The organism is Xanthomonas sp. BRIP62411 (genome assembly GCF_003993525.1).
GTDB classification, from domain to species: Bacteria; Pseudomonadota; Gammaproteobacteria; order Xanthomonadales; family Xanthomonadaceae; genus Xanthomonas; species Xanthomonas euroxanthea.
Genome location: NZ_QEZI01000018.1, coordinates 173,014 through 287,701 on the forward strand (window position 1 = coordinate 173,014; position 114,688 = coordinate 287,701).

At 66.4% G+C, this 114,688-nt stretch carries 97 protein-coding genes, 11 tRNA genes, 1 other RNA gene and 1 pseudogene (2 of these 110 running past the window's edge); 29 read left to right on the forward strand and 81 right to left on the reverse strand.

Annotated elements, in window-relative coordinates; all coding sequences use genetic code 11:
- On the forward strand, positions 1–1,204 hold the 3' portion of the coding sequence (locus EO139_RS15510) for an XVIPCD domain-containing protein (RefSeq protein ID WP_164739877.1). It extends 122 nt beyond the left edge of the window; 1,204 of the gene's 1,326 nt are visible here — the last part of the coding sequence; the start codon falls outside the window, past its left edge; its stop codon occupies positions 1,202–1,204.
- Positions 1,205–1,467: 263 nt separating this feature from the next.
- On the opposite strand, the gene EO139_RS15515 is transcribed toward EO139_RS15510, so the two are convergent.
- From EO139_RS15515 to hflK, 5 genes are all read right to left on the reverse strand, one after another.
- Positions 1,468–2,760 (reverse strand): adenylosuccinate synthase, encoded by a 1,293-nt coding sequence (locus EO139_RS15515; protein WP_024938603.1) that lies wholly within the window; start codon positions 2,758–2,760, stop codon positions 1,468–1,470.
- A 439-nt stretch (positions 2,761–3,199) separates the two neighbouring features.
- The gene (locus EO139_RS15520) at positions 3,200–3,385 is read right to left on the reverse strand and encodes a DUF2065 family protein (RefSeq protein WP_126971386.1); all 186 of its coding nucleotides are present in this window, start codon (positions 3,383–3,385) and stop codon (positions 3,200–3,202) included.
- A 165-nt stretch (positions 3,386–3,550) separates the two neighbouring features.
- Positions 3,551–4,015, reverse strand: a complete 465-nt coding sequence (locus tag EO139_RS15525) for a transposase (protein ID WP_126971388.1) — start codon at positions 4,013–4,015, stop codon at positions 3,551–3,553.
- A 432-nt stretch (positions 4,016–4,447) separates the two neighbouring features.
- Complete coding sequence (locus EO139_RS15530) at positions 4,448–5,311, reverse strand: protease modulator HflC (protein ID WP_039523939.1); 864 nt, start codon at positions 5,309–5,311, stop codon at positions 4,448–4,450.
- A complete protein-coding gene (hflK, locus tag EO139_RS15535; RefSeq protein ID WP_126971390.1) occupies positions 5,311–6,450 on the reverse strand; it encodes an FtsH protease activity modulator HflK in 1,140 nt (379 codons plus the stop codon). The genes EO139_RS15530 and hflK overlap by 1 nt, the downstream gene beginning before the upstream one ends.
- 232 nt (positions 6,451–6,682) lie before the next feature.
- Between hflK and EO139_RS15540 the strand changes: the two genes are divergently transcribed.
- The gene (locus EO139_RS15540; protein WP_126971392.1) at positions 6,683–7,069 is read left to right on the forward strand and encodes a hypothetical protein; all 387 of its coding nucleotides are present in this window, start codon (positions 6,683–6,685) and stop codon (positions 7,067–7,069) included.
- Here EO139_RS15540 and pilH read toward each other — a convergent pair.
- The 3 genes from pilH to EO139_RS15555 all read right to left on the reverse strand — a co-directional run bounded on the left by pilH (position 7,038) and on the right by EO139_RS15555 (position 9,319).
- Positions 7,038–7,424 (reverse strand): twitching motility response regulator PilH, encoded by a 387-nt coding sequence (pilH, locus tag EO139_RS15545; protein ID WP_115676308.1) that lies wholly within the window; start codon positions 7,422–7,424, stop codon positions 7,038–7,040. The two genes, EO139_RS15540 and pilH, sit on opposite strands and share 32 nt — an antisense overlap.
- 387 nt (positions 7,425–7,811) lie before the next feature.
- Positions 7,812–8,702: a DnaJ C-terminal domain-containing protein gene (locus tag EO139_RS15550; protein WP_115676307.1), complete on the reverse strand. Its 891-nt coding sequence runs from the start codon at positions 8,700–8,702 to the stop codon at positions 7,812–7,814.
- A 140-nt stretch (positions 8,703–8,842) separates the two neighbouring features.
- Entirely contained in the window at positions 8,843–9,319 is a 477-nt protein-coding gene (locus tag EO139_RS15555; protein WP_126971394.1) for an Hsp20/alpha crystallin family protein, read from the reverse strand.
- 162 nt (positions 9,320–9,481) lie between these two features.
- On the opposite strand from EO139_RS15555, the gene EO139_RS15560 reads away from it, so the two are divergent.
- Positions 9,482–9,964: a peroxiredoxin gene (locus EO139_RS15560; RefSeq protein WP_104582349.1), complete on the forward strand. Its 483-nt coding sequence runs from the start codon at positions 9,482–9,484 to the stop codon at positions 9,962–9,964.
- 43 nt (positions 9,965–10,007) lie between these two features.
- Positions 10,008–10,565, forward strand: a complete 558-nt coding sequence (locus EO139_RS15565; RefSeq protein WP_104582348.1) for a ferritin-like domain-containing protein — start codon at positions 10,008–10,010, stop codon at positions 10,563–10,565.
- A 294-nt stretch (positions 10,566–10,859) separates the two neighbouring features.
- Here the strand turns inward: EO139_RS15565 and pbpC are convergent, their stop codons facing one another.
- The 10 genes from pbpC to acnD form a co-directional block, all read right to left on the reverse strand.
- A complete protein-coding gene (gene pbpC / locus EO139_RS15570; protein ID WP_343136468.1) occupies positions 10,860–13,211 on the reverse strand; it encodes a penicillin-binding protein 1C in 2,352 nt (783 codons plus the stop codon).
- A 255-nt stretch (positions 13,212–13,466) separates the two neighbouring features.
- A complete protein-coding gene (locus tag EO139_RS15575) occupies positions 13,467–14,414 on the reverse strand; it encodes a glycerophosphodiester phosphodiesterase family protein (RefSeq protein WP_164739878.1) in 948 nt (315 codons plus the stop codon).
- 157 nt (positions 14,415–14,571) lie between these two features.
- On the reverse strand, positions 14,572–17,691 hold the full coding sequence (locus EO139_RS15580) for a TonB-dependent receptor (protein ID WP_126971398.1): 3,120 nt from the start codon (positions 17,689–17,691) through the stop codon (positions 14,572–14,574).
- A gap of 340 nt (positions 17,692–18,031) precedes the next feature.
- A complete protein-coding gene (locus EO139_RS15585; protein WP_181142018.1) occupies positions 18,032–22,933 on the reverse strand; it encodes an alpha-2-macroglobulin in 4,902 nt (1,633 codons plus the stop codon).
- A gap of 625 nt (positions 22,934–23,558) precedes the next feature.
- The gene (locus EO139_RS15590; RefSeq protein WP_104582344.1) at positions 23,559–24,530 is read right to left on the reverse strand and encodes a nucleoside hydrolase; all 972 of its coding nucleotides are present in this window, start codon (positions 24,528–24,530) and stop codon (positions 23,559–23,561) included.
- 106 nt (positions 24,531–24,636) lie between these two features.
- Entirely contained in the window at positions 24,637–26,853 is a 2,217-nt protein-coding gene (locus EO139_RS15595; RefSeq protein ID WP_104582343.1) for a TonB-dependent receptor, read from the reverse strand.
- Between the two features lie 188 nt (positions 26,854–27,041).
- Positions 27,042–28,241, reverse strand: coding sequence for a 2-methylaconitate cis-trans isomerase PrpF (prpF, locus tag EO139_RS15600; RefSeq protein ID WP_126971400.1), 1,200 nt, complete (start codon positions 28,239–28,241; stop codon positions 27,042–27,044).
- A gap of 93 nt (positions 28,242–28,334) precedes the next feature.
- On the reverse strand, positions 28,335–28,628 hold the full coding sequence (locus tag EO139_RS15605) for a type II toxin-antitoxin system RelE/ParE family toxin (protein WP_202397434.1): 294 nt from the start codon (positions 28,626–28,628) through the stop codon (positions 28,335–28,337).
- 20 nt (positions 28,629–28,648) lie between these two features.
- Complete coding sequence (locus EO139_RS15610) at positions 28,649–28,891, reverse strand: type II toxin-antitoxin system ParD family antitoxin (RefSeq protein ID WP_065047537.1); 243 nt, start codon at positions 28,889–28,891, stop codon at positions 28,649–28,651.
- Positions 28,892–28,982: 91 nt separating this feature from the next.
- Entirely contained in the window at positions 28,983–31,574 is a 2,592-nt protein-coding gene (acnD, locus tag EO139_RS15615; RefSeq protein WP_126971402.1) for a Fe/S-dependent 2-methylisocitrate dehydratase AcnD, read from the reverse strand.
- Between the two features lie 35 nt (positions 31,575–31,609).
- Between acnD and EO139_RS21455 the strand changes: the two genes are divergently transcribed.
- Entirely contained in the window at positions 31,610–31,759 is a 150-nt protein-coding gene (locus tag EO139_RS21455; protein ID WP_164739879.1) for a hypothetical protein, read from the forward strand.
- A 23-nt stretch (positions 31,760–31,782) separates the two neighbouring features.
- On the opposite strand, the gene prpC is transcribed toward EO139_RS21455, so the two are convergent.
- Positions 31,783–32,937, reverse strand: coding sequence for a 2-methylcitrate synthase (gene prpC, locus EO139_RS15620; RefSeq protein WP_104582337.1), 1,155 nt, complete (start codon positions 32,935–32,937; stop codon positions 31,783–31,785).
- A 75-nt stretch (positions 32,938–33,012) separates the two neighbouring features.
- Positions 33,013–33,909, reverse strand: coding sequence for a methylisocitrate lyase (gene prpB, locus EO139_RS15625; protein ID WP_104582336.1), 897 nt, complete (start codon positions 33,907–33,909; stop codon positions 33,013–33,015).
- Positions 33,910–34,055: 146 nt separating this feature from the next.
- Between prpB and prpR the strand changes: the two genes are divergently transcribed.
- Positions 34,056–35,663 (forward strand): propionate catabolism operon regulatory protein PrpR, encoded by a 1,608-nt coding sequence (prpR, locus tag EO139_RS15630; protein WP_126971404.1) that lies wholly within the window; start codon positions 34,056–34,058, stop codon positions 35,661–35,663.
- A 188-nt stretch (positions 35,664–35,851) separates the two neighbouring features.
- Here the strand turns inward: prpR and EO139_RS15635 are convergent, their stop codons facing one another.
- The 14 genes from EO139_RS15635 to EO139_RS15700 form a co-directional block, all read right to left on the reverse strand.
- Positions 35,852–36,178, reverse strand: coding sequence for a hypothetical protein (locus EO139_RS15635; protein ID WP_115676295.1), 327 nt, complete (start codon positions 36,176–36,178; stop codon positions 35,852–35,854).
- Between the two features lie 308 nt (positions 36,179–36,486).
- A tRNA-Val gene (locus tag EO139_RS15640) sits at positions 36,487–36,561 on the reverse strand.
- Positions 36,562–36,788: 227 nt separating this feature from the next.
- A complete protein-coding gene (locus tag EO139_RS15645) occupies positions 36,789–37,142 on the reverse strand; it encodes a PilZ domain-containing protein (protein ID WP_026064467.1) in 354 nt (117 codons plus the stop codon).
- The gene (locus tag EO139_RS15650) at positions 37,139–38,098 is read right to left on the reverse strand and encodes a DNA polymerase III subunit delta' (RefSeq protein ID WP_119129162.1); all 960 of its coding nucleotides are present in this window, start codon (positions 38,096–38,098) and stop codon (positions 37,139–37,141) included. The genes EO139_RS15645 and EO139_RS15650 overlap by 4 nt, the downstream gene beginning before the upstream one ends.
- Positions 38,095–39,159 carry an endolytic transglycosylase MltG gene (mltG, locus tag EO139_RS15655; RefSeq protein WP_126971406.1) on the reverse strand — a complete coding sequence of 355 codons (1,065 nt, stop codon included), beginning with the start codon at positions 39,157–39,159 and terminating at the stop codon, positions 38,095–38,097. The genes EO139_RS15650 and mltG overlap by 4 nt, the downstream gene beginning before the upstream one ends.
- Positions 39,160–39,219: 60 nt before the next feature.
- A complete protein-coding gene (locus EO139_RS15660) occupies positions 39,220–40,575 on the reverse strand; it encodes an aminodeoxychorismate synthase component I (RefSeq protein ID WP_126971408.1) in 1,356 nt (451 codons plus the stop codon).
- Positions 40,576–40,757: 182 nt separating this feature from the next.
- Positions 40,758–41,993 (reverse strand): beta-ketoacyl-ACP synthase II, encoded by a 1,236-nt coding sequence (gene fabF, locus EO139_RS15665; protein WP_115539772.1) that lies wholly within the window; start codon positions 41,991–41,993, stop codon positions 40,758–40,760.
- A gap of 141 nt (positions 41,994–42,134) precedes the next feature.
- Positions 42,135–42,374 (reverse strand): acyl carrier protein, encoded by a 240-nt coding sequence (gene acpP / locus EO139_RS15670; RefSeq protein ID WP_002814322.1) that lies wholly within the window; start codon positions 42,372–42,374, stop codon positions 42,135–42,137.
- A 156-nt stretch (positions 42,375–42,530) separates the two neighbouring features.
- A complete protein-coding gene (fabG, locus tag EO139_RS15675; protein WP_047130408.1) occupies positions 42,531–43,274 on the reverse strand; it encodes a 3-oxoacyl-ACP reductase FabG in 744 nt (247 codons plus the stop codon).
- A gap of 82 nt (positions 43,275–43,356) precedes the next feature.
- Positions 43,357–44,301, reverse strand: coding sequence for an ACP S-malonyltransferase (gene fabD, locus EO139_RS15680; protein WP_119129158.1), 945 nt, complete (start codon positions 44,299–44,301; stop codon positions 43,357–43,359).
- Between the two features lie 103 nt (positions 44,302–44,404).
- Positions 44,405–45,187, reverse strand: coding sequence for a serine/threonine protein phosphatase (locus tag EO139_RS15685; protein ID WP_126971410.1), 783 nt, complete (start codon positions 45,185–45,187; stop codon positions 44,405–44,407).
- Between the two features lie 60 nt (positions 45,188–45,247).
- On the reverse strand, positions 45,248–46,225 hold the full coding sequence (locus tag EO139_RS15690; RefSeq protein ID WP_047130405.1) for a beta-ketoacyl-ACP synthase III: 978 nt from the start codon (positions 46,223–46,225) through the stop codon (positions 45,248–45,250).
- A gap of 90 nt (positions 46,226–46,315) precedes the next feature.
- Positions 46,316–46,510, reverse strand: a complete 195-nt coding sequence (rpmF, locus tag EO139_RS15695) for a 50S ribosomal protein L32 (RefSeq protein WP_003483870.1) — start codon at positions 46,508–46,510, stop codon at positions 46,316–46,318.
- A gap of 97 nt (positions 46,511–46,607) precedes the next feature.
- Positions 46,608–47,117, reverse strand: a complete 510-nt coding sequence (locus EO139_RS15700) for a YceD family protein (protein ID WP_047130404.1) — start codon at positions 47,115–47,117, stop codon at positions 46,608–46,610.
- 110 nt (positions 47,118–47,227) lie between these two features.
- Here EO139_RS15700 and EO139_RS15705 point away from each other — a divergent pair, with 110 nt between their 5' ends.
- Positions 47,228–47,803, forward strand: coding sequence for a Maf family nucleotide pyrophosphatase (locus tag EO139_RS15705; protein WP_126946032.1), 576 nt, complete (start codon positions 47,228–47,230; stop codon positions 47,801–47,803).
- A 112-nt stretch (positions 47,804–47,915) separates the two neighbouring features.
- Here the strand turns inward: EO139_RS15705 and EO139_RS15710 are convergent, their stop codons facing one another.
- The 3 genes from EO139_RS15710 to EO139_RS15720 are packed head-to-tail and all read right to left on the reverse strand — an operon-like array spanning position 47,916 to position 52,593.
- Positions 47,916–49,748, reverse strand: a complete 1,833-nt coding sequence (locus EO139_RS15710) for a hypothetical protein (protein ID WP_180496896.1) — start codon at positions 49,746–49,748, stop codon at positions 47,916–47,918.
- Positions 49,748–50,743, reverse strand: coding sequence for a glycosyltransferase family 2 protein (locus EO139_RS15715; RefSeq protein WP_164739880.1), 996 nt, complete (start codon positions 50,741–50,743; stop codon positions 49,748–49,750). The genes EO139_RS15710 and EO139_RS15715 overlap by 1 nt, the downstream gene beginning before the upstream one ends.
- An 8-nt stretch (positions 50,744–50,751) precedes the next feature.
- On the reverse strand, positions 50,752–52,593 hold the full coding sequence (locus tag EO139_RS15720) for a glycosyltransferase family 39 protein (RefSeq protein ID WP_164739881.1): 1,842 nt from the start codon (positions 52,591–52,593) through the stop codon (positions 50,752–50,754).
- Positions 52,594–52,629: 36 nt separating this feature from the next.
- Here EO139_RS15720 and EO139_RS15725 point away from each other — a divergent pair, with 36 nt between their 5' ends.
- The 4 genes from EO139_RS15725 to EO139_RS15740 are packed head-to-tail and all read left to right on the forward strand — an operon-like array spanning position 52,630 to position 57,020.
- Positions 52,630–53,583, forward strand: coding sequence for a MoxR family ATPase (locus tag EO139_RS15725; protein WP_047130401.1), 954 nt, complete (start codon positions 52,630–52,632; stop codon positions 53,581–53,583).
- 5 nt (positions 53,584–53,588) lie between these two features.
- Positions 53,589–54,545 carry a DUF58 domain-containing protein gene (locus tag EO139_RS15730; RefSeq protein ID WP_126971416.1) on the forward strand — a complete coding sequence of 319 codons (957 nt, stop codon included), beginning with the start codon at positions 53,589–53,591 and terminating at the stop codon, positions 54,543–54,545.
- On the forward strand, positions 54,538–56,490 hold the full coding sequence (locus tag EO139_RS15735; protein ID WP_126971418.1) for a DUF3488 and transglutaminase-like domain-containing protein: 1,953 nt from the start codon (positions 54,538–54,540) through the stop codon (positions 56,488–56,490). The genes EO139_RS15730 and EO139_RS15735 overlap by 8 nt, the downstream gene beginning before the upstream one ends.
- Positions 56,487–57,020 (forward strand): Slp family lipoprotein, encoded by a 534-nt coding sequence (locus EO139_RS15740; protein WP_024938444.1) that lies wholly within the window; start codon positions 56,487–56,489, stop codon positions 57,018–57,020. Before EO139_RS15735 ends, EO139_RS15740 begins: the two co-directional genes overlap by 4 nt.
- Before the next feature lie 109 nt (positions 57,021–57,129).
- On the opposite strand, the gene EO139_RS15745 is transcribed toward EO139_RS15740, so the two are convergent.
- From EO139_RS15745 to dnaX, 4 genes are all read right to left on the reverse strand, one after another.
- Positions 57,130–57,480 (reverse strand): histidine triad nucleotide-binding protein, encoded by a 351-nt coding sequence (locus tag EO139_RS15745; protein WP_104582323.1) that lies wholly within the window; start codon positions 57,478–57,480, stop codon positions 57,130–57,132.
- A gap of 96 nt (positions 57,481–57,576) precedes the next feature.
- Entirely contained in the window at positions 57,577–58,170 is a 594-nt protein-coding gene (gene recR, locus EO139_RS15750) for a recombination mediator RecR (RefSeq protein WP_047130396.1), read from the reverse strand.
- 97 nt (positions 58,171–58,267) lie between these two features.
- Positions 58,268–58,588 carry a YbaB/EbfC family nucleoid-associated protein gene (locus tag EO139_RS15755; protein WP_005913896.1) on the reverse strand — a complete coding sequence of 107 codons (321 nt, stop codon included), beginning with the start codon at positions 58,586–58,588 and terminating at the stop codon, positions 58,268–58,270.
- A 6-nt stretch (positions 58,589–58,594) separates the two neighbouring features.
- A complete protein-coding gene (gene dnaX / locus EO139_RS15760; protein ID WP_104582322.1) occupies positions 58,595–60,622 on the reverse strand; it encodes a DNA polymerase III subunit gamma/tau in 2,028 nt (675 codons plus the stop codon).
- 235 nt (positions 60,623–60,857) lie between these two features.
- Here dnaX and EO139_RS15765 point away from each other — a divergent pair.
- A tRNA-Ser gene (locus tag EO139_RS15765) sits at positions 60,858–60,950 on the forward strand.
- Positions 60,951–61,018: 68 nt separating this feature from the next.
- Positions 61,019–61,115, forward strand: an RNA gene (gene ffs / locus EO139_RS15770) — signal recognition particle sRNA small type.
- Between the two features lie 47 nt (positions 61,116–61,162).
- Here the strand turns inward: ffs and EO139_RS15775 are convergent.
- The 6 genes from EO139_RS15775 to EO139_RS15800 all read right to left on the reverse strand — a co-directional run bounded on the left by EO139_RS15775 (position 61,163) and on the right by EO139_RS15800 (position 64,953).
- Positions 61,163–61,612 (reverse strand): molybdenum cofactor biosynthesis protein MoaE, encoded by a 450-nt coding sequence (locus EO139_RS15775; RefSeq protein WP_104582321.1) that lies wholly within the window; start codon positions 61,610–61,612, stop codon positions 61,163–61,165.
- Entirely contained in the window at positions 61,609–61,854 is a 246-nt protein-coding gene (locus tag EO139_RS15780; RefSeq protein WP_104582320.1) for a MoaD/ThiS family protein, read from the reverse strand. Before EO139_RS15780 ends, EO139_RS15775 begins: the two co-directional genes overlap by 4 nt.
- Positions 61,851–62,348, reverse strand: a complete 498-nt coding sequence (moaC, locus tag EO139_RS15785) for a cyclic pyranopterin monophosphate synthase MoaC (RefSeq protein ID WP_104582319.1) — start codon at positions 62,346–62,348, stop codon at positions 61,851–61,853. Before moaC ends, EO139_RS15780 begins: the two co-directional genes overlap by 4 nt.
- Before the next feature lie 75 nt (positions 62,349–62,423).
- Positions 62,424–63,455, reverse strand: coding sequence for a GTP 3',8-cyclase MoaA (gene moaA / locus EO139_RS15790; RefSeq protein ID WP_104582318.1), 1,032 nt, complete (start codon positions 63,453–63,455; stop codon positions 62,424–62,426).
- Positions 63,455–64,204: an MBL fold metallo-hydrolase gene (locus tag EO139_RS15795; protein ID WP_104582317.1), complete on the reverse strand. Its 750-nt coding sequence runs from the start codon at positions 64,202–64,204 to the stop codon at positions 63,455–63,457. Before EO139_RS15795 ends, moaA begins: the two co-directional genes overlap by 1 nt.
- Positions 64,204–64,953 (reverse strand): 3-deoxy-D-manno-octulosonic acid kinase, encoded by a 750-nt coding sequence (locus EO139_RS15800; RefSeq protein WP_104582316.1) that lies wholly within the window; start codon positions 64,951–64,953, stop codon positions 64,204–64,206. Before EO139_RS15800 ends, EO139_RS15795 begins: the two co-directional genes overlap by 1 nt.
- A 20-nt stretch (positions 64,954–64,973) precedes the next feature.
- Between EO139_RS15800 and EO139_RS15805 the strand changes: the two genes are divergently transcribed.
- A complete protein-coding gene (locus EO139_RS15805; protein ID WP_126971420.1) occupies positions 64,974–66,023 on the forward strand; it encodes a glycosyltransferase family 9 protein in 1,050 nt (349 codons plus the stop codon).
- 234 nt (positions 66,024–66,257) lie between these two features.
- Here EO139_RS15805 and EO139_RS15810 read toward each other — a convergent pair whose 3' ends face one another.
- Complete coding sequence (locus EO139_RS15810; RefSeq protein ID WP_104582314.1) at positions 66,258–66,662, reverse strand: DUF6165 family protein; 405 nt, start codon at positions 66,660–66,662, stop codon at positions 66,258–66,260.
- A gap of 256 nt (positions 66,663–66,918) precedes the next feature.
- Positions 66,919–67,009: transfer RNA gene (locus tag EO139_RS15815), tRNA-Ser, on the reverse strand.
- A gap of 198 nt (positions 67,010–67,207) precedes the next feature.
- On the opposite strand from EO139_RS15815, the gene EO139_RS15820 reads away from it, so the two are divergent.
- Complete coding sequence (locus EO139_RS15820) at positions 67,208–67,912, forward strand: PP2C family serine/threonine-protein phosphatase (RefSeq protein WP_024938430.1); 705 nt, start codon at positions 67,208–67,210, stop codon at positions 67,910–67,912.
- Between the two features lie 598 nt (positions 67,913–68,510).
- On the opposite strand, the gene dnaQ is transcribed toward EO139_RS15820, so the two are convergent.
- Genes dnaQ through EO139_RS15835 form a run of 3 tightly spaced genes read right to left on the reverse strand, consistent with a single transcriptional unit; the run spans position 68,511 to position 70,398 of the window.
- On the reverse strand, positions 68,511–69,245 hold the full coding sequence (gene dnaQ / locus EO139_RS15825; protein WP_104649526.1) for a DNA polymerase III subunit epsilon: 735 nt from the start codon (positions 69,243–69,245) through the stop codon (positions 68,511–68,513).
- Between the two features lie 12 nt (positions 69,246–69,257).
- Positions 69,258–69,710 carry a ribonuclease HI gene (gene rnhA, locus EO139_RS15830; RefSeq protein WP_104649525.1) on the reverse strand — a complete coding sequence of 151 codons (453 nt, stop codon included), beginning with the start codon at positions 69,708–69,710 and terminating at the stop codon, positions 69,258–69,260.
- Between the two features lie 31 nt (positions 69,711–69,741).
- Positions 69,742–70,398, reverse strand: a complete 657-nt coding sequence (locus tag EO139_RS15835; RefSeq protein ID WP_104582311.1) for a hypothetical protein — start codon at positions 70,396–70,398, stop codon at positions 69,742–69,744.
- Between the two features lie 12 nt (positions 70,399–70,410).
- On the opposite strand from EO139_RS15835, the gene gloB reads away from it, so the two are divergent.
- Together gloB and EO139_RS15845 are read left to right on the forward strand one after the other, a co-directional pair.
- Positions 70,411–71,178 carry a hydroxyacylglutathione hydrolase gene (gene gloB / locus EO139_RS15840; protein ID WP_126971422.1) on the forward strand — a complete coding sequence of 256 codons (768 nt, stop codon included), beginning with the start codon at positions 70,411–70,413 and terminating at the stop codon, positions 71,176–71,178.
- Positions 71,175–72,359 carry a lytic transglycosylase domain-containing protein gene (locus tag EO139_RS15845; RefSeq protein WP_126971424.1) on the forward strand — a complete coding sequence of 395 codons (1,185 nt, stop codon included), beginning with the start codon at positions 71,175–71,177 and terminating at the stop codon, positions 72,357–72,359. The genes gloB and EO139_RS15845 overlap by 4 nt, the downstream gene beginning before the upstream one ends.
- Positions 72,360–72,995: 636 nt before the next feature.
- Here the strand turns inward: EO139_RS15845 and EO139_RS15850 are convergent.
- The 10 genes from EO139_RS15850 to EO139_RS15895 all read right to left on the reverse strand — a co-directional run bounded on the left by EO139_RS15850 (position 72,996) and on the right by EO139_RS15895 (position 82,312).
- On the reverse strand, positions 72,996–74,966 hold the full coding sequence (locus EO139_RS15850; protein WP_119129716.1) for a peptidyl-prolyl cis-trans isomerase: 1,971 nt from the start codon (positions 74,964–74,966) through the stop codon (positions 72,996–72,998).
- Positions 74,967–75,130: 164 nt separating this feature from the next.
- A tRNA-Asp gene (locus tag EO139_RS15855) sits at positions 75,131–75,207 on the reverse strand.
- Between the two features lie 95 nt (positions 75,208–75,302).
- Positions 75,303–75,379 (reverse strand) — tRNA-Asp (locus tag EO139_RS15860).
- Positions 75,380–75,407: 28 nt separating this feature from the next.
- Positions 75,408–75,482, reverse strand: a tRNA-Val gene (locus tag EO139_RS15865).
- Positions 75,483–75,493: 11 nt separating this feature from the next.
- Complete coding sequence (locus EO139_RS15870; protein ID WP_024938423.1) at positions 75,494–75,766, reverse strand: HU family DNA-binding protein; 273 nt, start codon at positions 75,764–75,766, stop codon at positions 75,494–75,496.
- A 214-nt stretch (positions 75,767–75,980) separates the two neighbouring features.
- The gene (gene lon, locus EO139_RS15875) at positions 75,981–78,452 is read right to left on the reverse strand and encodes an endopeptidase La (RefSeq protein WP_104582307.1); all 2,472 of its coding nucleotides are present in this window, start codon (positions 78,450–78,452) and stop codon (positions 75,981–75,983) included.
- Positions 78,453–78,597: 145 nt separating this feature from the next.
- Positions 78,598–79,884, reverse strand: a complete 1,287-nt coding sequence (clpX, locus tag EO139_RS15880) for an ATP-dependent Clp protease ATP-binding subunit ClpX (protein ID WP_104582306.1) — start codon at positions 79,882–79,884, stop codon at positions 78,598–78,600.
- A 125-nt stretch (positions 79,885–80,009) separates the two neighbouring features.
- Positions 80,010–80,636 carry an ATP-dependent Clp endopeptidase proteolytic subunit ClpP gene (gene clpP / locus EO139_RS15885; RefSeq protein ID WP_002806026.1) on the reverse strand — a complete coding sequence of 209 codons (627 nt, stop codon included), beginning with the start codon at positions 80,634–80,636 and terminating at the stop codon, positions 80,010–80,012.
- A gap of 98 nt (positions 80,637–80,734) precedes the next feature.
- The gene (gene tig, locus EO139_RS15890) at positions 80,735–82,027 is read right to left on the reverse strand and encodes a trigger factor (RefSeq protein ID WP_126971426.1); all 1,293 of its coding nucleotides are present in this window, start codon (positions 82,025–82,027) and stop codon (positions 80,735–80,737) included.
- 200 nt (positions 82,028–82,227) lie between these two features.
- Positions 82,228–82,312 (reverse strand) — tRNA-Leu (locus EO139_RS15895).
- 266 nt (positions 82,313–82,578) lie between these two features.
- Between EO139_RS15895 and EO139_RS15900 the strand changes: the two genes are divergently transcribed.
- Complete coding sequence (locus EO139_RS15900; protein WP_126971428.1) at positions 82,579–83,874, forward strand: PAS domain-containing sensor histidine kinase; 1,296 nt, start codon at positions 82,579–82,581, stop codon at positions 83,872–83,874.
- Positions 83,875–84,001: 127 nt separating this feature from the next.
- Here the strand turns inward: EO139_RS15900 and EO139_RS15905 are convergent, their stop codons facing one another.
- The 5 genes from EO139_RS15905 to EO139_RS15925 all read right to left on the reverse strand — a co-directional run bounded on the left by EO139_RS15905 (position 84,002) and on the right by EO139_RS15925 (position 85,130).
- Positions 84,002–84,439 carry a hypothetical protein gene (locus EO139_RS15905; protein ID WP_126971430.1) on the reverse strand — a complete coding sequence of 146 codons (438 nt, stop codon included), beginning with the start codon at positions 84,437–84,439 and terminating at the stop codon, positions 84,002–84,004.
- Between the two features lie 228 nt (positions 84,440–84,667).
- A tRNA-Lys gene (locus EO139_RS15910) sits at positions 84,668–84,743 on the reverse strand.
- A gap of 83 nt (positions 84,744–84,826) precedes the next feature.
- Positions 84,827–84,903 (reverse strand) — tRNA-His (locus EO139_RS15915).
- Between the two features lie 31 nt (positions 84,904–84,934).
- A tRNA-Arg gene (locus EO139_RS15920) sits at positions 84,935–85,011 on the reverse strand.
- Positions 85,012–85,053: 42 nt separating this feature from the next.
- Positions 85,054–85,130 (reverse strand) — tRNA-Pro (locus tag EO139_RS15925).
- A 152-nt stretch (positions 85,131–85,282) separates the two neighbouring features.
- Between EO139_RS15925 and EO139_RS15930 the strand changes: the two genes are divergently transcribed.
- Complete coding sequence (locus EO139_RS15930; RefSeq protein WP_104582303.1) at positions 85,283–86,044, forward strand: Bax inhibitor-1/YccA family protein; 762 nt, start codon at positions 85,283–85,285, stop codon at positions 86,042–86,044.
- 143 nt (positions 86,045–86,187) lie between these two features.
- Here the strand turns inward: EO139_RS15930 and EO139_RS15935 are convergent, their stop codons facing one another.
- The 3 genes from EO139_RS15935 to grxC all read right to left on the reverse strand — a co-directional run bounded on the left by EO139_RS15935 (position 86,188) and on the right by grxC (position 88,266).
- Entirely contained in the window at positions 86,188–87,195 is a 1,008-nt protein-coding gene (locus EO139_RS15935) for an isocitrate dehydrogenase (protein ID WP_104532882.1), read from the reverse strand.
- A gap of 370 nt (positions 87,196–87,565) precedes the next feature.
- Positions 87,566–87,961, reverse strand: a complete 396-nt coding sequence (locus tag EO139_RS15940; protein ID WP_104582302.1) for a carboxymuconolactone decarboxylase family protein — start codon at positions 87,959–87,961, stop codon at positions 87,566–87,568.
- A complete protein-coding gene (gene grxC, locus EO139_RS15945; RefSeq protein WP_104582301.1) occupies positions 87,958–88,266 on the reverse strand; it encodes a glutaredoxin 3 in 309 nt (102 codons plus the stop codon). The genes EO139_RS15940 and grxC overlap by 4 nt, the downstream gene beginning before the upstream one ends.
- Positions 88,267–88,354: 88 nt before the next feature.
- Here grxC and EO139_RS15950 point away from each other — a divergent pair, with 88 nt between their 5' ends.
- The 8 genes from EO139_RS15950 (at position 88,355) to lpxH (ending at position 98,963) form a co-directional block, all read left to right on the forward strand.
- Positions 88,355–90,061: a M48 family metalloprotease gene (locus EO139_RS15950; protein WP_180496891.1), complete on the forward strand. Its 1,707-nt coding sequence runs from the start codon at positions 88,355–88,357 to the stop codon at positions 90,059–90,061.
- 171 nt (positions 90,062–90,232) lie between these two features.
- Positions 90,233–90,922, forward strand: coding sequence for a phosphate regulon transcriptional regulator PhoB (phoB, locus tag EO139_RS15955; protein ID WP_104582300.1), 690 nt, complete (start codon positions 90,233–90,235; stop codon positions 90,920–90,922).
- A 77-nt stretch (positions 90,923–90,999) separates the two neighbouring features.
- Positions 91,000–92,328, forward strand: coding sequence for a phosphate regulon sensor histidine kinase PhoR (phoR, locus tag EO139_RS15960; RefSeq protein WP_164739231.1), 1,329 nt, complete (start codon positions 91,000–91,002; stop codon positions 92,326–92,328).
- A gap of 121 nt (positions 92,329–92,449) precedes the next feature.
- Positions 92,450–94,552, forward strand: coding sequence for a polyphosphate kinase 1 (gene ppk1 / locus EO139_RS15965; protein ID WP_104582478.1), 2,103 nt, complete (start codon positions 92,450–92,452; stop codon positions 94,550–94,552).
- 62 nt (positions 94,553–94,614) lie between these two features.
- The gene (gene ppx / locus EO139_RS15970; RefSeq protein ID WP_026064255.1) at positions 94,615–96,135 is read left to right on the forward strand and encodes an exopolyphosphatase; all 1,521 of its coding nucleotides are present in this window, start codon (positions 94,615–94,617) and stop codon (positions 96,133–96,135) included.
- Positions 96,136–96,371: 236 nt separating this feature from the next.
- Complete coding sequence (locus tag EO139_RS15975) at positions 96,372–97,508, forward strand: glycosyltransferase family 1 protein (protein WP_126971432.1); 1,137 nt, start codon at positions 96,372–96,374, stop codon at positions 97,506–97,508.
- Positions 97,489–98,031 carry a phosphatase PAP2 family protein gene (locus tag EO139_RS15980; RefSeq protein WP_104582296.1) on the forward strand — a complete coding sequence of 181 codons (543 nt, stop codon included), beginning with the start codon at positions 97,489–97,491 and terminating at the stop codon, positions 98,029–98,031. The genes EO139_RS15975 and EO139_RS15980 overlap by 20 nt, the downstream gene beginning before the upstream one ends.
- Positions 98,032–98,219: 188 nt before the next feature.
- Entirely contained in the window at positions 98,220–98,963 is a 744-nt protein-coding gene (lpxH, locus tag EO139_RS15990) for a UDP-2,3-diacylglucosamine diphosphatase (RefSeq protein ID WP_102583853.1), read from the forward strand.
- 249 nt (positions 98,964–99,212) lie between these two features.
- Here lpxH and EO139_RS15995 read toward each other — a convergent pair whose 3' ends face one another.
- The 11 genes and pseudogenes from EO139_RS15995 to EO139_RS16045 all read right to left on the reverse strand — a co-directional run bounded on the left by EO139_RS15995 (position 99,213) and on the right by EO139_RS16045 (position 111,195).
- On the reverse strand, positions 99,213–99,632 hold the full coding sequence (locus EO139_RS15995) for a hypothetical protein (RefSeq protein WP_126971434.1): 420 nt from the start codon (positions 99,630–99,632) through the stop codon (positions 99,213–99,215).
- Positions 99,633–99,767: 135 nt separating this feature from the next.
- Positions 99,768–101,021, reverse strand: coding sequence for a zinc-dependent metalloprotease (locus EO139_RS16000; protein WP_104582293.1), 1,254 nt, complete (start codon positions 101,019–101,021; stop codon positions 99,768–99,770).
- Positions 101,022–101,471: 450 nt separating this feature from the next.
- Entirely contained in the window at positions 101,472–102,284 is an 813-nt protein-coding gene (locus EO139_RS16005) for a ferritin-like domain-containing protein (RefSeq protein ID WP_180496890.1), read from the reverse strand.
- 267 nt (positions 102,285–102,551) lie between these two features.
- Positions 102,552–104,018, reverse strand: coding sequence for an amidophosphoribosyltransferase (gene purF, locus EO139_RS16010; RefSeq protein WP_104582292.1), 1,467 nt, complete (start codon positions 104,016–104,018; stop codon positions 102,552–102,554).
- Positions 104,019–104,048: 30 nt separating this feature from the next.
- The gene (locus EO139_RS16015) at positions 104,049–104,795 is read right to left on the reverse strand and encodes a CvpA family protein (protein WP_126942406.1); all 747 of its coding nucleotides are present in this window, start codon (positions 104,793–104,795) and stop codon (positions 104,049–104,051) included.
- Positions 104,796–105,017: 222 nt separating this feature from the next.
- Entirely contained in the window at positions 105,018–106,085 is a 1,068-nt protein-coding gene (locus EO139_RS16020; RefSeq protein ID WP_126971436.1) for an SPOR domain-containing protein, read from the reverse strand.
- Between the two features lie 59 nt (positions 106,086–106,144).
- Positions 106,145–107,437, reverse strand: coding sequence for a bifunctional tetrahydrofolate synthase/dihydrofolate synthase (gene folC / locus EO139_RS16025; RefSeq protein ID WP_126971438.1), 1,293 nt, complete (start codon positions 107,435–107,437; stop codon positions 106,145–106,147).
- Between the two features lie 134 nt (positions 107,438–107,571).
- Positions 107,572–108,081, reverse strand: coding sequence for a hypothetical protein (locus tag EO139_RS16030; protein ID WP_126971497.1), 510 nt, complete (start codon positions 108,079–108,081; stop codon positions 107,572–107,574).
- An 88-nt stretch (positions 108,082–108,169) separates the two neighbouring features.
- Positions 108,170–108,814, reverse strand: a complete 645-nt coding sequence (locus EO139_RS16035) for a histidine phosphatase family protein (RefSeq protein WP_104582476.1) — start codon at positions 108,812–108,814, stop codon at positions 108,170–108,172.
- Between the two features lie 129 nt (positions 108,815–108,943).
- A pseudogene (locus EO139_RS16040) lies at positions 108,944–109,098 on the reverse strand (S46 family peptidase); the annotation flags it as partial.
- Positions 109,099–109,113: 15 nt separating this feature from the next.
- Entirely contained in the window at positions 109,114–111,195 is a 2,082-nt protein-coding gene (locus EO139_RS16045) for a phospholipase C, phosphocholine-specific (RefSeq protein ID WP_126971440.1), read from the reverse strand.
- Positions 111,196–111,388: 193 nt separating this feature from the next.
- On the opposite strand from EO139_RS16045, the gene EO139_RS16050 reads away from it, so the two are divergent.
- Positions 111,389–113,722, forward strand: a complete 2,334-nt coding sequence (locus tag EO139_RS16050) for a TonB-dependent receptor (protein ID WP_126971442.1) — start codon at positions 111,389–111,391, stop codon at positions 113,720–113,722.
- Between the two features lie 669 nt (positions 113,723–114,391).
- On the forward strand, positions 114,392–114,688 hold the 5' end (the start) of the coding sequence (gene tdh, locus EO139_RS16055; protein WP_206515153.1) for an L-threonine 3-dehydrogenase. The gene runs 738 nt beyond the window's last position; 297 of the gene's 1,035 nt are visible here — the first part of the coding sequence; its start codon is at positions 114,392–114,394; the stop codon falls past the right edge of the window.

Consider the following 114,688-nt stretch of genomic DNA (forward strand, 5'->3'; position numbering starts at 1 on the left):
ACTGGGTGTCGTTCGCAATGACAGCTTGCCCGGCCAAGTGGCAAACAGTTATGCGCAGGATTACGCCAGGCAGCGCCACGACAACGGATCGCGCTTTGCCAATGCCGAACTGAGTGAGCGCCAATGGGAGGTCTTCGGGCAGACGCTGGTCAAACAGGATTTGGCGCAGCGGATGCATTGGATGGAACAGCGCCGCCCGGACCTGGCCTTGAACCTTCCTGGCAAGGATGTGATGACTGCACATGATCGAGCATTCGAATTTCACCAGCTCGACCCCAACTGCTGGACACCTCGCGTCCTTTTAGAAGCAGCCGAGCAAAAAAGCGGCCCCCAGAAGCTGGAACAGATCTGGACCAACATGCTCGACAACGAAGCCGCCGGCGCCGCTCGCATCAGTAACACTGGCTACGAGACCTTTGCGCAGATGGGACTGGCGGCCGGCAGCCAGTACCTGGCCAAGCTGGGCACCACCGAGGCGATCCAGATGCTGGAGGGCCGCTCCGCCGTCGACCCCAACGTCATCGGCAGCAACAGCTTCTACGCGATGTACTTCGAGAAAGAACAGAAGTGGGTGAACGTCAGCGCAGGCGGCGGGCATCTGTCCATGCGCGAAGAAACCAATGCCGGCCGTATCGCCGAACTCGATGATGCCCGCGCCGTGCGCCTGGAGCGGCAGCAGAAAGCCACGCAGTTCCACGAAGACGACCCGTACCGCTCCATCACCCGCAGCCCGTTCACGGCGTCGGCCGACGGCCTGCCGGATCGGACGCAGGCGCCCACCAAACTGACCGATATCGGCCCTGACCACCGGGACTACGCACTGCTGCAACAGGTACGTGCGGGTGTAAGCGCGATTGATGCGCAAGCCGGGCGCACGCCGGACGAGAACAGCGAGCATCTCATCGCCAGCGTGATGACCCTCGCCCGCCAGAACAACCTGGAACGGGCCGACCACGTGGTGCTGAGCCAGCAGACCGCCGACAGCCCGGCTGGCCGCAATGTGTTTGTGGTGCAGGGCGAGTTGAACAACCCCGCGCACCTGCGCGCCCACATGCCGACCGATGTGGCTGTGCAGACGCCGGTCGCGCAGTCGCTGCAGCAGCTGGAGGTGGCCAGTAACGATCGCCAGCAGGCGTTGGCGCAGAGCCAGCAGCAGGAAATGGACAACCGGCAGCGTGAGAGCGCGTCGATGCGCATGGGATAAGGCAGCGCTGCTCAGAGCACCCCCCTGTCTACTTCCGGCCGATCTCGATGCATGACGCGCGGCATTGGCCCTACCGGAGCCGGCCAGTGCAGGTCTGCGCACATCCGCGACAACGCAGCGTGCCCCACGATGACAATGCACCGGCGTAACCGCGCCAGCTGCACCCCGGCGCCGCTGGAACTCATGGCAAACCAGCAATCCTCAAACGCCAACGGCCCGGACAAGCCGGGCCGTTGGACGATGCCGCGTTTGGCGTCAGCCGATCAGGCGAACGGGTCCTGCAGCACCATCGTGTGGTCACGATCCGGGCCGGTGGAGACGATGCTGATCGGGCAACCGGCCAGTTCTTCCAGCGCGCGCAGGTAGGCACGTGCGGCCACCGGCAGCTTGTCCCACTCGGTGATGCCATGGGTGTTCTCGGTCCAGCCCGGGAACTCCAGGTACACCGGGGTGCACTCCTCCCAGCCCTGCGCGTCCAGCGGGGCGTATTCGGTGCGCTTGCCGCGGTATTCGTAGGCGATGCAGACCTTGAGCTTTTCCATGCCGTCGAGCACGTCGAGCTTGGTGATGCACAGGCCGGAGATGCCGTTGATGGCCACCGCACGCTTGAGCGCGACGATGTCCATCCAGCCGCAGCGACGCGGGCGGCCGGTGGAGGCGCCGTACTCGGCGCCGCGGTCGCGGATGCCCTGGCCCACTTCGTCGTCCAGCTCGGTCGGGAACGGGCCGCCGCCCACGCGCGTGGCATAGGCCTTGGCGATGCCCAGCACGTAGTCGATGGCGTCGGCGCCCACGCCGGTCCCGGCCAGTGCGCCGCCGACGGTGGTGTTGGAGCTGGTGACGTACGGATAGGTGCCGTGGTCGATGTCCAGCAGCGCGCCCTGCGCGCCTTCGAACAGCACGCGTTTGCCCTGCTTGCGCAGGTCGTGCAGGATGCCGGCCACGTCCGACTTCATCGGCTGCACGTAGTCGCCAAAGGCCAGTGCCTCGTCGAAGGTCTTCTGGAAGTCCACCGCTTCCACGCCCAGGTACTTGGTCAGCACGAAGTTGTGGTAGTCCAGCGCGGTGCGCAGCAGCTCTTCCAGCTGCGGCGGGTAGTGCAGGTCGGCGATGCGGATACCGCGGCGGGCGACCTTGTCTTCGTACGCCGGGCCGATACCGCGGCCGGTGGTGCCGATGGCCTTGCCGCCGGCGGCCTTCTCGCGCGCCTGGTCCAGGGCGATGTGGTACGGCATGATCAGCGGCGCAGCCGGAGAGATCTTCAGGCGCGAGCGCACTTCCACGCCGGCGCCTTCAAGCTCGCTGATCTCCTTGATCAGCGCGGCCGGGGAGATCACCACGCCATTGCCGATCAGGCACAGCGCGTCGTCGCGCAGGATGCCGGACGGAATCAGGTGCAAGACGGTCTTCTTGCCATTGATGACGAGCGTGTGGCCGGCGTTGTGGCCACCCTGGAAGCGGACCACCGCACCGATCTCTTCGGTGAGCAGATCGACGATCTTGCCTTTGCCTTCATCGCCCCACTGGGCACCGAGCACGACAACTGACTGACCCATGACGGGTGAACTCCTGAGTTTTGCTGCGGCCATCGGGGCCGCGGGATGGGACCGGTTCACGGCTGGCGGCGTCGCCTGGCGCGCGGCTCCATCGGGGAGCCTTGCAGCGGCGCGTAAAGCCCTGACACGGAAAAAGCCGAACGAGGTGCCCTGTGTGAGCGTGCCCGGCCGGCTTTTGTGCATTATCCGGGTTTCCGGTGACGTGCACTACCCCCGGCGAACGGCGGATCGGGGGGCTCGTCGGATTGCCGCTGGCCATCGGTTGCGCGGTGCTCCGGGCGCTGCCGGTCCCTGGCCTGGGGAGCATCCCCATGGCGACAATCCCAATGCCCAACGTGGGTCGTAGGAGCACACCCGGGCGCGACAGGCATTACCGGTGAAGCAGTCGCGCCCCGGTGCGCTCCTACGCTGCCCGTTGCGGTCGGAATGGACCACCCACTCAGAGACGCACGATCCACAGCGCGATCGCGCCCAGCACCAGGGTCACACCGCCGATGGCACGCAGTTGGGCCGTGGGCAGGCTGAACAGCTGCTCGACCATCCGCTTCCAGGCGGCGGGCGCGGCGAACAGCAGCAGGCCTTCGATGACGGCGATCAGGCATAACGCGGACAGGAACTCGTGCATCAGCAACACCAGGACAACGTGGGAGCTGCAGTGTGCCCGGTTCGGCAGCCTGCCACGCCTCACCGTAGGAGCGCACCTGGGCGCGACTGGCATTGCCGGTAAAGCAGTCGCGCCCGGGTGCGCTCCTACGAGGATGCCGGGGTTTGGATGCGCATTAATCACCTCTCAAAGCCAGATTGCGTCCCAGAACGGGTAATCGCCCACGCGTCTGACCAGCCCGGCACGGAGGGGATTGGCGATGAGGTAGCGCGCGGCTGCGTGCAGGTCCTCGTCCTTGCGCAACGCGTGGTCGTGGTAGCTGCGACTCCAAACCGGTGCGTGATGCTGGCGCTGATCGTTCACTGCGCGCGCTGCACACGCTTTCATGCGTGAGACCGCGTTGGCCAACCCGGTGGTGCTTCCAAGCTGCAACAACCAATGCACATGATCCGGCATCAATACCCAGGCCAACAGCCTGGCGTCGGAGGGCGTTGCCGCGGTGAACGCGCGGCAGGCCGCTGCGGCCAGCAGAACATCTGCGAACACAGGGCGACGCTGCCATGTCGTGGTGGTCAGCAGGTAAGCGCTGTTGGGCGAAGACTGCCTGCCACGGCGCAGCGCGCGATGCCCGGGAGTGTCGATGTTGGCCATGGCGCGATGCTGACGGCCTTGGACCACGCGAGATATCGGCGGTTGCCGCGTTCTGCGCTAGGGATCCATGTGGCGGCTGACTGTCAAAGGCAATCAGCGGGGTCCGCCGGTAAGGCCCGTCGCGCCCGGGTGCGCTCCTACCGGGTCGAGTCTGGCCAACACGACGGGAGAGGCGCTCCAGGCAGCTGCGGACTCCGGACATGACCATCATCACCATCGCAGTCCACGAACGCCATCTGCCCGATCCATCGGCCCACACGCGCCACGCGTAGGAGCGCACCTGGGCGCGACGGGCACTACCGGTAAAGCGGTCGCGCCCGGGTGCGCTCCTACGGTGGGGGCGCGTCTGTCTGCCCGGCAGTGAGAGGCACATACGACAACGCCCGCGTTAGGCGGGCGTTGTCGTTTCAAGGCATAGCGATCAGCCAGCGATCAACGATCGCTCTTGAGGTATTGCAGGAACGGGTCGTTCTTGTCCAGCACCACCACGCCGTTGCCGTCGGTCATGGAGCCGCGGTACGCCTCCAGGCTGCGATAGAACGCGTAGAACGACGGATCCTTGGCACCGGCCTGGCCGTAGATGCGGGCGGCGTCGGCATCGCCTTCGCCGCGCAGCTTCTGCGCATCGCGCTCGGCGTCGGCCACGATCACGGTGGATTCGCGGTCGGCCTGGGCGCGGATGGTCAGGGCCTGCTCTTCGCCTTCGGCACGCAGCTTGCTGGCTTCCTGCTTGCGCTGGGCGCGCATGCGCTCGTAGACGTCGGTGATCACCTGGCTGTCAGTCGGCAGGTCGATCTGCTTGATGCGCAGGTCGGTGATCTGCATCCCTAAGCCCTTGATGGCGCCGTTGATGCCCTTGAGCTGGTTGGCGATCAATTCGCTGCGGTCGCCGGAGACCAGCTGCTGCAGGGTGCGCGAGTTGATCTGGTTGCGCAGCGAGTCGGTGATGATCGGGGCCAAGCGCGAATTGGCGACCGACTCCTCGCCACCGGTGGCGCGATAGAACGCCCGCACGTCGGAGATGTAGCCGATGGCGAAGAAATCCACGCTGACGTCTTTCTGCTCGGCGGTGAAGTAGCGCGCCGGGGCGGTGTCCAGCACCTGGAAGCGGCGATCGAACACGCGCACCGATTCCACCACCGGGATCTTGAAGTGCAGGCCGGGCTTGAGGTCGGCACGCACCACACGGCCCAGGTTGAGCACCATGGCGGTCTGGTCCTCGCGCACCACGAACACCGAGCCCATCAGGGTCAGCAACACGGCGACGATCAGGCCGATGACTAGCGAATTCTTCATTATTCGGTTCCCTCACGGCCGGTCGGGCGCGGGCCGCGCTCCGGATTGCGGATGCCCTCGCTGCCGCCACTGGTTTGCGGCGGATTCAACAGCACATCCTGCGGCACCATCGACGGCATGCCGCCGTTGCCCGTAGTGGCGCTGTTGCTGCCGGACTTGCTGGCGTCGGCCGGCAGCGGCACATAGATGACCTGGCGGCCATCGCTGCCGATCACCTTGCGGTTCTCCGACAGCACCTTCTGCACGGTTTCCAGCCACAGGCGCTTGCGCGTGACCTCGGGGGCGTTGGCGTACTGCTCCTGCAATAGCGTGAAGCGATCGGCGTCGCCCTCGGCCTTGGAGATCACCGCCTGCTTGTAGCCTTCGGCGCCGGTCCGGGTGCGCGCACCCTGGCCGCGTGCCTCGGGCACCACCTTGGCGGCGTAGGCCTGGGCTTCGTTGATCAGGCGCTCGCGCACCTGCTGGGCGCCGTTGACCTCGTCGAAGGCCGGCTTCACTTCTTCCGGCGGACGCGCGTCCGGCAGGGTCACACCGGTAACGGACAGACCCGTGTTGTAAGCATCCAGTGCCGCCTGCAGGCGGTCCTTGGAGGCGATAGCCAGCGGGCCGCGATTGTTGAGCACGGTATTGAGGTCGGAACGACCCACCTGCTCACGCACGGCGCTTTGCGCGGCCTGCTCCAGCACCAGATCGGCATTGCGCGAGCCGAACAGGTACTTGCGCGGGTCGCTGATCTGGTACTGCACGTTGAGCGAGACGTTGACGATGTTCTCGTCGCGGGTCAGCACCGGCACCTGGTTGCTGAAGGTCTTGATCTCGGTGGCGTTGACCTTGCGCACCGACTCGACCGGCCAGGGCAGCTTGAAGTTCGGGCCGGGCTGCAGGATGCGCGAGAACTGGCCGAAGCGCAGCACCACGCCGCGCTGCTGTTCGCCGATGAGCTGGAAGCTGGAGAACAGCACCATCAGCACCACCGCGACCAGGATCCAGCGCCCCACGCCACCATCGAACAGCTCTTTCAACGGGGCGGGCAGATTGCCCCAGCCACCACCGTTGCCACCGCCACGCGGGCCCCAGGACCTGCGACGGTTGGGGTCCGGGCCGTCTCCGCCCTTGTTGCCGGGTGTGTTCCAGGCCATGCACGCTCCATGATCGAGGGGCTGTGCGGGCCAGTCCCGCAGTGCCGCCGTGTTGTTGATTCGCTGATTCTACTAGATGGGGCAGACCGACCGTTTTGAAAGGCCCCAATTGGTGCGTCCCGGTTTAGCCGCTGGGGTGGATCGAGCCGATGGCCGGGTTCGCAGACGGGGAAGGACACGGTGTCAGCGCGATCTGGGGGCAAGCACCGGGCGCGCGTTCTGGAGTTGGCCAATGGGGATCACGCCGAGACTGGACGCGGACCCGGCCTGCGATGCGCTGCACGATGACGCCGACGACATCGTGCTGCTCGCTGACGCGTGGCCATTGTCAGTCGACCGATCCGGCGTCTGGCCTGGCTGGATAGCCCAGGGTCGCGGTCAGGCCAAGCAACCGCTGCGCTTTGCCGACCCCGGGTTGCGGCGCAGGATGCCGCCGATGGCAGGCGAGCATCGGTGTCCAAACGGCACCGGCGGCGCAGCTGACGTTGGCATCAGCGCTGAGGGGCATGCGGCTGGGGCGATGCTGCGCTGGCACAACGCAGTCCGGAACGCGTCCGCCAACCCTGCTCCCACCCTCGCCGCCGCACTCACGCCATCGGCGGTTCGTCTTTCTGGTTGAACACGCGCTCCATCACTTCCAGCAACTCGTCTTCGGAGAACGGCTTGGTGATGTAGGCGCGTGCACCCTGGCGCATGCCCCACATGCGATCGGTGTCCTGGTCCTTGGTGGTCACCAGGATCACCGGGATGTGCTGGGTGGTCGGCTCGCGCTTGAGCGTGCGGGTGGCCTGGAAGCCGTTGAGGTTGGGCATCACCACATCCATCAACACCAGATCCGGCAGCGAAGACTTGGCCGCTTCCACGCCGGCGGCACCATCGGTTGCAGTGATGGTCTCGTGCCCCAGCTTCTCGACGATGCGCTGAATCCCCAGCAGCTGCGACGGCGAGTCGTCGACGATCAGAATGCGTGCCATGTGTTTCCCCTAGTATGCGCGGCGAGTGTAGTGCGCCGGCCGCGCTTGCGGTAGCTGGGCCAGGCGGTGCGCCCGGCGATGCCGTTACGAGGCGTGATCCGGTGGCGCGGCGCGATCGCCTCAGCCAACACTTACTACGTTGGACAGGACGCAGCTGGATGCAACAACGTCGCAGAAAGCCGCTCGCCGACGTATTACGTGCATGCTGCCCTGCCCTCAATCCCTCATCGTTACGAGGGGGACGAAGGCTCCCTTCTCCCATCGGGAGAAGGGGAAGCGCAGCGCCGGATGAGGGGACGGCGGCGATTCAACCGCGCAGATCGACGTTCACTGGCGCACCACCTGCCTGCCGAACCCTCATCCATTTTCCGCGTCACGCCACGCCGCCTACACCGACTCGCCGAACGCCTTGGCCAGGTTGCGGTAGGCCTTCTTCTGCGCATCGTCGGTGGGGGCCGGGGCCAGGATCTCCAGCTCCACGATCTGGTCGCCCGGGGTGGCGCCCGGCAGGCCGCGGCCGCGCAGGCGCAGCTTGCGGCCGGCGTCGGAGTCGGCCGGCACCTTCAATTCCACCGCCCCGCCCAGGGTCGGCACGCTGATCGTGGTGCCCAGTGCCGCCTGCCAGGGCATGACCTGCAAGGTGTACAGGATGTTGCGCCCGTCCACCTCGAACTGCGGGTGCGCGGCGTATTCGATCTCCAGCAGCAGGTTGCCGCCGCCATTGCCCTGCCCGCTCAGGCGGATCACCTGTCCAGGCTGCACACCCTTGGGCACGCGCACGTCCAGCTGCTTGCCGTTGATGGTGATGCGCACGCTGTCGCCCGCATACACCGCTTCCAACGGCACCGCCAGCTTGGCGCGGGTATCGCCGCGCGCCTGCGGCCCTGCGCCGGCACCAGCCCCCGGGCCGCGCGGACGGCCGCCGCGCTGGCCGGCAAACAGGCTTTCGAAGAAATCGCTGAAGCCGCCACCGGCGCCGCCATTGCCGAACACTTCCTCGAAGTCGTAGCCCTGCCCGCCGCCGTAGCTGGGCGGGGCCTGGAACTCGTCGCCCGGGCGGAAGCCCTGTGCCTTGAGCTGGTCGTAGGCCTTGCGCTTGGCCGGGTCGCGCAGCGCCTCGTAGGCTTCGTTGATGGCCTTGAACTTGTCTTCGGCGCCGGCTTCCTTGCTGACGTCGGGGTGGTACTTGCGCGCGAGCCGGCGGTAGGCGGTCTTGATCTCCGCATCGCCTGCGCTGGGCTCCACGCCCAGCGTTGCGTAGTAATCCTTGAATTCCATCTAATCACCTCTGAAAAAAACGGCCCGCAGCCGAGGCCACGAGCCAGTCATATCGCAGCCGGGCGGGCAACCGCACCTATTCTACGGTGCGGTTGCCGCCGGGAAGCGAAGCAGGCCGCTTCGCTCCAGGTTTTGCGGCCTTACTGCACGGTGCCGCCGCTGGTGTCCTGGCCGGTGCCGACCTGGATGCGGCGCGGGGTGGCCGCCGGGCGCTTGGGGATGCGGATTTCCAGCACGCCGTTATGGCCGGCGGCGGTGATGCCGTCGGGGTCGGCACTGTCGGGCAGCGCGAAGCGGCGGTGGAAGCTGCCGTAACGGCGCTCGATGCGCGAGAAACGCTCGGTCTCGGTGCTGGACTCGCTGTTGCGCTCGCCCTTGATCGACAGGATGCCCTTGTCCATCTGCACCTCGATCTGGCGGGGGTCGATGCCCGGCAGGTCGGCATACAGCACGAAGTGGTTGGGCTCTTCCTTGATGTCCACGCGTGGCACCCACTGCGCGGTCACCACCGCCGATTCGTCGGTGTCGCCGTTGTGCTCGAAGAAACGGTCGAACACGTGCTTGATCTCGTTTTGCAGCGCGTGGGTGGGCCACTGGGGATAACGAACGATGTTCATTGCGAGCCTCCAAAAGGTTGGGTGAGGGGCCGGCTGCCGCGGCGTGCGCACGTTGCGCCGGCCATGTGCGTCAGATAGGCGTGCGGCTGCGGATTTCAAGCGCGTTGACGCGCTTTTCCCCTGCCCCTTTCTAGAATTCGTTCAGCCACAGGAGCCCGCCCCATGACCATCCACGTTGGTGACCGCATTCCCGAAGTCGTGCTCAAGCGCCTGCGTGAGGGCATCGAGGCGGTCGACACCCACAGCCTGTTCGCGGGGCGCAAGGTGCTGCTGTTCGCGGTACCGGGCGCCTTCACCCCGACCTGCTCGGCCAAGCACCTGCCCGGCTATGTGGAGCATTTCGATGAATTCCGTAAACGCGGCATCGAAGTGCTGTGCACCGCGGTCAACGACCCGTTCGTGATGCAGGCCTGGGGCCGCAGCCAGCTGATTCCCGACGGCCTGCACCTGCTGCCCGACGGCAACGCCGAACTGGCCCGCGCGCTGGGCCTGGAGATCGACGCCAGCGGCTCGGGCATGGGCCTGCGCTCGCGCCGCTACGCGCTGTATGCCGACGATGCCGTGGTCAAGGCCTTGTTTGTCGAAGAACCTGGCGAATTCAAGGTGTCTGCCGCCGATTACGTGCTGCAGCACCTGCCCGATTGATGCATTGATTCCCCCCGTCCACTCAGAAGGAAACCGGCCAGCCATGTCTACCCAGCCAGCCAAGCAACTCCCCGGCATCACCGATACCGCCACCTTGCGCAACCGCGCACGCCAGAGCATCGAAGACGGTGCCATCACCGAGAGCTACCACGCCGACCGCGAGGCGGTGATCGACCTGCTCAACACCGCACTGGCCACCGAGTACGTGTGCACCCTGCGCTACTACCGCCACTACTTCATGGCCAAGGGCATGCTTGCCGACGCGGTCAAGGGCGAGTTCCTGGAGCATGCGCAGCAGGAACAGGAACACGCCCACAAGCTTGCCGAGCGCATCGTGCAACTGGGCGGCGAACCGGACCTCAACCCGGACACGCTGACCAAGCGCTCGCATGCCGAATACAAGGAAGGCACCGACCTGCGCGACATGGTCAGGGAGAACCTGATCGCCGAACGCATCGCCATCGACAGCTATCGCGAAATGATCGATTTCATCGGCGACAAGGACACCACCACCAAGCGCATCCTGGAAAGCATTCTGGCCCAGGAAGAAGAGCATGCCGACGAGTTTGCGGACCTGCTGGAAGGCTGGATCGGCGAGTGAGTTGAGCGAGCCGCGTGATTGCAACGTAGCGATGCGTTGCGATCGATGGTGGCGTCGCATCGACAACGACATCGACGTCGACGTCGACGTCGACGTCGAAGACAAGTCGAAGTCGAAGTCGACTCGATGATGCAACAGACAGGGCGCCTAGAGCGCCCTGTCTGTTTTCGTGCCGCCCAAGCGCCGCGTAGGAGCGCACCCGGGCGCGATGGGGCGTTACCGGGAATGCCCCGTCGCGCCCGGGTACGCTCCTACGGGGGTGCCGGCCACCGCACATGCCCGTTACCGATCCGGTCAGCGCAATACGCGAAAGCGCAGCTGTGTCCAGGCACCGTCGCTGGCCATTGCGGTGAGCGTATGCGTGCCGACTTCCGCGAAATCGCGCTGAAATCCCTGGCGTCCGTTGGTCTGTGCGATCCAGCGGCCGTCCAGCAACCAGTCGATGCGCGCGTCGCTGCCCAGCGCACGCAGGTGCAGGCGCACCGGGCGCGATGCGGCGTTGGCACGCGCCAGCGTGGTGCGATCGCTCAGCCCGTCGATCCGCAGCACGCCGCCACCGGTCATGCGTCCATCCGGCAGACAGTCCGCGGCCAGTGGCGGCAATTGCGCGGCCTTGCGCTCGGCCGCACTGAGCCAGGGCGACACCAACGCCGGCCAGCGTGCCACGGCCTGCGGCACGCGCTGATGCGGCTGGCTGCACTCCTGCGACAACCGCTGCCCGCTGCGGGCATCCACGTCGAAATGCAGCTGCCGGCCGTGCCATAGCCGCGCATCGCGTTCGGCAAAGGTGGGCGGTACGGCGCCATCGAGCACGTAGGCGTCGGCGCGGCGTGCGCATTGCGCCGGTGGTGTCTGATCGGCCGTGCCGCCGAGCGGCCAGCAGATGGCCAGCGCCTGCACCGTGGGCGGCATCGGCACCGGCGCGCTGTCGCCGGCGCTGCGGGGCAAGGCGTCGATGACTTCGAACATCAACGGCAACGCGGTGACGGCGCCGTACTGGCCGGGCAGCGGCGTGCCGTCCGGCCGCCCCACCCACACCCCGACCGTGTAGCGGCGCGTGCCGCCGATCGCCCACGCATCGCGGTAGCCGTAGCTGGTGCCGGTCTTCCAGGCCACGCCCGGGCGCGCAGTGGTGTCGAAGGTCCCGCCGCCATACCCGGGGCGCGGATTGCTCTGCAGGATCTCGCGCACGATCCAGGCCGCGCCCGGCGACATCAGCCGGCGCTCGATGCGCGGATCGTCCGGCGTATAGCGCACGCGCCCGGCGATGCCGCCGCGATTGAGCGCCGCAAAGGCACCGACCAACTCCTGCAGCTGCGCACCGGTGCCGCCCAATATCAATGCAAGCGACGGCGTGCTGCCATGTGCGAAACGCAGGCCGATACCGGCATTGGACAGCCGCGCGGCAAACCGCGCCGGGCCGATCCGGTCGAGCAGATCCACCGCCGGCACGTTCAACGACAACCGCAACGCCGTCGCCGCGCTCACCGGGCCATTGAAGGCCGCATCGAAATTGCCGGGCCGGTAGCTGCCAAAGCTCTGCGGGGCATCCACCAACAGGCTTTCGGAATGGATCACCCCATCGTCCAGGGCCATGCCATACAGGAACGGCTTGAGGGTGGACCCGGGCGAGCGCCAGGCCTGCACCATGTCCACATGCCCCAGCCGCTTGCGGTCGCCGAAGCTGGCCGAACCCACATACGCGCGCGCTTCCATGCTGGCGTTGTCCACCACCAGCAAGGCGGCCGAGGTGCGCTCGGGCAGCTGCGAGAAATAGGTGGCCACGCGCTCCTCCAGGGTGCGCTGCAGTTCGACATCCAGCGTCGTGACGATGCGCGCTGCACGCGGTTGCGCGCCGTGCAGCCGCTGCGCGAGCAAGGCCGCATGCAATGGCGGTGTGAGCGAGCGCGTCACCACCGGCTCGATCCGCGCATCGTCCACCTGCGCGCGCGACCACACCCCCAGCTCCACCATGCGATCGAGCACCTTGTCGCGCGCGCGTTGCGCGGCCTCGGGATGGCGATCCGGGCGCAGGCGGCTGGGCGATTGCGGCAATACCGCCAGCAATGCGGCTTCGGCCTGCGACAAGGCCTTGGCCGGCTTGCCCAGATACGCCCAGCTGGCCGCTTCCACGCCTTCGATGGTCCCGCCGTAGGGCGCGCGCTCCAGGTACAGCGTCAGAATCTCGCGCTTGCTCAGGTGCGCTTCCAGCTGCAGCGCGCGCAACAACTGCTTGGCCTTGCCCCAAGGTGTGCGCGTGTGCGGGTCCAGGATGCGCGCCACCTGCATGGTCAGCGTCGAACCGCCGGAGACGATGCGCCCCTGCCCGATCCACTGCCCGCCGGCGCGCAGCAGGCCCCACGGATTGACCCCGGGATGGCGCCAGAACCAACGGTCCTCGTAGTTCAGCAACGCCTGCAGGTACAGCGGCGACACACTCTGAGGGCTGGCCGGATAACGCCACACCCCGTTGCGGTCGGCGAACGCGCGCAGCGGCGTGCCATCGCGTGCCACCACCAGCGTGGAGGTGTCGCGCGACTTGGGCAGTGGCAGTGGGAAGGCCAGGTCCAGCAGCAACACGGCAGACAGCAGTGCTACAGCGCCCCAGCGTAGCCCTGTCAGCCAGCGGCGGCCATGCCGGGCCACACCATCGTCGCCAGCGGCGCGTTCCTGCGTCCGGTCGGTCCTTGCCTGCACGTGCTGCTGCTCATCCATCCTGCCAAGGATGCAGGGCAAAACGCATTTCGGCCACTATCGCGCGGCATGCAGACGTCCTTGCGTGCAAACAGCGGGTGACTATACCGCTGGCGGCGACATCGGCGCAGCGTCCGGGGTTGATGTGGCGCGACCAGATCCGGTTCGCATCGCGCGCCAGCTGCCTGCCGCAATGCAATGGGCGGCCTACTGCTGCTCCAGCGCGGCGCGATAACGCAGCAAGGCTTCCGGCGCGTCGGTCTGGATGATCGACACGCCATCGCGGTACAGGCGGCCCCAGACCTTGTCCGGGTCGCGCACCGCATCGGCGTCGCCACCGTAGCCGGCAATGAAGCCGTCCCACAACGAGTTGACCATCAGCCGCACCCTGTGCGCCTTGCTCACTGCAACCAACGCCGGCAACTGGGCTGGCGACATCCTGGGCAGCTCGAACGCAGCCGGATGTGCGTTGCGTGTCTGCGCAGTGGCAATCGCCGCCAGATCGGCAGTGCCATGTGCGTTGATCAGGATCGGGAAGAAATAGACCTTGTCGAACGGCAGCATCGCGGCCAGTGGCGGCGTGGCGATGCCGGCTTCGGCCTTGACGATCACCTGGTGCTGCATGCCGGCACGGGCAACCGCATCGACCACCTGCACGTAGATCGCGTCCTTGACGTCCAGGTTGAGCAGGATGTGGCCCTTGGAGGCGGCCAGCATCTGCTCCAGCGTGACCACGCGTTGGTCGGTCAGCGGCGCCTGCGCGCCACCTTCGTCGCTGCGCAGCCGCAATTTTTGCAGGTCGGCCAGGGTCAGCTCTGACAGCTTGCCGGTGCCGTCGGTGGTGCGGTCCACGGTGGCGTCGTGCAGCATCACCAGGGTGCCATCGGCGGCGCGGCGCACGTCGGTCTCCATCACGTCGGCGCCGATGGCGATGCAGCGCTCCAGTGCGGCCAGCGAATTCTCCGGTGCGCTGTCCTTGAAACCATGCTCCGGTGCCGGTGCATGGCAGCCGCGATGGGCCACCACCACGATACCGCCGCCGGGATTGGTCAGCCGGGCCTGGATCGCGGCGACGCCGCCAGGTGCTGCGCTGGCAGGGTTGGCAAGTGCCGCGCCCAGCATGGCCGCGACGGCGGCGACAGAACGTAAGGTCATCGAACAACTCCGCTTGTAGGATTAACAGAATGACTGCGCTTTTTTGTCAGGAGGGCGCGGCAGGCAGAGACGGTGCGAGATCTGCCATGCACAGATCTCGCTTGCTCCACGTTGCCCGTACGCTACCGACGTCCGCGCCGCAGTACGTTCGCCGCGCCTAGAGCGTCGGCGTAAAACGCAGGCCGAACCAGTAGGTCGTAGGCACCGAATAACTGTCCTTGAGCAGGTTCTGCCCGGGACCGGTGACGCTGGTGATGCGGCTGTGGGTGAGGTTGCTGACCTGGCCGATCAGGCTGAGCTGCTTGCTGATGGCATAGGTGGCGGTGAAATCCAGCTGCGAACGCGGCGACCAGTACAGATCCTGCCAGTCGATGTTGCTGACGATGGCGCGCAAGGCCTTGCCCTGGCGATTGTAGGCCGCACGCAGCTCTAGCCCGCCGGTGTTGTAGAACAGCGTGGCATTAGCGGTGTAGTCCGGCTGGCCGACCAGGTTGTCGAGCTTGCGCTCGCGCTGGCGCACGTTGCTGCCGCTGCCGACGCTGTAGGGCACATCCAGGCTGCCATCGAGCACCGCAACATTCGCGCTGAAACCGACCCCGCTCAGCCATGGTGCAATCGGCGCCAGGGTGTTGACGATGCCGTTGAATTCCACACCGCGGATGCGCGCCTTGGCAGCATTGGCCGGCGTGCTGATCAGCGCGTTGGCATAGGTGGTGCCGTCGAAGCTGAAGCTGTCGGTGCGCGAGAGCGTAAAGATCTCGTCCTGGATGCGCTTGTCGAACACGGCCGCGGACGCGAACGCGTCGAAATCGCCGGGCAGGCGCCATTCCAGCGACAGATCCAGGTTATTGGACACGCGCGGCTTGATGTCCGGGTTGCCGATGGTGACGGTGACGCCTTGCGCATTCGGGTTGCCGGCATCGGCGGTGTTGACGAAGCCGATCGAAGTGCGCGCCGCATACGCATCGTATGGCGGGCGGCCGAGCGTGCGGCTTGCGCCGGCGCGCAAGTCCAATGCATCGCTCAGGTGGTAGGTCATGATGGCCGAGGGCAGCAGATAATCGTAGTCCGCGTTGGTCGGGTTATCGATATACACATAGCGGTTGGTCGCCGTATCCAGCTGGCGCTGGCGGCCGACCGTGTTGAGCCTGGTGCTGTCGAAATGCAGGCCGCCCTGCACGTTGAAACGTTCGCTGCGATAGCTGACCAGCCCATAGCTGCCGACGGTCTTTTCGGTATGGGTGAAGTTGTCCTGGTTGCTGAAGGCCTGCTGGTCGGTGCTGTTAAACGCGCTCAGCGGCGTGGCAGCCAACGCGCGATTGGCCTTGTCGGGATCGATGGTGATCAGGTTCAGGCCGGCATAGCGCATCGGCGCCCGGCCGGTGCCCGCCACATCGGCCAGGCCCAACGCCGGCGCACTGGTATTGGGCTGGTACTCGACGCGATAGATATCGTAGGACGGTTTATCGGTGGTATACGACACGCCTGCCGCAAAGCCGATGCCCTGGTCGCTCTCGCCCTGGTTGAACCCATAGTCGAGCCGGCCGGTGAGAATGCGGTCGGCGGCGGTGCGTTTGTAGTCCGGGCGCCAGTACGACAGGCTGTAGTTGCCCAGATCGTTATAGGCCTGCGGCGACACGCCGAAGCGCTGGTCGAAGCCGGAGGTGTCGTAGTTGAACGCGTAATCGGGCGTGGCATTGACGGTCACGCCGCTGCCGGTCTGGCCCACCGGTACCGGCGCGGCGCGGGTGATGCCGGTGGCGTACTTGATCATGCGGATCGGCTCGTCGTAGGTCGCATCCGACCACGCCCCGCGCGCGGAGAACTGCTGCCGGTCGGTGGGCCGCCAGATCGTGCCCAGTTGCGCGACCTTGGTGCGCGTGGTGACGATCTGGTTCGAGTAGCCCACTTCGATATCGCCACCGGGGTAGCTGCCGGAGGTGGCGGTCTGGTTGAACACCTGGCCACGGTTGCGCGGGTCGATGATGACCTCGTTGCGCTCCATGTTGTCCTTGAAATAGTAATAGCCCGCCATGGCATAGGCCTCGAGCGCGGCACTGGGATGCACCTCGAACTTGCCGGTGACACCGTAACGGTCGCGCTGGTTCTGCACGTACCAGTACTTGTCCTGCTGCGGCACCGCCCAGCCATTGCCGAGATTGGCGCCGGTCTGCAGCACGCCGGTGTTGTCGTAGAACCCGTAATGCACCGTGTCGGTGGTCATGTGGGTTTCGGTGTAACTGCTCAGCGTCTGGTAGTTGGCCGACAGCGTAAAACCGTACTGCTGCTCGCTGCCGAAGGTGCGGCTGCCGGTGGCGTTCAAACGATAGCCGGGGTCGTCCTGATCACGCGGCTTGCCGACATCGTTGGCGTGGCCGAGTGCGGCTTCGGCGCTGAAGAACGGCTTGCCACCGTTTTCGAATGCGCTGCGTGTCTTGAGGTTGATCGCCCCGCCGGTCGCATTGGGATCCAGGTCGGGCGTGAAGGTCTTGACCACCTGCAACTCGCTGACCATCGATGCCGGCAGCAGATCCAGCCGCACGCCGCGGGTGATCGAGCCGAGCGTGCCGTTTGGCGTGCCGGGCGAGGCGATGGTCAGCCCGTCGATGGTGACGTTGTTGTAGGACGGGCCCAGGCCGCGCAGCACCGGTGTGGCAGCCTCGTCGCGCGGATGCTCGTTGTCGGTGGCCGGCAATACCGACAGGCCGGGCACGCGGCGCAGTGCTTCGACGATGGTGCTGTCGGGCAAGGCGCGCACATCGGTGGCGCTGATCACATCGGTGATGTTGGTCGCCGCGCGCTTGCTTTCCACCGCGGCGGCATTGGCACGGCGCACGCCGGTGACCTGCATGGCGTCGAGCGTTTGCACGCCGGTTTTGCTGGTGGTGGCCGGTGCGTCGGGGTCGGCTGCATCGCCTTGCGACGCTACTGGCGATGTAGCCGATGCAGGGTCTATCGATGCAGCGTCTGTGGAATCTGCAGATGCCTCTACTGACAACGCAGAGCGTTGCTTTGCAGCCGCAACGTCAGCATCGGGCGTGGCAGCCTTGTCATTATTGGCTGTCGCTTCGGACGTGGTTGCCTCTTCATTATTCGCTATAGCTGCGCTCGTTAATGGGCTCGCGGTTGCGCCCCTCGCCGTAGAAGACGCCTCAGCTGAGGCGTCGGCTGGAATCGCCGCACGCTCGCTTGCGTAGGCCTGCAAAGCAGGCGAACAGGCCGCAATGGCCACGGCGAGAACGGACAGGGGCAAACGGTACGAATCGGAGCGCTGCATGGAATCCCGGGATCGCGCAGCAAGGACGCCGCGCCGATGAGAAAGCACGCCACCGTAGCCAGCAAAAATGACCCTTGCGTGTCGCTGGCATCGCATCGAAAAGACAGTGCGCAACGATGTCGCTGGATGCGAAGCAGGCAGTTAGCAGTTCGCGAAAACCTTCTGCGTGACGCGGGAAAGCCCCTCCCCCACCGGGAGAGGGGTTGGGGTGAGGGTACGGGGGAAGCCACCCGGCAGTGAATGACATGAGGCTTCGCACGTACCCTCATCCGCCCCTGCGGGGCCCCTCCTCCCGAGGGGAGAAGGGAGAGTTTCAGTGGCCGCCAGGGATGGCGCGGCCCTACGGCTGCACCACCGTCATCGTCGCTGGCGTGCTGCGCCCCACGCCGCGCAGCTCGGGGCGGTACATGTCTTCCACCAACGATGGCGGCACCGTGTAGGTACCCGGCGTGACGGCGCGCACCAGGTAATACAGCTGCGCCTTGCTGCCCGAGGAGAGCGCCAGCGCGGCCACATAACGGTCGTCGCGGAACTCTTCGTGCTTGACATCGGCGGCGCTGGAACGCTCGCTGATGCCGATGCCGTCCACCACCACATCGGCCCACTGTTTGGCATCGCCGAGATTGAAGTTCTCGATCTCCAGCCCGGCCGGCAACAGGTCGGTCAGCAGTGCGTCGGGCATGTCGCTGTTGGCGGTGATGGCCACGCGCACGATCAACGCCTCGCCTTCCTTCAATGCACGCGGCGTCCACGGTTTGCCGTCGGTGGTGTACCAGCTGCGCTCCACGCTGAGGGTGCGCGTGTCCGGCTCCGGCGCGCTGCGCGGGATGCCGGCCACTTCCAGGCTGGCGTACATCGGGGCCTCGCCCTGCGGCGCGAACTGCACGCCGCGCGCCAAGGCGGCGCTGTCGAAACTGCGCCCGAACAGGCGCGCCGGCGCGATCTGCTGCGTTTCGCCGCCCACGCTCAAGGTGCCGGAGATCTGCTTGCCCTGCCCGACCATCAAGGCCTTGCCCAAGCGCGCCAGAGCCACCTGCTCCTGCGTGCTCAGCCACAGCCAGCCGGTGGCGCGTCGTGCATCCAGCGCACGGCCCAGCGCGACAGCGCGGGTGTCGTACTCGGGCCTGGACAGGCCACGCTCGTGCAGCAGCGCCATCATCAAGGCATCGTCGCGGATCGCGCTGCCGTAATCGGCGAAGTACGACGGGCGTTCGCTGCTGTCCTTGGCAAAACCGGCCTTGATCGCCGCCTGCCCACGCTTGGTGTCGCCCTGCAGCGACAATGCCGCCCCCAGATGCACCAGCGACAGACCGGTCAGCGCCTTGTCGCGCTGGTTGTCGTACAGCGCACGCAGCGTGCCCAGCGGGGCGCGGTTGACGCGTGCCAGCACGTAGCCGGACCAGGCCTGGTTGGCGAACTTCAGGCTATCGCGGCGATCCTGCCCGTAGAACTCGTTGCCGCCGGACAGCAGGTCCTCGCTGAGCCGATTGAGCGCCTTCTGCAGCACGTTGTCGGGCACCGCAAAACCGGCGTCCTTGGCATCGAGCAGGAACTCGGCGATGTACGGGGTCAGGCCCGGATTGACGTAGCCGTCGTCGCCCCACATCGAAAAATGCCCGCTGGCGATCTGCATCGAGGCCAGGCGACCGAACGCGCCTTCCATGCGCTCGCGGCGCTTGGCCGCCTCCAGCCCCTTGGTGCCCAGCGCCCGGGCGGTGGCATCGTCGAGCAGCAGCGCGGCGTAGCCCTTGCTGGTGGTCTGCTCGGCGCAGCCGTACGGGTAGTCCAACGCACCCTGCAGGGCGCTGGCGAACGGAATCGGCGGCAGCGGGCTGACCACCATGCGCGCGGTCACCGAGCCGGCCATCAGGCCATCGGCAAAGCCGCTGTCCAGGCTGATCGGTGCCAGGGGATCGAGCACGCGCGTCTGCGCACGCAACACCTGCGGCCAGCCGGCACGCACCGGCAGGTCGTAGCTGCGGTCGGCCTTGAAGCCGTTGCCGTCCACGCGCACGCGCACCTTGGCCACGCTATAGCCTTCGGTGGCGCTCAGCGGGAAGCTCAGCGTCTGCTTGGCATCCACACCGAGCTTGAGGCTGCGCGCGGCCTCGGCAATGGCCAGTGGGCCGATCCCGTCCACGCGCACGTTGAACTCGCCCGGCTTGCCGGTGAAGTTCTGCACGTCCAGCGTCACCGTGCTGCGGTCACCCGGCGCCATCACGCGCGGCATGCTGGCCTCGGCCAGGATCGGCGCGCGCACCACGGTTTCCATGGACTGATTGCCGAACCGCGTCTCCGAATACACCAATGCCGAGACCCGCAAGGTGCCATTGAAATCCGGCACCGGCAGTTGCACGCGCGCATTGCCCCGGGCATCGAGTTTCACCGAGCCGGAGAACAGGTCCACGGTCTGCACGCGCGCGGTCGGGCGCTTGGCTTGCGGCAAGGCTTCCAGCGCCATGTCGCCACCGAACTTGAGCTTGCCGCTGGCGCCCTCGAAGCTTTCGATCACCCGCCCGTAGATATCGTAGGCATCGGTACCCAGGCGTCGCTGCGCGAAGAACTGCGCATTGGCATCGGGCACCGGGAAGCGGGTGATGTTGAGGATGCCCACGTCCACCGCCGAGATGGTCACGTGCGCCGCCTTGCCGGCCAGCTCCGGCACGCTCACCGTCACCGGCAAGGCCTGCTCGGGGCGCATCTGCTTGGGTGCAGCCAGGCCCACCGCCACACGCCGCGCCTTGCGGTCCATCGGCACATACGCCACGCCCACCGCGCGCGCCGGGGTGATCTTGCTCGGCGCGCTGCCGCCGCGGAACACCAACGCGGTGACGTACACATCGTGGCGTTCCCAGGCCTCGGTGACCGGAATGTCGAACGTGCTCCCCGGCTTGACGTCGATGTCCTGCACGTACAGCAGCTTGTCGCTTTCCACCAGCAACACGCCCTTGCCGGCATGCGGCGGGGTCAGCGTGACGGTGAGCGTGTCGCCGGCGCGGTAGCCGGTCTTGTCCAGCGCCAGCTTGACCTTGTCCGGGCGCGCGTCCAGGCCGCGGTTTTCGTCGTTCCAGCTCCAGCCGGCGCGGAACGGGTAGCGCGTGGTCAGCCCGGTGGCCGGGTCGAACACGTCCAGGCGGTACTCGCCCCACTCCACCGGAAACTCGAGCTTGGCGTTGCCGCCGGCGATGTCGAGCGTGCGCGTGTCCTTGTTCTCGAAGCGACGGGTGAAGTCGTAATCCCAATGGTCGTCGGTGTAGTTCCAGTGGTAGTCGCGCAGCTCGCGCACCAGCGTGGCCTTCAGGCCCTTGGCCGGTTGCGGCTTGCCATCGGCGTCCACGCGGGTGAGTTCGAAGCGTGCGGTGCCATTGGCATCGGTGCCGTCCTTGTCGTCGAACAGGGGGCGCACGCCGACCAGCGCCTTGGCCGGCCACAGCACGCGCTTGACGGTGCGGGTGACGGTGCGCCCGCCGGTCTCGTACACGCTGCCCGAGACCACCGCGGCAATCGTGCTGACCGGCCTGGCTTCGGCCGGCAGCGCGATGTCTTCGCGCAACACGCCGTCGCTGCCGAACGTGGTCTCGATCACGTCCCTGGCTTCGCGCGGCAGCTCCAGCGTGGGGTCGCCGAAGAACCAGCCCGGCAAGGACGCGAGCGGATGCTGCTCGACGCTGACCGCCAGCTTGGCGGTGAAACGGTTGCCGTCGGCCGGCGCGCCGTACAGGTACGCGGCATTGGCGAGCAGCGTGAACGGCTGACCGGCGCTCAGGGTCTTTTGCGTGCTATCCAGGTCCAGCTTCATGCGTTCGGGCAGGAACTCTTCCACGCGCACGCTCATGCCCTGCACGGCGTCCTTGCTGGCCGGATCGGTGCGGAATTCCACCTGCCAGCGACCGGTCGGCGCATCGGCCGGAATCTGCTGGCTGAACTCGAAATAGCCCTGCTCGCCCGGCTGCAGCCGGGTCTCGCGGAAGGTCTTGCCGTCCGGCTGCTTGAGGCGCAGGAATACCGGCTGCGGCTTGGTGGGCTTGCCGTCGTTGTCGCGCAGGATCGCCGACACGCGCATGGTCTCGCCGGGGCGATACAGGTCGCGGCCGGCCCAGGCGAACACGTCGAACCAGGCGCTCTCGCGCCCGGCCACCGCGAATTCGCTCAGGTCCAGCGCCGGCTGGTTGAACGGCAGCACCGAGATATCGGTCTTGCTGCGCGCCACCAGCACGTGGCCGGCATCGAGCGTGTAGTTGAGCAGCGCATTGCCGTTGCCGTCGGTGGCACCCTTGAGGAACAGCTCGCCCTTGGCATCGAGGATGCGCACTTCCACGTTCTTGATTGGCTCGCCGCTCTGCAACGAGGCGGTGTGCACGAACAGCTTGTCCTTGTAGGCGCGCGTATGCAGGCCGATGTCGCTGACGGTGAAGAACGCCGTCTCCTGTTCGTTCTCGAAGCTGCCGGCGCGCTTCATTACCGCAAAGTACAGGCCCGGCTCCTGCAGCTCCTTGATGTCCTGCGTCGGCAGGTAGGTCAGCACGCGCTCGTTCTGCTTGCCGCCGAGAATGAAACGATTGACGTAGACCGGGTCGGCCAACTTGGACAGCGGTTGTTTGTCGTTGTATTCGCTCTCCAGCTCCCAGCTGCCGCGACGGCCGCCGCGCTGGAACTGCTGAAAAAACGCCGGCAGCGATTTCTCGCGCACGCGCAGGAACTCCACGTCCACTTCCGGCACGTTGACCGACACCACCGGCAGGCCGCGGCTTTCGCGCGCCGGCAGCACGCTGCCTTGCGAGGCGAACCCGGCCACCGGCTTGAGCGCGCCGGTGTAGACCTTCTGCTTGAGCGGCTTGCCCAGGCGGCTGCCATCGGCCGCCAGCAGGTTGGCGTCGACCAGCACGGTGTAGTCCTTGGCCGCTTCCACGTACGGGTAGCGCAACGTCTTGCCATCGTCGGACAGCGTCCAGCTGCTGTCGCCGGTGCCGACCTTTTCCTCGAAGCGCACCAGCGCATCGAAGTCCTGGGTGCCGACCAGCGGCCGCGAGAATTCCAGCGCCAGCGACAGCCCGTCGCTGGTCTGGTCGGGATAGGCGCGCGCCAGCGCAAAACCGGTGATCGCCTGCTTGTCGGCCTTGATCGCCTCGCCGCTGGCGGCAGGCAACTGGCCGCTTTCGTTGCGCTTGCACGCCACCGCGCCGATCGCCACGCACAGCAATACCACCCACAGCAACATCCGCCGCGTGCCCGACCACCTCATCCCTGATTCCCTGCTGTCCATTCGCGCTACCCCATGACTGAGGACGCAAGTATAGCGATGCCGTTCACGTCACTCATCGTGGCCATGGCAGCGCAGGGACTTACCGATGGGCGGTGATGATGCGCGGCCGGGCGAGCGTTGCGATGTACTGAACGCCCGACCGACGGCAGGCGCCGTGTTTTTGCTGGCCGGCTTCTTTAGATGCAGTCAAAAGCCTGGTTGGTCGAGTGCGCGGTCCCCTCACCGCTCGCGGGACACGCCATGAATCCGTCCATGGAGGCTCGGTGGCGGCATCCATGCCGCCACACGGTCCCGCAACCGGCGAGGACACCGCACCAGAGAGTTGGTCGGTACTCATCTGAAAGCTGTCTGTCGTGCGGCGCGCATCGGACGTGGAGCCGACGCTTCATGATCGAACAAGACGCATCCAGCACTGCTCTTGCCATGCACACCGACCATCTCGACTGGTCCTTGCCCGCTCACCGTCGCGGGACCCTGAGCGGCATGGATGCCGCGCCGGAGCCTACACGGACGTACTTGCGGCGTGTCCCGCGACGGTGGGCGGGCAAGGGCCCTGCAGCGAAGTTGAAGCACTATCGCTGTAAAGCCGTTTCGTTCTGCGCTCCTAGCGCAACTGCAGCACCGTGCGCATGTACATCTCGATCAACGCCGGCTTGTCCGCGCGCAGGCAGGCCTGCACGTTCGGCGTGCCTGTGCCTTCGCGGGTGTACCCCTGCGCATCGACGTCCAGGTGCAACGGCGTGGTCGGGCACAGTGCGGGGCGCAGCAGCCAGGCCACCGGCACAGCGTCGAACAAGGTCGGCGTGGCGCTGGCCCAGGGCTGGTCGGTGTTGCGCCACTGGTAATACAGCTGGGTGAGCGCATCGGTGAGCCCGTCGCCGTGTGCAAACAGCGCGACGCGCTCGGGCTCTTCCAGCGGAACCTGGGTGGCGTCCAGGGGCAGCAACACGATCGGCACGCCGGCCGCGAACACCCGCTGCGCCGCTGGCACATCGGCCAGGATGTTGTACTCCGCCGCCGGCGCACTGGCCGGCCGATACGCCGACTTGCCATAGCCAACGCGGACCGAGCCGCCCATGGCCACGATGCGCTTGAGCCTGGCAAAGCCGGCCGGGTCGCGCCGCTGCGCCAGTGCCGCGTCGGTCATCGGCCCCAACACCAGCAAGGTCACCTCGCCGGGGTGCAGGCGCGCCTGCTGCAGGATCATCGCCGCCGCATCCGGCAGCTTGCCTGGCGCCTGTCCCCTGGCGGCCCAGCGCGCCTGGCTGAAGGGGATCGCGCTGGTGGTGCGTGCCCCCACCGCCAACGGGATCTCGCTGCGCCCGGCCTGCTGCAACAGGCGCTGCAGCAACTGCGCGCGCAAGCCGGTGTCGCCCCAGGCCGATGCGATGCCCAGCACCCGCAGCTGCGGGCTGCGCAGCAACAACCCCAGCGCAAATGCATCGTCGATGTCGTCGCCGATATCGGTGGAGACCACCAGCAACTCGGTGGATGTGGGTGTTGGCGGCGCCTGCGCTGCGGCCACGGCAGGCGCCTGCCCCCATGCCACTGCCGATGCGCACCACAGCCCCAGCATCCACCACGCGTTTCGCCATCTCTGCTGCATGTATCTGCTCCTGCGACCATAAAAAAACCGCCGGCGTGTTGGCCGGCGGTTCAATCGTGCTACACCACCACGCCGATCAGAAGTTGGCGCGGAACTGCGCACCGACGATGCGCGGGTCGTTGATGAAGCCGGTGAGGTTGTTGAAGTCGATCGCACCGGTCACGCGGATCTGGTTGGTGCAGTTGCGGCAGAACACCGACACCTCGTACGCGCCCGCGCCCCAGTTGTAGCCGATCTTGGCGCCGCCTTCGACCAGCGGCTGGCCGGTGAACTCCTTGGAGTCGTACAGGAAGAAGTTCACTTCGCTGCGGTAGGACCAGTCGGTGTAGAAGAACAGCTCGCCGTCGTTGCCCATCGGGATGCCGTAACGCAGGGTGGCGTTGGCCATCCACTTGGCAGCCTGCGGAAGATCGTTGCCGTCGATGATGGCGTTGCCGGCCGCGTTGAGCGGGTCGGTCACGGTGCAGGTGCGGCACACGCCCACCGACAGCGCAGGGTCGTCGATGCGGGTCCAGTTGTAGGCGCCGCCGGCGGTGACGCGCAGGTTCTGGGTGAGCAGCGCTTCGAAGTCGAACTCGGCACCGCGCGCCTTGGTCTTGTCGGCGTTGAGCAGGCGCACGTCGTTGGAGACGCCGCCCACCGCGGTGAGCTGCTGGTTCTTGACGCGGAAATCGTAGATGTCGAAGCTCAGGCGCGCGCGGTTGTCGAACAGATCCGACTTGATGCCGATCTCGAACGAATCCACCGTCTCCGGCTCGGCCACGGTCAGCGGCGCGGTGCCCGAGGGCACGCCGAAGCTGGCGCCGCGGAAGCCGCGTGCCGCACGGGCGTACACGTTGACGTCGTCGTTGATGGCGAAGGTGGCCGCCAGATCGCCGGTGACCTTGGAGTTGTCGGTCTCGCCGCTGGACGGCTCGACCAGCGTGACGCGATCCAGCGCCAGCACGTCGAAGGTCTTCTTGTCGTAGGTGTAGCGGATGCCGGCGCGCAGGTTCAGGCGATCGGTGGCCGCATAGTTCAACGAGCCGAACGCCGCCCACGAGGTATTGCGCTGGCGGGTCAGCTGGTAGCTGGCCAGATCGCCGCCGCTGAAGGTGTTGTAGGTGTAGTTTTCGCCTTCCACATCGTCGTGGAAGTAGTACAGACCGGCCTGCCAGTTGAGCGGGCCCTCGTACTGCGATTCGGCGCGCAGTTCCTGGCTGTACTGGTCCAGGCTCTTGATGCCGCCGGCGGTTTCCACCGGGAACGGAATCACGCCCGGGCCGGACGGCGGTGCGAATACCGCGCCGAAGCCGCCGTCGATGTCGCCGCGGCTGTAGTACTTGCCGATGCCTTCGTATGCGGTGATCGAGTGCAGCGCGATGTCGCCCAGGTCCCAGGTCAGGTTGGCGCTGCCGCCATAGGTCTGCAGTTCCTGGTTGTTGGCGCCGTCGATGAAGGACTTCTCTTCGTCAAAGCCGTCCACCAGCTGGTTGGTGCCGGGCTGGATGACGTTGGCGCGGAACAGCCGCGCGGTGCCGTCCAGGTGACGCGCATGCGCGTTGAACAAGGCACTGAAATCGTCGCTGGCCTGGTACAGCAGCTGCAGGCGCACGGCCGAATCGGTATAGCCTTCCAGGTCGCGGCCATCGCGGTTTTCCACCCAGTCGTCGCGACGCTGGCCCAGCGTGGACAGACGCGCCGCCCAATGCTCGCCCATGGCGATGCTCAGGCCGCTTTCCAGCGTCATCGTGCCGTAGGTGCCGTAGGACAGGCTGGCGTAGCCGTCGTTGGCGCCAATGGTCGGCTTGACCGAGTTGAACTTGACCACGCCGGCCGGCGTATTGCGGCCGAACAGCGTGCCCTGCGGGCCGCGCAGCACTTCCAGGCCTTCCAGATCGAAGATCGGGAAGCCCTTCAGGAACGCGTTTTCCTGCACCACGTCGTCATAGATCAGCGACACCGGCTGCGAGGCGTAGGTGTTGAAGTCGGTGTTGCCGTAGCCGCGGATGTACACGCGCGGGAACACACGGCCGTTGGACGATTCGATGTTGAGGCTGGGTGCCTTGCCCGCGAGCACGCGGATATCCGAGCCGCTGGTGGAGATGGCATCGAGAAATTCCGGACGCAGCACCGATGCCGAGACCGGCACGTCCTTGGAATCTTCCGAGCGGCGCTCGACCGTGACCTTGACCGCGTCCAGGCGCACGACACCGTCGTCGCTGGGCGCCTGCTGGGCGGCGGCATGAAGCGGAAGAAGGGAAGCGACGGCAACGGCGAGCGCGCTGATCTTGAGCGACCGGCTGGCGGACATGGGAAGACTCCGAATTCGGTTGGCGGAGCGGCCTGATCTGCATGCCGCGTTGCAACAGAATTAACACGATTTACACAAATTTGGCAGAGCGCGTGCGAAAAAGTTTTCCGAATTCGAAAAGGCGTTCGAATTAATGCAACACCCAAGTGCATTTTGTGCGCCGGGGCGTGCCCGGTCATAGCGAACGATCAACCGCCCCCGGCGGCGTCGACCGGCACCCGCACCCAGCCTTCCATCAACACCCGCGCGCTGCGGCTCATCAGCGCCTTGGTGACCCGCCATTGGCCATTGAGCGATTGCGCCTCGGCGCCGACCTGCAGGGTGCCGGACGGATGCCCGAAGCGCACCGCCGTGCGCGTCACGCCGCCGGCGGCCAGATTGACCAGCGTGCCAGGCACAGCCGCGGCTGTCCCGATGGCGACGGCCGCGGTGCCCATCATGGCGTGGTGCAACTTGCCCATCGACAGCGCGCGCACCAGCAGATCGATCTCGGCCGCGCGCACCGGCTTGCCGCTGGACGCGGTGTAATCAGCCGGTGGCGCCACGAAGGCCACCTTCGGGGTGTGCTGCCGCGTGGCTGCCTCTTCCACCTTCGCAATCAAACCCATCCGCAACGCGCCGTGCGCGCGCAAGGTCTCGAACATTGTCAGTGCACGCGGGTCGCCATTGATCGCCTCCTGCAGCTCGGTGCTGGTGTAGCCCAGGTCGCGTGCATTGACGAAGATGGTCGGAATGCCGGCATTGATCAGCGTCGCGGCGATCGTGCCCAGGCCGGGAACCTCCAGCTGATCGATCAGCCTGCCGGTGGGAAACATCGCGCCGCCCTCGCTTTCGGCAGCGTCGGCCGGGTCGAGGAATTCCAGCTGCACCTCGGCGGCCGGAAAGGTCACCCCATCCAGTTCGAAGTGGCCGGTTTCCTGCACCTGACCATCGGTCATCGGCACATGCGCCACGATGGTCTTGCCGATATTGGCCTGCCAGATCCGCACCGTCGCCACACCATCGCGCGGTACCCGCGCGGCATCGACCAGGCCATTGGCAATCGCAAACGGCCCCACCGCCGCCGACAGGTTGCCGCAGTTGCCGCTCCAGTCCACGAACGCGCTGTCGATGGATACCTGCCCGAACAGGTAGTCCACATCGTGCCCGGCGCGCGCACTGGCCGACACGATCACGCCCTTGCTGGTGCTGGAGGTCGCCCCACCCATGCCGTCGATCTGCTTGCCGTACGGGTCGGGACTGCCGACCACCCGCAGCAACAACGCATCGCGCGCAGGCCCGGGCAATTGGGCGGCAGCGGGCAGGTCCTGCAAGCGAAAGAACACACCCTTGCTGGTGCCGCCGCGCATGTAGGTGGCCGGGATGCGGAGTTGGGAGAGAGGGGTCATGGGCTTGGTGTATCTCGGTTGATCGTGATCGCGGCGAAGACGCATCGACTGCGGCGCTGCCGGAGAGTTGAGGCAAAACTCGCGTCGAACCGCTCAGGCGTCGCCGCTCATCCACGCAGGAATGTCGCGCTGCATCTGCAGCACACGCCAGATGACGATGTCCGTGTCGCGTTCGATGTAGAAAATCAAATAGGGAAACCCCTTCAGTGGCCACACCCGCAGGTCCTGCAGCTTCAACAGCACCGCATGTCGGCTGGAACCGACACCCGGGTGCTGCATCAGCATCTTGACCGCCGACTCCAGCGCGTCGGCAAACGCCAGTTCCAGCGCGAGCCCGGCTTGTTCGCCATACCACGCAGCGGCTTCGTCGACGTCGCGCAGCGCCAACGGGCGCCAGCGCGCCGGCTTCACTTGCTGGCAGCGCGTGCCTGCGCGCGCTCACGCATCTTGTCGAAAAAATCAGGCTCCATTGCCACGGCCGGCCCGGAGTTGGCCCCATCCAGCAGCAACCCACGCAGCTGTTCCACATCGCGTTGCTTACGGATCAGTTCGCGTAGGTACTCACTGCTGGACCCGTAGGCATGCTCCTGAACTTGCTGATCGACGAACTGCTTGAGCTCGTCGGGCAAAGAGATATTCATCGTGGCCATACGACCTCCTGATGGCAAAGATTGCCAAAGTGTGCGCGCCTGCACGGGTGAGTGCAAGCGCGCGACCTGGCGTCCTCGGGCGTGGAAGCCATCAGACTGCCGAGGCCTCAAGAAAATCCTGCGCAAACCGTTGCAATACGCCGCCCGCCTCGTAGATCGACACTTCTTCGGCGGTATCCAGCCGGCAGGTCACCGGCACCTGCAACTGCTCGCCATTACGCCGATGGATCGACAGCGTCAGCGTGGCACCCGGCGTGCGCTCGCCGACCACATCGAAGGTTTCGCTGCCGTCGATGCCCAGCGTCTTGCGATCACTGCCCGGCTTGAACTCCAGCGGCAACACGCCCATGCCGATCAGGTTGGTGCGGTGAATCCGCTCGAAGCCTTCGGCCACGATCACCTCCACGCCGGCCAGACGCACGCCCTTGGCGGCCCAGTCGCGCGAGGAGCCCTGGCCGTAATCGGCACCGGCAATGATGATCAGCGGCTGCTTGCGCGTCATGTAGGTTTCGATCGCCTCCCACATGCGCAGCACCTGCCCTTCCGGTTCCAGCCGCGCCAGCGAGCCTGCCTTGACCTGTCCGTCGACCACCGCCATTTCGTTGACCAGCTTGGGGTTGGCGAAGGTGGCGCGCTGCGCGGTGAGGTGGTCGCCGCGATGGGTGGCGTAGGAATTGAAGTCTTCCTCCGGCACGCCCATCTGCGCCAGATATTCGCCGGCCGCGCTGCCGGCCAGGATTGCATTCGACGGCGACAGATGATCGGTGGTGATGTTGTCGCCCAGCACCGCCAGCGGGCGCAGTCCGCGCAAACTGCGTGCACCGGCGAGCGCGCCTTCCCAATACGGCGGGCGACGGATGTAGGTACTGGTTGGCCGCCAGTCGTACAACGGACTGACGCGGATGCCCTGCCCCACGCTGCGCTTGAACATCGGATCGTAGACGCTGCGGAAATGTTCCGGCTTGACGCTGCGCGCCACCACCGCGTCGATCTCCGCATCGCTTGGCCATAGATCCTTGAGCGTCACTGCCACGCCTTCGGCGTCGATGCCCAGCACATCCTTTTCGATATCGAAGCGCACTGTCCCGGCGATGGCATAGGCGATCACCAACGGTGGCGATGCCAGGAACGCCTGCTTGGCGTAGGGATGGATGCGCCCGTCGAAATTGCGGTTGCCCGACAGCACCGCTGTCGCGTACAGATCGCGGTCGATGATCTCCTGCTGGATCGCAGGATCCAGTGCGCCACTCATGCCGTTGCAGGTGGTGCAGGCAAACGCGACGATGCCGAAGCCCAGTTGTTCCAGCTCGCTCAACAGGCCGGCGTCTTCCAGATACAACTGCACCGCCTTGGAGCCCGGCGCCAGCGAACTCTTGACCCACGGCTTGCGGGTCAGTCCACGCGCGTTCGCGTTGCGCGCCAGCAAGCCGGCGGCAATGACATTGCGCGGGTTGGAGGTATTGGTGCACGAGGTGATCGCGGCGATGATCACCGCGCCATCGGGCATCTGCCCCGGCACATCGTCCCAGATACCGGCAATGCCGCGCTCGGCCAGCGCGCTGGTGGCCACGCGCTTGTGCGGATTGGACGGGCCGGCCATGTTGCGCACCACGCTCGACAGGTCGAACTGCAGCACGCGCTCGTAGTGCGCGGTGACCAGGTCGTCCGCCCACAGGCCGGTCTGGCGGGCGTAGGTGTCCACCAACGCAATCTGCGTCTCCTCGCGCCCGGTCAGACGCAGGTAGTCCAGCGTCTGCTGGTCGATATAGAACATCGCCGCGGTGGCACCGAACTCCGGCGTCATATTGGAAATGGTCGCGCGGTCGCCGATGGTCAGCGCGCTGGCGCCGGCTCCATAAAACTCGAGATAGGCACCGACCACACGTTGCTGGCGCAGGAATTCGGTCAACGCCAGCACGATGTCGGTGGCGGTGATGCCGGGCGCCGGCCGGCCCAGCAATTCCACGCCGATGATGTCGGGCAGGCGCATCCACGAGGCACGGCCCAGCATCACGTTCTCCGCTTCCAGCCCCCCCACACCAACCGCGATCACACCCAGCGCATCCACATGCGGGGTGTGGCTGTCGGTACCCACGCAGGTATCGGGAAACGCCACGCCGTCGAGCGTGTAGATCACCGGCGACATCTTCTCCAGATTGATCTGATGCATGATGCCGTTGCCCGGCGGAATCACTTCCATGTTCTCGAACGCGCGCTTGGTCCACTCGATGAAGTGGAAGCGGTCGGCGTTGCGGCGATCTTCCACGCTGCGGTTCTTGGCGAAGGCCTGCTTGTCGAAGCCGGCGTATTCCACTGCCAGCGAGTGATCGACGATCAATTGCACCGGCACCACCGGGTTGACCTGCGCCGGATCGCCTCCCTGCTCGGCGATTGCATCGCGCAGTCCGGCCAGGTCGACCAGCGCGGTCTGCCCCAGGATGTCGTGACAGACCACACGCGCCGGAAACCAGGGAAAATCCAGGTCGCGCCTGCGCTCGATCAACTGGCGCAGGTAGGCCTCCAGCATCTCTGGCTGCGCACGCCGCACCAGGTTTTCGGCATGCACGCGCGCGGTATACGGCAACGTTGCGTAGGCGCCGGGTTGCAGCGCATCCACGGCGGCGCGTGCATCGAAATAGTCCAACGAGGTGCCCGGCAAGGGCTTGCGGTACTGGCTGTTCATGGCTGGCGATATCACAAAGCGGGCGGGGTCTGCTGTTGCTGTTGCTGTTGCTGTTGCTGGTGCTGGTGCTGGTGCTGGTGCTGTTGCTGGTGCTGTTGCTGGTGCTCGTATTGCTAGTCACCACCTGCTGCTCGCCACTCTCCCTTCTCCCGCAACGCGGGAGAAGGTGCCCGAAGGGCGGATGAGGGCCGCTCGCAGGCAGCAGCTTTCAGGAGCGCTGATCCAGCGGCACGAACACCTGATCCTCTGGACCCGTGTAATTCGCAGAAGGCCGAATGATCTTGCCGTCCATGCGTTGCTCGATGACGTGCGCGCTCCAGCCAGCCGTACGCGCCAGCACGAACAGCGGCGTAAACATCGCCGTCGGCACGCCCATCATGTGGTAGCTGACCGCACTGAACCAGTCCAGGTTCGGGAACATCTTCTTGATGTCCCACATCACGCTCTCCAGGCGCTCGGCGATGTCGTACATCTTGCGGCTTCCCTGTGCCTCGGAAAGCTCGCGCGCCACCTCCTTGATCACCTTGTTGCGCGGGTCGGACACGGTATAGACCGGATGCCCGAAGCCGATCACCACTTCCTTGCGCTCCACACGCGCCTTGATGTCGGCCTCGGCCTCGTCCGGCGTGTCGTAGCGCTTTTGCACCTCGAAGGCCACTTCGTTGGCGCCGCCATGCTTGGGCCCGCGCAGTGCGCCGATGCCACCGGCGATGGCGCTGTACATGTCGCTGCCGGTGCCGGCAATGACGCGGCTCGCAAACGTCGACGCGTTGAACTCGTGCTCGGCGTACAGGATCAGGCTGGTGTGCATCGCACGCACCCACGCGTCCTTCGGCGCAAACCCGTGCAACAGGTGCAGGAAGTGCCCGCCGATCGAGTCGTCGTCGGTTTCCACCTCGATGCGCTTGCCGTTGTGGCTGTAGTGATACCAGTACAGCAGCATCGACCCCAGCGAGGCCATCAGCTTGTCGGCGATATCGCGCGCGCCAGGATGATTGTGGTCGTCCTTTTCCGGCTGCAGGCAGCCCAGCACCGACACGCCGGTGCGCATCACATCCATCGGATGCGACGACGGCGGCAGCTGTTCCAGCGCCGTCTTCACTGCCGCCGGCACGCCGCGCAGCGAACGCAGCTTGGCCTTGTAGCCGCGCAATTCGCCACTATTGGGCAACTTGCCATGCACCAGCAGATAGGCGATTTCCTCGAACTCGCTGGTGGTGGCCAGGTCCAGGATGTCGTAGCCGCGGTAATGCAGGTCGTTGCCGCTGCGCCCCACCGTGCACAGCGCGGTGTTGCCCGCAGCGGTGCCGGACAGGGCGACGGATTTCTTCGGCTTGAAGCCGGGATTGACGGTGTCGTTCATGCGATGCGCTCCCAAACGGTGTCGTGTTGCGGTGTCACGGATGAAATGGCCGAACCTGCACGCAGCAAGGCGCGATCATGCGCCTTTGCGTGCAAACAAGCCGTCCAGGCGCTGCTCGTAGTCGTGGTAGCCGATGCGCTCGTACAGCTCTTCACGCGTCTGCATGGTGTCCAGCACGGCCTGCTGATGCCCATCGCGCCGGATGGCGGTGTAAACCGCTTCGGCCGCCTTGTTGGCCGCACGGAACGCAGACAGCGGAAACAGCTGGATCGCCACGCCGGCCTGCGCGAGCTGGTCGCGCGTGAACAGCGGCGTCTTGCCGAATTCGGTGATGTTGGCCAGCACCGGCACGCGCACCGCATCGACAAACCGCGTGTAGGTCTCCAGGTCGTACGCGGCCTCGGCAAAGATGCCGTCGGCACCGGCCTCAACGCAGGCGATCGCACGCTCGATCGCCGCATCCACGCCTTCCATCTGGATCGCATCGGTGCGTGCGATCAAGAAGAACGCCGCATCGGTCTTGGCATCGGCCGCCGCCTTGACCCGGTCGACCATCTCGGCCTGGCTGACGATCTCCTTGCCCGGCCGATGCCCGCAACGCTTGGCACCGACCTGGTCTTCGATATGGCAGCCGGCCGCGCCGGCCTTGATCAGCGACTTGATGGTGCGCTCGATATTGAACGCGCTCGGCCCGAAGCCGGTATCCACGTCCACCAGCAGCGGCAGCGCGCAGACATCGGTGATGCGGCGCACGTCGATCAGCACGTCTTCCAGCGTATTGATGCCCAGGTCCGGCAACCCCAGCGAACCGGCCGCCACACCACCGCCAGACAGGTAGATGGCCTGATAGCCGGCGCGCTGCGCCAGCAGCGCGTGGTTGGCATTGATCGCGCCGATCACCTGCAGCGGCGATTCGGCGGCCAGCGCGGCGCGGAAGCGCGTGCCGGCGGAAGCAGTGGGCGAGGACGTCATGGTGGTTCCTGGGGTGGGATGCGGGATAGAGCGCAAATGGCATGCCAACGCCAAGCCATTGATTCGACTGGACCAGCCAGCGCCGAATGTTGCAATACTGCAACGCGCCAAGCACGATGCAACATCACTGCAACGCGACACCACCGATGCGCAGCCCCCGATTTATCGAGCCGACGGAGACCTCTGGCCCCGTCATCTGGACCGTCAGCGTCTCTCGCCTGACCGGCCTGCTGGCCGACGTCATCCCCGAGTTCGACCAGCGCGCGCGCATCGAGCAGGTCAACCTCGGCTTTGCCGAGGCGGTGGAGGTCATCGGCCAGCGCCTGCGCCGCGAGCGCTGCGACGTGCTGGTCGCCGGCGGCTCCAATGCCGCCTATCTGCGCAGCCGGCTCGCACTGCCACTGGCACCGATCCAGGCCACCGGATTCGATCTGATGGAAGCGCTGGCGCGCGCACGCCGCATCGCACCGCGCATCGGCGTGGTCACCCATGCCACCGACGTGCCCTCATTCCGCGCGTTTCAGGACAGCTTCGACCTGGACATCGAACACCGTCGCTTCGTCACCGCCGAGGACGCGCGCGACTGCATCGCCGACCTGCGTGCCAGCGGCACCCAGGTCATCGTCGGCACCGGCATGGCGATCGATTTCGCCGAGCAGGCCGGCTTGCCCGGGGTGCTGCTGTACTCGGCAGATTCGGTCCGCCTGGCACTCGAGCACGCCATCGCGCTGGGGAGCGCACCCGGCAACGATCACTCCGCCAGCCGCACCGTCACGCGCCGGGTACGGCGCACCGACGCATTGCTGGGCGACGATGCTGCAATCACACAGGTGCGCGAGCTGGTGCAGCTGTACGCCCCACATCCGGGCACCGTGCTGATCAGCGGCGAGACCGGCACCGGCAAGGAACTGGTCGCACGCCAGTTGCATGCCGGCAGCCGCCGGCGTGGCCGCTTCGTCGCCATCAACTGCGGCGCCATCAGCGAGTCGTTGCTGGAGGCGGAATTGTTCGGCTACAGCGACGGCGCCTTTACCGGCGCACGCCGCGGCGGCCATGTCGGCCTGATCGAAGCCGCGCAGGACGGCACGCTGTTTCTCGACGAAATCGGCGAACTGCCGATGCCGCTGCAGACACGCCTGCTACGCGTGCTGGAAGAGCGCGAAGTGCTGCGGGTTGGCGCCACCCTGCCGGTCGCCGTGGACGTGCGCGTGGTCGCCGCCAGCCTGCAACCGCTGCAGGCACTGGTCGAGCAAGGACGCTTCCGCCGCGACCTCTTCTATCGCCTGGCAGCGCTACGCATCGCCCTGCCGCCACTGCGCAACCGCCCCGACGAGATCGCCTTGTTGCTGGCACATTACTTCCAGCACCTCGGCGGCATGCCTTCCCCGCTGTCATCGACAGCACTGCAGCGGCTGCAACAGCACGCATGGCCGGGCAACGTGCGCGAATTACGCAATCTGGTCGAGCGCCTGTGCATTCATTGGAAGGCACAACCGCGCCACAGCCTTGACCTGGATCAACTGGAACGCTGGGCACCTGAGCTGTTCGAGATGCGCATTGGCGATGGCGATGGCGCAGCAGCACCTGGGCACACCGATCTTGCGAGCTCGCGCCTGCAACTCACCGCAGCGGCCGTTCGCGCAGCGCTCGATCGCGCAAACGGCAATCGCGCCCTCGCCGCACAGGCACTGGGCGTCTCGCGCACGACGTTGTGGCGCTGGATGCAGGCACACGCAGCGGCATCGCGGGATTGAGATACAGGCCTCGCCTGGCCGGGCTGCAGGCGTAGACCTGTTTCGCGAATCTTTACAACGCCAGCCGCGCACTCGGCGGCAACAGGTCACGCGCCGCGTTCCACACGCCAGGGGTGCTGCCCCATTGGTGATGTGATCACACGCAGCGCCGCTACCCAGCACCCGCCCATTGAACGAGTGCGCAGCGATCACTTGACCCGCGTGTACTCGGTATCGCCCGTACTCAGGTGCCCGGTCGCCTGGTCGATCGCATAGTTGACGGTGCCATCGGCGCCGGACACCTGCAGCACGCCCTTGTTCAAGATCGCCGGATGATTCTTCGTCCTGACGCCGCCGCCGAGCCGCTCCGGCGTGGTATCGCGAATGATGAAGCTCTCGCCGTTGTGCTCGATGCTGAGCACGTTCTTCTCCGACGTCGTGTTGACCCACCTGCCCACGTACTGCTCGCCCACATCGCGTGCACAGCCGGCCAGCAACGCCATCGCAACCAGAGCACTTCCAAGCAGCGCCTTCATCGCCACTCCTTCTTCAACGCGGGGGACTGCAGGATGGCGATTCGTTCCTGCGCCTGCAACAAGCAGGCACAACCGGATGAACAGGCCTGTCAGCGACTTGAACAAGTCGTTGGGATCAACGGGCTCTGCACCCCACTCGCGCGGATAGCGGCGACACCTGCGTTTTGACGGCATCGGCTGTGGTCCACATCACTTCAACCGAGCCAGACGCCCAAGGCGGTTGCAGGAGCGCTTTCAGGACAACAAAAAAGCCGGCGCATGGCCGGCTCTTCTTCTCGCGTTGAAACCCTGCTGCTGCTGGATTTCGATGGTGGGCGGTACAAGGTTCGAACTTGTGACCCTTGCCGTGTGAAGGCAATGCTCTACCGCTGAGCTAACCGCCCGGTGACGCGAGCCGCACATTATAGGGCAGCTGCGGCGATCGTCAACAGGTTCATCGGCGACGGCGGCAATGCGCTCGAAAACGCCGCATTCCGGTGGCTGGGCGTGGCGCCATGATTCCCTGGCGCGACGCTGTGGCAATCGATTCGGCGCCGTCAGATTCCCGATACGCCCGTCGATGCCCCGCGCCAGACAACGGCGATCACGCGCGCGGCCGCAGCGCGCCGCATCACATTGTGTGCGTCGGCTTGTCGGAGGTCGTCAATCCCGCCAGCAGCGTCTCGATCTTGTTGCGCACGCTCTCGCCTTCCTGGCCGTCCGGGAACTGCACGCCGATGCCGGCGGCGCGGTTGCCCTGCGCACCGGCCGGGGTGGTCCAGATGACCTTGCCGGCAACCGGCAGGCGTTCGCTGGAGTCCGGCAGGGTCAGCAGCAGGAAGACCTCGTCGCCGAGCATGTAGCGCTTGGGCGTGGGCACGAAGATGCCGCCACCTTTCACGAACGGCATGTAGGCACTGTAGAGCGCCGGCTTGTCCTTCAACGCCAGCGACAAAATGCCCTGGCGTGCATTCATTGCACTCATCGAGTTCCCCTAGAACGTGCCGGACGCTCTCCCTCGCGCCAGGCCAGCAACAATTCCGTCACCGCCAGATCGGCGCGGACGGTGGTGCGCAGCAGGTCGCGGGTGCGATTGGCGGCGTCGAACCAGGTCGCCAGCTTGTGCAACCGCGATGGATCGGTCAAGCCGGCCGATGCCTGTGCCAGCGCAAGGTCCGCCGCGTGGCGCAGCCGTTGGTCGGCCTGGCCGTCGTTGGTCCAGCGCTGCGCAACCTCCACTGCGCCGGCGCGCCCGGCGGCGATCTGTTCCAGGTCCTGCGCCACCGCGCGCCGCACCGCCAGGCCATCCTCGCGCAGCCACTGCGCCGCAAGCCCCGGATGACCGCGCGCGGCATCCAGCGCTTCCTGCGCAGCCCGCTCGTCGACGCCCTGCGACAGCAGCCAGGCCAGCGCCTCGTGCGCGGGCGGCAGCTTGAATTCCAGGCGCTGGCAGCGGCTGCGGATGGTCGCCGGCAAGCGTGCCGGCTGCGCGCTGATCAGCCACAGGTAGCGCCCCGGCGAGGGTTCTTCCAGCGTCTTGAGCAGCGCGTTACAGGCAGCGCGATTGATCGCATCGGCCGGATCGACGATCACGATCTGGGCGATGCCGTACTGCGGGGTCAACGAGAGCTTTTGCGAAATCTCGCGCACCTGCTCGATCACGATCTCGGTGCGCAGCTTGTCGCCGGTGCGGTTGGGAATGAACGAGATCAGCTGCAGATCCGGGTGGGTCCCGGCGGCGATCAGCTGCCGGCTGCGCTGCGCCAGCGCCGGGTCCGGCGCGCTGGCCAGCACGTGCTCGGCCAGCGCCAGGGCCACCGCACGCTTGCCCAGGCCATCCGGCCCGCAGATCAGCAAGCCGTGGCCAAGCCGGCCGGCGTCCAGCGCCGCCAGCGTCTGGTCGTAGGCGCGCTGCTGCCAGGGCGAAAATGCAGTGGTCATGGAGTGGGCTCCGGTTGCGGCAGGCGGCGACGCTGCAGGTACCGCGCCACCGCCGCGTTGTGTTCGGCCAGGGTGGCCGAGAACACGTGCGCGCCCGTGCCGTCGCCGACCGCCACGAAGTACAAGGCATTCCCCGGTGCCGGACGCACTGCCGCCAGCAAGGCCTCGCGGCCGGGCATGGCGATCGGGGTCGGGGTCAGGCCGGTGCGTGTGTAGGTGTTGTACGGCGTATCGGTGGTCAGGTCGCGGCGGCGGATGTTGCCGTCGTAGCTGCTGCCGATGCCGTAGATCACGGTGGGGTCGGTCTGCAGCTTCATGCCCAGCTGCAGGCGGCGCAGGAACACGCCAGCAATCAGCGGACGCTCCGCACCCAGCGCGGTTTCCTTTTCGATGATGGAGGCCAGGATCAACGCCTGTTCCGGCGAGCTGAGCGGCAGATCGGCAGCGCGCTGCGCCCAGGCCTGTGCCAGCGCTTTGTCCATGGCGAGGTGAGCGCGCTTGAGCACGTCCAGATCGCTGTCGCCGCGCTGGTAGAGATAGGTTTCCGGCAGAAAGCGCCCTTCCGGGTGCTGGTTGGCAAAACCCAGCCGCGCCATCACTGCCGCATCGTCCAGCGCTTCGATGGATTGCTGCAGCGGCGTGGCGGTGGCGATCGCGGCGCGCAGCTGGCGGAAGTTCCAGCCTTCCACGATCGTGAAGCGGTACTGGATCACCCGGCCCTGGCGCATGCGTTCGAGCAGCTCGCGCGGCGACAGCGCCGGGGCCAGCGCGTATTCGCCCACCTTGAGCTTGCCGGCCGCATCGACCTGGCGCGCGAGCAGCTGCCATTCCAGATCGGCGCCCTGTGCCACGCCGGCGGCGCGCAACTTGCGCAGCGTGGTCTTGAGCGAATCGCCGGGCGCGATCACCACGCTGGGCGCACTCGCGCTCACCGGCGTCTGGGCAAAGTGCAGGTAATGCCGCCACGCCACCACCGCCGCAATCGCCAGCAGCGCTGCAAGCAACAGCGCCGTGCCCAGCACGGCCAGACATCCACGTTTGCCAGTCACCGCCACACGCACCTCGTCATTGCCCCAGCGCCGCGCAGGATACCGCGCGCCGGTGATGTCCCGTTGAAGCGCTCATGCCTGGTCGAAGGCGCGCAGCACGCCGCGCGCCTTGGCGCGGGTTTCGTCCAGTTCGCGCTGCGGGTCCGAATCCACCACGATCCCGGCGCCGGTGCGGAAATGCACCTGGTCCCCGGCCACCTCGGCGGTGCGGATCAGGATGTTCAGATCCATGTCGCCGTCGCGATTGAGCCAGCCGAATGCGCCGGTATAGGCGCCACGCGCGGTGCCTTCGAGCTCGGCGATGATCTGCATGCAGCGCACCTTCGGGCACCCGGTGATGGTGCCGCCGGGAAATACCGCGGCAACCACCTCGCCCGGGGTGACGTCGGGGCGCAGACGGCCACGCACGTTGCTGACGATATGGTGCACATGCGCGTAGCTTTCCACGCCCATCAGCTCGTCCACCTCCACCGTGCCCGGTGCGCAGATGCGCCCCAGGTCGTTGCGTTCCAGGTCGATCAGCATGACGTGCTCGGCGCGCTCCTTCGGATGGCCGACCAGCTCGCGGATACGTGCGGCATCGTCGTCGCCGGCAAAGCGCGCGCGGGTGCCGGCGATCGGGCGCGTCTGCACCACATCGCCCTGCACCGACACCAGCCGCTCCGGCGAGGAACTCACCACCGCGCGGCCTGCCGCGACGAACAGGCCGGCAAACGGGGCGGGATTGGCCGCGCGCAGGCGCGCATGCAACGCCGCCGGATCGACCGCAGCGGCGAACGCCGCATGCCAGGCGCGCGAAATATTGGCCTGGAACACGTCGCCGGCGCGCAGATAAGCGAGCACACGCTCCACGGCAGCGGTAAAGCGCTCCGGCGCATCTTCTTCGACAGCCACCGGCCCGGCCCACGCTGGCAACGGCGGCAGCGCGGCGCAGGCGGCGATGTCCTCGACGATGCGGGTCAGCAGATCTGCACGGCCCGGCTCGGCCAGCGCGATGCAGCGGCCCTGCACCCGATCGCGCAGCACCGCGGCCGGCGCGCGCAGCGCCAGCGCGCTCGGCAAGCCATCGCTGCGCGTGGGTAGCTGCAGAATCGGTTCAACCTGCGCGGCCAGCTCGTAATCCAGCAGCACCGCCCAGCCACCGCGAAACGGCCACGGGCTGGCCGCAGCGTGCGGCAGGCGCTCGGCCTGCCAGGCCGCATCCAGTGCCTGCAGAAATCCGCCGTCCAGCACCCGTCCATCGCCGTCGCGCGTGCGCCCGTCGGCATCCAGCCGCAGGCTTGCGCCGTCTGCCAGCAACAACACATCCCAGCGGCCGTGGGCGGTGCCGGAAGCAGTGGATTCGAGCAGTGCCGGATAGCGCTGCGGCGCCAGCCGATGCAGCGCCAGCAGGTCGATGTCCGCGTGCAGGGGTCTGGTGAGCGTCATCGGCCTGGTGTGGCGTGGGGTGCTAAGACGCGCCACCCTGCAATGGAGGCAGGGCACGCATGATGAGAGGGATCAGGTCGCGCAGCGAGGTTTGGCAGCGCCACTGTCCGGCTGTGTGGCGGGCGGAATCCCATGCGTCGTGTACCGCGAGACATCGCTCGCGGTACACACGCACAGTGATCTCAGATGCGCTTGAACACCAGCGTGCCGTTGGTGCCGCCGAAGCCGAAGCCGTTGGACATCACCGCGTCCACCTGCACTTCGCGCGCCACGTTCGGCACGTAATCCAGGTCGCAGCCTTCGCTGGGCTCTTCCAGGTTGATGGTCGGCGGAATGATGCCGGTGTGCAGCGCCATCACCGAGAAGATCGCTTCCACGCCGCCAGCCGCACCGAGCAGATGGCCGGTCATCGACTTGGTCGAGCTGACCATGGTCTTGTAGGCGTGGTCGCCCAGCGCGCGCTTCATCGCCAGGGTTTCGGCCAGATCGCCCAACGGCGTGGAGGTGCCGTGCGCATTGAGGTAGCCGATCTGCTCGGGATTGAGCTTGGCATCGCGCATTGCCGCGGCCATGCTGCGCGCCGCGCCCTCGCCGTCTTCGCTGGGCGCCGTCATGTGGAAGGCGTCGGAGCTGGCGCCAAAGCCGACCAGTTCTGCATAGATGCGCGCGCCACGCGCCTTGGCATGTTCGTATTCTTCCAGCACCAGCACGCCGGCACCGTCGCCCAGCACGAAGCCGTCGCGCTGCTTGTCCCACGGACGCGATGCAGCGGTGGGGTCGTCGTTGCGGGTGGACATCGCCTTCATTGCGCAAAAGCCGCCCACCGAACTCGGCGAGGAGCCGCGCTCGGCGCCACCGGCCAGCATCACATCGGCGTCGCCGTGCTGGATCATGCGCATCGCGGTGCCGATCGAATGGTTGGAGGTGGCGCAGGCCGACACCGCCGAGAAGGTCGGACCCTTGAGGCCCTTGATCAGGCTCACCTGGCCCGGCAGCATGTTGATGATGGTGCTGGGCACATAGAACGGCGAAATCTTGCGCGCGCCGCCCTCGTGGAATTTGATGGTCTGCTCTTCGATACCGAGCAGCCCGCCGATGCCGGAGCCGAGAATGGCGCCAACGCGTTCGGCATTGCTTTCGTCGATTTCCAGGCCGGAATCGTCCAGCGCCATGAACGAGGCGCCGACGCCGTAATGGATGAACGAATCCATCTTCTTGACGTCCTTGGCGGACACGAACAGCGTGGGATCGAAATTCTTGATCTCGCCGGCAATCTTGGTGGTGAACTGCGAGGCATCGATCTGCGTGATCGGGCCGATGCCTGAGCGCCCGTGGATGATTCCATCCCAGCTGGTGGCCAGATCATTGCCCAGCGGCGACACCATGCCCATGCCGGTAACGACAACACGACGACTCATTGCAGATCTCCTCACCACGGAACGGACGGTGCTTGCGGTTTGCGGATGACGCTTGAAAAACACAGGGCCGCATCAGCGGCCCCATGGAATGTCTGACGCAGCAACGGCTTGACGCACGCCGCCGCAGTCAGGAACAACGCATCAGCTCTTGACGTGAGCCTTGACGTAGTCGATCGCCTGCTGGACCGAGGTGATCTTCTCAGCCTCTTCGTCCGGGATCTCGCACTCGAACTCTTCTTCCAGCGCCATCACCAGCTCGACGGTGTCCAGCGAGTCGGCACCCAGGTCATCGACGAACGATGCGCTGGTGGTGACTTCCTCTTCCTTGACGCCGAGTTGTTCGACGACGATTTTCTTGACGCGTTCTTCGATGGTGCTCATTGGGGATATCGCTCCAGATGGAGTAGTGGTGGTACGAAAAAAACGCCATCGCCGCTGCGATGGCCGCGTTGGATAGTGTAGTGGAAGCGACCGAGCCTTGCATTGCATCACAAGTCCCCGCCAATCAGCCACTTAGCGCCTCCCGGCGCCGCACGCTCACGGCATGTACATGCCGCCGTTGACGTGCAGGGTCTCACCGGTGATGTAGCCGGCACTCGGGCCGGCCAGGAACGCCACCGCGTTGGCGATGTCGTCCGGCTGGCCCAGGTGGCCGAGCGCGATCTGCTGCAGCAAGGCGGCCTTGGCCTCGTCCGGCAGCGCCTTGGTCATGTCGGTATCGATGAAGCCGGGCGCCACCACATTCACGGTGACCCCGCGCGAGCCGATCTCCTTGGCCAGCGACTTGGAAAACGCAATGATGCCGGCCTTGGCCGCGGCGTAGTTGGTCTGGCCGGGATTGCCGGTCACGCCCACCACCGAGGCGATGTTGACGATACGGCCCTTGCGCGCCTTCATCATGCCGCGCATCACCGCCTTGGAGGTGCGGAACACGCTGGTCAGATTGGTGTCGATGATCGCCTGCCAGTCGTCGTCCTTCATCCGCATCAACAGGTTGTCACGGGTGATGCCGGCGTTGTTGACCAGGATCGAGATCGCGCCGAACTCCTTGCCGATCGCATCGATCAGGCCATCGACCGCCGCAGCGTCGGTGACATCGAGCTCACGGCCGTGGCCGCCTTCGGCAGCCAGGCGCTCGCCGATCGCCGCAGCGCCGGAGGCCGAGGTCGCAGTGCCGATCACGGTGGCGCCCTGGGCGGCCAGCGTCGCGGCGATGGCCGCGCCGATCCCGCGACTGGCACCGGTGACGAGGGCGATCTCGCCCTGCAGAGGCTTGCTCATGAATGCTGTTCCTCGAGTGGGAAGCGCGCGACCGCAGCCGCGAGCGGTGAGGGCTGCCGGCAGGACCGGCAGGTGCGTCGAATCAGTGGGTCCACGCCTCGAGCGCGCCGGCATAATCGGCAGGCGTGGCCAGCGGACGGGCGTCCAGGCGCTTGTCGATACGCTTGATCAGCCCGCTCAGCACCTTGCCGGGGCCGCATTCGGCGATCCGGCTGATGCCCTGGGCGGCCAATGCCTGCACGCAGCCGGTCCATTGCACCGGCAGGTACAACTGCTCGGCCAGCGCCTGGCGAATCGCCTCGCTGCCGGTGTGCACGCGTGCATCGACGTTCTGCACCACCGGAATCTGCGGGGCGTGCCAGCTCAGGCCGGCCATCGCTTCGGCGAGCTGGTTGGCCGCATCGCGCATCAACGGGGTGTGCGAGGGCACGCTCACCGCCAGCTTGACCGCCTTGCGTACGCCGCGTTCGGCCAGCAAGGCCAGCGCGCGGTCCACCGCCGCCGCATCGCCACCGATCACGATCTGACCGGGCGAATTGAAATTGGCCGGCACCACCACCTGGCTGCCTGCCGCCTCGGCACAGACTTCCTGCACCAGCGCATCCTCGGCGCCCAGTACCGCCGCCATTGCGCCGACACCGGCCGGCGCGGCGGCCTGCATGAACTGGCCGCGCAGCCGGACCAGGTGCGCGCCGTCGTGCAGCGACAGCGCGCCGGCAGCGACCAGCGCGGTGTATTCGCCCAGGCTGTGCCCGGCCAGGACCGCCGGGCGCTGCCCGCGCTGCGCATTCCACAGCCGCCAGACCGCTACACCCGCAGCCAGCAGGGCCGGCTGAGTGTATTCGGTGCGGTTGAGCATCTCTTCCGGGCCGCCCTGGGACAGGGCCCACAGGTCGACGCCGGCGCCATCGGAGGCTTCGGCAAATGTTTCGCGGATCTGCGGGTGCAGTTCGGACAGTTCGGCCAGCATCCCTAAGGACTGCGAGCCCTGGCCGGGAAACACGAAGGCGAGAGTGGATTCGGTCACGCGTTGCTGCCTACAAAAATCGAGCCGGGATGATACGTGCGAAATCGTCCCGGCGTCTGTACTGCCGCGTATGCAAGCCCCGCCAGCGGGGCCGCCGGCACGCCTACAGCAAGGCGTTGAGCAGATCCATGTCGCCATCGGCCAGCCAGTCCACGCACATCACCAGCACCAGCAAGACGCCGAGCGAGGTTGCCGGGTGGATGGCCAGGATGGCACGCGCCAGCGCCCCGGCAGAGCGGCCCAGGCGGCCGGTGAGCTGCGCAAACCGCTGCAATCGCCCGGTCACCACATGCGCATGCGCCGCCACCGCCGGGCCGGCCGCATCGAAGGCGCACGTCATCAACCGCTGCAGCACCGCGCGGCGGCCGCGGTAGTACTTGGCCACCCCGTAGCCGAACACCAGCCAGTCGCGCGCCTGGGCCTGCGCCAGGTCCATCACTTCCAGCGGGTCTTCCTCGAAATCGATGAAGCCGACCGCCTGCCCGTCGAAGGTCATGTTGCGCGGAAGCGGTTGGCCGAAATAGGCGCCATCGCGATGGGCATCGGCAATGGCCGCCACCGCCAGCGCAATCAGCCGGTCGCGCTCGGGCGCATCGGCCTCGCGCAGGCAGCTGGCAAAGGAACGCCCGTTGTCGCTGAGCACCAGGGCCGCCTGTCCGCAACCGACCACGCGCGGCACATTGACCGCTTGCGCCTGCAGCTCGCCAAGCCGGCGTGCCTCCAGATCGCGCGCAGCATCGCCGCCACGGTGCGGCGGTGGACGCAAGGCATCCAGGCCCCAGCGGCGGGCAACGAAGTTGAGTGCTCCAAGCGAGACCGCGCGGCTGTGGCGGCGGTACTGCTTCAGCCAGACGCGCTGTCCGGCGATGACGATGGGTTCTGCCATGACGGGTCCGTCCCTGACGCTGTCAGGCAGCGCCGGCGGACGCGGCGCTGCCTACCGGACTCAGTAGCGCAGCAGCGCCGAGCCCCAGGTAAATCCGCCACCGAATGCTTCCAGCAGCAGCAATTGACCACGCTGCACGCGGCCGGACCGCACCGCTTCGTCCAGCGCCAGCGGCACCGAGGCCGAGGAGGTATTGCCGTGGCGGTCCACGGTGACGACCACCTGCTCCATCGGCAGATCCAGCCGCTTGGCGGTGGCCTCGATGATGCGCAGGTTGGCCTGATGCGGGATCAGCCAGTCCAGGTCGTGCTTGTCGTAGCCATTGGCGGCCAGGGCCTCGTCGACCACCGAATCCAGGGCCTTGACTGCGTACTTGAACACGTCGTTGCCCTTCATCAGCAACGCGCCGCCGCCGTTCTTGCCCTCGCCGAAGCCCACCGATACGCCAACCGGATCCCACAGCAGTTCCTTCTTGCTGCCGTCGGCATGCAGATGGGTGCTGAGGATGCCGGTTTCTTCGTCGGCCTTGAGCACGACCGCGCCAGCGCCGTCGCCGAACAGCACGCAGGTGGTGCGATCGGTCCAGTCGACGATGCGGGTCAGGGTTTCTGCGCCCACCACCAACACGGTCTTGGCATCGCCACTGCGCACGAACTTGTCGGCCACGCTGAGCGCATAGACAAAGCCCGAGCACGCCGCGTTGACGTCGAAGGCACCGCAGCCGACATTGCCCAGCCGCGCCTGCAGCAGGCAGGCAGTGGACGGGAAAATCAGGTCTGGGGTGGTGGTGCCGACAACGATCAAGTCGATCTCGTCGGCGGTCACGCCGGCCGCTTCCATCGCCTTCAGCGAGGCGAAATACGCCAGGTCGCTGGTGGTCTGGTCGTCGGCGACGATGTGACGCTCACGGATACCAGTGCGCGAGAAGATCCATTCATCGCTGGTGTCGACGATCTTGGACATGTCGTCGTTGGTCAACACCTTTTCGGGCAAATAGCTACCCGTGCCCGCGATTCTGGAATAGATCCGCTTGCTCATACTGTTCCCTGTTGCAAGAGCCGCGGTGATCGGCGGCTCCGGAAGAAGCGAGGGTCACCCGGCGGCGTCGAACGCGCCGGGTGCCACGAATCAATCTTCTTGGACGGCCGACGACTTGGTCGCAATCACCTTCTTGCCGCGGTAGTAACCGTCAGCGGTGATGTGGTGGCGCAGATGGATCTCGCCGCTGGTCGGATCGGTCGACAGCTGCTTGGCGGTCAGGGCATCGTGCGAACGACGCTGGCCGCGACGCGACGGGGTAACTCGGGATTTCTGCACAGCCATGGGATTGCTCCAACTTAAGTTCGATAACTTGTCTGTCGAGTCGAACTGGACGCTTCACGCCCGCGCCGACCTGTCTTTCCGCCCTTCACAGCGGCGGTTACTGTTTTTTGAACGCTGCCAGCGCCGCGAACGGACTGGCCTTGTCTTGCTCTTCCTGGGTCGGAACCCACTCGGCCTCGACGGCCTCGCTGCCCGGCGCCATCGGCACCACCGGGATCGACAGGACCAGCTCGTCCTCGACCAGGTCTGCAGCCCGCAGCATGCCATCTTCCGGCACCAGCAAGGCTTCGTACTCGGCCGGCAACGCCGCTTCGTCGGCTTCGTCACGGATCAAACCAAGACGCTGCCTGATTTGCACCGGATACAGAAAACGCTGCAGGCTGCGCTGGCAGGCCAGCGGAAGCTCGACATCGACACTGAGCTCGACGTAGGCGACCTTCAACAGGCTGTCCTGATCGAACTGGAGCGAGTAGACACACTCGCCCTCGGTATCGACCAGGCTGCCTTGCAGGCGGGTCATCGCAGAGAGCGGGATGCGGCCATCGAAGCGCCTGCGCGCTGCGACCATCCGCCAAGCATCCAGCATTTCGGGTACGTTCGCGGACATAAGCCGCAGAATGTTAAAGATCCGCCGACGCCCTGTCAAATGCCCCTATTCACGCACATGGCGCGGCGCCAAGGCTGGCAGACTTCCCTACCCGTCCGACGCAGCGCCCCATGATGCCACGCCTGATTCTTGCCTCCACCTCAGTCTATCGGCGCGAGCTGCTTGGCCGGCTGCGACTGGACTTCACCACCGCCCGGCCGGAGGTCGACGAGCAGGCGCACCCCGGGGAGGCCCCGGACGTGCTGGCCAGCCGGCTGGCCGCGGAAAAGGCGGCGGCGGTGGCCGCGCAGGCGCCCGACGCCTGGGTGATCGGTTCGGACCAGGTCGCCGATCTGGACGGCCAGGCCCTGGGCAAACCGGGCACGCTGGAGCGGGCCCATGCGCAGCTGACGGCGATGTCCGGCCACGTGGTGCGCTTCCATACGGCAGTGAGCCTGGTCGGCCCTGGCCGCACCACGCACGCGCTGGACCTGACCGAGGTGCAGCTGCGCCCGCTGACGCGCGCCGAAATCGATCGCTACCTGGCCGCCGAGCCCGCACTGGATTGCGCCGGCAGCTTCAAGTGCGAGGGCTTCGGCATCAGCCTGTTCGACGCCATTCGCTCGCAGGACCCCACCGCCTTGGTCGGCCTGCCGCTGATCGCGCTGGCGCGGCTGCTAAGGCAGGCGGGGTTCGAGATTCCGTAGGAGTTGCATTGCGGCCGAGCGTGGAGGCCGCACACGGAAAGATCGGGCAGCAGCAAAAATCCCGAGTCCCCAGTCCCGGCATCCATGCAAGCGGATTCGGCCGCATACGGCCTTAATCGGGCCGAGCCAGCGGGCAGAACTGATACGGATAGTCGGCCTGCCCCACATGCGAGGACAGCGTGCGGCAGCGCGCAGGGTCCAGCGTCAGCCCGTACGCGGCCAGGCGCTGCTGCGCGGCCTCGCGCACGGCACGGTCTGCAGCGGCGATGTCCGCCGCCCTGCCCTTGGCAATGTTGAGTACGCAGCGGCCCGGCTGAGATGCATCCAGCTCGGCGCGCAGGCCGCGCGCGATCAACCAGCGCAGGTGCGTGCATTGCGGTTGCACGCTCCACCCCAGCTGCTGCGCCCAGCGATTCATCCGGTCGACCCGCAGTTGCTGCTTGTCGCGCGCCGCGCCCAACATGGCGTATAGCTGCGGCCGCTCGGCAATCAGCGTGCGCACGCGCTGCCGGTACTGGTCGGTCTCGGCGATATTCGTCGCCACACCGATATACCGCGCCTGCCGCGGAAGCAGCGGCACCCGCCAGGATTGCGGCTCGTCGCCGACCAGCAACACCGTGGAGGCGGCAGGTTCGCCCATCGCCGGTTGCTGCACCTGGAAGCTGTCGCGGGCCCAGGCTTCATGCCCCCAATCTTTCCACCCGACCACCGCGACCAGGGCGCATAGCCCGATCAACCAGGCCGCCTTGCGATCGGCGCGTGTGGCGAATGCGTGCCGACACACGATCCAGAGCACCAAGGGCGCAAGCAGCTCCAGCACCACCAGATAGCGATGAATGCTGAAAATGGCCTGCCACAGCGCGTAAGCAACGCTGAAGAACATCAGCAGGACCATGGCCGAGCGATCCAGCCCAACCTGCCGTACGGGCCGGCGCAGCACGCCGCGTCCTGCAGCGACCAGCGTCACCGCATACAGCACCGCCCAACCGGCTTGCACCAGACCGAGATCACCGATCCGCTGCGGCTTGAAGGTAAACAGCAGCGGCCAGATCAGCTGCTCGCCGAGATTACGCGGCAACCACCGCACATCGGCGATCGACACCGGCTGCGCCAGCGGCGATTTGAAGACTCCGTTGAACTGCGGAAACAGCGGATTGCCCAGGTGTTGCCAGACCTGCCAATACCAGGGCCCGGCTATCAGCACCAACACCAGCACCGCAACGCCGGCCAGCACGCCGAGGCCCAGCACGCGCGAGCGCATCCGCTCGCCATCGCAAAGGACCGCCGGCACCAACGCCAACGCGTAGAGCGCATTGGTGAGCTTGAGCGAGACGGCCAGACCCATCAGTGCGCCAGCGATGGCCCATCGATGCACAGCGTGCGCACCGTGCCGCGCACGCGCTTGCGCTGACAACACCAGCGCCAACGCTGCCAGCACAGGGATCGCACTGGCGGTATCGCCCATGGTGCCGCCAAGTTCGGACAGAAACACCGCGCTGCACATGCCGGCCACTGCTAGCAGCGGCGCCCACTGCGCGCGCCGCGCTTGCCCGGCCAGTACGCGCCATGCCACTGCCGCCACCGGAACGAACACCAGCGCATGCAAGCCGCCCAGCAGCAGCCCGACCACCGGCCCGGGAAGCTGCAGCATCAGCCAGGCATGCAGGGCATCGAGCAATGGGCTGAAGTAACTCTGCATCTGCGCCGACGCCAGATCCACGCCCAGCCGATCATGTGCCCAGGCATCGCCAATATAGAGGTGGTAGTTGCGCAGGTCCCAGTTGGCGTCCTGGCCCAGCCCAAGCGAGAGCAGCGCACCCAGCAGCACGACCGCCGTCACCGCTGCGGCGATCTGGCGTGGCGAATGAAAGCCGAACTGGCGATCGGCCCAACCCAACAGCCGCTGTCGCCGGCCCACCGGTGTCGATGTCGCGATGGCTGCCATCAGCGGGCAGCTACAGGCGCACGCGGCGCCACGAGAATGGCGACGCCCGGCTCGGCCAGATACGCCAGATGCTTGGCCTCGACGCGTCCGCGCGTGACCGTGTCCAGGATCAGCCCGCACGCCAGCAGCAGGAAACCCAGCAGCATCAGCGCCACGCACAGGATCGCCGTGGGGAACCGCGGCACCAGTCCGGTCTGGAAATAAGTCTCGAACAACGGAATCGCCAGCACGATCGACAACGTGGCGCTAAGCACAAAGCCGATGGAGAAGAACAACAACGGCCGCTCGGCCTTGAACAGCTTGGCGATGGTGGTGAGGATGCGCCAGCCGTCGCGCCAGGTGTTCAACTTGCTTTGCGAGCCTTCCGGGCGCACGCCGTAGGCGGTTTCGACCTCGGCCACCGGCATGCGCAACTGCAATGCGTGCACGGCCAGTTCGGTTTCGGTTTCGAATCCGTGCGCATGCGCAGCGAAGGATTTGACGTAGCGCCGGGAGAACACGCGATAGCCGGACAGCATGTCGTCGAAGCTGCGACCGAACAGCAGCCCCGCGCAACGCGTCAGCAACACGTTGCCGACGCGATGACCGGGCCGATACGCGGCCTGCTGCTGATCGCGCCGCGCCCCGACCACCATGTCCAGGCGCTCGTCGATCAGCTTGCGCACCAGCACCGGTGCGGCAGCCGCATCGTACGTCGCATCGCCATCGACCAGCACGTAGATGTCGGCCTCCACATCGGCGAAGCCACGCCGCACCACATTGCCCTTGCCCTGCAATGCCACGCGATTGACCTGCGCGCCCGCCGCCGCCGCGACTGTCGCGGTGGCATCGCTGGAATTGTTGTCCAGCACATGGATCGCCGCGGCCGGCAAGGCAGCAGCAAACGCGCCGACCACCGAGGCGACCGTGGCCGCCTCGTTATGGCAGGGCACCAGCACGGCGATTCGGATCCCGGGCACAGGCACGGGAGGGACAACAGTCATGGCATCGGTCATTGCGTGATCTAAGGTGTGGAAATGGTAATGGGCTGTTCCCACCAGTCCTCGACGCTGCCGTCGTGGCCGTGCAGGCGCAGTCCCAGCCAATGCGTGCCCGGCGGCAGCGCATGCGTGTCGAAGGTGGCGCTGAAACCGACATTGGGATGCTGCGGGTCGGTGGAGATCTTCCAGTACGGGCGCACATCCAGCAGCGTGCCGTACTCGGCCTGCGCGACCGGACGCCCGTCCAGCAGCAGCTCCACGTTCGACAGGCCGACGCCGTCCTTGAATGCCCAGCCACGCACCTGCACCTGCCCGGACACGTGCACGTCCGGCAGCGGCGTATCGATCCAGGCCATCGCCGGGGCGATGCACGGCCCGGGCCGGCGCTGCGCCGGCAGCGCGAACAGCAGGAAGCGCTGGTAGCCGTGATCGGTGGACACCACGGTGGGCGGCGGCAGCGGCCCGACCATGTCGCAGATGGCGTGATAGCGCTTCAGCAGGTCGCGATAACGCTGATCGCTGGGCGAGAGCACCAGCAGCCGCGGCCCGTTGCGCGTGCCGTCACTGAGCAGCCCCCATTGCAACAACTGCGCGCTGCGCCCGTGCTTGTCGTTCAACTCTGCACGCAGCACCTCGACATTGGCATCGTGCAACTGGAAGCCCAGCTCGGCACCGACCTTGAAATTTTCCGCCAGCACGCGCGTACCCGGCGGCATCTGCGCCAGCCGGGTCTTGACCGCGCGCGCCAGGTCCTGCCACCCGGCGAAGTTGCGCGGATAGTATTTTTCGCCGGCCGCATGCGCGCGAAGCGACGGCACCGACACCGCCAGGTAGTAGCCATACGCCCCCAGGGTGCCGAGCAGCGCGATCACCCAGACTGCGCGACGCAGCGTATGCGGCCAACGCATCAGGATCACCGGCACCGCAACCAGCAAGGCCAGGTAGCCCGGCAGCGGCCAGTGGAAACTGATCCGCTCGGCATCGCTGAAGAAACCGAGCACGAAGATCGCCACCGTCGAAATCCCGCCCAGCAGGCCGAAATAGCGCCATTGCGCCCGCGAACCACCGCCGGCGCGCGTGCCGGCCAGACCGACCTTGAGCATCGCCCAGGCCAGCGGCGGTGTCACCAGCACTGCCTGTATCAGCAAGAACCACAGCCCGGTGACCTGGAAACGCCACGGATGCCGGTCGACCAGCTGGAAGCGCAGTCCGGCCTCGTCGTGCTCTGTATTCCAGAACAGCAGCGGCAGCCAGCTCACCGCGCCCACCGTCAGCGCCATCCAGATGCGCGGGTCGCGCATGACCGCGCGCCCCTGCGGGATGCACAGCAGCGCGATGCAGCCCACCCCGATCACCCCGGCAAAACGGTAGTGACTGAGCGCGCCGATCACCAGGCCGATGGCGAGCTCGAGCGCACTGGTGGCATCGACCTCGCGCAGCAGCCGCGCACCGGCATCCATGCACAGCACCGCCGCCAGCGCCATCGGCACATCCGGCACCGCCAGGATGCCCAGCGTGGCCGACAGCGGCATCAGCAAGGTCAGGCTGCCGGCCTGCCAGCCCAGCGTGGAGCCGAACCAGCGCGTGGCGATATGCGCGATCAACCAGGGAATCAGCGCGGAAATGGCCAGAAACGGCAGGCGCAGGGCCAGCAGGTGATGCCCGCCCAGTTCCACGCCCAGCCGCGTCAGCCAGGCCGTCATGCCCGGCAGATCCGAATACGCGGCGGCCAGATGCTGGCCTTCCTGCCAGTAGAACGCCTCGTCGACGAACAGCGGCAGCCGCGCGGCGATCAACAGCTTGACGGCCGTCGCCAGTGTCCACAGGATCACGAAGGTGCGATGTGCGCGTTGGTCCCCCTGCATTGCCCTATGCACTCTTCTTCCACCTACGGAATTGTGATGTCGATACCGCCGCGTTCCACGGAAATGCTAACCGATGCGCTGCGCCAATCGCTGCGGCGCGCACAAGACCAGGTCAATTCGCTGCTGTTGGGCAAGGCGCAGGAAGTGCGTCTGGCGTTCGTGGCGCTGCTGTCCGGCGGCCATCTGCTGATCGAGGATCTGCCCGGCCTGGGCAAGACCACCCTCGCCCACGCGATGGCCTCCAGCCTGGGGCTGGGCTTCCAGCGCGTGCAGTTCACCTCCGACCTGCTGCCGGCAGACGTACTGGGCGTGTCGGTCTACGACGCCGCCTCACGCCAGTTCCAGTTCCATCCGGGCCCGGTGTTCACCAACGTGCTGCTGGCCGATGAAATCAATCGCGCCCCGCCACGCACGCAAAGCTCGCTGCTGGAGGCCATGGCCGAACAGCAGGTCACGCTCGATGGCGTCACCCATGCGTTGCCGGAGCCGTTCTTCGTGATCGCCACGCAGAACCCGGTTGATCTGTCCGGCACCTTCCCGCTGCCGGATTCGCAACTGGATCGCTTCCTGCTGCGGCTCAGCCTGGGCTATCCCAGCGCCGATGCCGAGCGCGCGCTGCTGTCGGGCGTGGACCGGCGCGAATTGATCGCCCAGGCGGCGCCGCAGCTCAGCGACACCGACGTGGTGGCGCTGCGCACGGTGGTGGGCCAGATCCATACCAGTGATGCACTGATCGGCTATGTGCAGGCCTTGCTGCTGCGCAGCCGCCAGCACGCCGGGGTGCGCGTGGGGCTGTCGCCGCGTGCCGGCATCGCGCTGCTGCGTGCGGCCAAGGCCTATGCGCTGCTGCTCGGGCGTGAGCACGTGCTGCCGGAAGACGTGCAGGCGCTGTTCGTGGCCGTGGCCGGGCACCGGCTGGTGCCGGAGGCCGAATCCTCGTCGGGGCCAGCGCTGGCCAAGGCGCTGCTGCACAGCGTGCCGGTGGACTGATCCCGGTGCGTGCGCACGTGCGCGGCATCGGCCGCCGACTCAGCCTGCTGGCGCGCCCGCGGGGCGCGGAGGCCTTGCCGATCGTGCTGGACCGGCGGCGCATCTACGTGCTGCCGACGCGCTTCGGGCTGTTCGTCACCGCCTTGCTGCTGGCAATGCTGCTGGGCGCGTTGAACTACAACAACAACCCGGCCCTGCTGCTGGCCCTGTTGCTGGCCACCGCCGGGATTGCCAGCAGCATCATGGCGCACCTGCAGCTGTCGGCGCTGCGCATCGAGGCGGTCTCGGCCGAACCGGTGGTCGCCGGCGAGCCATTGCGCATGCGGGTGTCGCTGGCACGTCGCGACACCCGCGCACGGCGTGGGCTGCGCCTGGATCATCTGGACAGCAGCGGCTTCTGTGCGTTGCTCGCGCACGACATGGCCGAGGTCGACCTGCTGGTGCCCACCGAACGGCGCGGCTGGCAGGACATCGAACGCATCCGCCTGTCCAGCACCCAGCCACTGGGGCTGGTGCGCGCCTGGTCATGGGTCTGGCCGGAAACGCCACTGCTGGCCTATCCCAGGCCCGAAGAACAGGGGCCGGCATTGCCCGAGGGCGCCGGTTCGCCCAACCAGACCCGCCTGCACCCGCAAGGCGAGGAGTTGCACCAGCTGCGCCCGTATCGCGCCGGCGATGCGCCACGCACGATTTCCTGGAAGCACTCGGCGCGCCGCGACAGCCTGCTGGTGCGCGAGTACGAGCAACCCCTGGGCATCGAAGTCACGCTGGACTGGCGCACGCTCAACGCGCTGCCGTACGAGCGCCGCATTGCGCGGCTGGCGCGCTGGGTCAACCTGGCCGAACGCGACGGGCGGCGCTACCGCCTGCTGCTGCCGGGCCAGCCGCCGCTGGGGCCCGCACAAGGCAGCTCCCACCACCACCTGTGTCTGCGCGCCCTGGCCCTGCTTCCCCATGACTGAGCCGTCCGTCCCGATCACCCAGGCCAGCCGCGGCTGGGTGCTGGTCACCAGCTGGCTGGCACTGGCGCCATTGCTGCTGCAGCTGCCTGGCCTGCTCGCCGGCACCATTGCCGCGGCCGCCGTGCTGGTCGGCGTGCTGAGCTGGCGCGCCACCCTGACGGCACCGGTGCGGGTGTTGCTGGTGGTGGCGATGCTGGGCGCGGTGTACTGGCAGATCGGCATGCGCTTCGGCCGCGACACCGGTTGCGCGGTACTGGCGTCGATGCTGGCGATCAAGGCCTCCGAGCTGCGCACCCTGCGCGATGCGCGCAGCCTGCTCGGCTTTGCGTTGTTCGCCCCGTTCGCGGCGTTTCTGCTCGACCAGGGGCCGGCGACGATGGGGCTGGCACTGCTGGCGGTGGTGAGCGCACTGCTGAGCATGCAACGGCTGGCCGACGAGGAACACCGCACCGCCACGCCTGGGCTGCGGCTGCAATTGCGCGGCATCGGCAAGCTGGTCGCCATCGGTGTGCCGCTGGCGCTGGCCACGTTCTGGCTGCTGCCGCGCCTGAGCTCCCCGCTGTGGGGCGTGCCCGAGCGCGCGCTGTCGCGGCCCGGCCTGTCGGACACCATGTCGCCGGGTGAATGGATCGACCTGATGGCCGACGACAGCCCGGCGCTGCGCGTGCAGTTCACCGGCACGGCGCCACCGCCGCAACAACGCTACTGGCGCGGGCCGGTGATGTGGGACTTCGACGGCCGCACCTGGCAGCGCGCGCGCTGGACCGGTCGCAGCCAACCCGCGCCAGTCACCGCCGGGCCGCGGAGCTACCGCTATCGCCTGGATTACGAGCCCACCGACCGTCGCCAACTGGTGTCGCTGGACCTGCCCACGCAGGCGGTGGCCAATGCCGATCTGTCGCCCGACTACGAACTGTTCGCACGGCGGCCATTGAGTGCACTGACCCGCTGGGAGCTGCAGTCGGCACCACCGGCCCGCTTCGACACCGACCTGCCCGACCCGCTGCGCAAGCGCGCGCTCGCGCTGCCGCCGGGTTTCAATCCACGCACGCTCACGCTGGCACGGCAATGGCGCAGCGAGGCCGGCAGCAACGACGATGCCGTGGTGCAGCGGGCGCTGCAGTGGATCACCCGCGAGTTCGCCTACACCCTGGACACCCCGCTGCTCGGCCGCAACAGCGTGGATGAATTCCTGTTCCAGCAGAAGGCCGGTTTCTGCGAGCACTTCAGCTCTTCGTTCGTGGTGCTGATGCGCGCGGCCGGCATCCCGGCGCGCGTGGTCACCGGCTATGCCGGCGGCACCTACAACGGCTTCGGCAATTACTGGGTGGTGCGGCGCATGGATGCGCATGCCTGGACCGAGGTCTGGCTGGCCGGGCGCGGCTGGGTGCGGGTGGACCCCACCGCTGCAGTGGCACCGGAACGCATCTACGACACGCTGGAAGACCGCGTGCAGGTCGGGGCGGGCAACAATTTCGCCCAGCTCGGCATGTGGGCCAGCCTCGGTCAGGTCAGCGACCTGCTGCGCCGGGGCTGGAACGACCTGGTGCTGTCCTTCGATGCGGACCGCCAGCAACGGCTGTTGCAGCCGTTCGGCATCGATCGCCTGGACACCTCGCAACTGGCCGCCATCTTCGGCATCTTCGCGGTCAGCGCACTTGCATGGATGGGCTGGCTGCTGGCGCGCGGCGAGCGTGAGCGCGACCCGCTACTGCGCGCCTGGCATCGCCTGGGCCGCCGCTACGGCAAGCTCGGCCTGGCCCGCGAACCGCACGAACCGGCCATCGCCTGGGCGCAGCGTGTCGCCCGTTCACACCCGAATCCGGCATTGTTGGCGCTCAGCCAACGTTTCGCTGCCGCGCGCTACGCTGGCGCTGATTCGGACAGCGCCTCACTCCTCAAAGATCTGCAGCAGCATCGCCCGCGAACCGGAGCTTCCTCATGAGTACCCGCTTTCTCCTTCCCATTGTCGCCGTGCTCGGGCTCGCCGCCTGTGCCACCGCGCCCAAGCCGCTGCAGGGGCAGTTCCCTACGGTCAGTCCGAGCGATTCCACCGCCAGCGCCCAGGTCGGCACGTCGGTGCGCTGGGGCGGCAAGATCATCCAGACCAAACCCGGCCAGGGCCAGACCTGCTTCGAGCTGATCTCGCGCCCGCTCAATGCCAGCGGCCGCCCGGACCGCAATGCGGTGGACGCCAGCGATGGTCGCTTCCTGGCGTGCCGTTCGGGCTTCTACGATCCGGCCGTGTTCGAGCCGGGCCGCGAAGTGACCTTCATCGGCAAGATCGAAGGGTATGAAACCACCAAGATCGGCGAGTACGACTACAAGCTGCCCAAGGTCAATGCCGACGTGGTCTATCTGTGGCCGGTCGTGCGCGAAGTGGACGTGGTGCCGGCCTACCCGTACGGCCCGTGGGGCGACCCGTGGGGTCCGCGCTGGGGCGGTGGCTGGGGCTGGGGCCGCGGCTGGTGGTAACCGGCTGCTGAGTCAGTGACACGCAAAAACGCCGCTCCCAGGGAGCGGCGTTTTTGCGTGTGCGTCTCGGCTGCTCGAACAGGCGCATGCGCTCGCTCGCGCAACGAGGTCAGGGCGTGCCGAAACGTCCCAGCGGCGCACCGGCCAGCAGATGCAGGTGGATATGGAACACGGTCTGGCCGGCATGCTCGCGACAGTTCATCACGATGCGATAGCCGTCCTGCGCCAGTCCCTGCGCGCGGGCATATGACGCTGCGGCGAGTGCGAGCTTGCCCACCAGCACCGCCTGCTCGGGCGGCACATCGTCCAGCGTGGGAATGGCGTGCTGTTTGGGAATGAACAGCACATGCACCGGCGCCTGCGGTGCGATGTCCTGAAAGCCCAGCACCTCCTCGTCTTCATAGACGATGCTGGCCGGGATTTCGCGACGAATGATCTTGCCGAAGATGGTGTCGGACATGGTGGGAATGGGGAATGGGGAATCGCAAGAGCTTACCGCGTGCGCTACTGTTTTCGCTTTTCCAATTCCCGATTCCCCACTCCCGATTCCCGGCGCTCAAAGCACCTCACTGCGGGTGCCAAAGGCATGCGACAAGGTGCCGCGATCCACGTATTCCAGCTCGCCCCCCAGCGGCATGCCCTGCGCGAGACGACTTGGACGCACCGCATGCTGGCGGGCCAGCTGCGCCAGGTAATGCGCGGTCGCCTCGCCTTCCACGGTGGCATTGGTGGCGATGATCATTTCGGTGACTTCACCGGCAGCCAGACGCTCGCCGAGCCGGTCCAGCCCCAGCTCGCGCGGGCCGATGCCGTCCAGCGGCGACAGCCGGCCCTGCAGGATGAAGTACAGCCCGCGGTAGCCGGTGGCGTGTTCGATCGCCAGGCGATCGGCCGGCGATTCCACCACGCACAGCTGCTGCCGGTCGCGACTGCTGCTGGCACAGATCGCGCAGATCTCCGACTCGGTGAAGTCGCGGCATTGCACACAATGGCCGACCTTCTCCACCGCATTGGCCAACGCGGCAGCCAGCCGACGCCCACCCTCGCGCTCGCGTTCGAGCACGTGGTAGGCCATGCGCTGCGCCGATTTCTGGCCCACACCCGGCAACACCCGGAAGGCCTCGATCAGTTGTTCGAGAAGAGAGGACATTGGGTTGGGAATCGGGAATCGGGATTGGGGAATCGCAAAAGCCAAAGACAATCTCGCTCTTACGATTCCCGATTCCCCACTCCCGATTCCCCGCCTCTCAGAACGGCAACTTCATGCCCGGCGGCAGCTGCATGCCGGCGGTGGCCGAGCCCATGCGGTCCTTGGACTCGGCGTCGATCTTGTTGGAGGCGTCGTTGAAGGCGGCGGCGATCAGGTCCTCGGCCATTTCCTGGTCGGAGAGGATGCTCGGGTCGATGCGGACCTTGCGGCACTCCTTGGCGCCGGTCAGGGTCACGCTGACCATACCGCCGCCGGCGGTGCCGGTGACTTCCAGCTTGGCCAGTTCTTCCTGGGCGCGCTGCAGGTTTTCCTGCATCTTCTGCGCCTGCTGCATCAATTGGGCAATGTTCCCACGCATGTGTCGTTACTCGTCGTAAGGGCGGATGGAATCGGGGACGACCCGCGCGCCTTGCTGCTGGATCAGCTGCTGCACATTCGGGTCGTTCATGAATGCTGTTTCGGCCGCGCTCTGGCGCTCGCCTTTCTGGCGATTGGCCCGCTCGTGCAGGGTCTCGACATCGGCGTTGCCGGTTTCGATGACGATGCGCGGCGTGTTTCCCAACTCGGGCGCGAGTGCCTGCGCAAGGTTGGCGATGGAACGCTCGGAATTGAGGTATTCGAAGCCCGGCGCCAGCGCCAGACGCAGTAGGCCGTCGCGATGGCCGAGGAAGGCGGCATTGGCAGCGAGCTGTCGCGAGGGACCGTTCAGGCCACTGCGGGTAACCAGCTCCAGCCACTGCTCGGCGTCGGCGATGCGGCCGTCGTCGAGCAGGACCGACGGCTCGGTTGCCGGCGCCGGCACGGAGGGCGCAGCTGCCGGTGGCATCTGCAGCACCGGCGCTGCAGGTGCTGGAGCCACGGCGGCGGCAGGAACTGCCACGGCAGCGTCGGGCGCAACCGCAGCGGGCAATGCCGTATCGGCTGGCACGGGTGGCGCCATTGCCGCTTCCGGCGCGGGCGCACGCGCCGCTGCGGGGACGGGGGCAGCGTTGGCGCGCACCGGGGCATCGTCCATTGCCCAAGGCGGCGTGTCGTCGCTGCGCGCGGGAGCTGTGGATGGACGGCTGTCGGTCGCTGCTTCCACAGCGGGCAATACCACGACGGGGGCTGGCGCAGCAGTGGCCGGGGCCGGTGCGACGACCGCAGCCACGGCAGCAGGTACGGCTTCCTTCAACCCTGCCGGCTGTCCCACGGCTGCAGGCGCAGGCGCGGCTGCCACCGGTGCGGCGGCCTGCACGCCAGTTGCCGCAGAACGCGCGTGACCGCCGGCATTGGCACCACGTCCATCGTCACTGCCGCCAGCCGGCACCGCCGCCGCAGGGCGGAAGGCCAGCATGCGCAGCACCGCCATCTCGAACCCGGCGCGCGGACTCGGCGCCAGATACAGATCGCGGCGGCCGTTGAGCGCCATCTGGTACCACAGCTGCACCACTTCCGGACGCAGCTGCGCGGCATAGGCGGTCGGGTCGATGCCATCGCCGACAAAGGCCACCGACGGCACCAACTGCTGCACCTGGATGCGGTGCAAGGCCTCGGCCAGCGCCTCCAGCACGCCGCTCCAGTCGGGCGAGAATTCGGCCAGCGCCGCAACCACCTGCATCAGGCGCGCGCCATCGCCATCGGCCAGCGACTGCAGCATCGCCCCGACCTGGGTGCGATCGACCGTGCCGAGCATGGTGCGTACCACCTCCTCGCGCAGTGCGCCGCCGGCATAGGCAATGGCCTGGTCGAGCAGCGACAGGCCATCGCGCAGCGAGCCGTCGGCGGCCTTGGACAGCTGCACGATCGCCGACGGATCCGACTCGATCTGCTCGGCGGCCAGGATCCGGGTCATCTGGCCCTGGATCTGGTCCTCGTCCAGCCGCTTGAGGTTGAACTGCAGGCAGCGCGACAGCACGGTCACCGGCAGCTTCTGCGGATCGGTGGTGGCCAGCAGGAACTTCACGTGCTCCGGCGGCTCTTCCAGCGTCTTCAGCAGCGCATTGAACGCCGCCTTGGAGAGCATGTGCACTTCGTCGATCAGATAGACCTTGAACTTGCCGCGCGAGGGCATGTACTGCGCGTTCTCGATCACCTCGCGCACATCGTCCACGCCGGTGTTGGACGCGGCGTCGATTTCCAGCAGGTCGATATAGCGGCCGGCGTCGATATCCAGACAGGCCGGGCACTGACCGCACGGATCGGCACTGGTGCCGGTCTCGCAGTTCAGCGATTTGGCGAAAATGCGCGCAATCGTGGTCTTGCCCACGCCGCGGGTGCCGGTGAACAAGAACGCGTGGTGCACCCGCCCACTGTCGAGCGCGTTACTGAGCGCGCGGACCACGTGTTCCTGGCCTACGAGTTCGGCAAAACGCTTCGGGCGCCACTTGCGGGCGAGAACGAGATAAGACATCGGGCAACCAGCTTCCTCTGAACCGATATTGTGCCACGGCGCGTCAAGTGGGTCGTTCAGCGGCCGTCGTGCCCGCCGCCTCCCGGACCGGCGGACCTCCGCAGCAGGGTCGGTGACCGGCCAGACAGCCGCGCTGGCAGCGTCGTGCCGACCCGGCGGATCACTTACCTTGTTAATGGCGCCCGCGGCGGCTAGAATCCCGCTCCTGCCGACGACCCAGTCGCATGGCAGGTACGGAGAGGTGTCCGAGTGGTTGAAGGAGCACGCCTGGAAAGTGTGTAAGCGTCTAAACCGCGCTTCGGGGGTTCGAATCCCCCTCTCTCCGCCAGTTTCATGATCCTGCAACGCGGTTGCATGATCCAGGGCCGCGCCAGTGGCCCACGTCTTATGGTGGCCCCGTCGGTCCCTCGCGACGCTAGATCGAAAATCCCGCCAGGGCCGGAAGGCAGCAACGGTATCGATTGATGCGGGCGCCGAGGTCAACCGGCGGGGACACCACCCTAACTCCCTGGGTCCCCGCAGCGCTTGAGTTGCGAGCGTCTACTGCGCCTGCGATTCCGGATGCAGCCAGCCCGCGTCGCCTTCAAGATAATGCTCGTGCTTCCAGATCGGCACGCGCGCCTTGACCTCGTCGATGATGAAGCGGCAGGCATCGAATGCGGCGCCGCGATGCGCCGCGCTGACCCCGACCCACACCGCCATGTCGCCGATGCGCAACTCGCCCACGCGGTGCACGCAGTAGGCGTTGACGATGGCAAACCGGTGCATCGCCTCGTCGAGCACGCGCTGGCCTTCGGCCTGGGCAAGTGCGGCATAGGCTTCGTAGCGCAGCCCGGCCACGCTGCGGCCTTCATTGTGATTGCGTACCCAGCCTTCGAAACTGGCGAACGCGCCGGCGTGCGGGTGCTCCAGCGCGGCGCGCAAGCTGTCGACCGGCAATGGCACATCGGACAGCGCGAAGAGGGCGGTTGTCTGCTCGCTCATGCTCAACCTCCCGACACCGGCGGAATAAATACGATTTCACTGCCATCGCGCACGCCATCCTCCCAGCGCGCGAATGCGCCATCCACCGCCACGCGCAGCTGCGCCGGCGTCCAGCGCAGGCCGTGACGCGTCTCGAGTTCGGCATACAGCGCGCGCAGGTCCTGCGCCGCTGATTGCACCTGCTCGCTGGCAATGCCCGCCGCCTCACGCAGGCTGGCGAAATACAGCACCGTCACCGTGGCGCTCATTGTCTTGCTCCGATATCGCGCTTGCCGCCGCGCTTGGACACCAACTTGGTCGGGCCGATGCTCATGCTGTGCGACAACGCCTTGCACATGTCATAGACCGTCAAGGCCGCCACGCTGGCACCGGTGAGCGCTTCCATTTCCACGCCGGTGCGATGCACGCAACGCACTGTGCAATGGATGTCCAGCACCTGCTCGCCCTCCCAGTCGATCTCGAAGCGGCACGCGTCGATCGGCAATGGATGGCAGAACGGAATCAACTCGTGGGTGCGCTTGACCGCCATGGTGCCGGCGATCACCGCCGTTTCGACGATGCCGCCCTTGGCGCTGCGCAAGCCATTGGCGCGCAGCTGCGCGGCGACAGCGGCCGGAAAACGCACCCGGCTCTGGGCGGTGGCGCTGCGCGCGGTGACCGCCTTGTCCGAGACATCCACCATCGTGGGCAGTCCGGAAGCGTCCAGGTGGGTCAGGCGTGCGGAACGGGAGTTTGCGGGCATGGGAAACGACACGATGACAGGCGCTCAGGATGCGGCATTCTCGGTGAACGCGGCGCCTCGATAGAACCGCATTCCCTACCCGCCGATCAAAAACATTTCGACCGGCTTGCCGCGCCGTGGCGTCGATGCACGCACTTCGCTGTAGCGATCGCCACGCACGCTCCAGCGCGCGCGCAGATGCTCGGACAGTCCATGCTCGCCCTCGGCCAAGGCCGGCTTGAGGTCATGTCCCTGGCTGGCGAACAGGCAGGTATACAACTGCCCATCGGCCGACACGCGTGCACGCTGGCAATCGCCGCAGAATGGCACGCTGACCGAACTGACAAAACCCACCTCGCCCGCGCCATCGGCAAATGCATGCCGCTGCGCCACTTCGCCGGTGTAATTGGCATCCAGCGGCACCAGCGGCCAGCGCGCGTGGATACGCGCGTGCAGTTGCGCGGAGGTCACCACCGCATCGGCCGTCCAGCCATTGCAGCTGCCCACATCCATGAACTCGATGAAGCGCAGCACGTGGCCGCTGCCACGGAAGTGCTCCACCAGGGGCAGCACCTGATCTTCGTTGACGCCGCGCTGCACCACGCAGTTGATCTTCAGGCGCTGGAAGCCGGCCTGCTCGGCGGCGGCGATGCCGGCCAGCACCTGCGCAATCTCGCCGCGGTTGCCACTCATGCGCCTGAACAGCTCCGGCTCCAGGGCGTCCATGCTCACGGTGATGCGGCGCAGCCCGGCCTGGCGCAGCGCCACCGCCTGCCGCGCGAGCAAGGTGCCATTGGTGGTGAGCGCCAGATCCTCGATGCCCTCGATGGTGGTCAGGCGCGCAATCAGGGTGGGCAGATCGCGGCGCAACAGCGGCTCGCCGCCGGTCAGGCGCACCTTGGTGACCCCGACCGCGACGAAGGCACGCACCAGCGTTTCCAGCTGGTCGAAACTCAGGCGCTGCTGCGCATCGAAGCCGTAATCGTCGGGCACGCGGTCGGCCGGCATGCAGTAGCCGCAACGGAAGTTGCACGCCTCGATGACCGACAGGCGCAGATCGCGCAGTGGCCTGCCGTAGCGGTCCTGCATCGGCGCGGCGGTCAGGTTCGGCAACAGCAAGGCCGCCATCAGGGCACCATGGCGGCAGTCGGCTCCGCCAGCGGCAGATGTTGGCCGGGCACGGCCACGCGATGGCCGCGTGCGCGCAGCACGTCGCCGTCGGCGTCACTGGCGTAGTGGTACAGCAGCATGCGGCTCAACAGGTCCTGCGGGTATTCCCGCTCCAAATCATCCACCCCAGTATGCGACGGGTTGCCGTGAACGCCGCAGTCATGCGCGATGAGCTCGCTGTCATCAGCGTAGCGGGCCAGGATCTCCGGGATCGGCCGGGTGTCGCCGCTCCAGACCAGGGCCCCCTTCAGCCGCAGCCCGTAGGCGGTCTCCGGCCAATGGTGGCGCGCCGGGAACACCTCCAGCCGCACCCCGTCGTGCCAGAACGCCTCGCCGACCGGTACCAGCTGGAACGCGTCCCAGAAGTTCGCACCGCCCTCGGCCAGCACGTTCGGGTAGTCGGCGATCCGCCGCTGCAGCAACGGCACCACCGGCGCCGGCACGTACAGGCGTGTGCGCCCGCGGCGTTGGGAGAAATAGCTGTCCACGAACAGCCGTTCCAGCCCGCCCACGTGGTCCAGATGCACGTGGGTGATGAACACCGCCTGCGGCAGATGACCATAATGGGCCTGATAAGCGGTGAGCCCTTCGCTGCCGCAGTCGATGGTCAGCCACGGCGCGCCGGCGCGCTCGATGGTGGCCATCGGCGAACCAAGCGCGACCGCCGACGCATTGCCGACCCCCTGCACACGCAACGCCCAGTTCATCAGTAGCCCCGGCCCCAGGCCAGTTCGTAAGCGCGATGCAGGCGCTCGTAATCCTTGTCGACCTCTTCGCGGCTGCGGCTGCCGCGCAACTTCAGCAGCGAGCGGTGCAGGCGCTTGAGATTGCGTTCGCGCCAGCGCGTGGCCGGAATCCGCAACACACCACGGTCGAAATCGATCAGCCAGCCATGCCCGCCGGCATCGAACAGGATGTTGTGCGCGTTGAGGTCGGCATGATCCAGGCCGGCACGATGAAAGCGCGCAATCAGCCGCCCGGTCTCTTCCCACGGCGCACCGCGCCCGGCCACCTGCGCGTGATCAGCAAGCGAACGTACGTTCTCCAGGCGTTCCATCAACAAGGCAGCGCGATAGCTCAGCCCTTCGCGCAGGTAGCAGGCCGCCAACGGACGCGGCACCGGCAACTTGCGCTGGACCAGTTCGCGCATCAGCCGGAATTCGGCAAAGCTGCGCGTGCGTCCCGCTCCCTTCCACAGATAGTGATCGCGACTCACGCGCGCGGCCATGCCGCCGCGCAGGTACTGCCGCAACACGCTACGACCGAACGGCGCATCCACGAACCAGGCCCCACCCCGCCCGCCTTCGTCGACCGGCCGTGCCCTGTCACCCCAGCGTTGCGGCGAAAACAGCCCGGCATCGGCTTGCCGCAGCCGTTCGCGGTCGAACAGAATGGCGCCGTAGCCGCGGCCTTCGCGGTACGGCGTCAGCGCTTCAGTGGCGTCGAAAGCAACCATCCATCGAGTCTAACAACACCATGGCTTCTACGCCCGCTTCGTTATGCCTGCTGCGCCTGTCCGCCCTGGGTGACGTCACCCATGTGGTGCCGCTGGTGCGCACCTTGCAGGCGGGATTTCCGGCAAGCCAGCTGCATTGGATCATCGACAAGGCCGGGTTGAAATTGCTCGACGGCCTGCCCGGCGTGCAGTTCCACGCCTACGACAAGCGCACCGGCGTGGCCGGCATGCGCGCGCTACGCCAGTCGCTGGCGCCATTGGGCCGCTTCGATGCGCTGCTGCAGATGCAGGTGGCCTTCCGCGCCAACGTGCTGTCGGCCTTCGTGCCGGCGCAACGACGGATCGGCTATGACCGCAGCCGTTCCAAGGACCTGCACGGCCTGTTCGTCAACGAGCGCATCGCCGACCGCCCCGGCATCCACGTGCTCGACGCCATCGGCAGCTTCGCCCAGCCGCTCGGCCTGACCCAGCGCCAGGTGCGCTGGGATCTGCCGGTTCCCGACGAGGACCATCACTGGGCACGCGCACAATGGGACGACGACGGCCGCCCGGTGCTGATGATTTCGCCGTGCTCAAGCCACGCACGCCGCAACTGGTATCCCGACCGGCATGCCGCGCTGGCCGACCATGCCGCAGCCCAGGGCTGGCGGGTCGTGCTGTGCGGTGGCCGCAGTGAGCTGGAACGCAGCACCGCCGATGCCATCGTCGCGGCCACGCGCGCGCCGGTGCTGGACCTGGTCGGCAAGGACACGCTCAAGCAACTCCCCGCCCTGCTCGCCCGCGCCGATCTGGTGGTCACCCCCGATTCCGGGCCGATGCACATCGCAAACGCGATGGGCACCAAGGTGCTGGGCCTGCATGCGGCCAGCAATCCACTGCGCAGCGGCCCGTATTCGGACGTGCGCTATTGCGTGGACCGGTACGACGCGGCCGCCCGCAAGTACCTGGGCAAGCCGGCCGACCAGCTGAAATGGGGCACCAAGATCGAGTTCGACGAGGTGATGGCCCTGATCACCGTGGACGATGCGATCGCCGCATTCGAGCGTTATCGTGGTGATCATCCGCGCTGAAGGCCGGCGGCGGATCGTCGCCGGAACGGGGAGTCAATCGCTGCCGGACGGTCCGCGCCGCGGCCCGTTTGCCCGGAACAGCCGGCAAACAACGGCGAAACCCCGACCCGGCACGCGCGGCAACCAATCATTGCGGTACCCGATGACGTACACCCTGGCGGCACGCCAGGGTGCGCGGCTCACGGACCGGCCGCCGTCATGCCTCCGGTCACGCAGGCCCGCGATCAGCGGCCATCAGGCACCGGTGGCGCGATAGTCCTGGTACGACTTCTCTTCCACATACGACGAACCCAGCGCCAGGTTGATCTCTTTCTTGATGCGCGCGCGCTCGTCGTTTTCGATATAGACGCTGCGCGCCAGCTGTACGAAGCCGTCGTCGAAGCTCTGCGCCTGCTCCTTGAGCCGGATGTCGTCCTCGATCACCCATAGCCGCTCGTTGACGGCCTTGAGCGCGGCACGCAGGCGCACGATGTCGTGGCCGGCGGCCGGATGCGCCATCCAGCTGGTCTCCAGCGCGGACAGCTCGCTGCGCACATTGGCCAGCTTGGCGGGGTCGCGCATGCGCTCGGACTTGATCTGCAGGATCGCGATCTTGTCGAGCAGCTCGCCAAAGGACACGGGTACCAGGATCTCGGACATGACAGGCCTCCAACGGATATCGGGCGATTGTAGCCAGCGCAGCAGCGCGCGGCGGCGACACATAAACAAAAGCCCCCTTGCGGGGGCTGATGCGAATCTGGCGGAGAGGGGGGGATTCACTCGGCACTGCGTGCCTTCGCCCTGCGGGCGGCTTCGCCGTGCAGACAGCGATGCTGTCTGTCGAACCCGGGGCTTCTCACCCCCCAATGACGCCGGCGAAACGCACGCGGCACTGGCACAACTGCTCGCCTCAATCTGGCGGAGAGGGGGGGATTCGAACCCCCGAGGCGCTATAAACGCCTGCCTGATTTCGAGTCAGGTACATTCAACCGCTCTGCCACCTCTCCAGATGGTCCCCAGTGTCCCGGGGCCGTGCATCATACGGGCACGGGCGCCAGGCCACAAGCGGCCCGGGCCGGCATCGCCGGCACGATCGCGGCTCCGGGCGTGAACCCGCCCTGCGGCATCGGCGATCGGCGTGTTGCTGCTGGCCGGCCGCCCCGCGATGATGGTCACGCACCTCCTCTCTTTGGCGACCCGCCCCCATGCTCGAATTCGGACACCTTACCCATGTCGGCCTGCGCCGTGACCTCAATGAGGACACGTACTACGGCGACAGCGAATTGGGGCTGTGGCTGGTGGCCGACGGCATGGGCGGGCACGCCTGCGGCGAAGTGGCCAGCGCGCTGGCGCGCGAAACCATCGTGCGCGAGGTGCGCGCCGGCACCCCGCTGGCGCAGGCGGTACGCATCGCCGACGAAGAGATCATCAAGACCTCGCGCCGCTGCAACGACACCTTGCCGATGGGCACCACGGTCGTCGCTGCGCGCGTACTCGGCCAGCGCTTCGAAGTGGCCTGGGTCGGCGACAGCCGTGCGTACCTGTGGCGCGACGGGCGGCTGGCGCAACTGAGCCAGGACCATAGCTATGTGCAGGAACTCATCGCCCAGGGCACCCTGACCAGCGAGCAGGCGCGTGCACATCCGCATCGCAACGTGGTGACCCAGGCGCTGGGCGTCACCGATCCGGTCCACCTCAATGTCGCCACCATGCAGGGCGAACTCAAATCCGGCATGCAGCTGCTGCTGTGCAGCGACGGCCTCACCGAAGAAGTCGACGACGCCGCGATCGCCGCAACCCTGTCGCAGGCCGATTGCAGCGCCCAGGAGTGTGTCGAGTGCCTGGTCGCCGCCGCGCTCGATGGCGGCGGCTCGGACAACATCACCGCGATATTGGTGCGCAGCTACTGAAAACGGCCAACGAAGCTTAGCGAGCGCTGGCAGGCGGTGAGCACGGGAGTTTCGTCGGCCGCACCTTGTGCAATGCAGACAAATGCCTGGTCGGTCTAGGGCGCGACGTCCTCACCGCCTGCGGGCCACGCCGTGAATCTAATCCCAAAAACTCCCTGGCGGCATCCATGCCGCCAAGGGTCCCGGAACCGCCGGGAGCACTGCACCAGAGCATGAGTGGGCTGCCTGGTCGAATACCCTGCACACCGACCATCTCGACCGGTCCTTGCCCGCCCACCGTCGCGGGACCTTACGCGGCATGGATGCCGCGTAAGAGCCTCCATGGATGGATTCACGGCGTGTCCCGCGATGGTGGGCGGGCAAGGGCCCCTCGGCAAAGCCGCAGATCACCGGCCTGCAGCGAAGAGCAACATCATCCCGCTCCGCACTAGACCAGAGAGACATCAGCTTCGTTGGCAGAGCCAGGCACGGACATCAAACCCGCGCGGTAGCCATTCCGGGCGCGTATTTCGCGGCCTCGCCGGGCACCAACTGCGCACTGCACTCCCACCACATCGCCCGCCGCGCGACAGCAGGACACCAGTTGCCGAAAGCCGCACTACCCGGCAGCAGCCACCTCTTCGACCGGCGCATCCCACAACGCGCGCCCGGCCTTCTTGCGCAAGTACGCTAGGCGCGCCTCGTGCGCCTGCGACTCGGAGGCGGTCACCACCACCCGTGCGCGCGGCAACAGCAGCGCCGGATCGAAGGTGATCATGCCCTCGCCATGCTCGCTGCGCTGGCCGGTATCGGCGCTGGCGAAGCCGATTTCTTCCTGGCCCGAGGTCAGCGCGATATACACATCGGCCAGGATCTGCGCATCGAGCAAGGCGCCGTGCAACTGGCGATGCGAGTTGTCCACGCCCAGGCGCTTGCACAAGGCATCCAGCGAGTTGCGCTGCCCCGGATAGCGCTCGCGCGCCATCATCAGGGTATCCACCACAGTGGTGCGATCGACGATACGGCCGTAGTTGTCGCCCAGCAGCGACAGCTCGTTGTCCAGGAATCCCAGATCGAACGCGGCGTTGTGGATGATCAGCTCCGCGCCGTCGATGTAGGCCAGGAACTCCTCGACCACATCGGCAAACAGCGGCTTGTCGGCCAGGAACTCCAGGGTCAACCCGGTCACTTCCTGCGCACCGGGTTCGAAGTCGCAATCTGGCTTCAGGTAGCGATGGAAATTGTTGCCGCTCGGGCGCCGCTCCAGCAGCTCCACCGCACCGATTTCGACGACGCGGTTGCCCTTGCGCCATTCCAGGCCGGTGGTTTCGGTATCGAGAATGATCTGACGCATGAATCCTCTTGCTTACGCGGTTGCGCTGCCACCGCGCTGGGCGATGGCCTGATTGCGGGCGAGCACGTCGACGCGCTCGTTGTCCGGGTCGCCATTGTGGCCTTTCACCCAACGCCAATCGATGCGGTGACGTTGCGTGGCCGCATGCAGCCGCTCCCACAGTTCACGGTTCTTGACCGGGTCGCCGCCGGCCGTCTTCCAGCCGCGGCGCACCCAGCCGGCCATCCACTCGGTAATGCCCTGGCGCACGTATTGCGAGTCGGTATGCAGCACGATCTGGCACGGCTCGGTGAGCGTCTCCAGCGCCATGATCGCCGCCATCAATTCCATGCGGTTGTTGGTGGAGGTGGCTTCGCCGCCGGACAGTTCCTTCTCGCGGCCGTTGTAACGCAACAAGGCCGCCCAACCGCCCGGCCCGGGATTGCCGAGGCAGGAGCCGTCGGTATGCACTTCAATGGATTTCATCAGGTTCTGGTGTTTGGAAAGTGGTCGGTAGTCAGATCGTGGCCACGGGCTGCGGCCAGCGCGAGGGCATCGCGATCGGGGTCGGCCCGATCGACGCTGCGGCACGCTTTTCCACTTCGAGCAGATACACCGCGCGCCAGGGTGCGCCATCGATGTCGGCCGCGCCACGCCCGGTGCGCCAGATCGGTCCCAGATAGCGCTCGGTCTGCACGCATTGCAAGCCCGCACGCTGCGCCAGCAACCGCCAGCGATCCGGCCGCAACGCCACCGGACCACGCCGTGCCCAGCGAAAGCGGTACGGGCTCAGCGGATTGAGCGCGAACAGCCATAGACGCCCGCCCGGCATCAGCAACCGCTCGCATTCGGCCAGGAAGTCCGCCGCGCCGCCCACCACCGCATGCTGCACCACGATGGCCTGCAGGCTTTCGGTCGGCAACGGAAACGGCATGGCGCAACATGCGTCGCCGACAAAGCGGCCAGCGCTGCGAGACAGCCGCAGCCCGCGCCCCTGCAGGACCTCGCGCGGCGGCAACTCGGTGGTCGGCGTCAGCCACAGCCAGGGCTGCGACGGGCGCGTCTGCAGCGCTGCAAGCGCCAATCGGCGCTCCAACTGGAGCAGGCTGCGCCCTGCACCTGTTTCAAACCAGGATGAGACGCCAGCTTGACGGGAGAATGGCGTGACAGGCATGGTCCCAATTCTATGCGACTGACCGCCCTGCCCGCATTCGACGACAACTACATCTGGGCGCTGGTCGCCACCGATGGCCGCGCGGTCATCGTCGATCCCGGCCAGGCCGAGCCGGTGTTCGCCGCCGCAGAGCGCGAAGGCTTCCGTCCCAGCGCGGTCCTGTTGACCCACCATCATGCCGACCATATCGGCGGCGTGGCAGCGCTGCAGCAGCGTTGGCCGGACCTTGCGCTGTACGGCCCGGCCGACGAACGCATTCCCGCAGACGCCCACCGCGTGGGCCAGGGCGAGCGCTTGAACCTGCTTGGCATCCATTTCGATGTGCTGGACGTGCCGGGCCATACCCGCAGCCACATCGCCTTCGTCACCGACCGCCATCTGTTCAGCGGTGATACCCTGTTCAGCCTAGGCTGTGGGCGGATGTTCGAAGGTACCGCTCCTCAGATGTTCGACGCGTTACAGCGCCTGGCCTCCCTGCCCGGCGAAACGCTTGTGTGTTGCGGCCACGAATACACGTTGGCCAACGCGACCTTTGCGCTGCACGTCGATCCCACCAACGCTGCCTTGCAGCGCCGTCAACAGGAAGCCCAGGCCATGCGTCAAGCAGCCCGTCCTACCCTGCCGATTTCGCTCAAGAGTGAACTGGCCACCAATCCTTTCCTACGCACCAGCAGTCCTGAAATCCGTGCCGCAGTAGCATCGCGTGCAGCCGGCGCACTTTCCTCTGAAGTTGACGTTTTCGCCGAACTTCGGCGCTGGAAAGACGAATTTCGCGCATGAGGCGCCTGCTTCTGGCAGTGCTGGCCGCATCGGCGGTCATAGCACCTGCAGCCGCATCGTCCAACGACGCAAGCCGCCTCCCCCCCGCACAGAGCTCGATCACCCAGACCGTCGCACCCGAGGTGCGCAATGGCCGGGAGATCTTTTCCTCGTTTCTGGACGGCCGCGCCGACCCTGGCTGCGACAGCGCGCATAGCGATACGCGCTGGGAACAACACTTCTCGCGTGCGCCGGCCCGTCTGGCCGACGACGCGCAGGATGTGTTGCCGCTGTTCGGCTACGTGGTCGATGAACTGCGCGAAGCGGACATGCCGACCGAATTTGCGCTGATTCCGTTCGTCGAAAGCGGTTATCGCCCGGGAGCGCGCAACGGCAGCGGCCCCGCCGGCCTCTGGCAATTCATCGCCACCACTGCCCGCAACCACCATGTCCCGGTCGGCGCGCAGTACGACGGTCGCCTCTCGGCAGTGGATTCCACCACGGCGGCGGTGCGCTATCTCAAGACGCTGTATGGCATGTTCGGTGGCGATTGGCGCCTGGCCCTGATGGCCTACAACGCCGGCGAGTATCGCGTGCTGCAGGCCATGCGCAGTGCCGGCATGAACGCGCAGAATGCCCGCCCGTCCGAGTTGCCCGGCATGTCCAAGGTCACCTACGAGTATGTGGAAAAGCTGCACGCACTGGCCTGTGTGCTCGACCACGCACAGCAGCAAGGCAATCTGCTGAGCTCGCTCGACCGCCCGGTGCCGGTACTCACCGAACACGCATTGCCGGCCGGCACCAGCCTCAACGCCTTTGCGGGACAACGCGCCATCGAGCCGCAACTGCTGGCCCGCCTGAATCCGGCGCTGGCCAGCGCGCGCGCCGCACCGCGCGGCGTGCACGTGCTCGCCCCGATCGCACCCGCACAGCCGGGCGCGACAGGCACTGTGGTCGCATCCGCTGAAACGGACAGCCTTGCCGACCACAGCGCTGACGCTCCCACGGTCGTTGCCACCGCAGCGACGAGGGCATCCAGGTCGCAAGCGCGTACCACGCATACGGTGCGCAATGGCGAATCCGCCTGGGCCATCGCGCGTCGCTACGGCGTCACCGTCACCACCCTGCTCACCAGCAATGGCCTGGACAAGCGCGCCGTGCTGAAGCCCGGCATGGTGTTGTCGTTCGACGACGCACGCTGACGCGAGCGGCCTGCCTCCCGCGCCGCTGACGGCTACTCCTCCAGCGACGCCGCTGCATTCGACATTGCGCACGCGGAAGACTCATGCCGCGCTACCCGGACGGAGACTGGATGCGAACCGAGCCTCTGACACTTGCCCGTCGCTTGCGTGGCCGCAGCGACGCCTGGCGGATAGAAAACCCGGACGGGATCGAGAGCGGGCATGCTCGCGGTCGACTGCTCCGTCATCGCCGCAAGCCCAGATAGCCGTTGATTGCGCGCCTGCAGTGCCAGTTACCAACCCCACGCAGGTAGTCTTCCGCCACGGCGCCAACTGCGCAAACCGACCCCGGCAGTTCCTGGTCTGGCAGATCAGCACACTGAATCACGCACGTCGTCGCGGCTGCCACCCGCAGTCCCGACCTGGCCAGCGCGCACGTCCGGCAGACATGCAGCCAACCGGTAACGCTGCGCAGAACCTGCGCTCGGTTGCCGCCATGCGCCCGCCACCCCGCTCCATGCGCCCCCGGGCGCGCAGTCACGCCGGCAGCCGGATGACGCAGCACCCCCGCATGGAAAGCGGGCAGCGACCTGCGGCATCGGCCAAAGAAAAAGCCCGGTCACCCGGGCTCTTTCTCCTCCAGTCCAAGAGCAGCTGTTACAGCTGCGCCTCTTCGATCTGAATCTTGTAGCGCTTGCGCATTTCCTTGACGTAGGCCTGCGCCGCGTTGTTGCCGTCGATCTGGCTCAGCTGCTCGCGCAGCATGGTCTGCTGCTCGGCCGGCATCTGCTTCAGATCGCCCGGAGTCGCCTTGCTGATGACGAAGACCGCAAAGCGCCCGCCATCCAGTTCCACCTTGCCCACCGACGGCTTGCCTTCGCTCGGACGCGGCGCGCTGAAGATTGCGCGGTTTGCCGCCGGCGTCGGAATCGGCGCAGTGCGCGGCAAGCCCGGGATCGGCTGCACCTGCAACTTTTCGCTCGCGGCCAGCGCCTGCAGGGTCTCGCCTTTCTGCACCCGTGCCAGCAAGGCATCGGCAGCCGCCGCGGCCGCCTTTTTGGTGCGGTCCGCATGGACCGCCGCGATCACCTTGTCGCGCACCTTGTCCAGCGGCAAGGCCGCCTCGGCGGTGTGGTTGGTCACGCGCAACACCACGCTGTGGTTTGGCGCGATGGTGATCGGATCACTCACCGTGCCGTCCTGTACCAGTGTCTCGGAAAATGCCGCGCGCAGCACCGCCGGGTTGGCAGCGATACCACTGGCATCGGCGCGCGAGAACGGGCCCAGCGTCTGCACCGGCAGACCGACCTGCTTGGCTGCAGGCTCCAGCGCGGTGGGATTCTTGTAGACCTGATCCACCAGCTTGCCGCTCACATCCGCAAACGCCTTGTCGGCATCGGCCTTGAGCTGCTCGGCGGCGAGCTGGTCGCGCACCTGCTCGAACGACTTGCCCTGGCCGCCCTTGACCTCGCGCAGCTGGATCACGTGGTAGCCGAACTCGCTCTTGATCGGGCCGACCACCTCGCCAGCCTTCATCGCGAACAAGGCATCTTCGAACGGCTTGACCATCGTGCCCTTCTCGACCCATCCCAGGTCGCCACCGGCACCCTTGGAACCGGGGTCCTGCGAATTGGCCTTGGCCAACGCGGCGAAATCGGCACCCGGCTGCTTGGCTTGTGCGGCCAACTTGGCCGCCTTTTCCTCAGCGGCCTTCTGCGCGGCGGGATCGCTGCCGGCGCTGATCAGGATGTGCGATGCCAGACGCTGATCCGGCTCCACAAAGCGTGCCTTCTCTTCGTCGTAGCGCTTGCGCAGCGTCGCCTCGTCGGCGGCAGTTGCCGGCGGCAACTTGGCGGCATCGAGCTCGACATACTCGATCGTCACCGTCTCCGGCTGACGGAAATCCTGGGCATGCCCGTCGTACCACTGCTTGATCTGCGCATCACTGACCGGGGCGGTATCGGTGGCCGGCGGCGGCAGCATCGCCAGTTGCACGTCACGCGTTTCGCCCATGAGCTTGAGCAGGCGCTCGAACTCGGCCTTGGTCGCAAAGCCCGACTCGGCAATCGCCTGCGGAATCACCGACTGCTGCAAGCTGTCGCGCACCAGTGCGTCGAACTGCGCCGGCGTGCGCGGCGGCGTGCCTTGCGCAAGGGCCGCGCGGTACTGGTCGGGGCTGAACTTGCCATCGACCTGGAACGCCTGAATGCCGGCGATGTAATCGCGTACCGTCGCATCGCCGATCACGATGCCGGCATCTTCGGCGCCCAGACGCACGACTTGCTCGTCGACCAGCTGGTCGAGCACCTGCAACTTGTTCTCGCGGGATTCGAACGTGCGCGGATCGAATTTCTCGCCCTGGCGCTGCCGCTCCTGCATGCGCGCCTGCTCGAAGCGTGCGCGGAAATCCTGCGTACTGATTTCATGGTGCTGCCACAGCAGCGACACCGGCCACCAGGACGGTGCCGATTTCCACCATGTCGGTGGTGCCTGTACCTTGGCCACGTTATTGGCGCCAATGCCGCCGAGGTAGCTGTTGTCGATGACGAACAGGAACGGAATCATCAGCAACCCCAGGATGGCGGTAGCGATCCAGCCTGACGTCTTGTCGCGAAGTTTCTGCAGCATTGGCAAATCACGGCCTGTGGGCGAGCCGCGCAGTGTAACGCGCCTGACGCCGGGCACCCAGCCCAATCCCGCACTGCACCGGGTTCGGCATGGCTTTCGATGCGTAATGACCGCCATGGCCGCAAAAAAAAGCCCCCGGCATGACGCCGGGGGCCTTGTATAACTGGCGGAGCGGACGGGACTCGAACCCGCGACCTCCGGCGTGACAGGCCAGCATTCTAACCAGCTGAACTACCGCTCCGCTTTAAACTTGGACTTCTGCTTCTTCACCGCAACCGCATTGCGAATGCGGTGAAGAAGACGAAGCCCCCAATCGCTCAGGGGCTTCGGTGTAACTGGCGGAGCGGACGGGACTCGAACCCGCGACCTCCGGCGTGACAGGCCAGCATTCTAACCAGCTGAACTACCGCTCCGCGCTTGAAACAGTTGCCTGGTGCTTAATGGTGGGTGCTGAGGGTTTCGAACCCCCGACCCTCTCCGTGTAAGGGAGACGCTCTACCGCTGAGCTAAGCACCCTAGCGAGTCGATTAGTTTACTGCATCCTTCAGGGCTTTGCCAGCCTTGAACGCAGGATTCTTCGAAGCAGCGATCTTGATGCTGTCGCCGGTCTTCGGATTGCGGCCGGTACGCTCAGCGCGCGCGCGGACCTGGAAGGTGCCAAAGCCAACGAGGGTGACGGCATCGCCCTTCTTCAGCGCCTTGGTGATTTCGCTCACAACCGCGTCAACAGCACGGCCGGCCTCAGCCTTGGAGATGTCAGCGGCAGCGGCAACGCCATCGATCAATTCGGTTTTATTCATTCTTGAAACTCCCTTTGCGGCAGATGCCGCGGAATCGACAATCGGCGCTCTTGCCGTTAGCGAAGAACCCGACACAAGTGGTATCGCGTGACGCATCACAATTTGCCGCGCCCACGAGTCGTGCATTTATACCAGCGCCCCCAACCGCACGCAAGCCAAAACCCAATAACGACGCGGGTTTTGGCTTGTTTCGCCTGGGTTTAGACAAGCGGTTTTAGTGCTTGACGCGGGCACCCGGAGTAGTGCGTGACTTGCCGCGAACCGCAACCCGCGAGGCGGTCTTGCGGACCTTTTCCTTGCTCGCCTTCTTCGGTGCCAACGGACGCTCCAATGCAAGGTCCAGCACTTCGTCGATCCACTTGACCGGCACGATCTCCAGGTCACGCGTGACGTTGGCCGGGATGTCGGCAAGATCCTTGCGGTTCTCGTCGGGGATCAGCACGGTGCGGATGCCGCCGCGCAACGCGGCCAGCAACTTCTCCTTCAAGCCGCCGATGGCCGACACGCGACCGCGCAAGGTGATCTCGCCGGTCATCGCCACATCGGCGCGGATCGGCACCTTGGTCAACACCGACACCAGCGAGGTCACCATCGCAATACCGGCGCTCGGGCCGTCCTTCGGCGTCGCGCCATCGGGCACGTGCACATGCACGTCCTGCTTTTGCAGGAAATCCACATCGATGCCCAGGCGCTCGGCGCGCGAACGCACCACCGACAGCGCAGCCGATGCCGATTCCTTCATGACGTTGCCAAGCTGACCGGTCAGGATCAGGTTGCCCTTGCCCGGCACCAGCGTGGACTCGACCTGCAGCAGTTCGCCGCCGACCTCGGTCCAGGCCAGGCCGGTCACCAGGCCGATTTCGTTCTCCTCTTCGGCACGGCCGAAATCGAAGCGACGCACACCCAGGTACTTGTCGAGGTTCTTCGCATTGACCGTGACCAGCGCCTTGGGCGTGCCCTTCTTGGCAGGCACCTTCTTGGCAACGAGCTGCGGACCGGCAAGGGCGATTTCCTTGACCACCTTGCGGCAGATCTTGGCCACTTCGCGCTCGAGGTTACGCACACCGGATTCGCGTGTGTAGTAACGCACGATGTCCTGGATCGCATCGCTGCCGATCTCGATCTCTTCCGGCTTCAGGCCGTTGGCCTTGATCTGCTTGGGCACCAGGTAGCGCATGGCGATGTTGAGCTTCTCATCCTCGGTGTAACCGGGGATGCGGATGACTTCCATGCGGTCCAGCAACGGCCCCGGAATATTGAGCGAGTTGGAGGTGGCGACGAACATCACCTCCGACAGGTCCAGGTCCACTTCCAGGTAGTGGTCGTTGAAGGAGTTGTTCTGTTCCGGATCAAGCACCTCCAGCAGCGCCGAGGACGGATCGCCACGGAAATCCATCGACATCTTGTCGATCTCGTCGAGCAGGAACAGCGGGTTCTTGCTGCCGACCTTGTTGAGGTTCTGCACCAGGCGGCCGGGCATCGAACCGACGTAGGTCCGGCGATGGCCACGGATCTCGGCCTCGTCGCGGATACCGCCCAGGCTCATGCGTACAAACTTGCGGTTGGTCGCCTTGGCGATCGACTGGCCCAGCGAGGTCTTGCCCACGCCCGGCGGCCCGACCAGGCACAGGATCGGCCCCTTCATCTGCTTCACGCGCGACTGCACCGCCAGGTACTCGAGGATGCGCTCCTTGACCTTGTCCAGGCCATAGTGGTCGGCATCCAGCGTGTCCTCGGCGACCTTCAGGTCCTTGCGAACCTTGGTGCGCTTCTTCCACGGCACCCCCAACAGCCAGTCCAGATAGTTGCGCACCACGGCCGCTTCGGCAGACATCGGCGACATCTGCTTGAGCTTGTTGAGCTCGGCCTTGGCCTTGGTCTCGACCGGCTTGGGCATGCCCGCCTCGGCGATCTTGCGCGCCAATTCTTCCAGCTCGCCCGGCGCATCGTCCAGATCGCCCAGCTCCTTCTGGATCGCCTTCATCTGCTCGTTGAGGTAGTACTCGCGCTGGCTCTTCTCCATCTGCGACTTGACGCGGCCGCGGATGCGCTTTTCCAGCTGCTGCACATCGATCTCGCCGTCCACCAGCCCGACCAGCAACTCCAGCCGCTCGCCGATCTCGGTGATTTCCAGCAGGCGCTGCTTGTCGGCCAGGCGCACGCCGATGTGCGCGGCGATGGTGTCGGCCAGACGGCCCGGCTCGTCGATACCGGCCAGGGTCTGCAGCAACTCCGGCGGCAGCTTGCGATTGGTCTTGACGTACTGCTCGAACAGCGACATCAGCGAACGCGCAATGGCCTCCACTTCGCGCGGCTCACGCGCGTCGCTGGCTTCGATTTCGATGCCCTGACCCTGCAGCGCGCCATCCAGCTCGACGACCTTGTCGACAGTGACCCGCGACAGGCCTTCGACCAGCACCTTGATGGTGCCGTCGGGCAGCTTGAGCAACTGCAGCACCTGCGCGAGCGTGCCGACGGTATACAGGTCGCTGGCGGCCGGGTCGTCGGTTTCGGCCGACTTCTGCGCGACCAGCAGGATGCGCTTGTCCGCTTCCATGGCTTTTTCCAGCGCGCGCATCGACTTGTCACGGCCGACGAACAGCGGAATCACCATGTGCGGAAACACCACCACGTCGCGTAGCGGCAACACCGGCAGATCGAGAACTTCTGATTGGGACTGGGCCATGGGGCGCTCCGCAGGAATGGGGGTTTTGGGGCGTAAAAAAAGCCGATGGCCCCGTTATGGGGCCATCGGCGAGGTGTTGCAAGTAGCGTTCGGAAACCCTTTATCCGCGAGCGAGGCCGGGGCCCGGCGAAGCGGCCTCAGGGACTCAATCGCCGGACGCTGCCTTGGCCGGAGCCGGCTGCGCCTGGTAGATCAGGTACGGCTCGGATTTGTGTTCGATCACCGACTCGTCCACCACCACCTTGCTGACATTTTCCTGCGAGGGAAGCTCGTACATCGTGTCCAGCAGCACCGATTCGACGATGGTGCGCAGACCACGCGCGCCGGTCTTGCGCTTGAGCGCCTTCTTGGCGATCGCAGACAGGGCGTCCGGGCGGAACTCCAGTTCCACGCCTTCCATGTCGAACAACTTCTTGAACTGCTTGGTGATGGCGTTCTTCGGCTCGGTCAAGATCTTGATCAGCGCCGGCTCGTCCAGTTCCTCGAGCGTGGCGACCACCGGCAGGCGACCGACGAACTCGGGAATCAGGCCGAACTTGATCAGATCTTCCGGCTCGACCTCGGCCAGGATCTTGCCGACTTCCTGCTTGCGCTCGCTGCTCTTGACCTTGGCACCGAAGCCAATACCGCCGGCATCGTTGGAGCGCTGCTGAATCACCTTGTCCAGTCCGGCGAATGCACCGCCGCAGATGAACAGGATGTTCTTGGTGTCGACCTGCAGGAATTCCTGCTGCGGATGCTTGCGGCCGCCCTGCGGCGGTACCGAGGCCACCGTGCCTTCGATCAGCTTCAACAGCGCCTGCTGCACGCCTTCGCCGGACACGTCGCGGGTGATCGACGGGTTTTCGCTCTTGCGCGAGATCTTGTCGATTTCGTCGATGTAGACAATGCCCTGCTGGGCCTTTTCGACATCGTAATCGCACTTCTGCAGCAGCTTCTGGATGATGTTTTCCACGTCCTCGCCGACATAACCGGCTTCGGTCAGCGTGGTGGCATCGGCGATCGTGAACGGCACATTGAGCAGCCGCGCCAGCGTTTCGGCCAGCAGCGTCTTGCCCGAACCGGTCGGGCCGACCAGCAGGATGTTGGATTTCGCCAGCTCGACGTCATCGTTGCGGCTGCGGCTCTCGATACGCTTGTAGTGGTTGTACACCGCCACGGCGAGCGTGCGCTTGGCGCGCAACTGCCCGATCACGTACTGATCCAGCACCTCGAGGATCTCGCGCGGCTTGGGCAGGCTGGAACGTGCCGACTGCGCCTTCTCTTCGAGTTCCTCGCGGATGATGTCGTTGCACAGCTCCACGCACTCATCGCAGATGAATACGCTGGGACCGGCAATCAGCTTGCGGACCTCATGCTGACTCTTACCGCAGAACGAGCAGTAGAGAATCTTGTTGCTGTCGCCGGAACGACCTTGGCGGTCTTCGCTCATGCTTCTGTTACCCAGTTACCCCACCCGATGCACGGGGGTTCGATTTCGAGAATAGCACAGGGTCGGGAGGACATCCGCCCAGCCCGACCCTGCCGGTTTTTCCTGCAATTTCAGCAATCTGGCGATCAAGACGGCTGGATCGACTCTTCCGGACGGCGTTCCAGCACCTGGTCGACCAAGCCATAGGCCTGCGCATCGACCGCACTCTTGAAGTTGTCGCGCTCGGTGTCGCGCGCAATGGTCTCCAGGGACTGGCCGGTGTGCTTGGCCAGGATCTCGTTCAGGCGCGAACGCAAGGTCAGGATCTCGCGCGCGTGGATGTCGATATCGGTGGCCTGGCCCTGGAAGCCACCCAGCGGCTGGTGGATCATCACGCGCGAATTCGGCAGCGCATAGCGCTTGCCGGCCGCACCCGATGCCAGCAGCAGCGCGCCCATCGAGGCGGCCTGGCCGACGCAGATGGTGCTCACGTCCGGCTTGATGTATTGCATGGTGTCGTAGATCGCCATGCCGGCAGTGACCACGCCGCCTGGCGAGTTGATGTAGATGCTGATGTCCTTTTCCGGGTTGTCGGCTTCCAGGAACAGCAACTGGGCCACGATCACGTTGGCCATGTGGTCGTCGATCGGACCGACCAGGAAGATCAGACGCTCCTTCAGCAGACGCGAGTAGATGTCATACGCACGCTCGCCGCGGCTGGTCTGTTCGACCACCATCGGCACCAGGTTCAGGGCTTTGGTCACAATGCTCATCAGTCTTCCTGTAGTGGCAGCGGCGTGCGCCGATGCCCGGGTTTGACATCCGCATCCCAGCCATCGGGATGCGGGTTGGTGTCACGCGGTCGCTTACCTTAGACCCGAATGGCGTCCTGGAACGACAGCGACTGCTCGGTGTGCTGGGCGCGCTCGGCGATCCAGTCGATCACCTGCTCTTCCATGACACGGCTCTGCAGTCCACTCATCAGTTGGGGGTCGTTGCGGTACATCTCAATGACCTGTTCCGGCTCTTCGTAGGTCGAGGCGATCAGACGCAGCGTTTCGCTGACGCGCTTGGATTCCAGGCGCAGCTCGTTGCGACGGGCCACCTCGCCCACCAGCAGACCGACCAGCACGCGCTTGGCCGCCGCATCCATGAACCCCTGATGGGCATCGGCGGGGATCTCGCCCGGGTCGCGGCCGCTGCGGCGGACCTGCTCGACCTGCTGTGCCAGCATCGAACGGGCTTCGTTCTCGACCAGACGCGGCGGCATCTCCACGTGCGCATAGGCGGCGATCAGCTGCTCGCCCACTTCGCGACGCAGGCGGTTCATCAGCGCGCCCTTGAGCTCGCGCTCCAGGTTGGTGCGGATATCGGCGCGGAACTGCTCGGCATCGCCACTCTTCACGCCGAAGCTCTTGATGAACTCCTTGTCCACCACCGGCAGCACCGGCTCGGAGACCTCGACCGCCTTGACGTGCACCTGCACGGTCTTGCCGGCCAGCTGGGGCACGCGCCACTCGGCCGGGAAGTCGATGGTCAGGGTCTTGTCTTCGCCCTTGGCCAGACCTTCCAGGCCCTTTTCGATCTGGTCGAACATCACGCCCGAGCCCAGCACGCTGCTGCCGGTCTCCACGCCTTCGGCGGGCAGACGCTCGTCGCCGGCCTGCGACCAGGTCTCCAGCGCCACCAGATCACCGACCTGCGCGCCGCGCTCGACCGGGTTCCAGGTGCGGCGCTGCAGGCGCAGGTTCTCGATCATCTGGTCGATGTCGGCATCGGTCACCTCGGCGGTATGACGCACCACCGACAGCTTGGCCACGTCGATGTCGCCGAATTCCGGCACCACTTCGAAGGTGGCGACGAAGTCGAAATCGCTCTCGCCCTGGTCGATGCGCGGATTGCCGGCCAGGCGCAGCGAATGCTCGCGGACTGCCGAGTCGAAGGTCTCACGCAGCAGGCCTTCCATCGCCTCGGCACGCACCTGCTGACCGAAGCGCTGCTCGATGACCTTGGTGGGCACCTTGCCCGGGCGGAAACCCTTGATGCGCGTGGTGCGCGCGAGTTCGCGCAGGCGGCCACCGACATGCGTCTCCAGGCGCTCCTGCGGCAGGGTGAAGGTCAGGCGGCGTTCCAGATTGCCGGTGGATTCGATCGATGCTTGCATGTTGACTCCTGCCACCGACTGCACAAGCGTCGGCACGAGATGGAAGATGCGGGTTGACGGATGGCGAGAAAGCCGCCGAGCCTTGTAGTTTCGCCGATAATGGCGGCCGCTGCCAGCGGAATACGCGTCACCGCAACGCGCAAGGCAGAGGCGCCAGGCCTATGGCTGAAAGCGGCCGGACGACGCACGGCCGCACTGCATGGTGCGAAAGGGGGGACTCGAACCCCCACGCCTTGCGGCGTCAGAACCTAAATCTGGTGCGTCTACCAATTCCGCCACTTTCGCGATGCTGCAGTTGCCCGGCCATTGTTGCAGGGATGCCGGCAAAGAAAAAGCATCGCGGGCGTAATGATGCCGCCCATTGGCCGCGAATGGATGCCGCCTGCCGGTGCGGGCAAACTGACCCCAGCCGATGCCCCACCCGGCGCGCCGACGGTAAACGCATTCATCATGCGAGGCATCACCTGCGCGCGCCCTGGTTCGCTCCGCTAGCGTTGGGTAAAGCTGAGATTAGCTAAAATTCCGTTAACACCTGAGAGGCAGTCATCGCGATGAGAGATCGGTATCGGCAAATCGTGGCGCTGTCCCGCGATTGCATCAAGGAGATCGACCTCGACGGGCGGATTACCGCGATCAACGTCAATGGCCTGACCGAATTGGGTGCCAGCCACCAGGATCAGCTGATCGCGCGGCCATGGCGCGAGCTGTGGCCACCGGAGGCGGCCGAGCTGGTGGACGCGGCGATCGCCGGCTCCCGCGCCGGTTCGATCCAGGAGTTCGAAGCTGCCAGCGTGAACTTCGCCGGCGTGCGCCAGATCTGGCAGGTCGTCACCAGCCCGCTGTTCGATGCGCTTGGCAAGGTCGAAGCGATCCTGGCCGTGAGCAAGAACATCTCCGACCGCCGAGCGCTGGAGATCGCCTTCCGCACGCTGGATTCGACCCTGGCGGCAGAGCGCGCGTTCTCCAACGGCGCGCTGCGGCTGGCACGCGCGCGCGAACATTCGCTGTCGACCGAGCTGCACAGCCTGCGCGACCTGCAAGAGCGCATCGAAGGCGATCTGGACATCGCGCGCGCCGCGCAAGGCGCTGCCGAAAAGATTTCCGAGCAGGCGCAAAAAGGCGAAGCGGTGGGACAGCTGCTCGCCGGCGTCGTGCACGATTTGAACAACGTCCTGCAGGCCGCCACCTCGGCCATCGACCTGGTGGTACAGCGCGCCAGGATCGACGCGCACGACGCCAAGCTGTTGGGCGTGGCCGATGCGGCGCTTCAACATGGCTCGGTCATGGCCCAGCGTCTGGTCGGCTTTTCCCGGCAGTACCCGTATAGCCCGGAATCGGTGGATCTGGCCGCCCTGACCGAACAGCTCGGCCCATTGCTTGAACAGGTGATCGGCGCAGACCTGCACCTGCAGCTGCGCACCGCCGAAGGCGGATGCTGCGCCATGGTCGATCGCCACACGGTGGAACGCGCCATCTTGAACCTGGTGATCAACTCCCGCGATGCCTGCCGACGGGGCGACGTCATCCGCGTGGAGACCGGCGACACCGTGGTCGCCGAGGAACAGGCCAACCTGGCCAGGCCGGCCGGGCACTACGTCACCATTGCCGTGGCCGACAACGGGCATGGCATGGATGCACACGTGCAGGCGCATCTGTTCGAAGCGTATTTCACCACCAAGGATGCCGACAAAGGCGCGGGCCTGGGGCTGGCACAGGTGTACAGCGCGGTCTGCCAGGCGGGCGGCTTTGTCGAAGTGACCTCGGCGCCCGGCCAGGGCGCGTGTTTTACGCTGGCATTTCCGCGCATGCAGCAAAGCCAGCCGCCCGCGCCCGCTGCATTGCCGTAAGGCGACCACGGCTGCCGTTGCCCGCAGCTGCCTTGCGCATCGCAGCGCATCACCAGCAGGCGTATCGAAAGCGCCGTCCGACGCAACAGGGAACGTCTTCCTGCGCATCCTGGGGAGCGCTGGCGGCCTATCCCCCGGCCCGGGGAGACACTGTCAGGCGCGACCACATCAGCCAGACGATCGCGGCGCAGGCACTGCCTGCCGCCAGCCCGCACTGCAGCAGCGTCAGCATCACCGCGCGATCGGACAGCCACGACCAGCCACCGATGATCGCCAGCAGCAGCACCATCACGCCGGCCGAGAGCAGACCGCTCGAAGCACCGATGCCGATGTGGAACACGGGGTTGGGCCGGCGCGCGCGGTACAGCCAGGCGCAGGTGCGCGCGCATAGCCATCCCGCGGCAGCACAGGCAATCACCGGCAGCACCAGCGCATACGACCAGGCGACGATCGGCAACACGGTCTGCAGATCGAGCCGGCTCCACCGCGCCAGGCCCAGCAGCCCACCCAGCGGGGGACCGACGATCGCGAAGACGCCGATCTGGCCCAGGATGGAATGCCGCATTACTTCAGACACATCAGTCCTCATTCGCCTGCGTTCATCCGGGCGGGGACGGCCATCGGTGGCGATTGCGCACCTGACGCAGGCAATCCATCGCGCCGGGCCGGGAGGGCCACTGCGGTTGCGCGGCCACCGACCGGGACGACGACAACGCTGCAGCCAATCCCTGCACCATCGCTTTCCTCAGCACAAAAAGAAAAGCACCTAGGCTGCTGCCTAAGTGCTTTTGTTTGGTGGGCCGTCAAGGATTCGAACCTTGGACCTATTGATTAAGAGTCAACTGCTCTACCAACTGAGCTAACGGCCCTGAAACTGGTCGCACATTGTATGCGCGTTTTTGCCTCGTTGCAACACCCGCGATGCATCGGGTCCAACTTTTCCTGCAATCAGTGGGGTGGCTGAGGGGACTCGAACCCCCGACATCTGGAATCACAATCCAGTACTCTAACCAGCTGAGCTACAGCCACCACTGAAACCTACTTCCTACCGCACCGCCGATGGCGCGCCCGACAGGACTCGAACCTGTAACCGCCGGCTTAGAAGGCCGGTGCTCTATCCGGTTGAGCTACGGGCGCCCGGACCGAACTTCGCATTCCCACGCCGTCAAGAGCTCGGAATGGTCGGGGTAGAGGGATTCGAACCCCCGACATCCTGCTCCCAAAGCAGGCGCGCTACCAGACTGCGCTATACCCCGGCGGGACCTTTCAATCCCGAAGGCTGGAAAGGTCGGCTATTTTGGGAATGATTGGCCTTGCTGTCAATCACTCTGTGTAAATTGGACGATCCGGTATCCTCACACCCATTGCTCGCCAAGTCGGCAGGCACCTACATTCATGGAGAATACGCATGCGTAGCGGCAATCCCGCCCTTCGGGAATCCACCTTCCTCGACCTGGGCTCCGGCGCGGTGGTCACGCGCGACGGTCAGGCGATGACCCTCAACGGTACCGTCAACAAGACCGGCCTGCTATTGCTGATGGCGGTACTCACTGCCGCCTTCGCCTGGTCGCAATCGATCGGCGCCGATGGCATGCCGCTACCGGCAGCACGCCTGTACATGATCGCCGGCGCGATCGGCGGACTGGTATTCGCACTGGCGACCAGCTTCAAGCCGACCTGGGCCCCGGTCACCGCGCCGCTGTATGCGCTGGTGGAAGGCTTCTTCCTGGGTTCGATCTCGGCGGTGTACGAGGCGCGTTTCAACGGCATCGTGTTCCAGGCGGTGTTGCTGACCTTCGGCACGATGTTCGCGCTGCTGTTCGCCTACCGCAGCGGCATGATCAAGGCCACCGAGAACTTCAAGCTGGGCGTGGTGGCGGCCACCGGCGGCATTGCGCTGGTGTATCTGGCGACCATCGTGCTGGGCTTTTTCGGCGTGCGCATTCCCTTCATCCACGACTCTGGCCTGATCGGGATCGGCTTCAGCCTGTTCGTGGTCGTGGTGGCCGCGCTGAACCTGGTGCTGGACTTCGACTTCATCGAAAGCGGCGTCGAACACGGCGCGCCCAAGCACATGGAGTGGTATGGCGCGTTCGGCCTGATGGTCACGCTGGTGTGGCTGTACATCGAGTTCCTGCGCTTGCTGTCGAAGCTGCAGTCGCGTAACTGAGTGGAAAATCGGGAATCGGGACTGGGGAATCGCAACAGCGACCCCTTCGCCTGATGGCGTGACACTGGCTTCAAGCAACCCGCTTCCAGCAAAAAGAAAGGGCGCCGTCGGCGCCCTTTCTCTTGTGCGACCTACCGGCGCGCTCAGAGGCGGCTGGCGATGGCCTTGGCGAAGCCCATGGTGTTGCCGGTGCCGCCCAGGTCGGGGGTCAGCGCATCCTTGGCTTCCAGGGTGGCCACGATCGCTTCGCGCAGGCGCTCGGCGTTCTGCGGCTGACCGATGTGGTCCAGCATCTGCGCGGCACCCAGCAGCAGTGCGCACGGGTTGGCCTTGCCCTGCCCTGCGATGTCCGGCGCCGAGCCGTGCACGGCTTCGAAGATCGCCGCGTCCACACCGATGTTGGCGCCCGGGGCCAGGCCCAGGCCGCCGACCAGGCCGGCACACAGGTCGGAGATGATGTCGCCAAACAGGTTGGTGGTCACGATGATGTCGAACTGCTCCGGACGCATCACCAGCTGCATGCAGGTGTTGTCGACGATCATTTCCTGGAACTCGATTTCCGGGTACTGCGCGGCCACGTCGCGTGCCACCTTCAGGAACAGGCCCGAGGTCGACTTGATGATGTTGGCCTTGTGCACCGCGGTGACCTTCTTGCGGCCGGTGGCGCGCGCCAGGTCGAAGGCGTAGCGCACGATGCGCTCGGAGCCCTTGCGGGTGACGCGGGCGCCGGAGAACGCGGTCTCGCCATCCTCGGACACGGTCTGGCCTTCGCTCAGGTAGGCGCCTTCGGTATTCTCGCGCACCGTGATCAGGTCCACGCCATCGGCGAAACGCGACTTGGTGTTGGGGAACGACTTGGCCGGACGCACGTTGGCATACAGGTCGAACTTGCGACGCATGGCCACGTTGATCGAGCTGAAGCCTTCGCCGACCGGCGTGGTCAGCGGGCTCTTCAGGGCCACCTTGTTCTTGGTGATCGAGGCCAGGGTGGACTCGGGCAGCAGATCGCCGTGCTTTTCCAGCGCGACCAGGCCAGCGTCGGCGTACTCGTAGGTCAGGCCAGCCTGCAGCGCGTCGAGCACGAACAGCGTGGCATCCATGATCTCCGGGCCAATACCGTCGCCGCGGATGACCGTGATTGTCTGCGTCATAACGTTGGGTTTCCGAACTTGAAGGGGGGAGCGCCAGCCGCAATACCCGGCAGAGCGGCGCAAGGAGGTTTCACAGGCAATTATGCCCGATGCCGGTGAAGGCGCCCAAACCGACCTTGGTCTAAGAGCGGCCCGGATGACTGCTGCAGAAACCCGGTGCAGTCAGTGGCATCAGACAACCGCAGTGCGCGCCCGCAGCCTCCAGGCGCACCAGGACTCAGCGTGTGGAGGCGCTCTGGACGCACCGCCCCAGCCTACGGCCGGCACCGGACAACCAGAGCGCACAAAGTCAGTGCCGCCGACTAGGGCAGCAAGCGCGCGCCCGCTTTTACGAATCCCGAATCACCACTCCCGACTCCCGCTCGACACATCAATCGTGCGCGTGCTGCGCCGGTGCCTGGGCGCCGCCCTCGAGCTGGTCGAGGAAATCCACCGCGCGACGCAGATGCGGGATGACGATGGAGCCGCCAACCACCAGGCCGACCGAGAAGGTCTCGAAGAACTCTTCGCGGGTCACGCCGGCTTCCTTGCACTGGGCGACGTGGTAGCTGATGCAGTCGTCGCAGCGCAGCACCATCGAGGCGACCAGACCGAGCAGCTCCTTGGTCTTCACGTCCAGCGCGCCGGCCTGGTAGGTCTGGGTGTCCAGCGCAAAGAACCGGCGCACCACCTGGTTGGGCTCGGCCAGGATGCGCTGGTTCATGCGCTGGCGAAATTCGGTGAACTCGCGCAGACGGTCGTCGCTGCTGCCGTCATGCTCACTCATGCCTGGCCGCCTGCAGTGCCGGCCAGCAACGGTTCGAGCTTGCCGGCCCGGTGCATGGCCATCATGTCGTCGTAGCCGCCCACATGGACGTCGCCGACGAAGATCTGCGGCACGCTGGTGCGCTTGGCCAGCGCGACCATCTTGTTGCGCTCGGCCGGGTCCAGGTCGATGCGCACCTCGGTCCAGGTCCGGCCCTTGCTCTTGAGGAAGTTCTTGGCCGCCACGCAGTACGGGCAGATCGCAGAGGAATACAGGGTGATCTGCGGGCCGGCGGCCGCATCCTGCACATTGGGGTCTTGGCTCACGGGAAACTCCGCGGTTGGTCTGAGGTCTGACAATGGTACCGGGCGACTGGAATTTCCATGTCGTCACCGCAACACTGTGGATTAACCGATGATTCACGCCATCGCGCCGTGCTGCCCGCATGCTCCGCGCATTACCTGGGAGTTCCACTTGCGCCTGCTACCGCTCGCCACTGCCCTCACGCTGGCCGTTGCCATGGGCGTGGCACCCGCGCAGGAAAACCGCCTGCCCGACATCGGCTCGTCCGCCGGCGAGCTGCTGACCCCGGCGCGCCAGGCCGAGTACGGCAAGATGATGCTGGCCGAGTTGCGCAACTACGACTACGTGCTGGACGACCCGCTGATCACCGACTGGCTGCAGACCATGGGGACCCGGCTTGGCGCCAACAGCGACCAGCCGCAGCAGCCGTTTACGTTCTTCATGCTGCGCGACCGCCAGATCAACGCCTTCGCCACGCTGGGCGGCTATATCGCGGTCAATGCGGGGCTGGTGTTGACCGCCGAGCGCGAGGACGAAGTGGCCGCGGTGCTGTCGCACGAAATCGCCCACGTCACCCAGCAGCACGTGCTGCGTGGGGTGGAGCGGGCCCAGCGCGACCAGATCCCGATCCTGCTGGGCATGCTGGCAGCGGTGGTCGCCGCGCAACAGGCCGGCGGCAATTCCAAGGGCGATGCCACCATGGCCGGCATCACCAGCGCGATGGGCCTGATGCAGCAACGCCAGATCGACTACACCCGCTCCAACGAATCGGAGGCCGACCGGCTGGGTATCCGCACGCTAGTGCGCAGCGGCTACGACGTGGATGCAATGGCCGGCTTCTTCGAACGCATGTCGGTGGCAATGCGCGCCAACGAGGGCGGCTACAGCGCGCCCGACTTCCTGCAGACCCACCCGGTCACGGTCACGCGCATCAGCGAGGCCAAGGCGCGCGCCGAACAGATGAAGAAGAACACCGTGGTGCTGACCACCTCGGTACCGGGCGGAACGCGCCAGGAACGGGTGGACCCGGCCGACCCGTCGCTGTCTGAACCGCTGAGCCGCAACGGCAACGCGATCCTTCCGTATGCGCTGCGGCTGCCGGTGGATGCACTGAGCCGCGGCGACGACCAGCAGAACTTCGACTGGGCCAAGGAGCGCCTGCGCGTGCTCAGTGCGACCACGCCGGATGCGGCGATCCGCGAATACGAGACCCTGCGTCGCAGCAACAAGCACGGCCTGACCGATGCCCAGCGCTACGGCCTGGCGCTGGCGCGCCTGCGCAATAGCGGCGGCCGGCCGAGCGAACCGGTGGCCGAACTGACCAGCCTGCTGGAGGCGCATCCGGATAATTTATGGCTGACGCTGGGCCTGAGCGAAGCGCAGGCGCGGGTGGGCCAGCGCGAGGTGGCCAATGCCCGCTTCGACGCACTGCTCAAGCAACTGCCGAACAACCGCGCGGTGGCGCTGACCTACGCCGGCGCGCTCAACGAGCAGGCCAGCAAGGAGTCCGGCCAGCGCGCGCGTCAGGTGCTGGAGCCGCTGCTGCATCGCAGTAGCGAGGATGCCTTGTTGCAACAGACCTACGCACGCGCCTGCGAGCTGTCCGGCGACCATCTGCGCGCCAGCGAGGCCTATGCCGAATCTGCGTATCTGAACGGACGCCCGGAACAGGCGCTGATCCAGCTGGAAGCGCTGAAGAAGAAAGATCTCGACTATGTGACACGGGCTCGGGTGGATGCGCGCATCGCGGCGATCACCCCGAGCGTGCTGGAACTGCGCCGGCAAGGGATTCGCGACCCGGATCTGTCGACCCGCTAGTGCTTGTGACGGTTGGCACAACGGTCATCCCGGCGTGCGCCGGGCGTCCCGCACTGCGCCCGCCACCGGTGCAGGCCGCTATTGCCGAGGGCCTGGTCACCGCGCATGTCACATTAGAGTCACAAAACCGTAGTCTACTGGCGATCACCAAAGCCAGACGGTAAGCCCCGCGTGCAAAAACGCATTCTGATCGTCGATGACGAACCCGCGATTCGCGACATGGTGGCGTTCGCGCTGCGCAAAGGCGAGTTCGAACCCATCCATGCCGGCGATGCCCGCGAGGCGCAGACCGCCATTGCCGACCGTGTGCCGGACCTGATCCTGCTGGACTGGATGCTGCCGGGCACCAGCGGGCTGGATCTGGCGCGGCGCTGGCGCAAGGAACAGCTGACCCGCGAGATTCCGATCATCATGCTGACCGCGCGCGGCGAAGAGAACGACCGCGTCGGTGGCCTGGAAGCCGGGGTCGACGATTACGTGGTCAAGCCATTCTCGGCGCGCGAGTTGCTGGCGCGCATCCGTGCGGTGATGCGCCGCACCCGCGAGGACGACGAGGACGGCAGCGTGTCGGTGGGCCGCCTGCGCATCGACGGCGCCGCGCACCGGGTGTTTGCCGGCGACGCGCCGGTGCCGATCGGCCCGACCGAATACCGCCTGCTGCACTTTTTCATGACACATCCCGAGCGCGTGTACACGCGCACCCAGCTGCTGGATCATGTCTGGGGCGGCAGCGTGTACGTGGAAGAGCGCACCATCGACGTGCATATCCGCCGCCTGCGCAAGACGCTGGAACCGTTCGGCCTGGAAAACATGGTGCAGACCGTGCGTGGCTCGGGCTACCGTTTCTCTTCGGCAACCTAGTGGTTGCCGCACAGCCGGCCGGCCACGCAGGCCAGCCGGCTCGCACGCCCATCTGACGCCCGGTGGTAACGCCTTCCATGCCTCGACATATCCGTTCCGCCTGGCTCAAGACGCTCGGCACCCTCGCGCTGTTGCTGGGCGCTGCCGTGCTGGTCGGCGTGCTGATCGAGCATGTGTGGATGGCGCTGACGCTGACCGCCCTGGGCGTGCTGGCCTGGCATTACTGGCGGCTGCGCCAGGTGCTGCGTCGCCTGACCGCCCGGCAGCGCGCCGAACCCGCCGCCGGGATCGGGGCCTGGAACGAACTGGACCGCCTGCTGTATCGCAGCCAGGCCGAGATGCGCGGGCGCAAGCGTCGCCTGATCGAAATGCTGCGAACTTATCGCGCCGCCGCACAGGCGCTGCCGGATGCGGTGGTGGTGGTGGATCGCAACAGCCAGCGCGTGCAGTGGTTCAACCGGGCCGCGGGCGGACTGCTCGGCCTGCATCATCCGGGCGACATGGGCGTGTCGGTGGTGGAGCGGCTGCAGCCGTTGCCGCTGGCGCACTGGCTGGCGGCCGGCCGCAATGCCGAACCCATGCTCGACGCCGCCTCGCCGGTGGATCCGGACCTGCGCCTGAACCTGCGCCTGATTCCCTACTCCGACGATTACTGGCTGCTGGTGGCGCGCGATGTCAGCAAGCTGCTGCGGCTGGAGCAGGTACGCCGCGACTTCGTGGCCAACGTCTCGCACGAACTGCGTACGCCATTGACGGTGGTGCATGGCTACCTGGACATGCTCGACCCGGAAGACTTTCCCGATGCCGGCCCGATGCTGGCCGAGATGCGCAAGCAGTCGCAGCGCATGGCGCAGCTGGTCGAGGACCTGCTGACGCTGTCGCGGCTGGAATCGCAGGAAGAACTCGGCGAGGAGCACGTGGCGATGGCGCCGATGCTGTCAACCCTGCGTCGCGAGGCCGAAGCGCACAGCCAGGGTCGCCACACGGTGCATGTGCTGGACGAGGCCGGCGTGGACCTGCTCGGCTCCAACAAGGAACTGCATAGCGCCTTCTCCAACCTGGTCACCAATGCGGTGCGCTACACGCCCGGCGGTGGCACGGTGACGATCCGCTTCGTGCGCGAGGGCGATGGCGCAGCCCTGGCGGTACGCGACACCGGCTACGGCATTCCCGCCTCGCACCTGCCACGCATCACCGAGCGCTTTTATCGCGTGTCCAGCAGCCGCTCGCGCGAGAGCGGCGGCACCGGGCTGGGGCTGTCGATCGTCAAGCACATCCTGGGACTGCACCAGGCGCGCCTGGAAATCGAAAGCGAAGTCGGACGCGGCAGCGAATTCTCATGTCATTTTGTCGCTGCGCGCGTCGTACAGCGCGATCAGTCCCTGCCACTGTCACGTTCGGCGTGATATGTAAGGGGTGCGCGCCGCAACGCGGTGCGATGCCCGCGCGCCGGACGCGCTGCATTGCCTGCGCTGCGACCGGCGCGCTGTCACGCCGCACACCATCTCCGTCTTGATGACCGATTCCATGGGCCACGCCAAACACTTGCACGACATCACCCCTTCCGAAGACGTCGCCACCGATCCGCTGCGCGATCCGTCGCTGTACATCAACCGGGAACTGTCGCAGCTGGACTTCAACTTCCGGGTGCTGGCACAGGCGATGGACGACCAGGTGCCGTTGCTGGAACGGCTGCGCTTCCTGTGCATTTCCTGCACCAATCTGGATGAGTTCTTCGAAATCCGCGCGGCCACCGTGCGGCATGCGCAGGAATTCGGCCTGCCGCCGGCACCGGACGGGTTAAGCCCGACGGCCATCCTCAACGCGGTGCACGACCGCGCGGCCAAACTGGTCGAGCAGCAGTACCACGTGTGGAACGAGGTGCTGCGCCCGGCGATGGAGACGGCCGGCGTGGCGGTACTTGGGCGCTCGACCTGGAATTCGCGTCAGAAACGCTGGCTACGGGCCTACTTCCGCAACGAGATCATGCCGGTGCTGTCGCCGCTGGGTCTGGACCCGGCGCATCCGTTTCCCAAGATCCTCAACAAGACATTGAACATCGTGGTGGTGCTGGAGGGCCAGGACGCATTCGGGCGCGCCGGTCATCTGGCCATCGTGCGTGCGCCGCGGTCGTTGCCGCGCATCATCCAGCTGCCGGCGAGCCTGTCGCCGGAGGGCGCGCAGAGCTTCGTGTTCCTGTCCTCGGTGCTGTCCGAGTTCGTCGACGAGCTGTTCCCGGGCATGCAGGTCAAGGGCTCGTATCAGTTCCGCGTCACCCGCAACTCCGAACTGGTGGTGGACGAGGAAGAAGTCGAGAACCTGGCGTTGGCCTTGCGCGACGAACTGGTCACGCGCGGCTACCGCCCGGCGGTGCGCCTGGAGATCGCGCACGACTGCCCGGCACCGATCATGCGCACCTTGCTGCAGAACTTCGGCCTGAACGAAAACGCGGTGTATCGCATTGTCGGGCCGGTCAATCTGAGCCGCGTCATCCAGGTCTACGACCTGGTGCAGCGCCCCGAACTGAAATATCCGTTGTTCAATCCGCGCACCTTGCGCGACACCGACGGCATCTTCCAGATCGTCAGCAAGGGCGATGTGCTGTTGCACCACCCCTTCGATGCGTTCACCGCGGTACTGGACGTGATCCGTCAGGCCGCGGTCGACCCGAACGTGCTGGCGATCAAGCAGACGCTGTACCGCACCGGCAAGGACTCGTTGATCGTCGATGCGCTGATCCTGGCTGCGCGCAACGGCAAGGACGTCACGGTGGTGGTGGAGCTGCGCGCGCGCTTCGACGAAGAGGCCAACCTGGGCCTGGCCGACAAGCTGCAGGAAGCCGGCGTGCAGGTGGTGTACGGCGTGGTCGGCTTCAAGACGCACGCCAAGATGCTGCTGATCGTGCGCCGCGAGGGACGCAAGCTCAAACGCTATGTGCACCTGGGCACCGGCAACTACCACAGCGGCACCGCGCGCCTGTACACCGACATCAGCCTGATCACGGCGGATGTGGAAATCGGCAACGATGTGCACATGCTGTTCCAGCAATTGTCCGGGCTCGCGCCGCGCATGAAACTGGAGCAATTGCTGCAGTCGCCCTTTACCCTGCATGCCGGCGTGTTGAAGCGGATCGAGCGCGAAACGCGGCTGGCCCGCAACGGCCGCCCGGGCCGCATCATCGCCAAGATGAATGCCCTCAACGAGCCGCAGGTGGTGCGCGCGCTGTATACCGCCTCGCAGGCCGGTGTGCAGATCGACCTGATCGTGCGCGGCGCGTGCACGCTGCGGCCGGGCGTGCCCGGCGTCTCCGACAATATCCGCGTGCGCTCGATCGTGGGGCGCTTCCTGGAACATAGCCGCGTGTACTGGTTCGGCAACGATGGCGCGGCAGAGCTGTACTGCGCCAGCGCCGACTGGCTGGAACGCAACCTGCTGCGCCGCGTGGAGACCTGCTTCCCGATCCTGGATCCGGATCTGGCCAAGCGCGTCTACCGCGAAGTGCTGCAGAACTACCTGGACGACAACGTCAACGCCTGGGAACTGGATGCCGAAGGCGTCTATCACAAGCGCGTCCCCGGCCCTGGCGAGCCGGCACATTCGGCGCAGATGACCTTGCTCGAGCGGATCTGAAGGGGCGCGGGCGCGGCCCCTCACGGGGCCAACGGCCCATCGGCTACCATGCGCCCATGCCAATGCCCTCCCCCACGATCCCGCCCCTGCGCGATGGCGATTTCCTTGCCGCCATCGACTTAGGGTCCAACAGCTTCCACATGGTCATTGCGCGCTACCTGATGGGTCAGCTGCGTGTGGTCGATCGCCTGCGCGAAACCGTGCGCATGGCCGACGGCCTGGATGGCAAAGGTGGCATCTCCAACGAAGCGCGCCAGCGCGCGCTCGAATGTCTGGCGCGTTTCGGCCAGCGTATCCGCGAAGTACCATCGTTGCGCGTGCGCGCGCTGGCCACCAACACGGTGCGCCAGCTGCGCTCGCCGCAGGCGTTTCTGATGCCGGCCGAAACCGCGCTCGGGCATGCGATCGAAGTGGTCAGCGGACGCGAGGAAGCGCGCCTGATCTATCTCGGCGTTGCGCATGCGCAACCGCCCAAGCCCGATCAACGCCGGCTGGTGATCGATATCGGCGGCGGCTCGACCGAGTTCATCATCGGCCGCGGGTTCCAGACCCTGGAACGCGAGTCCCTGCAGGCCGGCTGCATCGCCAGCACGCGGCGCTTCTTTCCCGGCGGCAAGCTGTCGAAGAAGAAATGGAAGGATGCGCTGACCGAGATCGGCGCCGAGTTCCAGCAGTTCGCCAATCAGTACAAGGCGCTGGGCTGGCACGAGGCGATCGGCTCGTCGGGCACGCACAAGGCCATCGGCGAGATCTGTGCGGCGATGAAGCTCACCAAGGGCGCGATCACTGCCGAGGCGCTGCCGGCGCTGCGCGACGAACTGCTCAAGGCCAAGCGCATCGAGGACATCCAGTTGCCCGGCCTGGCTGCCGAACGTCGGCCGATCATCGCCGGCGGCATTCTGGTGCTGGAAGCGGCGTTCCAGGCCCTGGGGCTGGAAAAGCTGATGGTCAGCAAGGCGGCGATGCGCGAAGGCATCCTCTACGACATGCTCGGACGCGGCGGCGAAAACGACCCGCGCGACAGCTCGGTGGCCTCGCTGGTGCAGCGTTACGGCATCGACGAAGTGCAGGCGCAGCGCGTGGAGGCCACGGCCTGCCGCCTGTTCGACCAGGTCTGCGAATCCTGGCAGCTGGATGGCGACGACGCGCAGGTGTTGCGCCGCGCCGCCCGCCTGCACGAGCTGGGGCTGATCATCGCGCACAGCCAGTATCACGTGCACGGCAGCTACATCCTGGAGCACTCGGATATCGCCGGTTTCTCGCGGCAGGAGCAGCAGGTACTGGCATCGCTGGTGCGCACGCATCGGCGCAATGTGCCCAAGACCGCGTTCGATGCGCTGCCGGATCGGTTGCTGCTGCCAACCCGACGCAAGGCCGCACTGCTGCGGCTGGCGGTGCTGCTGCATCGCGCGCACGAATCCGACCCGATTCCGACCCTGGAACTCACCGCCGATGACACCCGCCTGTCATTGATCCTGTCGCAAAGCTGGATCGACTCGCGCCCGCTGCTGCGTGCCGACCTGATCGGCGAAGTCGAAAGCATGGCCGGGCTGGGGATTGCGTTCAAACCGTTTGTGACCTGAGGCCTGCGGCCTCAGGCGGGAATCGGGAATGGGGATTCGGGAATAGTCGACCACGGAGCTCTGAGAAGTTCTGACTGGTGGCGATTGCGCTAAACGAGTGCAGCACGCTGCCTTTGCGATTCCCCATTCCCCATTCCCCATTCCCCATTCCCGGCTCCACTGTCACCGCCGCGACTTGTGGGCGCAACATCCATGCCATCGCCCTCCCGGAAGCTAGCGAAAACCGGAGAACGGGCATGCGCTACGCGATCGTTACCGAAACCTATCCCCCCGAAGTCAACGGTGTTGCGCTGACCGTGCACGGGCTGGAGACCGGCCTGCGCGCACGCGGACACCAGGTGGACGTGGTACGTCCACGGCAGAGCGGCGATACGGATGCGGCCACGGCCCTGCTGGTGCGCGGTGCATCGCTGCCGCGCTATCCGGGACTGAAATTCGGGCTACCGGCAACACAACGCCTCGTGCGTCATTGGCAGATCACGCAACCGGATGCGGTCTATGTGGCCACGGAAGGCCCCTTGGGCTGGTCGGCGATGCGTGCGGCACGCCGACTGGGCATCCCGGTCGCCACCGGCTTCCACACGCGTTTCGACGAGTACCTGCCCGACTACGGTGCCGCCTGGCTGCAGGGCACCGCGTTGCGCTGGATGCGCCGCTTCCATAATCAGGCCGAGGCCACGCTGGTGCCCACGCGCGAGCTGCAGCAGTTCCTGCGCGACGGCGGCTTCGAGCGGGTGCAACTGCTGGCGCGCGCGGTGGACAGCCAGCAGTTCGATCCGGCCCGGCGCGATCCGGCCCTGCGTGCCGAATGGGGCATCGAAGGCGAAGGCTTCGCGGCGATCTACGTCGGACGCATCGCCAATGAAAAGAATCTGCCGTTGGCGATCCGCGCCTTCCGCAAGTTGCAGCAGATCCGCCCGAAGGCGCGCTTCGTCTGGGTCGGCGATGGCCCGGCACGCGAAAAGATCGCGCATGAAAATCCGGACTTCCTCTTCTGCGGCGTCCAGCGCGGCGCGGCGTTGGCACGCCACTTCGCCAGCGGCGATCTGTTCCTGTTCCCCAGCCGCAGCGAGACCTTCGGCAACGTGACCCTGGAGGCAATGGCCAGCGGTGTGGCCACGGTCGCCTTCGACTACGGCGCCGCGCGCGAGTATCTGCGCAACGGCCACAGCGGTGCGGCTGTGGAGAACGACGAGGCGTTCATCCAGGCCGCCGTCGTACTCACCGAGGACGATGCGCTGCGCCGGCGCCTGGGGGCTGCGGCCGCACAGGCGATGAAGAAACTGCATCCGGACACGGTGGTGTCCGACTTCGAGGCCTTGCTGATGGGCATCACCGCGACACGGGGGCGTTATGTCGGCAACGCGGCTTGAGCTCCTGCGCGGTCACGAAGCGCGCTGGTGCCGGCGCGCCAATCACTGGTGCCGGCGCCACCCGGTGCGGCGTGCATTCGCCACCATCAGCCGGCTCGGCGATGGGGTGTTCTGGTACAGCCTGATGGGTTTGCTGGTGCTGGCCGACGGCATGGACGGCGTGCGTGCATCTGCGCACATGGCCGCCACCGGCGTGCTCGCGCTGAGCTTGTACAAGTCGCTCAAACGCTGGACGCGTCGGCCGCGCCCATATGCGGCCGACGTGCGTATCCGCGCCTGGGTGGCACCGCTGGACGAGTTCAGCTTTCCGTCCGGCCACACCTTGCACGCGGTGTCCTTCAGCATTGTGGCGGTGGCCTACTACCCGTGGCTGGCACCGGTGCTAGTGCCGTTTTCGGCCGGCGTGGCGCTGTCGCGCGTGGTGCTGGGCCTGCACTATCCCAGCGATGTGCTGGCTGCCACGGCGATCGGCGTGGTGCTGGCCAGTCTGTCGCTGTGGGGAGTGCCGGCACTGCTCGGCTAAAGCGTGATATCTGCCATCACCGCGCTTGCCTGACCAAGCCGAGGCCCCTCGTCGCCCAGCCGGCCGTTCACCCGGCGCTCGCGCCGCGATGCAACGCTCCACCGATTCCCGATTCCCGATTCTCGATTCCCCACCCCCGATTCTCCATTCCCGATTCCCGTCCCGCGCTGCCGCCGTACAATGGCGCAATGACGACCCTGTTCATTTCCGACCTGCACCTGGATCCGGCCCGGCCGGCGATCACCGAGCTGTTTCTGGACTTCCTGCGCACGCAGGTGCCGGGCAGCGACGCGCTCTACATCCTCGGCGATCTGTTCGAAGCCTGGATCGGCGATGACACGCCATCGACCGCTGCCGATGCGGTGGCCGTGGCGCTGCATGCGGTGGCCGATAGCGGCGTGCCGGTGTTCTTCATGCCGGGCAATCGCGACTTCCTGGTGGGCGAGGCATACGCGCAACGCGCCGGCTTCCGCATCCTGCCCGATCCCACGGTGGTCGACTTGTACGGACACCCGACCCTGCTGATGCATGGCGACCTGCTGTGTACCGACGACACCGCCTACCAGGCGTTCCGTGCACAGACGCGCGATCCGGTCTTCCAGGCGCAGTTCCTGGCGCAGCCGCTGGCCGCGCGGGTCGCCTTCGCGCAGCAGGCACGCGCTGCCAGCCAGGCGCGTCATGCAGAACTCAAGCAAGGCGACCAGTCGCGCTTCGAGACCGTCACCGATGTCACCCCGGCCGAGGTGGAAACCACCTTCGTGCGGTATGGCCTGGACCGTCTGATCCATGGCCATACCCATCGCCCTGCGATCCATACCCTGCAGGCCGGCGGCCAGACCTGCACCCGCATCGTGCTGGGCGACTGGTACGAACAAGGCTCGGTGCTGCATGTGGATGCCGACGGCGTTTCACTGGAGCAGCTGACACTTTGACGTAGCTGACCGCAGCTAGCGAGCAGCCGCAGCGGGCGCAGGCCGCTCGCCCGGAAGCACAGTGCGGGCGAGATACGATGGGCATCGGCCGTTCCGTCTGCAGGCGCGCGCTGTGGTTTCGACATCTGGCCTGCGCACGCTCGACGTGCTGCTAGCCGCGCAGGAACCGCAGCTGGACGCGCTGCCGGTAAGCCCGATCGCGCCAGATGCTGTTACGCAGCAGCACAGTCCATGCAGCATCCCAAGGCATCACTGCATGCTGCGCGCATGCTCGGCGTAGTCGACGAAGTCGGCGTTGACCACGTCGTACCAGAGCACCGTGCCATCGGCCTGCACGCGGAAACGATCGCGCACCGGGTTGGTCTGCGGGTCGCCGGGGCACTCGTTGCCATGCCGCTCGCGCACTGCGAAGTCGAACGCATCCGCTGCAGGCTCAGCGTCGTCTTCGTCGACGATGCTGATGCAGTTGTCCGGATAGAAATGGTCAGCCTGCAGCCGGGTCTCCAGCACATCCAGCGCACGGGCGCGGGCATCGTTGCCGGTCGGCGCGGCCGGCGCGGACACGGCCGGTGTGGGTGGCGCAGGGGCTGGGTCGGCAGGTTGCTGTTTGCAGCCGGCAACTGCCAGCGCGGCCAGGCACAGCGCCGCGTAACGCAGGGACTTGGACATGGGTGCTCCGCTCCGCAGGACACGCCGGCGACAACCGGCAGTGCCTCTAGTCTGCGCGATCACTGCGCCTGCGTGTAGCTGCAAAGGCCCGGCACCTGCGGTGCCGGGCCGACAGCGGAACGCGACGCGTGGTCCTCAGCGGAAGCCGGCGATGGTGGCCTTGGTATTGACCAGCACGCGCTGATTGTCGGCGGTGCTGGCATTGCCCATCGGCACGCCGTTGTAGCTGATGTTGGGGTTGGACCAGTAGTTCAGGCGCGGGCAGCCGCTGCTGCAGTCGTAGGCCATGATGGTGCGCCAGCTGTTGCCGTAGCGATAACCATGCCCGTAGGCGTACGGCGAGGTGCTCGGGTCGTTGGTGGCGTCATGACGGGCGCTCTGCAGATGGCCGATTTCATGCGCGAAACTGTAATAGCCGGTGGCGCAATCCCAGTACACCGAGGCGAACGCGGTCGCGGCGGTAGAGCCGATCCCCGATGCCAGGCCGCAGTAGCTGCTGTTGTTCAACACGATCACGCCCACATCGGCGGTGTAGGTGTTGCGGCTGGTGTGGATGCTGTCCATGTAACCATCGTTGGTCACGCGGAAGCGCTGCAGGTCGGTGGTGAAATTGCCGGTTTCGCTGTAGCTGGTGGTCTCGTAACGCGCCAGTTGCAGGGTGATGCCGACATTGCTGTTGATGTAGCCCTGGTTGGCCTCGGCCACTGCCAGTTGCACCAGCGACTGCATGTTGCCGCCGTAGGCGGTCACCGCCTGATTGGTCGCCACCACCAGCACGCGGATGGTCGCCGGGCTGCCCGACGATGCGGCGGCCGCGGTGACGCGCCCGTCGCTGGGCATGTCGATCTTCGGCAACAGGCTGTATTCGGCCGGGTGCTCCTGCGGCAAGCGGCTTTCCTCCACCTGCACCAGGACGTGGCGGCCATCGGCGAGCGGGCGCAGCCGATACAGCTTGCCGGCGTAGCGGATGGTGCCGGTGACGGTATCGCCGCTGCGCACCAGGATGGCCGAGTTCAGCGGATCCACCCCAGACAGCGTGCGTGCGCGGGTCCCGGCGCGCGGGCCGAGGTTGCCGTACCACACGCTATCGCCGCCTTCCAGGGCATCGACCTTGGCCTGGGTGGCGGTGATGGTCTGGCCGTCCAACTGCAGCTCCAGCAGCTTTTCCGAGGCGGTGACCGCACCGGCGTCGAGCTGGACCACCTGCGCGTTGGCCGTGGACGGTGCGCTGAGCAGGCGCTGCAACGAGGGTTCGGCAGTGGCGGTGGCGGCCGCGCTGCGGCTCAACGCCGGGCCCGATTGATACAGCGGCTTGCCGGCAGCGGCGGCCGAACCGGCCAGGCACATGGCGATCAGACCCACCGTGGTGCACATCGACTTCGACTTCATCGTCTCTCTCTCCTTAGACATGGAAGTAACGGATGTGAAACACCGGGCCCCTGCCCCCGGGACGCCATTAAGGCGCGCCGTGCCGTCCGGATTGCAAGTTGTTACAAAAGAAAATTACGTTTTTGTGATGTCTACCGTTGAATGGATGCGATTCCGGCGGCTGCATGGAAGGACCCAGCGCACAGTCCGGCAGTCGAAGGCGCATTGCGACGCACGTCGCCTGCGGCATCCGGCGACATCGAGTCCGCGTGACTGCCGGGGGCGACCGGTGGCGGCACGCACTGATGCGGCGCGTTGCGCGCGTTCCGCACGCAGTGCGCCCGGTGCTGCATGCACGACACGGCGGGCACGTTTCAGCAGCGCGGCAACGGTACTGGCCGATTCGATCTGCCCGCCTACGGCGCTCGAGCAAGCGTGCAACTACGGCCCACGCCTCCCACCACCGGCTGCTCAGCCGGCCTGCTCCACCAGATCGGCCAGTTCGTCCTCGTCGAAGCCGGCAAGCAGCCGCGCCTGCAGATTGAACGGCCCGTGCAGGTAACCGCCGGCGTACTCATGCAGCAGCGCCTTGAAGCGCGCGCGCGGCTCGATGCCGGCCTGCGCGCAATACCAGCGGTACCAGCGCGAGCCGGCCGCCACGTGCGCCACTTCCTCGCGCAGGATGGTGTCCAGCACCTCGGCAGTGGCGGTATCGCCGAGCGAACGCAGTTTGACGATCATCGCCGGCGTCACATCCAGCCCGCGCGCTTCCAGCACGCGCGGCACCAGCGCCATGCGCGCCAGGCCGTCGTGCGCGGTTTTCTCGCACATTTCCCACAGGCCGTTGTGCGCAGCGAAGTCGCCGTAGTCGTGGTCATGTGCGTGCAACCGCGCGCGCAGCAGCATGAAGTGGCGCGATTCGTCATCGGCCACACCAACCCAGTCGGCATAGAACGCCTCCGGCAGCCCACGGAAGCGATACACCGCATCCCAGGCCAGATCGATGGCATTGAGCTCGATATGCGCGATGGCGTGGATAAAGGCGGCGCGCCCTTCCAGGCTGCCCAGCCCACGCCGCGGCACCTGCCGCGGATGCACCAGCACCGGCCTGGCAGGCCGGCCCGGCATGCGGATCGGCTGCGGTGGCGCTGCCTGCGGCGATGGCAGCGGCAAGCTGCCGGCGCGGAACGCGGCCGCATGCCGCTGCGTCAATGCGACCTTCTCCAGCGGATCGGCCGCCTGCAGGCAGGCATGTGCGGCTTGCAGAAGATCCATCGTGTCCATCACTCCGTCTTTGCGATAAACCGCAGGGCCGACAACACCGGCAGTTGGCGCTTCACGCTGCAGCGCGATCGCTACCCCGACGCCGCCATCGCAGGTTCGGTCTGCGCACATCCACAGCGGCTGGCGACACTGCCGCACCACCGCAGCGCACGCCATGTCGCGCCCGGCTGCAGCCAGCTGGCGCGATCACCACGCAGCCGGTCGGCATGGCACAGGGACGCCATGCCATGCCTGGGGAGCGCCGGCCTGCAGCGCTAGCGCAGACCCTTACGCGCGGCGACGCTTCTTGGCATCGTCCGAGCGCAGCTGCTGGATGCGTTCGAAATAGCCCGGCTCGATGCCGGTGATGTATTCGCCGTTGAAGCACGAGGAATCGAACTGCTGGATGTCCGGGTTGCCTTCGCGCACCGCCACTTCCAGGTCTTCCAGATCCTGGTAGATCAGCCAGTCGCAGCCGAGGAATTCCTGGATTTCCAGCTCGCTGCGGCCATGCGCGATCAGCTCTTCGGCCGCCGGCATGTCGATGCCGTAGATATTGGGGTAACGCACCGGCGGCGCGGCCGAGGCCAGATACACCTTGCGTGCACCGGCGTCGCGCGCCATCTGCACGATCTGCCGGCTGGTGGTGCCGCGCACGATCGAATCGTCGACCAGCAGCACCACGCGGTTGCGGAATTCCAGGTGGATCGGATTGAGCTTGCGACGCACCGATTTCTGCCGCTCGCCCTGCCCCGGCATGATGAAGGTCCGGCCCACGTAGCGATTCTTGACGAAGCCCTCGCGGTACTTCACCCCAAGCACGTTGGACATCTCCAGCGCCACATCGCGCGAGGTGTCCGGGATCGGAATGATGGTGTCGATATCGTGATCCGGGCGCAGCCGCAGGATCTTCTCGCCCAGCTTCAGGCCCATGCGCATGCGCGCCTTGTGCACCGAGATGTTGTCGATCATCGAATCCGGGCGCGCGAAGTACACATACTCGAAGATGCACGGCGCGTTGACGGTCGGCGCGGCGCAGACTTCCGAAAACAGCTCACCGCGCGCGGTGATCACCATCGCCTCGCCGGGGCGCAGGTCGCGCACACGCTGGTAGCCGAGGATGTCCAGCGCGGCCGATTCGGAGGAGACGATGTATTCGGTGCCTTCGGCGTGCTCGCGCTTGCCCAGCACCAGCGGACGGATGCCGTGCGGGTCGCGGAAGGCCACCAGTCCCAGGCCCAGCACCACGCTAACCACCGCGTAGCCGCCCTTGCAGCGGCGGTGCACGCCGGCCACCGCGCGGATCGCCGCCTCGGGGGTGAGCATGCGCTGCGCGTCCAGCTCGTAGGCGAACACGTTCAGCAGCACTTCGCTGTCCGAATCGGTGTTGATGTTGCGGCGGTCGGCCTCGAACACCTGCTGGCGCAAGGCCTCGGTGTTGATCAGGTTGCCGTTGTGCGCCAGCGCGATGCCGTAGGGCGAGTTGACGTAGAACGGCTGCGCTTCGTCCATGCCTTCCGAGCCTGCGGTCGGATAGCGGCAATGCGCGATGCCAACACGGCCTTCCAGCACCGCCATCTTCTTTTCGTCGAAGACATCGCGCACCAGCCCGTTGGCCTTTTGCACGCGCAGGCGCGTGCCGTCTGCGGTGGCGATGCCTGCGGCGTCCTGCCCACGATGCTGCAGGACGGTCAGGCCGTCATACAGCTGCCCGGCGACGTTCTGGTTGCCGACAATACCGACGATGCCACACATGGTGCGCGTTCTCCGCTACGGCTTGCGCCGTTACTGTGAAGGGGGCCGTGCCTGGCCTTGGGGCTCGACCCGAGCCGGGTCGCTTTCTCCGCCGCGAACCTGCGCCGGATCGATATTGGCCGGCATCGCCTGCGCCGGATTGCGTCCGTCGCTGGCAGCTTTGCCGGGTTGTCCAAGCGCACGCGTGATGGTGTCACTCAGACCGGACCCGGACAGCGCCTTGCCCAGGTCCGTATTATCGCCTGCCGAGGGCAACTTCCCCAACTCCGTTGGCAGGTTGCCGAGTTCCATCGATGGCATGTCCATCGACGGCATCCGCCAGGCCGGCAGTTGCGCCCGCATCCAGCTCGCGCCCGGCGACAGCATCGGCATCAGCATCGACTGGCGCCAGGCCGGCTCGCGCGGCAGCGGCGTGAAGCTCATCAGCAGCACCAGCACGCTGGCCAGAAAGCCGCCGCGTACCAGGCCCAGGCCGAAGCCGAGCATGCGGTCCATCCCGCCCAGGCGCACCGCGTCCACGCCGGCGCGGATCACCATGCCGATCACCGCCACGGTGATCAGCACGCCGACGAACACCATCGCATAGCCGCCGAACGACTCGGTGGCCGACGGATGCTTGCCATCGGCAATCCAGCGCGCGGCCGGCCCGCCGAACTGGAACGTCGCCCAGCCGGCCAGCAACCACGACAGCGTGCCGACCACGATGGCGACAAACCCGCGCAGCAGGCCCAACAGGGCCGACACCAGGATGATGACGCCCAGCACCATGTCGATCATTGCCCACTTCTCCGCGCGGCGCGCACGCCGCTGGTCCAACCTGGCTCGGTGTTCATTGCGCTCCCCTCCATGGGTGTGAGGCGATCAGGAAATCCGCTCGCCGCTGGCGATACCACGCGAAACGGTGACCCGGCGTGCTGCGGGCGAGCCGCACCACGCAGCGAACCACCCGACTGCCGATCCTCGGCACTGACCGCGCCCGCCCGACGGCGGCGCAGTGGCTTACGGATGCGGACGCACCATGCCGGAAATGCCGACCTTGGCCGCCACCTGCGCGCGCAGCTGTTCGGCATCGCCGCGATTGGCGACCGGGCCGACGCGCACGCGGTTGAGCGCGCCCTTGTCGGTGCGCACCTGTTCGACGAAGGCGCTGAAGCCGGCGGCGCGCACGCGGTCGCGCAAGGCGTCGGCGTCTTCGGCCCGCCCGAAGGCGCCCAGCTGCACCGCAAAGCCGACCGAGCTGGCTGCAGGCGCTGCCGGCGCGGCGGGCGCCGCGACGACCGGCTTGGCCGGCTCGGGCTTGGCTGGCTCCGTTTTCGCCACCTCCGGCTTGGCCGGGGCAGGCTTGGGCGCTTCGGCCAGCTTGGGCGCGGTGGCCACCGGCTTGGCCGGCTCCGGCGGCAGGCTTTCGGTCTTGGTCGAAGCGGTCGTGCCGGCGGCGGCCACGCTGCTGGTCGGCTTGGCGGCCGTCGCGGGCGCCGGCGTGCTGGCTGCCGGCGCCGGCGCGGCGGCGTTGGCATCCAGCGTCACCACCTGGGCGTTGACATCGCTGCGCACCTTCACCGCCTGCAGGCGCGCCGCTTCGGCCTGGGCCTGATCGACATACGGCCCCACGCGCACGCGCCAGGCCGGGCGGCCGTTGATCTGGATCTTCTCGCTGAAGCCGGGCAGTTGCGCCTGCTTGAGCCGCGCCAGTACCGCGTCGGCATCGGCGCTGGTGGCGTAGGCACCGAAGTTGACCGCGTAGTTGCCGGCCGCCACCTCGGGTGCCGATGGCGTACTGGCCGGGTTGGCCAGATCGGCTGCATCGGGGTTGTCCTGCACCGCGGCCGGCGCGGTGGCGGCACCGCGCATGCCCAGCGCGCCACCGGCCGGCGCATCGCCCGGGGTGACCAGCGGCAATTCGCGGGTCTCGAACTCGCCATTGGCCGGTGCGGCAGGTGCCTCCAGCGGCACGTCGGCCACGCCGCTCGACGGCGCAGGGCCCTTGACCAGCATCGGCAGGAAGATCACGGCGAGCGCCACCAGGACGATGGCGCCAATCAGTCGCTGTTTCAGAGCAGTATCCACGTAGAGAGACGAAAGGCGGCGTGGCGGGGTGCCGCGGCGATTATAAGGCCGCAGCCGGGCTACCGCCCCGGGTGGACTGAACGAAGTGCGTTTAGCGCGTCGGCAACGGTATGAAACGAGCCGAACACCAGCACCCGATCGCCGGGGGCGGCCTGCGCCAGCACTGCGCCCAATGCGCCCGCCACATCGCCGTGACATACCGCCTGCGCTGCCGCACTGCCCTGCAGACGGGCCTGCAAGGCCTGCGCCGACTGCCCACGCGCGCCGTCCAGCCCGGCCAGGGTCCAGTGGTCGACCTGCGTGGCCACCGCCTCCACCACGCCTAGCACGTCCTTGTCCGCCAGTGCGGCGTAGATGGCATGCGTGCTGCCCGTGTGCGCCTGCGCGCCCAGTGCATCGGCCAGCGCGCGCGCGGCCTGCGGGTTGTGGCCGACGTCCAGCAGCACCTGCACGCCATCGACGTCACAGCGCTGCAATCGCCCGACCACCTGCGCGCTGGAAATTCCCTGCGCCCACGCGGCATCGGGCAGCGCTTCCGGCAAGGCCTGCAGCGCGGCAATTGCCGCGGCCGCATTGGCCAGCTGCACCGGGGCGTGCAGGGCCGGCATCGGCAGCTCCAGCGTCACCGCGACATCGCGCCAGCGCCACTGCGGCGCTTCCGGATGCTGCGCCTCGATCGGCTCGAAGAAATAATCGCTGCCGGCGCGGATCGCGTTGGCGCCCAGCTGGTAGGCACGCCGCAGTACGCTCGATGGCGGGTCGATTTCGCCCAGCACCACCGGCTTCCACGCGCGGATGATGCCGGCCTTCTCGGCGCCGATCGCTTCGCGCTCATCGCCCAGCCAATCGGTATGGTCGATATCCACGGTGGTGATCACCGCCACATCCGAATCGACGATATTGACTGCATCCAGGCGCCCGCCCAGGCCGATTTCCAGCACCGCCAGGTCCAGCGCGGAGCGCTGCAGCAGCCACAGCGCCGCCAGCGTGCCGTATTCGAAATAGGTCAGCGTGGTGTCGCCGCGCACTGCCTCGACCGCCGCAAATGCCTCGACCAGCGCGGCATCGCTCGCATCAACGCCATCGATGCGCACACGCTCGTTGTAGCGCAGCAGATGCGGCGAGGTGTAGCTGCCCACCTTCCAGCCGGCGGCGCGCCCGATCGCCTCGATGAAGGCCACGGTGGACCCCTTGCCATTGGTGCCACCGACCACGATGACGTGCCTGGCAGGCGCGGCAAGCTGCAGACGTGCCGCCACCTCGCGCACGCGCTCCAAGCCCATGGCAATGGTGCTTGGATGCTGCTGCTCGATATAGACGAGCCAGTCGGAGAGGGAGTCGGTTGCGTTCACGGCGGGGACTGCGCAGGAAGAACCGCATTATCGCGAATTTTCAGGCCCTCACGTAGTCGGACAAACGACGCCATCTTGCCCAGGCGCATGCGCCTGTCGTTGCCGACTCCAATTGTCTGTGTCGGACGTCCCGATCACCGGGCGTCTTCGATCGCTGCAACCCGCATTCCCAACAGCGAGCGCTGACCGGTCAACACCACGGTCACCTGCTGATCGAGATGCCGACGATAGAGCGCCTCGCTGACGCACAGATGGCCGGGAAACCGATTTTCCAGCGGCCCGCCACGCAATCGGTATTTGCACGAACGCCCGCTTTGAAAGTACTCGACCTGCATCACATGCGTTTCCTTGAAATCGACACCGGCCATCCGCGTGTACACCCACGGCGCTCCCAGAGCCAGTACGAGCCAGCACAGAAATCCCAACAGCGGCGGCGCCAGGCAGATCGCCAGAACCGTGTTCAGCGGCCGCGTACCGAAGACCGCCTTCCATCCCCCGATGCGATAGGCCGGCGCAAAGATCAGCACCGTCAATGCGCCTCCCAGCAGCACCATCGGCGCTACCCAGTTCCGACCCGAAAGAAACGGTGCGGGAATGAAGTCGGAAAACACCCCTAGCGCCAACAGGCCGCACACACTGCCCAAGACAACGTACCGAAGCACCTTGGGCCAGTTGGCGATGATCCCGGGATGACGCGCCACAGCGTGTCCTGCATGCTTGCCAGGCGTTGCCTTACAGCGCCCGATGCTTGGCTTCACCAAAGAACGGCGTGTGGTGCGCGCAGTCGTTCAGGCGCACCACTTCCAGGTGATCCACGTCCTCGCCTTCGAGCAGGTTGAGCGTGGTCGGCGCCTGGCGGAAGGTCCACAGCCGGGACAGCGGCAGGCCCAGGATCTTGCACAGGATCACGCGGTTGACCGCATCGTGCGCGACCACCAGCAAGGTGTCGGCCGCGCCCAGGCCATCGGCCGCGCGCGCCAGGCCGCGCCAGCTGCGGTCCAGCACCTGACGCAGGGATTCGCCGCCGGGCATCAGCACGGTATCGGGCTCGTCGCGCCAGGCGCGCAGACGTGCCGGATCCTTGTCGTTGATCTCGCTGGCCAGCAGGCCCTCCCATTCGCCGTGGGCGATTTCCTGCAGGTCTGCATCGGTCTGCAGCAGGTTTTCGCGCGCGCTGCCCAGCGCCAGCCTGGCGGTGGCCTGCGCGCGTGACAGCGGCGAGGCCACCGCGCGGGTGATCTCCAACGACTGCAGACGCGCGCCGAGCGCGGCGGCCTGGCCTTCGCCGACCGGCGACAGCGGGATATCGATCTGGCCCTGGTAGCGGCCTTCGGCGTTCCACGGCGTCTCGCCGTGACGGGCAAGCAGGATGCGCATGCGCGAGAGATTCCTTGGGGGAAGGGGCCGGCTCGCCGCAGCGAAACGGGAGCGCATGATAACCCCTCCCGCTGCGGTGCCGGCCGCCCGCGTCAGCGCAGGTCGGGTTGCTGCAGCGGTGGCGGTGCCGGGGGCCACTTCCGTCATGACCCAGCGCAACCACCGCGATCCACGGCGACGATGCGAGTCATCGCCGGATCGGAGATCCTGCTGCCGCTCACCGACTTCCAGTTGCCATCAAAGGCCGGCACAACCAGCCTGCCCTGCGCGGCCATCGCCGGCGAAACCACGACACCGGCTCAGGCGCGCCCGAATGCCGGATCACTGCGGCTGGGCCTGCCGGTTTCCAGATGCCCGGCCAGCCGGCGGCGGAACGCGGTTCCGGGCTGTTCCAGCACGACGTCGTACCAGTGATCACTGGCTGCAAGCGCCAGCCGCACGGTCTGGCGCTGACCTGCGGCCAGGTGCATCGACCGTACGGCCGGGTCTGCATAGTCCAGCGCGCGCAGCTGCAGCGTGCACGGTTGCCGCCCGGCGTTGCCGATGTCCAGCACCAGCATCTCGCCGTCCTGCCGCGCCTCCAACCACGGCGCTGCCGGTTGCGTCCCGGCTGCAGCGAGGTCGCCGGCAAATTCGCGCAGGAAACCATTGGGCCCATGCACGCTCAGCGCATAGGCGCCGTTGTGCGCAGCGCCGACCGGCACATCGTCCAGCTGGGTGCCGGGCAACACGGTGTAGTACCACGGGCCGCCGCTTGCAGCGCTGGTGTAGACATTGAACGCGGCCGCCGCAGCGCCGCTGTTGACGAACTGCAGTTGCACGCCACCTTCGCCCTGCACGCGCGCGTGCACCTGCAAGGCGTACGGCAATGCACGTGCCGGACGTTGTCCCGGCTCCTGTCGCGGCATGCTGGCCCTGGTCGGCGGCACCGGTAGCGGCTTGTCGCGCACCGCGGCGGTGCGCGCGCGGTAGTCGTTGACCGACGGCAGTGCGCTCACTGCCGAATCGTCCGGCTTGCGGAAATCGAACACGCTGGTCAGATCGCCACTGACCGCCCGGCGCCACGGGCTGATGTTGGGTTCGGCCACGCCGAAGCGGCGTTCCAGCAACCGCAGTACCGAGGTGTGATCGAACACCTGCGAATTGACCCAGCCGCCGCGCGTCCAGGGCGAGATCACCAGCATCGGCACGCGGATGCCCAAGCCCATCGGCACGCCGGCGTAGACCTCCCCGCGCGTGTCGACATTGCTGCGCCCCATGCGCGCATCCAACGCCGGCAACGCTGCGGGCACGTGATCGAAGAAGCCGTCGTTCTCGTCGTAGTTGATGATCAACGCGGTCTTGGCCCACACCTGTGGGTTGGCGGTGAGCGCATCGATCAGGCGCGCCACCAGCGACTCGCCATAGGCCGGCGGCGCTTCCGGATGTTCGCAGTACGCGGTGGGCGGCACGATCCAGGACACCTGCGGCAAGCGGTTGGCCTGCACGTCGGCGGCGATCGCGGCGATGAGATGCTCGGCCTGCGTGGTGGCGGCGTTGTCGGCGGTGGAACCGGGCACGCAGGCACGCGCACGCCGATAGCGTTCGTCGTCGGGGTGCAGATCACGATAGTGCGAAAAATACGCCAGCGAGTTGCAGCCGAAGTTGTCGTACTCCTGGTACACGCGCCAATCCACGCCTGCGGCCTGCAGGCGCTGCGCGTAGGTGGTCCAGTCCATCGCCGCATACCCGGGCTTGTCGCGTGCCATGTCGGCGGTCCAGTTGCCGTCGTCGGCGTTGGTCACCACCTGCGCGCCGAGATTGCCCACGCTGGTGCCGCTGGTGCCGGTGAACAGATACATGCGATTGGGATTGGTCGGCCCGTGCAACGAACAGAAATACCCGTCGCAGATGGTGAAGGCATCGGCCAGTGCGTGGTAGTACGGGATGTCGTGACGCTGGAAATACCCCATCGTCAATTCGCCCTTGTACGGCACCCAGGCGTCGTACTCGGCCCAGCGCGCCGGGTCCTGCCCGTGGCCGGCTTTCCAGGAGTGATCCAGGCTCTTGATCAACGGCGCGGACGTGTTTTGCGAATCGAAGGCGAACGGCAGCAGGCGGCGCCCATCCGCGGCCGGCTGGCTCCAGACCGGGTGGCCGTCGCGCAGCTGCAACGGACGCGGATCGCCGAACCCACGCACGCCACGCAGCGCGCCGAAGTAATGGTCGAACGAGCGATTCTCCTGCATCAGGATCACCACGTGCTCGATGTCGCGCAGTGTGCCGGTGCGCGAGTTGGCCGGCAGCGCGAGTGCGCGGCCGATCGAGGACGGCAGGGCGCCGGCGGCGGTCAGCGCGGCGACGCGCTTGAGGAAATCGCGGCGCGAGGGGGAAGACGTCATGGCTACGGGACCTGCGAGAAATACGTGTACATGCCGCGCACTGCGGCCGGGTAGGACACGTATAGCGGTCAAGCACGACAGTTTTGCGACAGCCACCGTCATCAATGTTTCATACGTCGTTGACACCCTGCGTCGCGAAACGCCGGTCTTGCACCGTGCGTCGCCCTCAGCCGTGCTTGAACAGGATTCCCCCATGACTTCCGCTCGTCGCTTTCATGTCACTCCGCTGGCGCTTGCCCTGGCCGCGCTGCTTCCGGTCATCGCATCTGCGGCCACACCGGTTGCCGTTGCAGGGGCGCCGGTAGCCGATGCCCCGGCCACCGTGGCCGATGCCGCCGCCAATGCCACCCAGCTGGACGCGATCAATGTGGTGTCGCAAGGCAGCACCCGCCAGGTCCAGCGCATCAGCCGGCAGGACATCGAGCAGCTGACACCGGGCAGCAGCGCCTTCAAGGCGGTGGAAAAATTGCCGGGCGTGCAGTTCCAGTCGGCCGATCCGTTCGGCACCTACGAGTGGTCCACGCAGGTCACCCTGCATGGCTTCGACCAGAGCCGGCTGGGCTACACGCTCGATGGCATTCCGCTCGGCAACATGAGCTACGGCGTCACCAACGGCCTGCACATCACCCGCGCCATCATTTCGGAGAACCTCGGCTCGGTGGAGATCGCGCAAGGCGCCGGTGCGCTCGGGACTGCGTCCAACACCAACCTCGGCGGCACCATGCAGTTCTACTCGGCCGATCCACAGACCACGCCCGGCCTGCGCCTGGTGCAGACGGTCGGCAGCGATGCCACGCGGCGCACCTTCATGCGTGGCGACACCGGCGACCGCAATGGCCTGTCGGCGTATCTGTCCTACGCCAATGCCAGCACCGACAAGTGGAAAGGCTTCGGCGACCAGCAATCCGAGCAGGCCAACCTCAAGACCGTCTACCAGTGGGGCGATGGCAACCGTCTGAGCCTGTTCGTGGATACCTCGCGGCGCAAGGAATACGACTACATGGACCTGTCGTTGACCAGCCAGCGCGCGCTGGGCTGGGACCACGACTATCTGCAGCCGGATTGGGCCACCGCGGTGCAGATGGCACGTGCATATCAAACCACCGGTGCCACCAGCGGCGTGGCCAACGGCTATCCGCAATCGCTGGCCGGACTTCCCGACGATTACAGCTGGCTCGACGCCAGTTACTACGCCGGTGGTGGCCTGCGCCGCGACAACCTGGCCGGTTTGTCGGGCACGTTCGTGTTCGGCGGCGCCACGCTGGATGCCACCGGCTACTACCACGGCAATCGAGGCGAAGGTCAGTGGGTGACGCCGTATGTACCGACCTCTGCGCAGGTTCCGCTGTCGATGCGCACCACCGACTACGGCCTGGATCGTTACGGCGGCACCAGCGCATTGAAATGGGCGTGGGGCAACCACGATCTGGAAGTGGGCCTGTGGGCGGAAAACGCACGTACCACGCAGCAGCGCAACTACTTCGCGCTCGGCAACGAGGGCTATACCTCGCTGTACAACGTGTACGAAGTGCAGACGCCGTTCCGCCGCGATTTCCTGCAGCGCTACACCACCCAGACCCGCATGCTGTACCTGCAGGACAGCGTGCGCCTGCTCGACGACCGCCTGACCATCAACTACGGTGCAAAGGCGCTCAGCACCACCACGCGTGCGCAGTCCCTGGTGCCGACCACCGCGCTGGCACAGGGCCGCATCCGCGCCGAAGACAATTTCCTGCCGCAGGTTGGCGTGAACTACAAGCTGGACGAGCGCCAGGACATCTACGCCTCCTACAGCAAGAACATCGCCGCATTCGGCTTCACCCCGTTCGGCACCTCGCAGGCGGCGTTCGACCGCAGCCGCTCCACGCTGGAGCCGGAAGAATCGCAGACCGTGCAGGTGGGTTACCGCGTGCAGGATGCGCAGTTCCAGCTGTCGGCCGACGCCTACTTCACCAAGTTCTCCAACCGCTTGTTGACCACCTCGCCATGTAGCGCGGTGCAGACCTGCGCGGCGATCCTGAGCAATGTGGGTGCCGTGCATAGCGCAGGTGCGGATCTGGCCTTGATGTGGCGTCCGATGGAAGGCCTGAGCTGGTTGAATTCGCTGTCGTGGAATCGCTCGCGCTACCAGGACGATTACCTCAACAACGGCGTGGTCGCCACCTCCGGCAAGGACGTGGTCGGCATCCCTGCGTTGATGTTCTCCTCCAGCGCCAGCTACCAACTCGGCAACCTGCGCCTGGATCTGGACGGCAAGTATGTCGACAAGCGCTACATCACCTTCCTCAACGATTCGCAGGTGCCCTCGTACTGGCTGTTCAATGCGGGCGCGCGTTACGACTTCGGTCGCGTGGGCGGGGTGGCCGATGTGGCGTTGGCGCTCAACATCACCAACCTCACCGACAAGCGCTATTTCGCCAGCACCGGCACCAACGGCTACGTGGCCTCCGATCCGCAGGGCTACAACCAGACCATGGTGGTCGGCGCGCCGCGCCAGTACTTCATGAGCCTGGATGTGAAGTTCTAAGCAGCTTTGCACCACCTAAGGCGCCCTCATCCGGCGCTATGCGCCACCTTCTCCCGCATGCGGGAGAAGGCATGCCGACACTCCCCGATACCTCGATCAGGTCGGCAAGTTACTTTTCCGGGCCTTCACGCCTGCTCGGCCGCTCCGTATCTCGGCCTCATCTGCTTGTTGTCTCCCCCAGCTTTTCCTTCTGTTTTTCCTGATTCTCTTCTGTCTTCCCCGCTTTTCCTTTCTGCCTTCCCTGCGTGTCTGCCCTCCCTGCATGGACACCGACGCATTCACGCAAGGCGTCGATCGCATCGGCCCGCTGCGGTGCCCCTTCCTGCACTGCAACTTGCCTGCTTGTTGACTTACGTGCTTGCTGGCTTCCCTGCGCCTCGAATTCCTTACTTGTTGCCTCCCTGCTTCTCGAATTCCCCGCTTCTCGAATTCCCTGTTTGTTGCGTTGCCTGTTTCTCGACTTCCCCGCCCTTCCCCCGCTTGCGGGGGAAGGTGCCCGAAGGGCGGATGGGGGCAACCGCCCCGCAACAAACACATGCTGTCTGCCAACCAACCCAGCGCCACCGCTGCCCCCGACCGCACGGGGACCATTGCTGTTGCACCGCCACATGCACTCACCGCGCGCCGCATATAATCGCCGCCTTACTTTCACTCAGCAGGTCCCGCCAGATGGCGCAGACGATGAAGGCGCTGGTCAAGCGCGAAGCAAACAAGGGCATCTGGCTGGAACAGGTCGCCGTTCCCAGCCCTGGCCCCAACGAGGTGCTGATCAAGCTGGAAAAGACCGCGATCTGCGGCACCGACCTGCATATCTACCTGTGGGACGAGTGGAGCCAGCGCACCATCACCCCCGGCCTGACCATCGGCCATGAGTTCGTCGGCCGCGTGGCCGAGCTCGGTTCGGCGGTAACCGGCTACCAGGTCGGCCAGCGCGTGTCGGCCGAAGGCCACGTCGTCTGCGGACAT

What these genes read in the sequence shown, in the direction of transcription:
- EO139_RS15515 (WP_024938603.1), bottom strand. Translation starts at nt 2,760, where the DNA reads ATGGGTCAGTCAGTTGTCGTGCTCGGTGCCCAGTGGGGCGATGAAGGC.
- EO139_RS15520 (WP_126971386.1), bottom strand. Translation starts at nt 3,385, where the DNA reads ATGCACGAGTTCCTGTCCGCGTTATGCCTGATCGCCGTCATCGAAGGC.
- EO139_RS15525 (WP_126971388.1), bottom strand. Translation starts at nt 4,015, where the DNA reads ATGGCCAACATCGACACTCCCGGGCATCGCGCGCTGCGCCGTGGCAGG.
- EO139_RS15530 (WP_039523939.1), bottom strand. Translation starts at nt 5,311, where the DNA reads ATGAAGAATTCGCTAGTCATCGGCCTGATCGTCGCCGTGTTGCTGACC.
- hflK (WP_126971390.1), bottom strand. Translation starts at nt 6,450, where the DNA reads ATGGCCTGGAACACACCCGGCAACAAGGGCGGAGACGGCCCGGACCCC.
- EO139_RS15540 (WP_126971392.1), top strand. Translation starts at nt 6,683, where the DNA reads ATGGGGATCACGCCGAGACTGGACGCGGACCCGGCCTGCGATGCGCTG.
- pilH (WP_115676308.1), bottom strand. Translation starts at nt 7,424, where the DNA reads ATGGCACGCATTCTGATCGTCGACGACTCGCCGTCGCAGCTGCTGGGG.
- EO139_RS15550 (WP_115676307.1), bottom strand. Translation starts at nt 8,702, where the DNA reads ATGGAATTCAAGGATTACTACGCAACGCTGGGCGTGGAGCCCAGCGCA.
- EO139_RS15555 (WP_126971394.1), bottom strand. Translation starts at nt 9,319, where the DNA reads ATGAACATCGTTCGTTATCCCCAGTGGCCCACCCACGCGCTGCAAAAC.
- EO139_RS15560 (WP_104582349.1), top strand. Translation starts at nt 9,482, where the DNA reads ATGACCATCCACGTTGGTGACCGCATTCCCGAAGTCGTGCTCAAGCGC.
- EO139_RS15565 (WP_104582348.1), top strand. Translation starts at nt 10,008, where the DNA reads ATGTCTACCCAGCCAGCCAAGCAACTCCCCGGCATCACCGATACCGCC.
- EO139_RS15575 (WP_164739878.1), bottom strand. Translation starts at nt 14,414, where the DNA reads ATGACCTTACGTTCTGTCGCCGCCGTCGCGGCCATGCTGGGCGCGGCA.
- EO139_RS15580 (WP_126971398.1), bottom strand. Translation starts at nt 17,691, where the DNA reads ATGCAGCGCTCCGATTCGTACCGTTTGCCCCTGTCCGTTCTCGCCGTG.
- EO139_RS15585 (WP_181142018.1), bottom strand. Translation starts at nt 22,933, where the DNA reads ATGAGGTGGTCGGGCACGCGGCGGATGTTGCTGTGGGTGGTATTGCTG.
- EO139_RS15590 (WP_104582344.1), bottom strand. Translation starts at nt 24,530, where the DNA reads ATGCTGGGGCTGTGGTGCGCATCGGCAGTGGCATGGGGGCAGGCGCCT.
- EO139_RS15595 (WP_104582343.1), bottom strand. Translation starts at nt 26,853, where the DNA reads ATGTCCGCCAGCCGGTCGCTCAAGATCAGCGCGCTCGCCGTTGCCGTC.
- prpF (WP_126971400.1), bottom strand. Translation starts at nt 28,241, where the DNA reads ATGACCCCTCTCTCCCAACTCCGCATCCCGGCCACCTACATGCGCGGC.
- EO139_RS15610 (WP_065047537.1), bottom strand. Translation starts at nt 28,891, where the DNA reads ATGGCCACGATGAATATCTCTTTGCCCGACGAGCTCAAGCAGTTCGTC.
- acnD (WP_126971402.1), bottom strand. Translation starts at nt 31,574, where the DNA reads ATGAACAGCCAGTACCGCAAGCCCTTGCCGGGCACCTCGTTGGACTAT.
- prpC (WP_104582337.1), bottom strand. Translation starts at nt 32,937, where the DNA reads ATGAACGACACCGTCAATCCCGGCTTCAAGCCGAAGAAATCCGTCGCC.
- prpB (WP_104582336.1), bottom strand. Translation starts at nt 33,909, where the DNA reads ATGACGTCCTCGCCCACTGCTTCCGCCGGCACGCGCTTCCGCGCCGCG.
- prpR (WP_126971404.1), top strand. Translation starts at nt 34,056, where the DNA reads ATGCGCAGCCCCCGATTTATCGAGCCGACGGAGACCTCTGGCCCCGTC.
- EO139_RS15635 (WP_115676295.1), bottom strand. Translation starts at nt 36,178, where the DNA reads ATGAAGGCGCTGCTTGGAAGTGCTCTGGTTGCGATGGCGTTGCTGGCC.
- EO139_RS15645 (WP_026064467.1), bottom strand. Translation starts at nt 37,142, where the DNA reads ATGAGTGCAATGAATGCACGCCAGGGCATTTTGTCGCTGGCGTTGAAG.
- EO139_RS15650 (WP_119129162.1), bottom strand. Translation starts at nt 38,098, where the DNA reads ATGACCACTGCATTTTCGCCCTGGCAGCAGCGCGCCTACGACCAGACG.
- EO139_RS15660 (WP_126971408.1), bottom strand. Translation starts at nt 40,575, where the DNA reads ATGACGCTCACCAGACCCCTGCACGCGGACATCGACCTGCTGGCGCTG.
- fabF (WP_115539772.1), bottom strand. Translation starts at nt 41,993, where the DNA reads ATGAGTCGTCGTGTTGTCGTTACCGGCATGGGCATGGTGTCGCCGCTG.
- acpP (WP_002814322.1), bottom strand. Translation starts at nt 42,374, where the DNA reads ATGAGCACCATCGAAGAACGCGTCAAGAAAATCGTCGTCGAACAACTC.
- fabG (WP_047130408.1), bottom strand. Translation starts at nt 43,274, where the DNA reads ATGAGCAAGCCTCTGCAGGGCGAGATCGCCCTCGTCACCGGTGCCAGT.
- EO139_RS15685 (WP_126971410.1), bottom strand. Translation starts at nt 45,187, where the DNA reads ATGGCAGAACCCATCGTCATCGCCGGACAGCGCGTCTGGCTGAAGCAG.
- EO139_RS15690 (WP_047130405.1), bottom strand. Translation starts at nt 46,225, where the DNA reads ATGAGCAAGCGGATCTATTCCAGAATCGCGGGCACGGGTAGCTATTTG.
- rpmF (WP_003483870.1), bottom strand. Translation starts at nt 46,510, where the DNA reads ATGGCTGTGCAGAAATCCCGAGTTACCCCGTCGCGTCGCGGCCAGCGT.
- EO139_RS15700 (WP_047130404.1), bottom strand. Translation starts at nt 47,117, where the DNA reads ATGTCCGCGAACGTACCCGAAATGCTGGATGCTTGGCGGATGGTCGCA.
- EO139_RS15705 (WP_126946032.1), top strand. Translation starts at nt 47,228, where the DNA reads ATGATGCCACGCCTGATTCTTGCCTCCACCTCAGTCTATCGGCGCGAG.
- EO139_RS15710 (WP_180496896.1), bottom strand. Translation starts at nt 49,748, where the DNA reads ATGGCAGCCATCGCGACATCGACACCGGTGGGCCGGCGACAGCGGCTG.
- EO139_RS15715 (WP_164739880.1), bottom strand. Translation starts at nt 50,743, where the DNA reads ATGACCGATGCCATGACTGTTGTCCCTCCCGTGCCTGTGCCCGGGATC.
- EO139_RS15720 (WP_164739881.1), bottom strand. Translation starts at nt 52,593, where the DNA reads ATGCAGGGGGACCAACGCGCACATCGCACCTTCGTGATCCTGTGGACA.
- EO139_RS15725 (WP_047130401.1), top strand. Translation starts at nt 52,630, where the DNA reads ATGTCGATACCGCCGCGTTCCACGGAAATGCTAACCGATGCGCTGCGC.
- EO139_RS15735 (WP_126971418.1), top strand. Translation starts at nt 54,538, where the DNA reads ATGACTGAGCCGTCCGTCCCGATCACCCAGGCCAGCCGCGGCTGGGTG.
- EO139_RS15740 (WP_024938444.1), top strand. Translation starts at nt 56,487, where the DNA reads ATGAGTACCCGCTTTCTCCTTCCCATTGTCGCCGTGCTCGGGCTCGCC.
- EO139_RS15745 (WP_104582323.1), bottom strand. Translation starts at nt 57,480, where the DNA reads ATGTCCGACACCATCTTCGGCAAGATCATTCGTCGCGAAATCCCGGCC.
- recR (WP_047130396.1), bottom strand. Translation starts at nt 58,170, where the DNA reads ATGTCCTCTCTTCTCGAACAACTGATCGAGGCCTTCCGGGTGTTGCCG.
- EO139_RS15755 (WP_005913896.1), bottom strand. Translation starts at nt 58,588, where the DNA reads ATGCGTGGGAACATTGCCCAATTGATGCAGCAGGCGCAGAAGATGCAG.
- dnaX (WP_104582322.1), bottom strand. Translation starts at nt 60,622, where the DNA reads ATGTCTTATCTCGTTCTCGCCCGCAAGTGGCGCCCGAAGCGTTTTGCC.
- EO139_RS15780 (WP_104582320.1), bottom strand. Translation starts at nt 61,854, where the DNA reads ATGAGCGCCACGGTGACGGTGCTGTATTTCGCCAGCCTGCGTGAGGCG.
- moaC (WP_104582319.1), bottom strand. Translation starts at nt 62,348, where the DNA reads ATGCCCGCAAACTCCCGTTCCGCACGCCTGACCCACCTGGACGCTTCC.
- moaA (WP_104582318.1), bottom strand. Translation starts at nt 63,455, where the DNA reads ATGGCGGCCTTGCTGTTGCCGAACCTGACCGCCGCGCCGATGCAGGAC.
- EO139_RS15795 (WP_104582317.1), bottom strand. Translation starts at nt 64,204, where the DNA reads ATGAACTGGGCGTTGCGTGTGCAGGGGGTCGGCAATGCGTCGGCGGTC.
- EO139_RS15800 (WP_104582316.1), bottom strand. Translation starts at nt 64,953, where the DNA reads ATGGTTGCTTTCGACGCCACTGAAGCGCTGACGCCGTACCGCGAAGGC.
- EO139_RS15805 (WP_126971420.1), top strand. Translation starts at nt 64,974, where the DNA reads ATGGCTTCTACGCCCGCTTCGTTATGCCTGCTGCGCCTGTCCGCCCTG.
- EO139_RS15810 (WP_104582314.1), bottom strand. Translation starts at nt 66,662, where the DNA reads ATGTCCGAGATCCTGGTACCCGTGTCCTTTGGCGAGCTGCTCGACAAG.
- EO139_RS15820 (WP_024938430.1), top strand. Translation starts at nt 67,208, where the DNA reads ATGCTCGAATTCGGACACCTTACCCATGTCGGCCTGCGCCGTGACCTC.
- dnaQ (WP_104649526.1), bottom strand. Translation starts at nt 69,245, where the DNA reads ATGCGTCAGATCATTCTCGATACCGAAACCACCGGCCTGGAATGGCGC.
- rnhA (WP_104649525.1), bottom strand. Translation starts at nt 69,710, where the DNA reads ATGAAATCCATTGAAGTGCATACCGACGGCTCCTGCCTCGGCAATCCC.
- EO139_RS15835 (WP_104582311.1), bottom strand. Translation starts at nt 70,398, where the DNA reads ATGCCTGTCACGCCATTCTCCCGTCAAGCTGGCGTCTCATCCTGGTTT.
- gloB (WP_126971422.1), top strand. Translation starts at nt 70,411, where the DNA reads ATGCGACTGACCGCCCTGCCCGCATTCGACGACAACTACATCTGGGCG.
- EO139_RS15845 (WP_126971424.1), top strand. Translation starts at nt 71,175, where the DNA reads ATGAGGCGCCTGCTTCTGGCAGTGCTGGCCGCATCGGCGGTCATAGCA.
- EO139_RS15850 (WP_119129716.1), bottom strand. Translation starts at nt 74,966, where the DNA reads ATGCTGCAGAAACTTCGCGACAAGACGTCAGGCTGGATCGCTACCGCC.
- EO139_RS15870 (WP_024938423.1), bottom strand. Translation starts at nt 75,766, where the DNA reads ATGAATAAAACCGAATTGATCGATGGCGTTGCCGCTGCCGCTGACATC.
- lon (WP_104582307.1), bottom strand. Translation starts at nt 78,452, where the DNA reads ATGGCCCAGTCCCAATCAGAAGTTCTCGATCTGCCGGTGTTGCCGCTA.
- clpX (WP_104582306.1), bottom strand. Translation starts at nt 79,884, where the DNA reads ATGAGCGAAGACCGCCAAGGTCGTTCCGGCGACAGCAACAAGATTCTC.
- clpP (WP_002806026.1), bottom strand. Translation starts at nt 80,636, where the DNA reads ATGAGCATTGTGACCAAAGCCCTGAACCTGGTGCCGATGGTGGTCGAA.
- tig (WP_126971426.1), bottom strand. Translation starts at nt 82,027, where the DNA reads ATGCAAGCATCGATCGAATCCACCGGCAATCTGGAACGCCGCCTGACC.
- EO139_RS15900 (WP_126971428.1), top strand. Translation starts at nt 82,579, where the DNA reads ATGAGAGATCGGTATCGGCAAATCGTGGCGCTGTCCCGCGATTGCATC.
- EO139_RS15905 (WP_126971430.1), bottom strand. Translation starts at nt 84,439, where the DNA reads ATGCGGCATTCCATCCTGGGCCAGATCGGCGTCTTCGCGATCGTCGGT.
- EO139_RS15930 (WP_104582303.1), top strand. Translation starts at nt 85,283, where the DNA reads ATGCGTAGCGGCAATCCCGCCCTTCGGGAATCCACCTTCCTCGACCTG.
- EO139_RS15935 (WP_104532882.1), bottom strand. Translation starts at nt 87,195, where the DNA reads ATGACGCAGACAATCACGGTCATCCGCGGCGACGGTATTGGCCCGGAG.
- EO139_RS15940 (WP_104582302.1), bottom strand. Translation starts at nt 87,961, where the DNA reads ATGAGTGAGCATGACGGCAGCAGCGACGACCGTCTGCGCGAGTTCACC.
- EO139_RS15950 (WP_180496891.1), top strand. Translation starts at nt 88,355, where the DNA reads ATGATTCACGCCATCGCGCCGTGCTGCCCGCATGCTCCGCGCATTACC.
- phoR (WP_164739231.1), top strand. Translation starts at nt 91,000, where the DNA reads ATGCCTCGACATATCCGTTCCGCCTGGCTCAAGACGCTCGGCACCCTC.
- ppk1 (WP_104582478.1), top strand. Translation starts at nt 92,450, where the DNA reads ATGGGCCACGCCAAACACTTGCACGACATCACCCCTTCCGAAGACGTC.
- ppx (WP_026064255.1), top strand. Translation starts at nt 94,615, where the DNA reads ATGCCCTCCCCCACGATCCCGCCCCTGCGCGATGGCGATTTCCTTGCC.
- EO139_RS15975 (WP_126971432.1), top strand. Translation starts at nt 96,372, where the DNA reads ATGCGCTACGCGATCGTTACCGAAACCTATCCCCCCGAAGTCAACGGT.
- EO139_RS15980 (WP_104582296.1), top strand. Translation starts at nt 97,489, where the DNA reads ATGTCGGCAACGCGGCTTGAGCTCCTGCGCGGTCACGAAGCGCGCTGG.
- lpxH (WP_102583853.1), top strand. Translation starts at nt 98,220, where the DNA reads ATGACGACCCTGTTCATTTCCGACCTGCACCTGGATCCGGCCCGGCCG.
- EO139_RS15995 (WP_126971434.1), bottom strand. Translation starts at nt 99,632, where the DNA reads ATGTCCAAGTCCCTGCGTTACGCGGCGCTGTGCCTGGCCGCGCTGGCA.
- EO139_RS16000 (WP_104582293.1), bottom strand. Translation starts at nt 101,021, where the DNA reads ATGAAGTCGAAGTCGATGTGCACCACGGTGGGTCTGATCGCCATGTGC.
- EO139_RS16005 (WP_180496890.1), bottom strand. Translation starts at nt 102,284, where the DNA reads ATGGACACGATGGATCTTCTGCAAGCCGCACATGCCTGCCTGCAGGCG.
- purF (WP_104582292.1), bottom strand. Translation starts at nt 104,018, where the DNA reads ATGTGTGGCATCGTCGGTATTGTCGGCAACCAGAACGTCGCCGGGCAG.
- EO139_RS16015 (WP_126942406.1), bottom strand. Translation starts at nt 104,795, where the DNA reads ATGATCGACATGGTGCTGGGCGTCATCATCCTGGTGTCGGCCCTGTTG.
- EO139_RS16035 (WP_104582476.1), bottom strand. Translation starts at nt 108,814, where the DNA reads ATGCGCATCCTGCTTGCCCGTCACGGCGAGACGCCGTGGAACGCCGAA.
- EO139_RS16045 (WP_126971440.1), bottom strand. Translation starts at nt 111,195, where the DNA reads ATGACGTCTTCCCCCTCGCGCCGCGATTTCCTCAAGCGCGTCGCCGCG.
- EO139_RS16050 (WP_126971442.1), top strand. Translation starts at nt 111,389, where the DNA reads ATGACTTCCGCTCGTCGCTTTCATGTCACTCCGCTGGCGCTTGCCCTG.